The organism is Salinarimonas chemoclinalis (genome assembly GCF_041514305.1).
GTDB classification, from domain to species: domain Bacteria; phylum Pseudomonadota; class Alphaproteobacteria; order Rhizobiales; family Beijerinckiaceae; genus Salinarimonas; species Salinarimonas chemoclinalis.
The window spans coordinates 110,736-221,720 of record NZ_JBGMWH010000003.1 but is presented as its reverse complement, the minus strand read 5'-3'; the positions used below and the strand labels follow the sequence as shown (position 1 = coordinate 221,720).

At 72.5% G+C, this 110,985-nt stretch carries 105 protein-coding genes and 2 tRNA genes (2 of these 107 running past the window's edge); 49 read left to right on the top strand and 58 right to left on the bottom strand.

The window, feature by feature from the left end:
• The 5 genes from glnA to AB9M23_RS08225 all read left to right on the top strand — a co-directional run.
• Nucleotides 1-753 carry the 3' portion of a type I glutamate--ammonia ligase gene (gene glnA, locus AB9M23_RS08245; protein ID WP_372424041.1) on the top strand. 657 nt of this gene lie to the left of the window's left edge, so the window shows 753 of its 1,410 coding nt (coding positions 658-1,410); the start codon falls outside the window, past its left edge; its stop codon occupies nucleotides 751-753.
• Between the two features lie 361 nt (nucleotides 754-1,114).
• Nucleotides 1,115-3,538: an endopeptidase La gene (lon, locus tag AB9M23_RS08240; protein ID WP_372424040.1), complete on the top strand. Its 2,424-nt coding sequence runs from the start codon at nucleotides 1,115-1,117 to the stop codon at nucleotides 3,536-3,538.
• A 214-nt stretch (nucleotides 3,539-3,752) separates the two neighbouring features.
• Nucleotides 3,753-4,028, top strand: a complete 276-nt coding sequence (locus AB9M23_RS08235; RefSeq protein WP_372424039.1) for an HU family DNA-binding protein — start codon at nucleotides 3,753-3,755, stop codon at nucleotides 4,026-4,028.
• Between the two features lie 122 nt (nucleotides 4,029-4,150).
• Nucleotides 4,151-4,226, top strand: a tRNA-Val gene (locus AB9M23_RS08230).
• Nucleotides 4,227-4,354: 128 nt separating this feature from the next.
• Nucleotides 4,355-4,431 (top strand) — tRNA-Asp (locus AB9M23_RS08225).
• Between the two features lie 248 nt (nucleotides 4,432-4,679).
• Here AB9M23_RS08225 and AB9M23_RS08220 read toward each other — a convergent pair.
• From AB9M23_RS08220 to AB9M23_RS08190, 7 genes are all read right to left on the bottom strand, one after another.
• A complete protein-coding gene (locus AB9M23_RS08220; RefSeq protein ID WP_372424038.1) occupies nucleotides 4,680-6,050 on the bottom strand; it encodes an L-serine ammonia-lyase in 1,371 nt (456 codons plus the stop codon).
• 26 nt (nucleotides 6,051-6,076) lie between these two features.
• Nucleotides 6,077-6,640 carry a sarcosine oxidase subunit gamma gene (locus AB9M23_RS08215; RefSeq protein WP_372424037.1) on the bottom strand — a complete coding sequence of 188 codons (564 nt, stop codon included), beginning with the start codon at nucleotides 6,638-6,640 and terminating at the stop codon, nucleotides 6,077-6,079.
• The gene (locus AB9M23_RS08210; protein ID WP_372424036.1) at nucleotides 6,624-9,626 is read right to left on the bottom strand and encodes a sarcosine oxidase subunit alpha family protein; all 3,003 of its coding nucleotides are present in this window, start codon (nucleotides 9,624-9,626) and stop codon (nucleotides 6,624-6,626) included. Before AB9M23_RS08210 ends, AB9M23_RS08215 begins: the two co-directional genes overlap by 17 nt.
• Nucleotides 9,623-9,916 carry a sarcosine oxidase subunit delta gene (locus AB9M23_RS08205; protein WP_372424035.1) on the bottom strand — a complete coding sequence of 98 codons (294 nt, stop codon included), beginning with the start codon at nucleotides 9,914-9,916 and terminating at the stop codon, nucleotides 9,623-9,625. The genes AB9M23_RS08210 and AB9M23_RS08205 overlap by 4 nt, the downstream gene beginning before the upstream one ends.
• Nucleotides 9,917-9,928: 12 nt before the next feature.
• Nucleotides 9,929-11,185 (bottom strand): sarcosine oxidase subunit beta family protein, encoded by a 1,257-nt coding sequence (locus AB9M23_RS08200; RefSeq protein WP_372424034.1) that lies wholly within the window; start codon nucleotides 11,183-11,185, stop codon nucleotides 9,929-9,931.
• A 173-nt stretch (nucleotides 11,186-11,358) separates the two neighbouring features.
• Nucleotides 11,359-12,375: a GlxA family transcriptional regulator gene (locus AB9M23_RS08195; RefSeq protein WP_372424033.1), complete on the bottom strand. Its 1,017-nt coding sequence runs from the start codon at nucleotides 12,373-12,375 to the stop codon at nucleotides 11,359-11,361.
• A gap of 22 nt (nucleotides 12,376-12,397) precedes the next feature.
• Nucleotides 12,398-14,908: a GcvT family protein gene (locus AB9M23_RS08190; protein WP_372424219.1), complete on the bottom strand. Its 2,511-nt coding sequence runs from the start codon at nucleotides 14,906-14,908 to the stop codon at nucleotides 12,398-12,400.
• 240 nt (nucleotides 14,909-15,148) lie between these two features.
• Here AB9M23_RS08190 and AB9M23_RS08185 point away from each other — a divergent pair, with 240 nt between their 5' ends.
• The 11 genes from AB9M23_RS08185 (at nucleotide 15,149) to ertC (ending at nucleotide 27,338) form a co-directional block, all read left to right on the top strand.
• Entirely contained in the window at nucleotides 15,149-16,186 is a 1,038-nt protein-coding gene (locus AB9M23_RS08185) for a GlxA family transcriptional regulator (RefSeq protein WP_372424032.1), read from the top strand.
• 195 nt (nucleotides 16,187-16,381) lie between these two features.
• Nucleotides 16,382-17,128: a lytic transglycosylase domain-containing protein gene (locus AB9M23_RS08180; RefSeq protein WP_372424031.1), complete on the top strand. Its 747-nt coding sequence runs from the start codon at nucleotides 16,382-16,384 to the stop codon at nucleotides 17,126-17,128.
• Between the two features lie 106 nt (nucleotides 17,129-17,234).
• Nucleotides 17,235-18,776 (top strand): aromatic amino acid lyase, encoded by a 1,542-nt coding sequence (locus AB9M23_RS08175; protein ID WP_372424030.1) that lies wholly within the window; start codon nucleotides 17,235-17,237, stop codon nucleotides 18,774-18,776.
• A gap of 68 nt (nucleotides 18,777-18,844) precedes the next feature.
• Nucleotides 18,845-19,750, top strand: coding sequence for a glycine betaine ABC transporter substrate-binding protein OsmF (osmF, locus tag AB9M23_RS08170; RefSeq protein WP_372424029.1), 906 nt, complete (start codon nucleotides 18,845-18,847; stop codon nucleotides 19,748-19,750).
• A gap of 108 nt (nucleotides 19,751-19,858) precedes the next feature.
• Entirely contained in the window at nucleotides 19,859-20,263 is a 405-nt protein-coding gene (locus AB9M23_RS08165; RefSeq protein WP_372424028.1) for an endonuclease domain-containing protein, read from the top strand.
• Between the two features lie 229 nt (nucleotides 20,264-20,492).
• Nucleotides 20,493-21,692: an ABC transporter permease gene (locus AB9M23_RS08160; RefSeq protein WP_372424027.1), complete on the top strand. Its 1,200-nt coding sequence runs from the start codon at nucleotides 20,493-20,495 to the stop codon at nucleotides 21,690-21,692.
• Nucleotides 21,689-22,624, top strand: coding sequence for an ABC transporter ATP-binding protein (locus AB9M23_RS08155; RefSeq protein ID WP_372424026.1), 936 nt, complete (start codon nucleotides 21,689-21,691; stop codon nucleotides 22,622-22,624). Before AB9M23_RS08160 ends, AB9M23_RS08155 begins: the two co-directional genes overlap by 4 nt.
• Nucleotides 22,621-23,355, top strand: a complete 735-nt coding sequence (locus tag AB9M23_RS08150; RefSeq protein WP_372424025.1) for an ABC transporter permease — start codon at nucleotides 22,621-22,623, stop codon at nucleotides 23,353-23,355. The genes AB9M23_RS08155 and AB9M23_RS08150 overlap by 4 nt, the downstream gene beginning before the upstream one ends.
• A gap of 248 nt (nucleotides 23,356-23,603) precedes the next feature.
• Entirely contained in the window at nucleotides 23,604-24,983 is a 1,380-nt protein-coding gene (gene ertD, locus AB9M23_RS08145; RefSeq protein WP_372424023.1) for a hydantoin-5-propionate amidohydrolase, read from the top strand.
• On the top strand, nucleotides 24,980-26,239 hold the full coding sequence (locus AB9M23_RS08140; protein WP_372424022.1) for a Zn-dependent hydrolase: 1,260 nt from the start codon (nucleotides 24,980-24,982) through the stop codon (nucleotides 26,237-26,239). The genes ertD and AB9M23_RS08140 overlap by 4 nt, the downstream gene beginning before the upstream one ends.
• A 4-nt stretch (nucleotides 26,240-26,243) precedes the next feature.
• The gene (ertC, locus tag AB9M23_RS08135) at nucleotides 26,244-27,338 is read left to right on the top strand and encodes a thiohydantoin desulfurase (RefSeq protein ID WP_372424021.1); all 1,095 of its coding nucleotides are present in this window, start codon (nucleotides 26,244-26,246) and stop codon (nucleotides 27,336-27,338) included.
• Between the two features lie 22 nt (nucleotides 27,339-27,360).
• On the opposite strand, the gene AB9M23_RS08130 is transcribed toward ertC, so the two are convergent.
• On the bottom strand, nucleotides 27,361-28,278 hold the full coding sequence (locus AB9M23_RS08130) for a LysR family transcriptional regulator (protein ID WP_372424020.1): 918 nt from the start codon (nucleotides 28,276-28,278) through the stop codon (nucleotides 27,361-27,363).
• A gap of 91 nt (nucleotides 28,279-28,369) precedes the next feature.
• Between AB9M23_RS08130 and amaB the strand changes: the two genes are divergently transcribed.
• The 8 genes from amaB (at nucleotide 28,370) to AB9M23_RS08090 (ending at nucleotide 36,444) form a co-directional block, all read left to right on the top strand.
• A complete protein-coding gene (amaB, locus tag AB9M23_RS08125) occupies nucleotides 28,370-29,896 on the top strand; it encodes an L-piperidine-6-carboxylate dehydrogenase (RefSeq protein WP_372424019.1) in 1,527 nt (508 codons plus the stop codon).
• Nucleotides 29,897-29,919: 23 nt separating this feature from the next.
• A complete protein-coding gene (locus AB9M23_RS08120) occupies nucleotides 29,920-31,149 on the top strand; it encodes an acyl-CoA dehydrogenase (protein WP_372424018.1) in 1,230 nt (409 codons plus the stop codon).
• A 12-nt stretch (nucleotides 31,150-31,161) separates the two neighbouring features.
• On the top strand, nucleotides 31,162-31,560 hold the full coding sequence (locus AB9M23_RS08115) for a hypothetical protein (protein ID WP_372424017.1): 399 nt from the start codon (nucleotides 31,162-31,164) through the stop codon (nucleotides 31,558-31,560).
• A 99-nt stretch (nucleotides 31,561-31,659) separates the two neighbouring features.
• Nucleotides 31,660-31,866 carry a hypothetical protein gene (locus AB9M23_RS08110; RefSeq protein WP_372424016.1) on the top strand — a complete coding sequence of 69 codons (207 nt, stop codon included), beginning with the start codon at nucleotides 31,660-31,662 and terminating at the stop codon, nucleotides 31,864-31,866.
• Nucleotides 31,863-32,339 (top strand): hypothetical protein, encoded by a 477-nt coding sequence (locus AB9M23_RS08105; RefSeq protein WP_372424015.1) that lies wholly within the window; start codon nucleotides 31,863-31,865, stop codon nucleotides 32,337-32,339. The genes AB9M23_RS08110 and AB9M23_RS08105 overlap by 4 nt, the downstream gene beginning before the upstream one ends.
• Before the next feature lie 34 nt (nucleotides 32,340-32,373).
• The gene (locus AB9M23_RS08100) at nucleotides 32,374-33,552 is read left to right on the top strand and encodes a CaiB/BaiF CoA transferase family protein (RefSeq protein ID WP_372424014.1); all 1,179 of its coding nucleotides are present in this window, start codon (nucleotides 32,374-32,376) and stop codon (nucleotides 33,550-33,552) included.
• Nucleotides 33,553-33,898: 346 nt separating this feature from the next.
• Nucleotides 33,899-35,581 carry a thiamine pyrophosphate-binding protein gene (locus AB9M23_RS08095; RefSeq protein WP_372424013.1) on the top strand — a complete coding sequence of 561 codons (1,683 nt, stop codon included), beginning with the start codon at nucleotides 33,899-33,901 and terminating at the stop codon, nucleotides 35,579-35,581.
• 86 nt (nucleotides 35,582-35,667) lie between these two features.
• Entirely contained in the window at nucleotides 35,668-36,444 is a 777-nt protein-coding gene (locus AB9M23_RS08090) for a (Fe-S)-binding protein (protein ID WP_372424012.1), read from the top strand.
• A gap of 37 nt (nucleotides 36,445-36,481) precedes the next feature.
• Here the strand turns inward: AB9M23_RS08090 and AB9M23_RS08085 are convergent, their stop codons facing one another.
• Nucleotides 36,482-36,967 carry a pilus assembly protein N-terminal domain-containing protein gene (locus AB9M23_RS08085; RefSeq protein ID WP_372424218.1) on the bottom strand — a complete coding sequence of 162 codons (486 nt, stop codon included), beginning with the start codon at nucleotides 36,965-36,967 and terminating at the stop codon, nucleotides 36,482-36,484.
• A 656-nt stretch (nucleotides 36,968-37,623) separates the two neighbouring features.
• Between AB9M23_RS08085 and AB9M23_RS08080 the strand changes: the two genes are divergently transcribed.
• From AB9M23_RS08080 to AB9M23_RS08035, 10 genes are all read left to right on the top strand, one after another.
• A complete protein-coding gene (locus tag AB9M23_RS08080) occupies nucleotides 37,624-37,818 on the top strand; it encodes a Flp family type IVb pilin (protein ID WP_372424011.1) in 195 nt (64 codons plus the stop codon).
• 95 nt (nucleotides 37,819-37,913) lie between these two features.
• A complete protein-coding gene (locus AB9M23_RS08075) occupies nucleotides 37,914-38,123 on the top strand; it encodes a Flp family type IVb pilin (protein ID WP_372424010.1) in 210 nt (69 codons plus the stop codon).
• Nucleotides 38,124-38,139: 16 nt separating this feature from the next.
• Nucleotides 38,140-38,655, top strand: a complete 516-nt coding sequence (locus AB9M23_RS08070; RefSeq protein WP_372424009.1) for an A24 family peptidase — start codon at nucleotides 38,140-38,142, stop codon at nucleotides 38,653-38,655.
• 116 nt (nucleotides 38,656-38,771) lie between these two features.
• Nucleotides 38,772-39,575: a Flp pilus assembly protein CpaB gene (gene cpaB, locus AB9M23_RS08065; protein WP_372424008.1), complete on the top strand. Its 804-nt coding sequence runs from the start codon at nucleotides 38,772-38,774 to the stop codon at nucleotides 39,573-39,575.
• A gap of 11 nt (nucleotides 39,576-39,586) precedes the next feature.
• Nucleotides 39,587-41,095: a type II and III secretion system protein family protein gene (locus AB9M23_RS08060; protein ID WP_372424007.1), complete on the top strand. Its 1,509-nt coding sequence runs from the start codon at nucleotides 39,587-39,589 to the stop codon at nucleotides 41,093-41,095.
• Between the two features lie 60 nt (nucleotides 41,096-41,155).
• Nucleotides 41,156-41,851, top strand: coding sequence for a CpaD family pilus assembly protein (locus AB9M23_RS08055; RefSeq protein WP_372424006.1), 696 nt, complete (start codon nucleotides 41,156-41,158; stop codon nucleotides 41,849-41,851).
• 29 nt (nucleotides 41,852-41,880) lie between these two features.
• Complete coding sequence (locus AB9M23_RS08050; RefSeq protein WP_372424005.1) at nucleotides 41,881-43,131, top strand: CpaE/TadZ family protein; 1,251 nt, start codon at nucleotides 41,881-41,883, stop codon at nucleotides 43,129-43,131.
• 31 nt (nucleotides 43,132-43,162) lie between these two features.
• Nucleotides 43,163-44,656, top strand: coding sequence for a TadA family conjugal transfer-associated ATPase (locus AB9M23_RS08045; protein ID WP_372424004.1), 1,494 nt, complete (start codon nucleotides 43,163-43,165; stop codon nucleotides 44,654-44,656).
• 16 nt (nucleotides 44,657-44,672) lie between these two features.
• Nucleotides 44,673-45,644 carry a type II secretion system F family protein gene (locus AB9M23_RS08040; protein WP_372424003.1) on the top strand — a complete coding sequence of 324 codons (972 nt, stop codon included), beginning with the start codon at nucleotides 44,673-44,675 and terminating at the stop codon, nucleotides 45,642-45,644.
• A gap of 10 nt (nucleotides 45,645-45,654) precedes the next feature.
• Entirely contained in the window at nucleotides 45,655-46,617 is a 963-nt protein-coding gene (locus AB9M23_RS08035) for a type II secretion system F family protein (protein ID WP_372424002.1), read from the top strand.
• Here AB9M23_RS08035 and AB9M23_RS08030 read toward each other — a convergent pair whose 3' ends face one another.
• The 4 genes from AB9M23_RS08030 to mnmG form a co-directional block, all read right to left on the bottom strand.
• Nucleotides 46,618-47,769, bottom strand: a complete 1,152-nt coding sequence (locus AB9M23_RS08030; RefSeq protein WP_372424001.1) for an NAD(P)/FAD-dependent oxidoreductase — start codon at nucleotides 47,767-47,769, stop codon at nucleotides 46,618-46,620.
• Nucleotides 47,766-48,491 (bottom strand): methyltransferase domain-containing protein, encoded by a 726-nt coding sequence (locus AB9M23_RS08025; protein ID WP_372424000.1) that lies wholly within the window; start codon nucleotides 48,489-48,491, stop codon nucleotides 47,766-47,768. Before AB9M23_RS08025 ends, AB9M23_RS08030 begins: the two co-directional genes overlap by 4 nt.
• Nucleotides 48,488-49,588 (bottom strand): type III polyketide synthase, encoded by a 1,101-nt coding sequence (locus AB9M23_RS08020; RefSeq protein WP_372423999.1) that lies wholly within the window; start codon nucleotides 49,586-49,588, stop codon nucleotides 48,488-48,490. The genes AB9M23_RS08025 and AB9M23_RS08020 overlap by 4 nt, the downstream gene beginning before the upstream one ends.
• A gap of 150 nt (nucleotides 49,589-49,738) precedes the next feature.
• Nucleotides 49,739-51,658 (bottom strand): tRNA uridine-5-carboxymethylaminomethyl(34) synthesis enzyme MnmG, encoded by a 1,920-nt coding sequence (gene mnmG / locus AB9M23_RS08015; RefSeq protein ID WP_372423998.1) that lies wholly within the window; start codon nucleotides 51,656-51,658, stop codon nucleotides 49,739-49,741.
• 387 nt (nucleotides 51,659-52,045) lie between these two features.
• Between mnmG and AB9M23_RS08010 the strand changes: the two genes are divergently transcribed.
• Together AB9M23_RS08010 and AB9M23_RS08005 are read left to right on the top strand one after the other, a co-directional pair.
• Nucleotides 52,046-52,597, top strand: coding sequence for a Panacea domain-containing protein (locus AB9M23_RS08010; protein WP_372423997.1), 552 nt, complete (start codon nucleotides 52,046-52,048; stop codon nucleotides 52,595-52,597).
• Nucleotides 52,597-52,977 (top strand): hypothetical protein, encoded by a 381-nt coding sequence (locus tag AB9M23_RS08005; RefSeq protein WP_372423996.1) that lies wholly within the window; start codon nucleotides 52,597-52,599, stop codon nucleotides 52,975-52,977. The genes AB9M23_RS08010 and AB9M23_RS08005 overlap by 1 nt, the downstream gene beginning before the upstream one ends.
• A gap of 31 nt (nucleotides 52,978-53,008) precedes the next feature.
• On the opposite strand, the gene mnmE is transcribed toward AB9M23_RS08005, so the two are convergent.
• From mnmE to AB9M23_RS07925, 16 genes are all read right to left on the bottom strand, one after another.
• Entirely contained in the window at nucleotides 53,009-54,355 is a 1,347-nt protein-coding gene (gene mnmE / locus AB9M23_RS08000) for a tRNA uridine-5-carboxymethylaminomethyl(34) synthesis GTPase MnmE (protein ID WP_372423995.1), read from the bottom strand.
• A complete protein-coding gene (locus AB9M23_RS07995) occupies nucleotides 54,352-54,864 on the bottom strand; it encodes a hypothetical protein (RefSeq protein WP_372423994.1) in 513 nt (170 codons plus the stop codon). Before AB9M23_RS07995 ends, mnmE begins: the two co-directional genes overlap by 4 nt.
• Nucleotides 54,865-54,871: 7 nt before the next feature.
• On the bottom strand, nucleotides 54,872-56,173 hold the full coding sequence (gene rlmN, locus AB9M23_RS07990; protein WP_372423993.1) for a dual-specificity RNA methyltransferase RlmN: 1,302 nt from the start codon (nucleotides 56,171-56,173) through the stop codon (nucleotides 54,872-54,874).
• 337 nt (nucleotides 56,174-56,510) lie between these two features.
• Nucleotides 56,511-56,645, bottom strand: a complete 135-nt coding sequence (locus tag AB9M23_RS07985; RefSeq protein ID WP_372423992.1) for a hypothetical protein — start codon at nucleotides 56,643-56,645, stop codon at nucleotides 56,511-56,513.
• 125 nt (nucleotides 56,646-56,770) lie between these two features.
• Nucleotides 56,771-57,712 carry a DMT family transporter gene (locus AB9M23_RS07980; RefSeq protein WP_372423991.1) on the bottom strand — a complete coding sequence of 314 codons (942 nt, stop codon included), beginning with the start codon at nucleotides 57,710-57,712 and terminating at the stop codon, nucleotides 56,771-56,773.
• Nucleotides 57,713-57,827: 115 nt separating this feature from the next.
• Nucleotides 57,828-58,868, bottom strand: coding sequence for an MvdC/MvdD family ATP grasp protein (locus tag AB9M23_RS07975; RefSeq protein WP_372423990.1), 1,041 nt, complete (start codon nucleotides 58,866-58,868; stop codon nucleotides 57,828-57,830).
• A 1-nt stretch (nucleotide 58,869) separates the two neighbouring features.
• Nucleotides 58,870-59,106: a hypothetical protein gene (locus AB9M23_RS07970; protein WP_372423989.1), complete on the bottom strand. Its 237-nt coding sequence runs from the start codon at nucleotides 59,104-59,106 to the stop codon at nucleotides 58,870-58,872.
• Nucleotides 59,107-59,235: 129 nt separating this feature from the next.
• Nucleotides 59,236-60,183, bottom strand: a complete 948-nt coding sequence (gene mepA, locus AB9M23_RS07965) for a penicillin-insensitive murein endopeptidase (protein ID WP_372423988.1) — start codon at nucleotides 60,181-60,183, stop codon at nucleotides 59,236-59,238.
• A 72-nt stretch (nucleotides 60,184-60,255) separates the two neighbouring features.
• Nucleotides 60,256-62,013: a gamma-glutamyltransferase gene (ggt, locus tag AB9M23_RS07960; RefSeq protein ID WP_372423987.1), complete on the bottom strand. Its 1,758-nt coding sequence runs from the start codon at nucleotides 62,011-62,013 to the stop codon at nucleotides 60,256-60,258.
• A 168-nt stretch (nucleotides 62,014-62,181) separates the two neighbouring features.
• Nucleotides 62,182-62,931, bottom strand: a complete 750-nt coding sequence (locus AB9M23_RS07955) for a DUF1223 domain-containing protein (RefSeq protein ID WP_372423986.1) — start codon at nucleotides 62,929-62,931, stop codon at nucleotides 62,182-62,184.
• 87 nt (nucleotides 62,932-63,018) lie between these two features.
• A complete protein-coding gene (locus tag AB9M23_RS07950; protein WP_372423985.1) occupies nucleotides 63,019-63,954 on the bottom strand; it encodes a lipid A biosynthesis lauroyl acyltransferase in 936 nt (311 codons plus the stop codon).
• A 110-nt stretch (nucleotides 63,955-64,064) separates the two neighbouring features.
• Nucleotides 64,065-65,087 (bottom strand): zinc-binding dehydrogenase, encoded by a 1,023-nt coding sequence (locus AB9M23_RS07945; RefSeq protein ID WP_372423984.1) that lies wholly within the window; start codon nucleotides 65,085-65,087, stop codon nucleotides 64,065-64,067.
• A gap of 92 nt (nucleotides 65,088-65,179) precedes the next feature.
• Nucleotides 65,180-65,764 carry an RES family NAD+ phosphorylase gene (locus AB9M23_RS07940; RefSeq protein ID WP_372423983.1) on the bottom strand — a complete coding sequence of 195 codons (585 nt, stop codon included), beginning with the start codon at nucleotides 65,762-65,764 and terminating at the stop codon, nucleotides 65,180-65,182.
• On the bottom strand, nucleotides 65,761-66,075 hold the full coding sequence (locus AB9M23_RS07935) for a hypothetical protein (protein WP_372423982.1): 315 nt from the start codon (nucleotides 66,073-66,075) through the stop codon (nucleotides 65,761-65,763). Before AB9M23_RS07935 ends, AB9M23_RS07940 begins: the two co-directional genes overlap by 4 nt.
• A 261-nt stretch (nucleotides 66,076-66,336) precedes the next feature.
• On the bottom strand, nucleotides 66,337-66,558 hold the full coding sequence (locus AB9M23_RS07930) for a hypothetical protein (RefSeq protein ID WP_372423981.1): 222 nt from the start codon (nucleotides 66,556-66,558) through the stop codon (nucleotides 66,337-66,339).
• Between the two features lie 60 nt (nucleotides 66,559-66,618).
• The gene (locus AB9M23_RS07925; RefSeq protein ID WP_372423980.1) at nucleotides 66,619-68,115 is read right to left on the bottom strand and encodes a CoA-acylating methylmalonate-semialdehyde dehydrogenase; all 1,497 of its coding nucleotides are present in this window, start codon (nucleotides 68,113-68,115) and stop codon (nucleotides 66,619-66,621) included.
• 171 nt (nucleotides 68,116-68,286) lie between these two features.
• On the opposite strand from AB9M23_RS07925, the gene AB9M23_RS07920 reads away from it, so the two are divergent.
• From AB9M23_RS07920 to AB9M23_RS07905, 4 genes are all read left to right on the top strand, one after another.
• On the top strand, nucleotides 68,287-69,195 hold the full coding sequence (locus tag AB9M23_RS07920; protein ID WP_372423979.1) for a LysR family transcriptional regulator: 909 nt from the start codon (nucleotides 68,287-68,289) through the stop codon (nucleotides 69,193-69,195).
• A 114-nt stretch (nucleotides 69,196-69,309) separates the two neighbouring features.
• Complete coding sequence (locus AB9M23_RS07915; protein WP_372423978.1) at nucleotides 69,310-71,553, top strand: outer membrane protein assembly factor BamB family protein; 2,244 nt, start codon at nucleotides 69,310-69,312, stop codon at nucleotides 71,551-71,553.
• A gap of 129 nt (nucleotides 71,554-71,682) precedes the next feature.
• Complete coding sequence (locus AB9M23_RS07910; protein ID WP_372423977.1) at nucleotides 71,683-72,786, top strand: DNA adenine methylase; 1,104 nt, start codon at nucleotides 71,683-71,685, stop codon at nucleotides 72,784-72,786.
• Nucleotides 72,783-73,298, top strand: a complete 516-nt coding sequence (locus AB9M23_RS07905) for a hypothetical protein (RefSeq protein ID WP_372423976.1) — start codon at nucleotides 72,783-72,785, stop codon at nucleotides 73,296-73,298. The genes AB9M23_RS07910 and AB9M23_RS07905 overlap by 4 nt, the downstream gene beginning before the upstream one ends.
• Nucleotides 73,299-73,480: 182 nt before the next feature.
• Here AB9M23_RS07905 and AB9M23_RS07900 read toward each other — a convergent pair whose 3' ends face one another.
• Nucleotides 73,481-74,962 carry a methyl-accepting chemotaxis protein gene (locus tag AB9M23_RS07900; RefSeq protein ID WP_372423975.1) on the bottom strand — a complete coding sequence of 494 codons (1,482 nt, stop codon included), beginning with the start codon at nucleotides 74,960-74,962 and terminating at the stop codon, nucleotides 73,481-73,483.
• 449 nt (nucleotides 74,963-75,411) lie between these two features.
• Between AB9M23_RS07900 and AB9M23_RS07895 the strand changes: the two genes are divergently transcribed.
• Nucleotides 75,412-75,573, top strand: a complete 162-nt coding sequence (locus AB9M23_RS07895; RefSeq protein ID WP_372423974.1) for a hypothetical protein — start codon at nucleotides 75,412-75,414, stop codon at nucleotides 75,571-75,573.
• A 29-nt stretch (nucleotides 75,574-75,602) separates the two neighbouring features.
• Here the strand turns inward: AB9M23_RS07895 and AB9M23_RS07890 are convergent, their stop codons facing one another.
• From AB9M23_RS07890 to AB9M23_RS07845, 10 genes are all read right to left on the bottom strand, one after another.
• On the bottom strand, nucleotides 75,603-76,391 hold the full coding sequence (locus AB9M23_RS07890; protein ID WP_372423973.1) for a TrmH family RNA methyltransferase: 789 nt from the start codon (nucleotides 76,389-76,391) through the stop codon (nucleotides 75,603-75,605).
• Nucleotides 76,392-76,399: 8 nt separating this feature from the next.
• On the bottom strand, nucleotides 76,400-78,010 hold the full coding sequence (locus tag AB9M23_RS07885; RefSeq protein ID WP_372423972.1) for an amidohydrolase: 1,611 nt from the start codon (nucleotides 78,008-78,010) through the stop codon (nucleotides 76,400-76,402).
• Nucleotides 78,011-78,244: 234 nt separating this feature from the next.
• Nucleotides 78,245-78,817, bottom strand: a complete 573-nt coding sequence (locus tag AB9M23_RS07880; protein WP_372423971.1) for an SRPBCC family protein — start codon at nucleotides 78,815-78,817, stop codon at nucleotides 78,245-78,247.
• A 41-nt stretch (nucleotides 78,818-78,858) separates the two neighbouring features.
• Nucleotides 78,859-79,677 carry an XdhC family protein gene (locus AB9M23_RS07875; RefSeq protein WP_372423970.1) on the bottom strand — a complete coding sequence of 273 codons (819 nt, stop codon included), beginning with the start codon at nucleotides 79,675-79,677 and terminating at the stop codon, nucleotides 78,859-78,861.
• 20 nt (nucleotides 79,678-79,697) lie between these two features.
• Nucleotides 79,698-80,900, bottom strand: coding sequence for a vWA domain-containing protein (locus AB9M23_RS07870; protein WP_372423969.1), 1,203 nt, complete (start codon nucleotides 80,898-80,900; stop codon nucleotides 79,698-79,700).
• Entirely contained in the window at nucleotides 80,897-81,772 is an 876-nt protein-coding gene (locus tag AB9M23_RS07865) for an AAA family ATPase (RefSeq protein WP_372423968.1), read from the bottom strand. Before AB9M23_RS07865 ends, AB9M23_RS07870 begins: the two co-directional genes overlap by 4 nt.
• Nucleotides 81,773-82,027: 255 nt before the next feature.
• Nucleotides 82,028-84,445 carry an aerobic carbon-monoxide dehydrogenase large subunit gene (locus AB9M23_RS07860; RefSeq protein ID WP_372423967.1) on the bottom strand — a complete coding sequence of 806 codons (2,418 nt, stop codon included), beginning with the start codon at nucleotides 84,443-84,445 and terminating at the stop codon, nucleotides 82,028-82,030.
• The gene (locus AB9M23_RS07855) at nucleotides 84,442-84,942 is read right to left on the bottom strand and encodes a (2Fe-2S)-binding protein (protein ID WP_372423966.1); all 501 of its coding nucleotides are present in this window, start codon (nucleotides 84,940-84,942) and stop codon (nucleotides 84,442-84,444) included. The genes AB9M23_RS07860 and AB9M23_RS07855 overlap by 4 nt, the downstream gene beginning before the upstream one ends.
• A gap of 11 nt (nucleotides 84,943-84,953) precedes the next feature.
• Nucleotides 84,954-85,820 carry an FAD binding domain-containing protein gene (locus tag AB9M23_RS07850; protein WP_372423965.1) on the bottom strand — a complete coding sequence of 289 codons (867 nt, stop codon included), beginning with the start codon at nucleotides 85,818-85,820 and terminating at the stop codon, nucleotides 84,954-84,956.
• Between the two features lie 167 nt (nucleotides 85,821-85,987).
• Nucleotides 85,988-87,298: an MHYT domain-containing protein gene (locus tag AB9M23_RS07845; protein ID WP_372423964.1), complete on the bottom strand. Its 1,311-nt coding sequence runs from the start codon at nucleotides 87,296-87,298 to the stop codon at nucleotides 85,988-85,990.
• A gap of 555 nt (nucleotides 87,299-87,853) precedes the next feature.
• Between AB9M23_RS07845 and AB9M23_RS07840 the strand changes: the two genes are divergently transcribed.
• The 3 genes from AB9M23_RS07840 to AB9M23_RS07830 all read left to right on the top strand — a co-directional run bounded on the left by AB9M23_RS07840 (nucleotide 87,854) and on the right by AB9M23_RS07830 (nucleotide 90,099).
• Nucleotides 87,854-88,978, top strand: a complete 1,125-nt coding sequence (locus AB9M23_RS07840; protein WP_372423963.1) for a helix-turn-helix transcriptional regulator — start codon at nucleotides 87,854-87,856, stop codon at nucleotides 88,976-88,978.
• A 14-nt stretch (nucleotides 88,979-88,992) separates the two neighbouring features.
• Nucleotides 88,993-89,445, top strand: a complete 453-nt coding sequence (locus AB9M23_RS07835) for a hypothetical protein (RefSeq protein ID WP_372423962.1) — start codon at nucleotides 88,993-88,995, stop codon at nucleotides 89,443-89,445.
• A gap of 114 nt (nucleotides 89,446-89,559) precedes the next feature.
• Nucleotides 89,560-90,099 carry a hypothetical protein gene (locus AB9M23_RS07830; protein WP_372423961.1) on the top strand — a complete coding sequence of 180 codons (540 nt, stop codon included), beginning with the start codon at nucleotides 89,560-89,562 and terminating at the stop codon, nucleotides 90,097-90,099.
• Nucleotides 90,100-90,122: 23 nt separating this feature from the next.
• Here the strand turns inward: AB9M23_RS07830 and AB9M23_RS07825 are convergent, their stop codons facing one another.
• Nucleotides 90,123-91,214 (bottom strand): DUF2125 domain-containing protein, encoded by a 1,092-nt coding sequence (locus tag AB9M23_RS07825; protein WP_372423960.1) that lies wholly within the window; start codon nucleotides 91,212-91,214, stop codon nucleotides 90,123-90,125.
• Nucleotides 91,215-91,390: 176 nt separating this feature from the next.
• Here AB9M23_RS07825 and AB9M23_RS07820 point away from each other — a divergent pair, with 176 nt between their 5' ends.
• On the top strand, nucleotides 91,391-91,993 hold the full coding sequence (locus AB9M23_RS07820; protein WP_372423959.1) for a gamma-glutamylcyclotransferase: 603 nt from the start codon (nucleotides 91,391-91,393) through the stop codon (nucleotides 91,991-91,993).
• A 38-nt stretch (nucleotides 91,994-92,031) separates the two neighbouring features.
• Here the strand turns inward: AB9M23_RS07820 and AB9M23_RS07815 are convergent, their stop codons facing one another.
• Together AB9M23_RS07815 and AB9M23_RS07810 are read right to left on the bottom strand one after the other, a co-directional pair.
• Nucleotides 92,032-92,649, bottom strand: coding sequence for a hypothetical protein (locus tag AB9M23_RS07815; RefSeq protein WP_372423958.1), 618 nt, complete (start codon nucleotides 92,647-92,649; stop codon nucleotides 92,032-92,034).
• 90 nt (nucleotides 92,650-92,739) lie between these two features.
• Nucleotides 92,740-93,636, bottom strand: coding sequence for a hypothetical protein (locus tag AB9M23_RS07810; protein ID WP_372423957.1), 897 nt, complete (start codon nucleotides 93,634-93,636; stop codon nucleotides 92,740-92,742).
• A 418-nt stretch (nucleotides 93,637-94,054) separates the two neighbouring features.
• On the opposite strand from AB9M23_RS07810, the gene AB9M23_RS07805 reads away from it, so the two are divergent.
• The 3 genes from AB9M23_RS07805 (at nucleotide 94,055) to AB9M23_RS07795 (ending at nucleotide 96,031) form a co-directional block, all read left to right on the top strand.
• Complete coding sequence (locus AB9M23_RS07805) at nucleotides 94,055-95,083, top strand: aspartate-semialdehyde dehydrogenase (RefSeq protein WP_372423956.1); 1,029 nt, start codon at nucleotides 94,055-94,057, stop codon at nucleotides 95,081-95,083.
• 94 nt (nucleotides 95,084-95,177) lie between these two features.
• On the top strand, nucleotides 95,178-95,528 hold the full coding sequence (locus tag AB9M23_RS07800; RefSeq protein ID WP_372423955.1) for an antitoxin Xre/MbcA/ParS toxin-binding domain-containing protein: 351 nt from the start codon (nucleotides 95,178-95,180) through the stop codon (nucleotides 95,526-95,528).
• A gap of 8 nt (nucleotides 95,529-95,536) precedes the next feature.
• A complete protein-coding gene (locus AB9M23_RS07795; RefSeq protein ID WP_372423954.1) occupies nucleotides 95,537-96,031 on the top strand; it encodes an RES family NAD+ phosphorylase in 495 nt (164 codons plus the stop codon).
• A 108-nt stretch (nucleotides 96,032-96,139) separates the two neighbouring features.
• Here AB9M23_RS07795 and metK read toward each other — a convergent pair whose 3' ends face one another.
• The 11 genes from metK to AB9M23_RS07740 all read right to left on the bottom strand — a co-directional run bounded on the left by metK (nucleotide 96,140) and on the right by AB9M23_RS07740 (nucleotide 106,930).
• Nucleotides 96,140-97,294, bottom strand: coding sequence for a methionine adenosyltransferase (metK, locus tag AB9M23_RS07790; RefSeq protein ID WP_372423953.1), 1,155 nt, complete (start codon nucleotides 97,292-97,294; stop codon nucleotides 96,140-96,142).
• 125 nt (nucleotides 97,295-97,419) lie between these two features.
• A complete protein-coding gene (locus AB9M23_RS07785) occupies nucleotides 97,420-97,863 on the bottom strand; it encodes a helix-turn-helix domain-containing protein (RefSeq protein ID WP_372423952.1) in 444 nt (147 codons plus the stop codon).
• Between the two features lie 67 nt (nucleotides 97,864-97,930).
• Nucleotides 97,931-99,544: an apolipoprotein N-acyltransferase gene (gene lnt, locus AB9M23_RS07780; RefSeq protein ID WP_372423951.1), complete on the bottom strand. Its 1,614-nt coding sequence runs from the start codon at nucleotides 99,542-99,544 to the stop codon at nucleotides 97,931-97,933.
• Nucleotides 99,541-101,097, bottom strand: a complete 1,557-nt coding sequence (locus tag AB9M23_RS07775; protein WP_372423950.1) for a hemolysin family protein — start codon at nucleotides 101,095-101,097, stop codon at nucleotides 99,541-99,543. The genes lnt and AB9M23_RS07775 overlap by 4 nt, the downstream gene beginning before the upstream one ends.
• 30 nt (nucleotides 101,098-101,127) lie before the next feature.
• Nucleotides 101,128-101,640, bottom strand: coding sequence for an rRNA maturation RNase YbeY (gene ybeY, locus AB9M23_RS07770; RefSeq protein WP_372423949.1), 513 nt, complete (start codon nucleotides 101,638-101,640; stop codon nucleotides 101,128-101,130).
• Nucleotides 101,637-102,692, bottom strand: a complete 1,056-nt coding sequence (locus AB9M23_RS07765) for a PhoH family protein (RefSeq protein ID WP_372423948.1) — start codon at nucleotides 102,690-102,692, stop codon at nucleotides 101,637-101,639. The genes ybeY and AB9M23_RS07765 overlap by 4 nt, the downstream gene beginning before the upstream one ends.
• Before the next feature lie 58 nt (nucleotides 102,693-102,750).
• Nucleotides 102,751-104,175, bottom strand: coding sequence for a tRNA (N6-isopentenyl adenosine(37)-C2)-methylthiotransferase MiaB (gene miaB, locus AB9M23_RS07760; protein WP_372423947.1), 1,425 nt, complete (start codon nucleotides 104,173-104,175; stop codon nucleotides 102,751-102,753).
• A gap of 100 nt (nucleotides 104,176-104,275) precedes the next feature.
• Nucleotides 104,276-105,157, bottom strand: coding sequence for an HpcH/HpaI aldolase/citrate lyase family protein (locus AB9M23_RS07755; RefSeq protein WP_372423946.1), 882 nt, complete (start codon nucleotides 105,155-105,157; stop codon nucleotides 104,276-104,278).
• A 207-nt stretch (nucleotides 105,158-105,364) separates the two neighbouring features.
• On the bottom strand, nucleotides 105,365-105,898 hold the full coding sequence (locus tag AB9M23_RS07750) for a hypothetical protein (protein ID WP_372423945.1): 534 nt from the start codon (nucleotides 105,896-105,898) through the stop codon (nucleotides 105,365-105,367).
• Between the two features lie 45 nt (nucleotides 105,899-105,943).
• Nucleotides 105,944-106,324 (bottom strand): hypothetical protein, encoded by a 381-nt coding sequence (locus AB9M23_RS07745; protein WP_372423944.1) that lies wholly within the window; start codon nucleotides 106,322-106,324, stop codon nucleotides 105,944-105,946.
• A gap of 204 nt (nucleotides 106,325-106,528) precedes the next feature.
• Entirely contained in the window at nucleotides 106,529-106,930 is a 402-nt protein-coding gene (locus AB9M23_RS07740; RefSeq protein ID WP_372423943.1) for a (deoxy)nucleoside triphosphate pyrophosphohydrolase, read from the bottom strand.
• 128 nt (nucleotides 106,931-107,058) lie between these two features.
• On the opposite strand from AB9M23_RS07740, the gene AB9M23_RS07735 reads away from it, so the two are divergent.
• On the top strand, nucleotides 107,059-107,832 hold the full coding sequence (locus AB9M23_RS07735; RefSeq protein ID WP_372423942.1) for a ComF family protein: 774 nt from the start codon (nucleotides 107,059-107,061) through the stop codon (nucleotides 107,830-107,832).
• A 54-nt stretch (nucleotides 107,833-107,886) separates the two neighbouring features.
• On the opposite strand, the gene AB9M23_RS07730 is transcribed toward AB9M23_RS07735, so the two are convergent.
• The 4 genes from AB9M23_RS07730 to tsaB form a co-directional block, all read right to left on the bottom strand.
• Nucleotides 107,887-109,008, bottom strand: coding sequence for a DUF2336 domain-containing protein (locus tag AB9M23_RS07730; protein ID WP_372423941.1), 1,122 nt, complete (start codon nucleotides 109,006-109,008; stop codon nucleotides 107,887-107,889).
• A 120-nt stretch (nucleotides 109,009-109,128) separates the two neighbouring features.
• Nucleotides 109,129-109,944, bottom strand: a complete 816-nt coding sequence (olsA, locus tag AB9M23_RS07725) for a lyso-ornithine lipid O-acyltransferase (RefSeq protein WP_372423940.1) — start codon at nucleotides 109,942-109,944, stop codon at nucleotides 109,129-109,131.
• Between the two features lie 9 nt (nucleotides 109,945-109,953).
• Nucleotides 109,954-110,436 (bottom strand): GNAT family N-acetyltransferase, encoded by a 483-nt coding sequence (locus AB9M23_RS07720; protein WP_372423939.1) that lies wholly within the window; start codon nucleotides 110,434-110,436, stop codon nucleotides 109,954-109,956.
• On the bottom strand, nucleotides 110,436-110,985 hold the 3' portion of the coding sequence (gene tsaB / locus AB9M23_RS07715) for a tRNA (adenosine(37)-N6)-threonylcarbamoyltransferase complex dimerization subunit type 1 TsaB (RefSeq protein WP_372423938.1). 131 nt of this gene lie beyond the right edge of the window; 550 of the gene's 681 nt are visible here — the last part of the coding sequence; the start codon falls outside the window, past its right edge; it ends in the stop codon at nucleotides 110,436-110,438. The genes AB9M23_RS07720 and tsaB overlap by 1 nt, the downstream gene beginning before the upstream one ends.

Genomic DNA, 110,985 nt, shown 5'->3' with positions numbered 1-110,985 from the left:
CACGAGCTCGGCATGAAGTTCGACACGCTGGTGCACATGGCCGACCAGATGCAGGTGTACAAGTACTGCATCCACAACGTCGCGGCCTCGTTCGGCAAGTCGGCGACCTTCATGCCCAAGCCCGTCTACGGCGACAACGGCTCGGGCATGCACGTCCACCAGTCGATCTGGAAGGACGGCAAGCCGCTCTTCGCCGGGGACAAGTACGCCGACCTCAGCCAGGAGTGCCTCTGGTACATCGGCGGCATCATCAAGCACGCCAAGGCGATCAACGCCTTCACCAACCCGTCGACGAACTCCTACAAGCGTCTCGTGCCGGGCTTCGAGGCACCGGTGCTGCTCGCCTATTCCTCGCGCAACCGCTCGGCGTCCTGCCGCATTCCGTGGACGACCTCGCCGAAGGCCAAGCGCGTCGAGGTGCGCTTCCCCGACCCGACGGCGAACCCCTACCTCGCCTTCGCGGCGCTGCTGATGGCCGGCCTCGACGGCATCCTCAACAAGATCGACCCCGGCGCGGCGATGGACAAGGACCTCTACGACCTGCCGCCGCGCGAGCTCAAGAAGATCCCGACCGTGTGCGGGTCGCTGCGCGAGGCGCTCGCCGCCCTCGACAAGGACCGCGCCTTCCTCAAGGCCGGCGGCGTGTTCGACGACGACCAGATCGATTCCTACATCGAGCTGAAGATGCAGGACGTCATCAAGTTCGAGCACACCCCGCACCCGGTCGAGTACGTGATGTACTACTCGGTCTGATCCGAGCGCCGGGCACGCCGCGCGCGCGGCGTCGTCTCGACGGGACATCCGGAGCCGGGGCGCGACGCGTCCCGGCTCCGCGCGTTTCGGGGCGGCGGGCCGCTCGCGAGCCCCTCGCACGGACGCGATCGGATCTCCCGTGCAGGCTGTGGGGGATCGGCGGGTCGCGCTTGAAACGAACCGCGCGACGCGCCACCTTACCCGGGCGCGACGCGCTTTCGCTCCCGGCCACGAGGGGAGCGCGCCGCACGCCCCGCGCGTCGATTCGCATTCGGCGCGAGCGCGGGGACGTCACCCGCCCGCCGGCGGCCTGCTTCCGCGAGAGGCGCGCCCGGGCGCAAAGGGAAGAGGATCAGCCTCCATGACACAGTCCAAGACGCGGCAGCCCGTCGTTCCGGGGTCGGAAGGCACCTATCCGGTGCTCCCGCTCCGCGACATCGTCGTCTTCCCGCACATGATCGTGCCGCTCTTCGTCGGCCGCGAGAAGTCGATCCGGGCGCTCGAGGAGGTGGTCAAGACCGACCGCCACATCCTGCTCGCGACCCAGAAGAACGCCGCCGACGACGATCCCGCCGCCGACGCGATCTACGACGTCGGCACGCTCGCCAACGTCCTCCAGCTGCTCAAGCTGCCCGACGGCACGGTCAAGGTGCTCGTCGAGGGCGCGGGCCGCGCGCGCGTGGGCGAGTTCCTGCGCGTGGAGGACTACTACGAGGCCCGCGCGACGGTGCTCGAGGACGACCTCGGCGACAAGATCGAGGCGCAGGCGCTCGCCCGCTCGGTGGTCGGGGAGTTCGAGAACTACGTCAAGCTCAACAAGAAGGTCTCGCCCGAGATCGTCGCCGCCGTGACGCAGATCGAGGATCCGGCGAAGCTCGCCGACACGGTCGCCTCGCACCTCGCCGTGAAGATCTCCGACAAGCAGGAGCTGCTCGAGACGAAGACCGTCGCCGAGCGCCTCGAGCGCGTGCTCGGGCTGATGGAGAGCGAGATCTCCGTGCTGCAGGTGGAGAAGCGCATCCGCACCCGCGTCAAGCGGCAGATGGAGAAGACGCAGCGCGAGTACTACCTCAACGAGCAGATGAAGGCGATCCAGAAGGAGCTCGGCGACGAGGACGGCCGCGACGAGATCGCCGAGATCGAGCAGAAGATCAAGGACGTCAAGCTCTCCAAGGAGGCCCGCGACAAGGCGACCGCCGAGGTGAAGAAGCTGCGCCAGATGTCGCCGATGTCCGCCGAGGCGACGGTGGTGCGCAACTACCTCGACTGGATGCTGTCGATCCCGTGGAACAAGCGCTCCAAGGTCAAGAAGGACCTCGCCGGGGCGCAGGTCACCCTCGACAACGATCACTTCGGTCTCGAGAAGGTCAAGGAGCGCATCGTCGAGTACCTCGCCGTGCAGCAGCGGGCGAACAAGCTCACCGGCCCGATCCTGTGCCTCGTCGGCCCGCCCGGCGTCGGCAAGACCTCGCTCGGCAAGTCGATCGCCCGCGCCACGGGCCGCGAATTCGTGCGCATGTCGCTCGGCGGCGTGCGGGACGAGGCGGAGATCCGCGGCCATCGGCGCACCTACATCGGTTCGATGCCCGGCAAGATCATCCAGTCGATGCGCAAGGCCAAGACCTCGAACCCGCTCATCCTGCTCGACGAGATCGACAAGATGGGCCAGGACTTCCGCGGCGATCCGTCGGCGGCGCTCCTGGAGGTGCTGGATCCGGAGCAGAACTCGACCTTCAACGACCACTACCTCGAGGTGGACTACGACCTGTCGAGCGTGATGTTCGTCACCACGGCGAACACGCTCAACATCCCGGCGCCGCTGCTCGATCGCATGGAGACGATCCGGATCGCGGGCTACACCGAGGACGAGAAGGCCGAGATCGCGCGCCGGCACCTGATCCCCAACGCGATCAAGAAGCACGGCCTGAAGTCCGAGGAATGGGCCATCGACGACGCGGGGCTCCTGCTCCTCATCCGCCGCTACACGCGGGAGGCGGGCGTGCGCAACCTCGAGCGCGAGATCTCCAATCTCGTGCGCAAGGCGGTCAAGAAGATCCTGATGACGGAGGAGACGTCGGTCGTCGTGACCGAGACGAGCCTCGAGGACTTCCTCGGCGCGCCGCGCTACCGCTACGGCGAGGTCGAGGCGGAGGACATGGTGGGCGTCGTCACCGGCCTCGCCTGGACCGAGGTCGGGGGCGAGCTGCTCACGATCGAGGGCGTCATGATGCCCGGCAAGGGCAAGATGACGGTCACGGGCAACCTGCGCGACGTGATGAAGGAATCGATCTCGGCGGCGGCGTCCTACGTCCGCTCGCGGGCGGTCGATTTCGGCCTCGAGCCGCCGCTCTTCGACCGCAAGGACATCCACGTCCACGTGCCGGAGGGCGCCACCCCGAAGGACGGCCCGTCCGCCGGCATCGCCATGGCGACCGCGATCGTCTCGATCATGACGGGCATCCCCGTGCGCCGGGACATCGCCATGACCGGCGAGGTCACCCTGCGCGGGCGGGTGCTGCCCATCGGCGGCCTCAAGGAGAAGCTGCTGGCGGCGCTGCGCGGCGGTCTCAAGACGGTCCTCATCCCCGAGGAGAACGTCAAGGACCTCGCCGACGTGCCCAAGAACCTGAAGTCCGGCCTCGAGATCGTCCCGGTCTCGCGGATGGAGCAGGTGCTCGAGCACGCCCTCGTGCGCAAGCCCGAGCCGATCGAGTGGGACGAATCGGCGATGCCGGCCCCCGCGCGCGGCGCGGAGGAGGGCGAGCCGGGCTTCGTCGCCCATTGATCGTCCGCCCGGCGGCGCCTGCGGGCGCGTCGAACCGGTCCAACGCGGCCTCCGGACCCGGTCCGGAGGCCGTTTTTCGTGCCGGGGCGCCGATTTCCACAGCGAAATCGCGTCGCTGCCGCTTGCGGGGCCGGAGCATTCCGCTATGCAGGAAAGAACCGAACGACGGCGCAGCAAGGGTTTGCGCGCCGCGCACGCACTGGAGGAGGTAGCGATGAACAAAGGCGAGCTCGTCAGCGCCGTGGCCGAGAAGACCGGCCTCAGCAAGGCCCAGGCCGGCGAGGCGCTCGACGCCGCGCTGGAGTCGATCCAGGAGACCCTGAAGAAGGGCGAGGAAGTGAAGATCGTCGGCTTCGGCACCTTCACCGTCGCCGACCGTCCCGCCGGCGAGGCGCGCAACCCGCGCACCGGCGAGAAGGTCCAGGTCCCGGCCTCGAAGGCCCCGAAGTTCAAGGCCGGCGCCGGCCTCAAGGACGCCGTCAACGGCTGAGGCCGTTCGCGGCCGTCCGTCGACGTCCCACGCCTCGCGGAGCCGTCGGCGCGCTTGCGCCGGCGGCTTCGTGTTTCTATGTACGAGCCGGGCGGGACGCGCGCGCCGCACGCGCCCGCCGGGGGCGGTTAGCTCAGCTGGTAGAGCATCTCGTTTACACCGAGAGGGTCGGCGGTTCGAGCCCGTCACCGCCCACCATCGCGCCTCGATCGTCTGCCCCGCAAAAAGCGCGAAGGCGGCTCGAGGATCGCTTGACACCGGTCGCGGGGGGCCGTAAACCCCCGCCACTGCCGCCGCCGCCGACCGCGCGCGGCGGAATGGGAAATGCGGGCGTAGCTCAGTCGGTTAGAGTGCCGGCCTGTCACGCCGGAGGTCGCGGGTTCGAGCCCCGTCGCCCGCGCCACCCCGATGCATCGGCATCCTCCGTCACGACTCTCCGATCCACACATCGCCTGTCGCGGCTGCGGACGACCAGCGTCGTCGCCTTGATCGACGGCCGGCGGTCTTCGTCCTTCCCTGTAGGGGAAGGTGGCGCGCAGCCGAAGGTTGGGTGACGGATGGGGCGCGGCGCGCGAGCGTCGCGTTCCGCGAAGCGGAAGCCGACGTGTCCGGCCCCACCGTCGCATTTCGCCGTCGGCCGCCGTCGGCGGTTCAGCACTCCGCGACGTTCACCGCGAGCCCGCCCTGCGAGGTCTCCTTGTACTTCGACTGCATGTCGAGCCCGGTCTGCCGCATGGTCTCGATGACGCAGTCCAGCGAGACGTGGTGGACGCCGTCGCCGTGGAGCGCCAGGGAGGCGGCCGCGATGGCCTTGATGGCGCCGAAGGCGTTGCGCTCGATGCAGGGGATCTGCACGAGCCCGCCGACGGGGTCGCAGGTCATGCCGAGGTGGTGCTCCATGGCGATCTCGGCGGCGTTCTCCACCTGCTCGGGCGTCGCGCCGAGCGCGGCCGCGAGCCCGGCGGCGGCCATCGAGGCGGCGGAGCCGACCTCGCCCTGGCAGCCGACCTCGGCGCCCGAGATCGAGGCCCTGCGCTTGATCAGCCCGCCGACGGCGGCGGCGGTGAGCAGGAAGGTGCGCGTCGTCTCCGGCGCGGTCTCGCCACAGATCTCGCGTAGATAGCGCAGCACTGCCGGGACGATGCCGGCTGCGCCGTTGGTCGGCGCGGTGACGACCCGCCCGCCCGCGGCGTTCTCCTCGTTCACGGCGATGGCGAAGGTCGAGACCCGGTCCATCGTCTCGCTGGGCGAGCGGGCGTTCGCGCGCGCGCCGGCCTGGAGGCGGGCGTGGAGGTCCCTCGCCCGGCGCCGCACCTTCAGCCGACCCGGCAAGGTGCCGCCCGTCGACAGCCCCCGCTCGATGCAGGCGAGCATCGCCTCGGCGATCCGGTCGAGCCCGGCCTCGACCTCGGGGAGGGGCCGCAGCGCGATCTCGTTCCGGCGCTGGACCGCCGCGATGTCGAGGCCGCGGGCGGCGCACAACGCGAGGAGTTCGGCGGCGCTGTCGAAGGGCAGCGGCGCTACGACGTCGATGGGCGCCTGCGTGGCCGCATCCGCCGCCGTCTCCTCGCCGACGACGAAGCCGCCGCCGATCGAGTAGTACACCCGCTCCAGCACCCTCATCCCGGTTCCGTCGAAGGCGCGAAAGCGCATGCCGTTGGTGTGGCCGGGCAGCATCTCGGCCGTGTCGAGGACGAGGTCCGCGTCGGGGTCGAAGCCGACCTCGCGATGGCCCACCCGGATCGCGCGATCGCGGCCGAGGCCGGCGACGAGCTCCGGCACCGCGTCCGGATCGACGGCGTCCGGCCGCTCGCCGAGGAGGCCGAGGCAGATCGCGGTGTCGCTCGCGTGCCCGCGCCCGGTGAAGGCGAGGGAGCCGTGCAGGCTCACCGCGATGCGCGCGGGCGGGGCGGGGAGCGCGCGCAGGTCCGCGAGGAAGCGCGCCGCCGCCACCATCGGCCCGACCGTGTGCGAGCTCGAGGGGCCGATGCCGATCTTGAAGAGCTCGAAGACGCTGATCATCGCCAGCTACGCTCCGCCGCGACGGCTCAGAGGCCGCGCGCGGCCTCGAGGAGAAAGCCGCGGAGATAGTCCGCCCAGGAGCGCCAGCATTCCACCTCGAAGGCGTCCGCGTCGAGGCGCGCGAGCAGGATCTCCGTCTTGGCGAGAACCGTGCGCGTCGCCGTGCCGATCGGGAACGCTTTCGGCGAAAGGTCGAGCGGGCAGCCGGCATTGAGCGCCGCCCCGGCGCCCGCGCCGGTCACCGCGAGGCCGCAGGAGCGGTGGCTCACGTCGACGAGCGCGTGGAAGGTGCCGGCGAGCCCGGCGGTGACCAGCGCCGTCAGCTCCTCGGCCTCGTCGGCATCCGCGAGGAGCAGCCATTCGTCCGGCCCGAGCCGCAGGGCGCGCCGTCCGTCCGCCGCGCGCGTCGCGGTGATCGGCATGTCGAGCGAAAGGCCCGCGACCGCGCCGACGTCCGCGGCCGCCGCCGGGCGCAGGCGCAGCGACAGCCGCGTGCGCGGGGGGAGCGGCGCGATCGCGACGCGCCCGATCGTCTCCGTGGCGAGCGGGAACGGCGCCACCCGGGTCGCCCGGTTACGACTCTCGAGCATGGACGCGCACTCCTTCCGCATCGACGAAGACGGTGTCGCGGATCGTGGCCCGGGCGAAGCCGGCCATCGTCGTGACGTGGACGGTCTCGCCCATCCGCGCGCGGCCGTCCGCGACGAGGGCGAGCGCGATCGTGCGCCCGCAGGCGGGGCTGAAGTAGCTCGACGTGACGTGGCCGAGCATCGGCACGGGCAGCGGCGCCGACGGGTCGCGCACCACCTGCGCCCCCTCGTCGAGCCGCTCGTGCGGGTCCTCGGTCTCCAGCCCGACGAGCTGCTTGCGGCCCGGGGCCACGAGGTCGGGGCGCGCCAGCGAGCGCTTGCCGACGAAGTCGGGCTTCACCTTCGAGACCATGCCGCCGAGCCCGACGTCGTCGGGCGTCACCGTGCCGTCGGTCTCCTGGCCGACGATGATGAAGCCCTTCTCGGCGCGCAGCACGTGCATGGTCTCGGTGCCGTAGGGCGTGACGCCGTGCGCCTGCCCCGCCGCCCACAGCGCCTCCCACACAGCGAGCCCGTAGTCGGCGGGGACGTTGACCTCGTAGCCGAGCTCGCCGGTGAAGGACACGCGCATCAGCCGCGCCGGCACCCCGCAGACGAAGCCCTCGCGCACCGACATGTGCGGCAGCGCCTCGTTGGAGAGGTCGATGTCGGCGACGAGGGGCGCGAGCACGGCGCGCGCCCGTGGGCCCTGCAGCGCGATCACCGCCCATTGCTCGGTGACGCTCGTGAGGAAGACGTCGAGGTCCGGCCATTCGGTCTGGAGGTAGTCCTCCATCAGCGTGAGCACACGCGGCGCGCCGCCGGTGGTGGTCGTCACGTGGAACCGATCGTCGGCCATGCGCGCCACGACGCCGTCGTCGAGGATGTAGCCGTCCTCCTTCAGCATCAGGCCGTAGCGGCACTTGCCCGGCGCCAGCTTCGACCAGCCGTTGACGTACATTCGGTTCAGGAACTCGGCGGCGTCCGGCCCGACGACCTCGATCTTGCCGAGCGTCGAGGCGTCGAAGATGCCGACGCCCTCGCGCACGGCCCGGCATTCACGCGCGACCGCGGCGTGCATATCCTCGCCGGCCTTCGGGAAATACCAGGCGCGGCGCCAGAGCGAGACCGGCTCGAACACGGCACCCCGGGCCTCGGCCCAGCCGTCGATCGGCGTCTTGCGGACGGGCTCGAACAGCGCGCCCTTGCCGGGGCCTACCAGCGCACCGAAGGTGACCGGCGTGTAGGGCGGGCGGAAGGTCGTCGTGCCCACCCGAGGCAGCTCCGTGTCGAGGAGCCCGGCGACGAGGCCCAGCGCGTTCATGTTCGACGTCTTGCCCTGGTCGGTGGCCATGCCCGTCGTGGTGTAGCGCTTGACGTGCTCGATCGAATGGAAGCCCTCGCGCACGGCGAGCTTCAGGTCCTTGGCGGTGACGTCGTTCTGGAAGTCGATGAAGGCGCGCACGCGGCCGGGATCGGCATCGGTGGGCAGCACCCGCATCGGCTGGAAGCCGGTGCGCGTCGGGCTCGCCGCGAAGGTCCGCGTCTCCTCGAGACCCGCCGCGGCGGCGCCCGCGGCGAAGCCGGCCGCGAGGCAGGCGGCGAGAGCCATGTCGCCGGCGCAGGCGCCGGCCGAGCGCTCGGCCTGGGCGTGCGTCGCCGGCAGGAAGGCGTCGCGCGCGGCATCGTAGGCGAGCTTGCCGCGCGACTGCGAGAAGAGGTGCACCGCCGGCGTCCAGCCGCCGGACATGCCGACGCAGTCGCAGGGCAGCGTCCGTCGGGGGCCGACGGAGCCGTCCGCCCGCAGCGGCGCGACGATCAGGCCCGACACCCGCCGCCGGCCCTTCGAGCCGACGATCGTGTGCCCCGGCAGCACCGTGATCCCGCGATCCGCCGCGAAGGCCGTGTCCGCGACGCAGTCGGCGGCGAGGCGTGCGTCGACGACCGTCACGGTCAGCCCCGCCGCCTTCAGGTCGGCGGCGGCGGTGTAGGCGGAGGAGCCCGTCGTCGCGATCACGATCTCGCGGCCCGGCGCCACCGCGTAGCGATTGACGAGCACGCGCAGGCTCTCGGCCAGCATGATGCCGGGTCGGTCGTTGTCGGCGAAGACCAGCGGGCGCTCGTGGGCGCCGGTGGCCAGCACGACCTCGGCCGCGCGGACCTGCCAGAGCCGCTCGCGCGGCGCCTCGCGGGTCTCGCTCGCGGGCAGGTGGTCGGTGATCCGCTCCACCAGGGCGACGTGGTTGTGGTTGTAGTAGCCGAAGGCCGTGGTGCGCGGCAGGACAACCACGCTCTCGTGCGCGTCCAGCGCGGCGATCGTCCGTGCGACCCACTCCTGCGCCGGCACGCCGTCTATCGTCGAGGTCACGTCGTGGAGCAGCGCACCGCCGGGCTCCGCCTGCTCGTCGACGAGCATCACCCGCTTGCCCGAGCGCGCGGCGGCCAAAGCCGCGGCGAGGCCGGCGGGACCGGCGCCGACGATCAGCACGTCGCAATGGGCGTGGCGATGCGCGTAGCGGTCCGGGTCCGGGTCCGCGGGGGCGACGCCGAGCCCCGCCGCGGCGCGGATCACCGGCTCGTAGACCCTGTCCCAGAAGGCGCGCGGCCACATGAAGGTCTTGTAGTAGAAGCCCGCGACGAAGACCGGCGAGAGCACGTCGTTGACCGCGCCGACGTCGAAGGCGAGCGAGGGCCAGCGGTTCTGCGAGCCGGTGACGAGCCCGTCCACCGCCTCGACCGCGCCGGCGCGGTTGTTCGGGTCGACGCGGCCCGGCCCGCGATCGACGCGGAGCAGCGCGTTCGGCTCGTCGGTGCCCACCGACAGAAGGCCGCGCGGTCGGTGGTACTTGAACGAGCGGCCCATCAGGTGGACGCCGTTGGCCAGCAGCGCCGACGCCACGGTGTCGCCGGCGAAGCCCCCATAGGTCTCGCCGTCGAAGCGGATGGCGAGCGTGCGGGAGCGGTCGATGCGGCCGCCCTGCGCGAGGCGGAAAGGTTGCCGGCTCATCGAACGTCCTCCGCCGTGCTCTCCGGACGCGGGGCTCCCGCCGGGTAGGTGGTCACGAACGCATCCGAGTGCGTGTCGCGCAGCGCGTTGAACCAGCGCTGGCAGCCGTGGGCGTGGTTCCAGCGCTCGGCGAACACGCCCTTGGGGTTGTTGCGCACGAACAGGAATTCCGACCAGTCCCGGTCGTCGAGCGCCGACGGGTCGGCCGGGCGCGCGACGTGCGCCTCGCCGCCGTAGGTGAACTCCAGTTCCGGGCGCGGTCCGCAATGGGGGCAGGTGATCAGCAGCATGGCTCTCGCCCCTCAGTGCGCGACGGCGGCGGCAGCCGCCTCGTCGATCAGCCGCCCGGTGCGGAAGCGATCGAGCGAGAACGGCGAGTTGATCGGGTGCGGCTCGCCGGTGGCGAGCGTGTGGGCGAAGACGTGGGCCGAGCCCGGCGTCGCCTTGAAGCCGCCGGTCCCCCAGCCGCAATTGACGAACAGGCCGGGCACCGGCGTCTTGCCGATGATCGGCGAGCGGTCCGGCGTCACGTCGACGATGCCGCCCCAGTTGCGGAGCATCCGCATGCGCGAGAAGCGCGGGAATATCTCGCAGATGGCGTCGAGCGTATGCGTCGTGATCTGCAGGCCGCCCTGCTGGGAATAGGACACGTACTGGTCCGTGCCGGCGCCGATGACGAGCTCGCCCTTGTCCGACTGCGAGATGTAGGCGTGGACCGCGTTCGACATCACCACGCAGGGGAAGACCGGCTTCACCGGCTCCGACACCAACGCCTGGAGCGGGAAGCTCTGCAGCGGCATGCGCACGCCGGCGCGCTCCATGATCACGGACGTGTGCCCCGCCGCCACGACGCCGACCCGGCCGGCTCCGATGAAGCCCTTCGTCGTCTCGACGCCGGTGACGGCGCCGGTGGCGGGGTCTCGCGCGAAGCCCGTCACCTCGCAATTCTGGATGATGTCGACGCCGCGGGAATCCGCCGCGCGGGCGTAGCCCCAGGCGACCGCGTCGTGCCGCGCCGTCCCGCCGCGGCGCTGGAGGGCGGCGCCCATCACGGGATAGCGCGCCCGGGGATCGATCGAGAGCGGCGGGCAATAGGCCTGCGCCTCCTCCGGCGTCAGCCACTCGTTGTCGACGCCGTTGAGGCGGTTGGCGTAGACGTGGCGCTTGAAGATCTGGACGTCGTGGACGTTGTGCGCCAGCATCATCACGCCGCGCTGCGAGTACATGACGTTGTAGTTCAGGTCCTGCGACAGGCCCTCCCAGAGCTTCACCGCATGCTCGTAGAGATGCGCACTCTCGTCGTAGAGGTAGTTCGAGCGGATGATCGTCGTGTTGCGGCCCGTGTTGCCGCCGCCGATCCAGCCCTTCTCGAGCACCGCCACGTTGGTGATGCCGTGCTCCTTGGCGAGGTAGTGCGCCGTGCCGAGCCCGTGCCCGCCGCCGCCGACGACGATCACGTCGTAGCGCGGCTTCGGCTCCGGGGAGCGCCACTGGCGGCCCCAGCCTTCGTGCCCGCGCAGGGCCTCCGAGAGGAGATTGCCGAGGTTGAAACGGCGCATGGCGGTCGCTCGCTCGTCGCCCGCCGGGCAGGGGGCGGGATGGCGGATGGGGACGATGCGCGCATCCTGCGCCCGAACGCCCCCGGCCGCTTGAGTGCCCGCGACGTTCTCTTGCGTGAATACGACGCAAGGCGTCGCCTGCGCTCAAGCGCGGCGGAGCCGGAACCGACCCGTCACGGCGCCGCCGCCGGCGCGCTCTCCTGCGGCCGCGCCGCGCGCACCAGGCTCGGCGAGAGGTTGAAGTAGCCCTTGAACTGCCGCGAGAAATGCGCCGCGTCGCAGAAGCCCGTCTCCACCGCCACAATGGTGACGGGCTTGGCGGTGTTCTCGATCAGCCAGCGCGCGTGGCGCAGGCGCAGTTGGCGGTAGACGACCGCGGGCCGCAGCCGCAGCCGCGCCTGGAACAGGCGCTCGAGCTGGCGGGTGGAGAGCGCGAGCGCGTCCGCGATCGCGGCGATCGTCAGAGGCTCGGCGATGTTCTGCTCCATCAGCCGCAGCGCCCGCTTCACCCGCTCGTCGCCGATGCGGTCCGGCGCGAAGGCGTGGGGCTGCGCGTCGCTCGCCGCGCGGGCGTGCTGGAGCAGGAGCACGTGCAGCGCCTTCTGCGCCACCGCGCGGCCGAGGTGCTTCTCGATCAGCCAGGCGGCGAGATCGGCGACGCCCGCGCCGCCCGAGCAGGTGATGCGGTCGCGGTCGACGAGGAAGAGCTGGTCCGAGATCGGCGTCGTGTCCGCGAACGCGGCCTCGTAGTCGGCGTGGTGGTACCAGGACACGCACGCCCGCCGGTTCCGCATCAGCCCCGCGCGGGCGAGCACGAAGGAGCCGGTGCACACGCCGATCAACGGCACGCCGGCGGCCGCGGCGGATCTCAGCCAGCGTTCCGTCGTCGCGTCGACCTGCTCGCCGCCGTGGAGCAGCCCGCCCACGACGACCACGTAGTCGAAGCCGCGCGGATCGCCGAGCGGCGCCGTGCGCCCCACCGAGAGCCCGCAGCTCGCCCGCACCGGCTCGGCGCTCGACGCCATGATCGCCCACGAGCAGCGGATCGGCCGCGACCGGTCCCCCTCGTCGGCGGCGAGCCGCAGCGGATCGACGAAGAGCGAGAGCGCGGACAGCGTGAAGTTCTGGGCGAGCACGAAGCCGACGCGCAGCGCGAGCGGGGGGCGGGCGGCGGGGGATGAGGCCTGCATGATGTCGTCCTGCGCCCCTCTCCTACCCCCGCAGCCGCGCGTTCTCCGGATCATGGGGCGATTCGCCGATCACCATGCACCGGTGCGGCTTGCCCAGGATGACGATGTCGAGCTCGGTGCCGATCTCGCCGAGGTCCGGGCGGACCATGCCCAGCGCCAGCGACTTGCCCGTGCGCCAGCCGAAGCCGCCGGAGGTGGCGCGCCCGACGAGCGCGCCGTTCCTCGTCAGCGCCTCGTTGCCGCGCGCGTCGGCGTCGGTCACGTCGTGGACCTCCAGCGTCACGAACCGGTTCGCGAAGCCCCGCGCCCGCCGGGCGAGCAGCGCCTCGCGGCCGATGAAGTCGCCCTTGTCGGGCTTGACGAAGCGATCGAGGCCGCTCTCGAGCGCCGCGTACTCGATCGAGAGCTCGCGCGGCAGCACGCGGTAGGACTTCTCGAGGCGCATCGAGTCCATGGCGCGCACGCCGTAGGGCGCGATGCCGAAGGGGCGGCCCGCCTCCATCAGGAGGTCGAAGACGTAGGCCGTCGTCTCGACGGGGATGTGCAGTTCGAAGCCGAGTTCGCCCACGAAGTTGACCCGCAGCGCCTCGGCGCTCGCGAAGCCGACGTCGATCGTCCGGCCGGTGAGCCAGGGGAAGGCGGCGTTCGAGAGGTCCGTGTCGGTGACGCTCTGGAGCACGTCGCGGGCATGCGGCCCGGCGAGGCCGAGCACGCCGATCTGCGTCGTCACGCGGGCGAGGTCGACGGAGCCGTCGCGGGGGCGCAGCTTCGTCAGGTAGTCGAAGTCGTGCCGCTCGGCCGAGCCCATCCCGACGAGGTAGAAGCGCTCCGGCCCCTCGCGATACACGGTGAACTCGGCCCGCACGCCGCCGTTCTGCGCGAGCATGTGCGCGAGGCCGATGCGCCCGGTCTTCTGCGGCAGGCGGTTCGCCAGGATGCCGTCGAGCCAGGCTTCGGCGCCGGGGCCGGAGACCGCGTACTTGGCGAAGGCCGTCAGGTCCTGGATGCCGACCGCCTCGTGCACCCGCCGCACCTCGCGCCCGACGTGCGCGAAATAGTTCGAGCGGCGGAAGCTCCACCTCTCGCGTGGCCTCTCGCCCGCCTTCACCGGCGGGTGGTTCTCGGCGAGCAGCACGTCGTCGCGGTCGAGATCCGCCTCGTCGAGGCCGTAGCCCTGCGGCGCGAACCAGTTCGGCCGCTCCCAGCCGTAGACCGAGCCGAACACCGCGCCGAGCGCCGCCATGCGGTCGTGCACCGGCGAGCGGCGCAGGGGGCGCGCGGCGGCGCGCTCCTCGTCGGGGTAGTGCACCGTGAAGACGTTGGCGTAGGCCTCCTCGTTCTTCGCCTTCAGGTACCCGCGCGTGGCGTGCGGGCCGAAGCGGCGGGGGTCGACGCCGCCCATGTCGATCGTGGGCTCGCCTTCGACGATCCATTCGGCCAGCTGCCAGCCGGCGCCGCCGGCGGCGGTGACGCCGAAGGAATGCCCTTCGTTGAGCCAGAAGTTCGGCAGGTCCCAGGCAGGGCCGATGATCGGCGAGCCGTCGGGCGTGTAGGCGATGGCGCCGTTGTAGACCTTCTTCACGCCGACCTCGCCGAAGGCCGGCACCCGGGCGATCGCCGCCTCGATGTGCGGCCCGAGCCGGTCGAGCTCCTCCTGGAACAGCTCGTACTCGCTCTGCGCGTCGGGCCCGTCCACGTAGCAGACCGGTGCGCCCTTCTCGTAGGGGCCGAGGATGAGCCCGCCCGCCTCCTCGCGCATGTACCAGCCGGAATCCGACTCGCGCAGCACGCCCATCTCCGGCAGCCCCTTCCGGTGGCGGGCGACGATGTCGGGGTGCGGCTCGGTGACGATGTACTGGTGCTCGACCGGGATCACCGGGATGTCGAGGCCGACCATCGCCCCGGTCCTGCGGGCGAAGTTGCCGGTGGCGCAGACCACGTGCTCGCAGGAGATCGCGCCCTTGTCCGTCTCGACCCGCCAGCGCCCGTCGCCGGTGCGCGCGATGCCGGTGACCGTGGTGAAGCGGTGGATCTCCGCGCCGCGCGCCCGGGCGCCGATGGCGAAGGCCTGGGTCAGGTCGGCGGGCTGGATGTAGCCGTCGTCGGGATGGCGGATGGCGCCCACGAGCCCGTCGGTCTCGCACAGCGGCCAGAGCGCCTTCACCTCCTCGGGTGTCAGCACCTCGACACGCACGCCCAGCGTGTCGGCGATGTTCTTGTAGTACATGTATTCGTCCCAGCGGTCCCGGGTCCGCGCCAGGCGGATGTTCGAGACGCGCCGGAAGCCGACGTCCTGGCCGGTCTCCGCCTGCAGCCCGGCGTAGAGCTCGACCGAGTACTCGTGGATGCGCCCGACCGAGTAGCTCATGTTGAACAGCGGCAGCAGCCCCGCCGCGTGCCAGGTCGAGCCGGAGGTCAGCTCCCGGCGCTCGATCAGGACGACGTCGGACCAGCCCTTCCTGGCCAGGTGGTAGAGCGTCCCCGCCCCGACCACGCCGCCGCCGATCACGACGACCCGCGCCTCGCTCCGCATCCCGCCCGTGCCCATGGCTCGCCTCCGCCCGCGCGGCCCGCTCCGGGACCCGCACGCCATGCTCGCCATGCCCCCGTTCCGCCGCTTGCGCGAAGGCGACGCCGGATGTCGCGCGCGCGTCATGGGGTGGGGCGTGACGATCATCCGAGATCTGAATGGGCATTCTCGCACCGATGCCGTTTTTGCGCCACGGATGGCGGAAAGACTACACTTCGTCGGCTTTCTGCCGCGGAGGCGTGCATGGCGGGACGGTTCGATCTGGAGAGGCCGATCGCGCTCGGCTTCCTGCTCACGCCGAACTTCTCGATGATCGCCTTCACCTCGGCGATCGAGCCGTTCCGGCTGGCGAACTACGCCACCGGGCGCGACCTCTATTCCTGGCGGCTCTACTCGCCGGACGGGGAGCCGGTGCGCGGCTCGAACGCGGTCGCGGTGGCCGCCGACGCGCGGATGTCCGCCGCGCAGGGCCTCGACCGGGTGTTCGTGTGCGGCGGCAACGGCGTGCAGGGCTTCGACCACCACGAGACCATCGCCGCCGTGCGACGTCTCGCCGCGCACGGGGCGGAGGTCGGTGCCGTGTGCACCGGCGCCTGGGTGCTCGCCAAGGCCGGCCTGCTCGACGGCTACCGCGCCACGATTCACTGGGTCTACCGCTCGGGCCTCGTCGCCGACTTCCCCGATCTCGAGGTCAGCGAGGAGCTGTTCGAGATCGACCGCAACCGCTTCACCTGCGCGGGCGGCATGGCCGCCGCCGACATGGCGCTCTCGCTCGTGGCGCAGGACCGGGGTGCGGACGTCGCGGCGCAGGTCACCGATCTTCTGATCCACAATCGCATCCGCGAGGCCCGCGAGCGTCAGCGCATGGACCTGCGCGCCCGCGTCGGCGTCGCCCATCCCAAGCTCCTCGCCGTCGTCGAGACCATGGAGGCGACGGTGGAGGAGCCGCTCGCCTGCGCCGTCCTCGCCCGCACGGCGGGCGTGTCGCAGCGCCAGCTGGAGCGGCTCTTCGTCAAGTATCTCGGCGAACCGCCGACGCGCTACTACATGAAGGTGCGCCTCCAGCGCGCCCGTCAGCTGCTGCGCCAGACGAGCCTGCCGGTGCTCGAGGTCGCGCTCTCCTGCGGCTTCGTCTCGGCGTCGTACTTCTCGAAGACGTACCTCGAGCATTTCGGCCGCTCGCCCTCGGCCGAGCGCAAGCCCGACGCGCGCGAGAGCCTGGCGGTGACCGCCGCCGGTGCCCGAGGGCGCCGGCGCGGCGCCCTCGCCGACGCGGGCTGACGCGCCGCCTTATTCTCGTCCCTGTTGGCCGCGAGAAGCCGACCCGCCGGCGCGCGAGGCGTGCCGGCACCCACCGCGCCGTCCCGGCGCATCGACGGCACCCGGAGAACCGGGGCCGATCCCAGCGGCGAGCCCCCGGAACACGGCGGCGCTCGATCCCGCGCGACACGACCAACACCTCAGGAGAACGAGACGATGCGAATCGCTCTCGCGACCGCGCTCGCCTTGATCCTGGCGACACCCGCGCTCGCCAACGACAACGCCGCGCTCTTCCTCGCCGATCACGCCGCCGCCCGGGCCGAGGCGGCCGTGGCCGATACCCCCGTGGCCGATACCCCCGTGGCCGAGACCGCCACGGCCGATACCGCCGCGACCGAGACCGCCGTGGCCGGCACCGACGAAGCGGCCGAGACGGCGCCCGTTCCCGCCCCCGTCACCGCGAGCCACCCGGCCAACGCCTTCTTCCTGGCCGACGCCGCGGCGCGCGCGGACGCGGCGCCGGCCGCGACGGCCGCCATCCCCGAGACCGCGCAGGTGGCCACCGCCGCCGCGACCCCCGCCGCCGCCGCCGGATCGGTCCAGGCCATGGTGACCGCCGCGGCGCTGCGCCACGGCATCGACCCGACGCTGGCCCACGCCATGGCGATGGTGGAGAGCGGCTACCGCTGCTCGGCGGTGGGCCGCGCCGGCGAACTCGGCGTCATGCAGGTGAAGCCCGCCACCGCCCGCTCGGTCGGCGTCACCGGGAACCTGCGCGACTGCGCCACCGGCATCGAGGCCGGCATGCGCTACCTGCGCGCGTCGATCGACCGGCACGGCGCCGGCTGCGGCGGCATCTCGGCCTACAACATGGGCATCCACCGCAAGGCGAGCTTCTGCAACGGCTACGGCCGCAAGGTCATGGCGCGGATGAGCCGCGTCGAGCTCGCCTCGCTCGACTGAGCGCGCGGGGGCCGGCGCCCCGCGCCCTTGCGGCGCGGCATCGCCCGTGGTCAGCATCGGGACGCGGCGCATCCCCCGCGCCGCGTCCCGATCGCACGAGACCCCGATGCCCGCCCCGCCCGCCATCACCCTCACCGGAGGCCCGCTCTCCTTCGAGACGCTGGTGCGCATCGGCTCGGGCGCGGCGGTGCCGCGGGCGGACGAGGACGCGCTGGCCCGCGTGCGCCGGGCGCGCGCCGTGATCGACCGCGCCATCGAGGCCGGCGAGCCGGTCTACGGCGCGACGACCGGCGTGGGCGCGATGAAGGACGTGACCTGGTCGCAGGACGCGCTCGACACGTTCAGCGCGGGCCTGGTGCGCGCCCACCATTTCGGCACCGGCGCGCCGTTCCCGCTGTCGACCGTGCGCAACGCGATCACGATCCGCATCAACACGGCGCTGACCGGGCGCGTGGGCTGCTCGACGGAGCTGGTCGCGGCCTACGTCGCGCTGCTCGAGCACGACGTCGTCCCCGTCGTGCGCCGCACGGGCTCGATCGGCTGCGCCGACATCGGGCTGATGGGCCAGATCGGCGCCATGCTCACCGGCGTCGGCGAGGCGATCTGGCGGGAGAAGCGCCTGCCGGCGGCGGTGGCGCTCGAGCAGGCGGGGCTCTCGCCGATCCGGCTGATGCCGCGCGATTCGCTCGCCGCGATCTCGGTGAACGCCATCGGCCACGCCGCGGCGGCGGAGGCGACCCGCGCCGCCGCGCACACGATGCGCATCATGCTCGCCACGGGCCTCGCCACGGCCGGTGCGCTGGGCGCCTCGCGCGCACCGTGGAAGGCGGTGGCGCACGTCGGCACCGAGCGCGAGGCCACCGTCGGCGCCTGGCTCTACGAGAACGCGCGGGGCTGGGACTGGCCGCACGCCACCCACGTCCAGGATCCGCTCAGCTTGCGCATGATGGCGCAGGTCTTCGGCACGCTGTTCCAGAGCCTCCTCGTCTGCGCGGAGAAGGTGCTCGCCGCCACCGGCCGTACCGACGACAACCCGGTCGTCATCGACGGCGAGGTGCTCACCTCCGGCGGCTCGCTGCCGCTCGACGTGACGCTGTTCATGGAGACGCTGCAGGTCGCGCTCTGCCACGCGGCGCGCAATTCCTTCAACCGGTGCGTGCTCCTGGGCAACGGCGTGCGGCGCGACCTGCCGGTGAACCTCGTCGTGCCCGGCACGATCGCCACGGGCTTCGGCCCGGTGATCAAGCTCGCGGGCGAGCTGTTCACGCGGATCCTGTCCATGTCGAACCCGGTCTCCGCCCAGCCGCTCGTCGTCGCCGGCGGGCTCGAGGACGAGGCGGCGTTCCTGCCGCTCGTCAACGAGCGCGTCGATCGCCAGGTCCGGGCCCTGCGCCGCATGGCCGCGCTCGAGGGGCTGCTCGCCGCGCAGGCGATGGACATCCTCGGCGACGGACCCCGCGGCGTCGCCGGCTTCGTCTACGATCTCGTGCGCCGCCACGCCGCCTTCTACGACGTCGACCGCCCGCTCTCGGCGGAGGTGGAGGCGATCGAGGGCGATCTCGCCTCCGAAAACGTGCTGGGGGAGTTGATATCCCTGGCACCCCTGCCAGAATTGGACGACCTCTTCGCTCTGCGCCCGATCCGATAGCCGCGCTCGAGCGTTCCCCGACAGCGCCGGCACGACGTCGGCCCCCCGAGACTCGAAGGGAGAAGCGCATGCGTCCCGTCCTCACCACCCTCGTCGCCGCCGGCATCCTGGCGGGCGGCGCGGCCCACGCCCAGGTCGTCGTGTCCTCCAAGATCGACACCGAAGGCGGGGTGCTCGGCAACATCGTCCTCCAGGCCCTCGACGCGGCCGGGGTCGCGACCACCGACCGCATCCAGCTCGGCGGCACGCCGATCGTGCGCGAGGCGATCACGGCGGGCGAGATCGACATCTATCCCGAGTATACGGGCAACGCCGCGTTCTTCTTCAACGAGGCGGATTCCGACGTCTGGAAGGATTTCGACGCCGGCTGGGCGCGCGCCGCCGAACTCGACCGAGAGGCCAACGACATCGTCTGGCTCCAGCCGGCGCCGGCGAACAACACCTGGGCCATCGCGGTGCGATCCGACCTCGCCGAGGCGAACGGCCTCGCCACGATGAGCGATTTCGCGCAATACGTCTCCGGCGGCGGCGAGGTGATCCTCGCGGCCTCCGCCGAGTTCGTGAACTCGCCCGCGGCGCTGCCGGCCTTCCAGGAGACCTACGGCTTCACCCTCTCCCCCGACCAGCTGATCACGCTCTCGGGCGGCGACACCGCGGCGACGATCGCGGCGGCCGCCCGCCGGACCTCGGGCGCCAACGCGGCCATGGTCTACGGCACCGACGGCGGCATCGAGCCCTCCGGCCTCGTGGTGATGGAGGACGACATGGGCGTGCAGCCGGTCTACGCGCCGGCCCCGCTGGTGCGGGCCTCCGTGCTGGAGGACTACCCGCAGATTCCCGAGATCCTGAACCCGATCTTCGAGTCGCTCACCCTGGAGACGCTCCAGGCGCTCAACGCCCGCGTCCAGGTCGGCGGCGAGGCCGCGAGCGGCGTGGCGCGGGATTATCTCACGCGCGAGGGGTTCGTGCAGTGAGGTGAAGGGCGCGCGCGCCAGGTTCCCTTCTCCACGAGGGAGAGGGGAGAGCGTCGCGCACTTCATCGATGGCTGCGTGAGCCTTCGGTCCGATGGGAGAACCCCTGCATGCCGACACGCTACCGTGACGACCCCGAGGCGGCGCCGAGCCTGCGCGCCCGGGATCGCGCCCGGGCGATGCGCAAGCAAGCGACGGAGGCCGAGAAGCGGCTCTGGTGGCATCTGCGCCACCGCATCCCCTTAAAGGGCTCATCTTTCCGGCGGCAGGTGCCGCTCGGGCGCTCCTTCGTCGACTTCTGCTGCCTGAAGGCGCGGCTCGTCGTCGAGGTCGACGGCGCCACGCACGGGACCGACGAAGAGATCGCCTACGACGCGGCTCGCACGCGCTTCCTCGAGGGGCAGGACTTCCAGGTCGTCAGGTTCACGAATACCGACGTGATGACCGCCATCGACGACGTGCTGGCGGCCATCCACGCCAGGCTCACCGAGCGCTGCCCGGAGCTGCTGCCATGAGGGGCACCCGGTATATGGAATGCTCGACGGGTTCCCCTCTCCCTCGTGGAGAGGGGCTAGGGGTGTGGGGCGTGCAGGATTGTCGCCGACGCCGATGGAGGCGTCCTGCATCACCGAAGCGCGTAATCGCCGGGCCCCGCACCCCCGACCCCTCTCCACGAGGGAGAGGGGAGACCGTCGCGGCCTTCATCTGGCGTCATCGATCGCCGATGACGGGGGACTGATCGGCATGGCCCAGGGCATCTCCACCGCCGCGGCGCCGGCGCGCCTCGCCCTCGACAAGCTCGGCGTCCTCCTCGCCGCGATCGTCGCCACGGGCGCGCTGGCGCTGCCCTTCGCGACCTTCCGCGCGAACCGGATCGTGCTGGGCGAGCCGCGGGGCATCCTCGATTCGCTCGAGCCGGCGCTCGCCTGGACTCTCCTCGGCCTCCTCGCCGCGGCGGGGCTCGTGGCGCTCGTGCGCACGCCGGTGCGGCTGCGGCTCGCGGCCGGGCTCCTCGCGCTCGTCGCGCTCCTCCTCGCCATCGGCCGGGCGGGGACGTTCCTCACGCCGGAGGGGAACGGGTTCGCGCGGGTCTCGCCGGGCTCGGGCTTCTGGCTCCTGCTCTTCGCCTTCGCGCTGATGGTGACCGACGCGCTCTCCCGGCTCGCGCTCTCGCCGGCCAGGCGTCTCGCCGGCCTCGCCGCCACCGCGGCGGTGCTGGCGGCGATCCTCGTCTGCGGCCTGTGGGACGACCTCTCGATGCTGCGCGAGTACGCCACCCGCGCGGACGCCTTCTGGCGGGAGGCGCGCACGCACGTCGTCCTCGCCTTCGGCTCGCTCGCGCTGGCGACGCTGACGGGCGTGCCGATCGGCATCGCCTGCACCCGCTCGGCGCGCCTGCGCGGGCCGGTGCTCAACGTCCTCAACATCGTCCAGACCATCCCCTCGATCGCCCTCTTCGGCCTGCTCATCGCGCCGATGGCCTGGATCGCGGCGACCATCCCCGGTGCCTCGGCGATCGGCATCGCCGGCATCGGCGCGGCGCCGGCGCTGGTGGCGCTGTACGCCTACTCGCTGCTGCCGGTCGTCTCGAACACGGTGGTGGGCCTCGACGGCGTGCCGCGTCAGACGGTCGACGCGGCGCGGGGCATGGGCATGACCGGCCGCCAGCGCCTCCTGCGCGTCGAGCTGCCCCTCGCCTTCCCGGTGATCCTGACGGGCATCCGCATCGTGCTCGTCCAGAACATCGGGCTCGCCACAATCGCGGCGCTGATCGGCGGGGGCGGCTTCGGCGTCTTCGTCTTCCAGGGCATCGGGCAGACGGCGATGGACCTCGTCCTGCTCGGCGCCGTCCCCACCGTCGTGCTCGCGGTCGCCGCCGCGATCGTGCTCGACGCCCTCGTCGAGATGAGCGAGCGCCCGGGCGTCCGGGAGGCGCGCGGATGATCGAGATCGACGCCGTCACCAAGGTCTACGGCGAAGCCACCGTGGTCGACGCCGTCTCCATGACGGTGCCGTCCGGCACGATCGCGGTGATCGTCGGCACCTCGGGGTCCGGCAAGACGACCCTGATGCGCACCATCAACCGCCTGGTCGAGCCGACCTCCGGCGCCGTGCGCATCGACGGGGAGGACAACCGCGCGCTCCCCGCCTACGAGCTTCGCCGGCGCATCGGCTACGCCATCCAGGGCCACGGGCTGTTCCCGCACCGCACGGTGGCGCAGAACATCGGCACGGTCCCGAGCCTGCTCGGCTGGGACGAGAAGCGCATCGCGCGCCGGGTCGACGATCTGCTGGAGCTGTTCCAGCTCGACCCGGCCGCCTTCCGCGAGCGCATGCCGCACGAGCTCTCGGGCGGGCAGCAGCAGCGCATCGGCGTCGCCCGCGCGCTCGCGGCGGAGCCGAACATCCTCCTGATGGACGAACCCTTCGGCGCCCTCGACCCGATCATCCGCGCAAAGGCGCAGGACGACCTCCTCGCCATCCAGGCGCGGTTCGGCACCACGATCGTCCTCGTCACCCACGACATGGAGGAGGCGATCCGGCTCGGGCACCGCATCGCGGTGATGGACGCGGGGGCGCTCCTGCAATACGCCGAGCCGGCCGACATCATCGCGCGGCCGGCGACGGCCTTCGTGAAGGAGCTGATCGGCGCGCCCGAGCGGCCGTTCCGGCTGCTCTCGCTCGTGCGGGTGGGCGATCTCGCCGAGCCCGGGGACGCGCCGGGCGCGCCGCTCGACGCGGGCCTGTCGGCGCGCGACGCGCTGGCGGAGCTGCTCTGGTCCGGCCGCGTGGCGGCGCCCGTCGCGCGCGACGGGACGATCGTGGGACGGGTGCGCCGCGACGCGCTGGAGCAGCGCGCCGCGAGGCCGTCATGAGGGCGGGCCTCCTCCTGCGGGGCGCGACCTTCGTCGTGCTCCTCGCCTTCCTGGTGGCGCCCGAAGCCTTCGCGCCGCTCTTCGCGCCGCTGACGGAGCGCGGCGCGCCGCCGATCTACCTGCAAGCGGACATGCTGACGCTCGCCGGCAACCACCTCGCCCTCGTCTTCGCCGCGGTCCTCGCCGCGACGATCGTGGCGGTGGGCCTCGCCATCGTGGTGACGCGGCCGTTCGGCACGGAATTCCTGCCCCTCTCGCGCTCGATCGCCAATATCGGCCAGACCTTCCCGCCGATCGCCGTGCTCGCGCTCGCGGTCCCCGCGCTCGGCTTCGGCGCGGCGCCGACCTTCGTCGCGCTGTTCCTCTACGGCCTCCTGCCGATCTTCGAGAACGCGCTCACCGGGCTCGGCGGCATCCAGCCCACGGTGCGCGAGGCCGCCGACGGCATGGGCATGACGGAGCGCCAGCGCCTCCTGCGGGTGGAGCTGCCGCTCGCGTTCCCCGTCATCCTCGCCGGCATCCGCCTCTCCACCGTCATCGCGCTGGCCACCGCCACGATCGGCTCGACGGTCGCGGCCTCGACGCTGGGCGAGGTGATCATCGCCGGCTTGCTGACGAACAACGTCGCCTTCATCCTCCAGGGCGGGCTGGTCGTGGGGGCGCTGGCGGTGCTGATCTACGACGCGTTCGTGTGGACGGAGCGCCGGCTGGCGCGCAGGATGGGGCGGTAGTGGTGAGGGCGATGTGGCCGATCAAGGACCGCGCCGCGCTCCCCTCTCCCTCGTGGAGAGGGGCTGGGGGTGTGGGGCGTTCAGGATTTTCGCCGACGCGGATGGAGGCGCCCGGCATCAGCGTCTCGCTCAACATCGACGCCCCCCACCCCCGGCCCCTCTCCGAAAGCAGTGACCCTTGGGAGAGGGGACACCCGCCCGCCCTGCACAGTCCGTCGCGCATCGTCTCGAACCGGAGCTGACACGTCATGTCCGACTTCGACCTCGTCCTCTCCGGCATCGTGGTCCTGCCCGATCGCATCCTCTCGCCGGGCTGGGTGGCCGTGCAGGGCGAGACGATCGCCGCCGTGGGGGAGGGCGTCGCGCCGGCGGCGCGGGAGAGGCACGATCTCGGGCGGGCGCTGATCCTGCCCGGCGCCATCGACGCGCAGACGCATTCGCTCTCGCAGAAGGGCCAGGAGGGCTTCGCCTGGTCGACGCGCTCGGCGGCCGCGGGGGGCGTCACCACGCTCGTCGACATGCCCTACGACGAGGGCGCGGTGGTCGACAACGCCGCGCAGGTGGCGGCGAAGGCGCGGGACGCGGAGCGCGAGGCGCGGGTCGATTTCGCGCTCTACGGCACGATCGACCCCGCCGAAGGCGTCGCCCGCATCCCCGAGCAGGTCGAGGCGGGCGTGTGCGCCTTCAAGTTCTCGACCTTCGGCACGCACCCCACGCGCTTCCCGCGCATCCCGCCGCCGCTGCTGGCGGAGTGCTTCGCCGCCGTGGCGAAGACCGGTCTCACGGCGGGCGTGCACAACGAGGACGACGAGTCGGTGCGCGCCGGCATCGCCCGCACCAAGGCGGCCGGCATCACGGACTGGCGCGCCCACGGGCTCTCGCGCCCGCCGCTGACCGAGCTCCTCGCCATGGCGCAGATCTACGAGACCGGTGCGGCCACCGGGTGCCCGGCGCACGTGGTGCACTGCTCGCTCGCCCGCGGCTACGATCTCGCGGCGAGCTACCGCGCGCAAGGCTTCGCGGCCACCGCCGAGTGCCTGATCCACTATCTCGTCCTGGCCGAGGAGGAGGACATGCCCCGCCTCGGCGGGCGCGGCAAGGCGAACCCGCCGATCCGCTCCGCCGCCGAGCGCGAGGGGCTCTGGCGGCAGGTGGCGGCGGGGAACGTCTGGCTCGTCTCCACCGACCACGTCTCCTGGTCGCTCGATCGCAAGACGCACGAGAACATGTTCGACAACGCGTCCGGCGTGCCCGGGCTCGAGGCGCTGGTGCCGGCCTTCGTCGCCGGCGCGCTGGCGCGCGGCGTGCCGCTCGGCTGGGCGGCGCGGCTGATGGCGCAGAACCCGGCGCGGCACTTCCGCATCGACCGGGTCAAGGGCGCGTTGACGCCGGGGCGCGACGCCGACATCTGCGTGCTCACCCCCGAGCCGATCGTCTTCGACGCATCGAAGAGCGGCCACAACGTGATCGGCTGGTCGCCCTACGACGGGCTGACCTTCCCCTGGCGCGTGGCGGCGACGTGGTCGCGCGGCACGCGGGTCTTCGACGGCACGCACGTCGCCGAGCCCGGCCGCGGGCGCTTCGTGCGCCCGCCCCTCACCCACATCCTCGCAGACCAGAGCGCATGAAGCCGAACCTCCCCGTCGATCCCGCCCGCATCGCCGCCGACATCGACGGCCTCGCCGCCCTCACCGAGCCGGACCGCCCCTGGACGCGCCGTGCCTTCGGGCCGATGTTCCTCGAAGGGCGCGCCTTCCTGGAGGCGCGCATGCGCGAGGCCGGGCTCGAGACCCGCATCGACGCCGCCGGCAACCTCCTCGGCCGCCGCGCCGGCGCGAAGCCCGGCCTCGGCGTCATCATGGTCGGCTCGCATTCGGACACGGTCCCCTCCGGCGGGCGCTTCGACGGGATCGCCGGCGTCGCCGCCGGGCTCGAGGTGGCCCGCGCGCTCGCGGCGGCGGGGGTGACGCTCGACCACGATCTCGAGGTCGTCGACTTCCTCGGCGAGGAGGTCACCGTCTTCGGCGTCTCCTGCGTCGGCTCGCGCGGCATGGCGGGGCTCGTGCCCGAGGCGTGGCTCGCGCGCCGCGACGCCGACGGGCGCGCCTTGCCCGAGGGCCTCGCCATGGTCGGCGGCGATGCCGCCCGGCTCGGCGAGGCGGTGCGGGCGGACGTGAAGGCCTTCCTGGAGCTGCACATCGAGCAGGGTCCGGTGCTCGAGGCGGAGCGCGTCGACATCGGCGTCGTCTCGGCCATCGCCGGCATCACGCGGCTCGAGATCGTGGTCGAGGGCCGCGCCGACCACGCCGGCACGACGCCGATGGGGTCGCGCGCCGACGCCCTCGTCGCCGCCGCGCGGATCGTCGAGGACGTGCGCGCGCTCGCCCGCGGCCTCGCCGCGGGGCCGGAGCACTTCGCGGCCACCGTGGGCGAGTTCGCGATCGAGCCCGGGGCGGCCAACATCGTGCCCTCGCGGGCGCGCATGCTGATCGACGCGCGCGCCGAGAACCGGGCGACGATGGAGATGTTCTGCACCCGCGTCGCCGGCATCGCCGCGGAGGCGGCGGCGGCGGAGGGCGTCGCCATCGCGGCGCCGACGCGGGTCTCGGACGCGATGCCGACGCGCCTCGACCCGCTCGTGACCGAGACGCTCGGCGCCGCCTGCGACGCGGTCGGCGCCTCGCGCCGCCCGATGGCATCCGGCGCCGGGCACGACACCGGCTGGATGGCACGCATAGCGAAGGCGGGAATGATCTTCGTCCCCTGCGCCGGCGGGCGCTCGCACGCGCCGGAGGAATCGGCCGAGATCGCCGACATCGCGCTCGGCGCCGCCGTTCTCACCGAGGCGGTGATCCGCCTCGATAGAAGCCTCCAGGAGGGCTGACGCCATGGGACGCATTCTCGGCGAGAAGGACGTCGAGGCCGCCGTGAAGGGCGGCTCGGTCTACGCCGCCGGCGGCGGCGGATGGGCCGATCACGGCCGGATGCTGGGCCATGCCGCGGTCTCGATCGGCAAGCCCGAGCTCGTCTCCATCGACGAGCTCGACGCCGACGCCTGGGTGGCCACCGCCGCCGCCATCGGCGCACCGGCCTCGACCACGCCCTGGGAGATGCGCGGCGTCGACTACGTCAAGGCGGTCCAGCTCCTGCAGGAGGCGCTCGGCGCGCCGATCGCGGGGCTGATCGTCGGCCAGAACGGCCGCTCCTCGACCCTCAACGCCTGGCTCCCCTCCGCCATCCTCGGCACCAAGGTGGTGGACGCCGTGGGCGACGTGCGCGCGCACCCGACCGGAGACATGGGCTCGATCGGGCTCGCAGGGAGCCCCGAGCCGATGATCCAGACGGCGGTGGGCGGCAACCGCACCGAGAACCGCTACATCGAGCTCGTCGTGCGCGGGGCCACCGCCAAGGTCTCGCCGATCCTGCGCACGGCCGCCGATCAGTCGGGCGGCTTCATCGCGTCCGCCCGCAACCCCGTGCGGGCGTCCTACGTACGCGCCAAGGCGGCGCTCGGCGGGATCTCGCTCGCGCTGAGGCTGGGGGAGGCGATCATCGCCGCCGAGCGCAAGGGCGGCACGGCCGTGATCGACGCCATCGTCGAGACGACCAAGGGCGCGCTCATCGCGCGCGGCGCGATCACGCGAAAGGCGGTGACCTACACGAGCGAGGCCTTCGACATCGGCACCGTCACCGTCGGCGCCGGGGACGACGCGCGCGTGCTCCACGTGATGAACGAGTACATGGCGGTCGAGGACATGGGCGGCACGCGCCTCGCGACGTTCCCCGACGTGATCACCACCCTCGACCCTACGGGCGAGCCGCTCTCGGTGGGGCAGCTCCGGGAGGGCATGGAGGTCGTCGTGCTGCGGGTGCCCAAGAGCGTCATCCCGCTGGCGTCGAGCGTGCTCGACCCGTCGGTCTACCCCGCCGTGGAGAAGGCGATGGGGATCGCCGTCGCGTCCTATGCGCTCGACGGGCGGTGAGGCGGCGGGAGGCGGGGCGCCGTCACGCCGTCTCCGCCAGCAGCCACTCCCGGAAGGCGGCGACCGCCGGCAGCGCCGCCTTCTCCTCCGGATAGACCAGCCAATAGGCCTCCCGCGAGCGGGACGGCCGGTCGAAGGGGATCACCAGCACGCCGGCGCGCAGCTCGTCCTCGACGAGGAAGCGCGGCACGATGGCGAGGCCGAGCCCGGCGACCGCCGCCTGCGCCACCATGGCGAATTGCTCGAAGCGCGGGCCCGGTGTCGCCCGCGCCGGGTCGAGCCCCGCTTCGCCGAGCCATTGCTCCCAGGCGCGCGGGCGCGTCGCCTGCTGGAGGAGCGGCACGCGCAGCACGTCGGCGGGCTCGACGAGGCGGTGGCGCGAGACGAGCGCCGGGCTCGCCACCGGCACGATCTCCTCCCCCATCAGCCGGTGCAGCTTCGCGCCGGGCCAGATCGGCTCGCCGAAATGGATCGCGGCGTCGTGGCCCTCGCGGGCGAAGTCGAAGGGGCGCACGCGGGTGGCGAAGTTGATGGTGACGCCGGGATGCGCCTCGGTGAAGCGCGGCAGGCGCGGGATCAGCCAGCGCGTGCCGAAGGTCGGCAGGATGGCGAGGTCGAGCACGCCGCCGGCGCCGCGGAAGGCCATCACGTTGAGCGTCGCCGCCGAGAGCCCGCGCAGCGCCCCACGCACCTCCGCGGCGTAGGCCGCGCCGGCGGCGGTGAGCGTCACGCGCTGGCGCACGCGCTCGAACAGCTTGACCCCGATCTGCGCCTCCAGCCCCGCCACCTGCCGGCTCACCGCGCCCTGCGTCAGCGCCAGCTCCTCCGCCGCGCGGGTGAAGCTGAGATGGCGCGCCGCCGCCTCGAAGGCCGCGAGCGCCCCGAGCGAGGGCAGGTGCGAGGCGAGATGCGGGCGGGTGGCGGTGACGGTCTCGGTCATGCGTGTTCCTCATGAAGTCGTGAGAACATATCGGTTGCGCGCGCGACCGAAAAGGCCGATCCTTCCGCCCGTTTTCGATGATGAGGTCATGATGACGGAACTCGCCCCCGCGCGCCCCCGGGCGCTCGCGATCCTGGAGCGGCTCGGCGTCTCGCCGGACGCCTTCGCCGACGGCGGCCTCGTCGCGCGCTCGCCGATCACCGGGGAGACGCTCGCCTCCGTGCGCGAGACGACGCCGGCGCAAGCGGGCGAGATCATCGGCCGGGCGCATGAGGCCTTCCTCGCCTGGCGCGAGGTCCCGGCCCCGCGCCGCGGCGAGCTGGTGCGGCTTCTCGGCGAGGAGCTGCGCGCCGCCAAGGACGACCTCGGCATGCTGGTGACGCTCGAGGCCGGCAAGATCGTCTCGGAGGGCCTCGGCGAGGTCCAGGAGATGATCGACATCTGCGACTTCGCGGTGGGCCTCTCGCGCCAGCTCTACGGCCTGTCGGTCGCCACCGAGCGCCGGCACCACCGCATGGCCGAGACCTGGCATCCGCTGGGCGTGTGCGGCGTGATCTCCGCCTTCAACTTCCCCGTCGCCGTGTGGTCCTGGAACGCGGCGCTCGCCTTCGTCTGCGGCGATCCCGTGGTGTGGAAGCCCTCCGAGAAGACGCCGCTCACCGCGCTCGCGGTCGACGCGATCCTGAAGCGCGCCGTCGCCCGCTTCGGGGAGGACGCGCCCGACGGCCTGCACGCCGTGCTGATCGGCGCCCGCGAGGTCGGCGAGGTCCTCGTCGACGATCATCGCGTGCCGGTGGTCTCGGCGACCGGCTCGACCCGCATGGGGCGCGAGGTCGGCCCGCGGCTCGCCGGGCGCTTCGCCCGCGCCATCCTCGAGCTCGGCGGCAACAACGCGGCCATCGTCGCCCCCTCCGCCGATCTCGACCTGACGCTGCGCGCCGTCGCCTTCTCGGCGATGGGCACGGCCGGCCAGCGCTGCACGACGCTGCGCCGGCTCATCGTCCACGAGAGCGTCTACGACGCGCTGGTGCCCAAGCTCGCCCAGGTCTACGGCTCGGTCGCCATCGGCGATCCGCGGGCGGACGGCACGCTCGTCGGGCCGCTCGTCGACGCCGACGCGCTCGCGGCCATGGACCGCGCGCTCGAGGAGGCCCGCGGGCTCGGCGCCACGGTCCACGGCGGCGGGCGCGCCTCCGTTCCCGGCGAGGGCGTCTACGCCCGCCCGGCGCTCGTCGAGATGCCGCGCCAGGAGGGGCCGATGCTGCGCGAGACCTTCGCGCCGATCCTCTACGTGACGAAGTACGCCGGCTTCGAGGAGGCGATCGCGCTCCACAACGGGGTGGGCGCGGGCCTGTCCTCGTCGATCTTCACGCTCGACATGCGCGAGGCCGAGCGCTTCCTCTCGGACGCGGGCTCGGATTGCGGCATCGCCAACGTCAACATCGGCCCTTCGGGCGCCGAGATCGGCGGCGCCTTCGGCGGCGAGAAGGAGACCGGCGGCGGCCGCGAGGCGGGCTCCGACGCCTGGAAGGCCTACATGCGCCGCGCCACCAACACCGTGAACTTCGGCACCACGCTGCCCCTGGCGCAGGGCGTGAAGTTCGACATCGACGCCTGATCTCCGACGAGGACCGACCCGGCATGACCGCTCTCGCCAATCCCCCCTCGACCCCCGCCAAGGACGCCCCGAACCCCGGTGCCTTCGCCTGGGAGGATCCCTTCCTCCTCGAGGACCAGCTCTCCGACGAGGAGCGCATGATCCGCGACGCGGCGCGGGCGTTCGCGCAGGCGGAACTCGCGCCGCGGGTGATCGAGGCCTATCGCGAGGAGAAGACGGACCGCGCGATCTTCTCGAAGATGGGCGAGACGGGGCTGCTCGGCGTCACGCTGCCGGAGGAGTACGGCTGCGCCGGTGCGAGCTACGTCGCCTACGGCCTCGTGGCGCGGGAGATCGAGCGGGTGGATTCCGGCTACCGCTCGATGATGAGCGTGCAATCCTCCCTCGTCATGTACCCGATCTACGCCTACGGCGACGAGAGCCAGCGCCGAAAGTACCTGCCCAAGCTCGCCTCCGGCGAGTGGGTCGGCTGCTTCGGCCTGACCGAGCCCGACGCCGGCTCGGACCCCGCTGGCATGAAGACCGTCGCGAAGAAGACCGCCGGCGGCTACGTGCTGAACGGCGCCAAGATGTGGATCTCGAACTCGCCCATCGCCGACGTCTTCGTCGTCTGGGCGAAGTCCGAGGCGCACGGGGGCGCGATTCGCGGCTTCGTGCTCGAGAAGGGCATGAAGGGCCTCTCCGCCCCCAAGATCGGCGGCAAGCTCAGCTTGCGCGCCTCGATCACCGGCGAGATCGTGATGGACGGCGTCGAGGTGGGCGAGGACGCGCTGCTGCCCAACGTGTCCGGCCTGAAGGGTCCCTTCGGCTGCCTCAACCGCGCCCGCTACGGCATTTCCTGGGGCGTGATGGGCGCCGCCGAGGATTGCTGGCACCGCGCACGCGGCTACACGCTCGAGCGCGTCCAGTTCGGCCGCCCGCTGGCGCAGACGCAGCTCGTCCAGAAGAAGCTCGCCGACATGCAGACCGAGATCGCGCTCGGCCTCCAGGGCTCCCTGCGCGTCGGGCGCCTGTTCGACGAGGGCCGCGCCGCGCCGGAGATGATCTCGCTCGTCAAGCGCAACAATTGCGGCAAGGCGCTCGACATCGCCCGGGTCGCCCGAGACATGCACGGCGGCAACGGCATCATGGAGGAGTACCACGTGATGCGCCACGCCGCGAACCTCGAGACGGTGAACACCTACGAGGGCACCCACGACGTGCACGCGCTGATCCTCGGCCGAGCGCAGACGGGGCTGCAGGCGTTCTTCTGAGGGGCGGCGCGGATGGGGCGCGCGCTCCGCGCGGGATGCGTGTACTTCGGCCTCGTCTTCGTGGCCGGCTTCGCGCTGGGCACGGTTCGCGCGTTCTGGCTGACGCCTGCGCTCGGCCACGTGGGCGCGGTGGTCGTCGAGCTGCCGGTGATCATCGCGATCTCGGCGATCGCGGCGCGCTGGAGCGTGCGCCGCCTCGCCGTCCCCGGCGGGGTCGCGCCGCGCGCGGCGATGGGCACGCTCGCCTTCGCGCTGCTGATGGCGGCCGAGCTCGCGCTCTCGGTCTTCCTGTTCGACCGCACGCCGGCGGAGCATTGGGACACGTACGGGCGGCTCGCGGCGCAGCTGGGGCTGGTGGGGCAGGTGGTGTACGGGCTGCTGCCGCTGTTCGTGGCGCGGGGGAGAGGCTGACGTGAGCGCGCGCGGGTTGTCGAACAGAACAGGAAAATACACCTTGCGTCGAAATCCGACCGATACTAACCTCTGCTTCGTACATGGGGGGGAGCGGCAATGGTCGAGAGCGTACGGATCGAAACGCCACTCATCGAACTCGAGCGGCGAGACGAGCCGTTCCGCCGCGAGCACCGGCGCGACACGTTGCGCGCCCGGGGCGGCCGCCCGCTGCTGCGTCGAATCCTCGGCCCCGACGGCGTCGTCCGCACCCGCCTCGCGCGGTCGGTGGTCCTCGACGCGATCCGGATGTCGGGCGCGCGATGAAGCCCGCCGCCGCTCACACGCTGGAGCCGACCTATTCCACGGCGTTCGAGCGTCTCGTGGAGGGCGACGGCATTCCGCCGAACGAGGATCTGGTGGAGCTTCTGGCCTACGCTTTCTACAAGCGGGACAAGCGCGAGCTCATCATCTCGGAGCGGGCCACTCCGGATCAGCTTCGGGGGTATCACGCCATCCTGACGCCGAGCGTCCGGGCGCGGTACCGCGAGCACGCGCTCATGCGCCTCGAGGACTATGGCGAGCGGGCGATCGAGCATGCGCGCCCCGAGATCGAGGAATGGACGCGCAAGGCGGAGATCCTCGCGGCGCGGGACCGAATCATCGAGGCCGTGCATGCCAGCACGTCGTGGCGCACCATCGTTCTGTGGAACGTCGTCGCCTGGCTGCTCACGCTGACCATCACCTTTCTCGTGGCGCTCGGGTTCGGTGCGGTCACCATCACGATCGACCCCGGCTGAGCCGGTTGCTCCTCGCCGCGCGAGGAGCACTGCGATGAAACCCCTCTCCGGCATCAAGGTCCTCGAGCTCGCGCGCATCCTCGCGGGGCCGTGGACGGGGCAGCTCCTCGCCGATCTCGGCGCGGACGTGGTCAAGGTCGAGCGGCCCGGGGAGGGCGACGACACCCGCGGCTGGGGGCCGCCCTTCGTGGAGGGGGCCGACGGCACGCCGCACGCGGCGGCCTATTTCCACGCGGCGAACCGCGGCAAGCGCTCTTTGGCGGTGGACTTCACCACGCCGCAGGGGCAGGAGACCGTGCGCCGGCTCGCGGCGCACGCCGACGTCGTGATCGAGAACTTCAAGGTCGGCGGGCTCGTGAAGTACGGGCTCGACGCGGCGAGCCTGCGGGCGCGGAACCCGCGCCTCGTCGTGTGCTCGATCACCGGTTTCGGCCAGGACGGGCCCTACGCGCACCGCGCCGGATACGACTTCATGATCCAGGGCATGGGCGGGATCATGGACCTCACCGGCGCGCCCGACGGCGAGCCGCAGAAGATCGGCGTCGCCTTCGCGGACGTCTTCACCGGTGTCTACGCCACGGTGGGCATCCTCGCGGCGCTGCGCCGGCGGGAGCTGACCGGGGAGGGCGGACACGTCGACATGGCGCTCCTCGACACCCAGGTGAGCGTGCTGGCCAACCAGGCGATGAACCACCTGGTCTCCGGCGGGGTGCCCACGCGCATGGGCAACGCGCATCCCAACATCGTGCCCTACCAGGTCTTCCCGGTCGCGGACGGCCACGCGATCATCGCGGTCGGGAACGACGGGCAGTATCGCCGCCTGTGTGCGCTCCTCGCCGACCCGGCGCTCGGCGAGGACCCGCGCTTCCTGACGAACCGCGACCGGGTGGCGAACCGCACCGTGCTGATCGCGCTCCTGTCGGGCCTCACCGCACGCACGACCCGCGCCGACCTGCTCGCCGCCTGCGAGGCCGCGGGCGTCCCCGCCGGGCCCATCAACACCGTCGCCGACGTCTTCGTCGACCCTCAGGTGATCGCCCGCGCCATGCGCCTCGACCTCGAGGCGCCCGACGTCGCCGGCGGCAGCGTCCCCTCCGTGCGCTCCCCGATCGTGCTCGACGGCGAGCCCCAGGCGGCCGAGCGTGCCTCTCCGGGGCTCGGCGCGCACACGCGCGAGGTGCTGTCCGATCCGGCGTGGGGAGGCGGGGGATGAGAGCCGCCGGTCACGCCGTTCCTCGCCGGCTTCATGTGCGCCGAAGCCGGAGACGGATGGGGCGCGGCGCGAAGCGACGCGTTCCGCGAAGCGGAAGCCTCGGTGTCCGCCATCCGCCGTCGCGGTTCGGCTTCGCCGAACGCGCGTGCCGCGCGCCCCATCCGTCGCGGCGCTGCGCGCCGAGCCACCTTCCCCTACAGGGAAGGGGAAGGGCGGCCGGCCTGTCGTGCACCGCCGCGGAGCGAGGCACGCGCAACACCGCCCCCGGCTCGCTCCGCTCGCCGTTCCCGCCCCGATGGGGCGGGAGCGCGCCGGCACCGTTCGAACCCCGCTTCGGAGTGACCCCATGACCATTCATCCCCTCCGCACCGGCGGGCGGATCCTCGTCGATCAGCTGCGGGTCCACGGCGCCTCCCACGCCTTCTGCGTGCCCGGCGAGAGCTACCTCGCGGTGCTCGATGCGCTCCACGACGCGGACGTCGCGCTCACCGTCTGCCGGCAGGAGGGCGGCGCCGCGATGATGGCCGAGGCGCACGGCAAGCTCACCGGCAGGCCGGGGATCTGCCTCGTCACCCGCGGGCCGGGCGCCACCAACGCCGCGCCGGGGCTGCACATCGCCCGCCAGGATTCGACGCCGATGATCCTCTTCGTCGGACAGGTCGCGCGGGAGACGAGGGAGCGCGAGGCCTTCCAGGAGCTCGACTACCGCGCCGTGTTCGGCACGATCGCCAAGTGGGCGACCGAGATCGACGATCCCGTCCGCATCCCGGAGATCGTCTCGCGCGCCTTCCACGTCGCCACGTCCGGCCGACCCGGCCCCGTGGTGATCGCGCTGCCGGAGGACGTGCTGACCGAGGAGGCCGCCGTCGCCGACGCGCCGCCCTTCGCACCCGTCGAGACGCATCCCGGCCTCGCGCAGATGGCCGAGCTGCAGAAGCTGCTCTGGGCGGCGAAGCGGCCGGTCGCGCTCGTCGGTGGCTCGCGCTGGAGCGAGGCGGCGGTGGCGCGGTTCACCCGGTTCGCCGAGCGTTTCGCGCTCCCCGTCGCCTGCACCTTCCGCCGGCAGATGCTGTTTGCGCACGATCACCCCTGCTACGCCGGAGATCTCGGGCTCGGCGTCAACCCGAAGCTGCTCGCGCGCATCCGCGAGGCGGACCTCGTGCTGGCGGTCGGCGGGCGGCTGTCGGAGATCCCGAGCCAGTCCTACGCGCTCTTCGGCATCCCCGATCCCGGCGTCGATCTCGTCCACGTCCATCCGGATCCGGAGGAGCTCGGGCGTGTCTACCGCCCGCGTCTGGCGATCAACGCCGCGCCGACCGCCTTCACCGCGGCGCTCGAGGGCGTCCAGCCGCCCGGCACGATCCCCTGGGCCGGCGCGGCGGAGGAGGCGCACGCCGCCTACCGCGCATGGTCGGACCCGCGCGCCATCACGCATCCCGGCGACCTGCAGATGGGCGCCGTGATGGCGCATTTCGCCGAGGAGCTGCCGGCGGACGCGATCCTGTGCAACGGCGCGGGCAACTACGCCACCTGGGTCCACCGCTTCCACCGGTTCCGGCGCTGGGGCACGCAGCTCGCGCCGACCTCGGGCTCGATGGGCTACGGCGTGCCCGCCGCGGTCGCGGCCAAGCGTCTCCATCCCGGTCGCACGGTCGTCGCCTTCGCCGGCGACGGCTGCTTCCTGATGAACGGCCAGGAATTCGCCACCGCCGTGCAATACGACCTGCCGATCGTCGTCGTCGTCGTCGACAACGGCATGTACGGCACGATCCGCATGCACCAGGAACGGGAATACCCCGGCCGGGTGACCGCGACGGCCCTGAGGAACCCCGACTTCGCCGCCTACGCCCGCGCCTTCGGCGGCCACGGCGAGACGGTGACGCGTACCGCGGACTTCGCCCCCGCCCTCGCGCGGGCGATGGCGTCGGGCCTGCCCGCGATCCTGCATCTCCTCATCGATCCGGAGACGATCACCCCGACCGCGACGCTCGCGGGGCTGCGCGCGGCGGCGCTGGCGAAGCGAGGGTGAGGGGTGCCGCGTCGTCGCGGCGCCATCCTGCCGCTTGACGCGGGGGCCGCGGGCGGGACAATGCCCGCCCGCGAAGAGGAGTCCCGATGCCGAACGCCCCGCCCCGCCCCCAGCGCGCGCCCCGCGTGGGCCTGTTCGTCACCTGCCTCGTCGACCTGATGCGCCCCTCCGTCGGCTTCGCCGCGGTGAAGCTGCTCGAGGACGCGGGCTGCATCGTCGAGGTGCCCGCGCAGACCTGCTGCGGCCAGCCCGCCTTCAACTCGGGGGACCGCGCCACCGCACGCGCGCTCGCCGAGCGGACGATCCGCGAGTTCTCCCGCTTCGACTTCGTGGTCGCGCCCTCCGGCTCGTGCGCCGGGCAGATCAGGGCGCATTATCCCGAGCTGTTCTCCGACGACCCGAACTGGGCGCCCAAGGCGCACGCGCTCGCGGCGAAGACGCACGAACTCGTCTCCTTCCTCACCGACGTGCTCGGCGTCACCCGGGTCGACGCCACCTTCGACGGGGCGGTGACCTATCACGACAGCTGCGCGGGCCTGCGCGAGCTCGGGGTCCAGGCGCAGCCGCGCCGGCTGCTGGCGAGCGTCGACGGGCTCGAGCTCGTGGAGATGGCCGACACCGACGTCTGCTGCGGCTTCGGCGGCACCTTCGCCGTGAAGTACGGCGAGATCTCCTCGGCCATCGTCGAGCAGAAGACGAAGAACATCGTCGCGTCCGGCGCGCCGACGCTTCTCGCGGGCGACCTCGGATGCCTGATGAACATGGCCGGCAAGCTGCAGCGCGAAGGGCGTGACGTGAAGGTGCGCCACGTCGCCGAGGTGCTCGCCGGCATGACCGACGAGCCGGCGATCGGAGAGGCGTGAGCGGGCGGGCCGGTCCCGCGCCAGCGCGCGTCCCCCGTCAGCGCGCCTGCGTGGCGAAGCCCGCGCGCTGCGTGGCCTGGCCGCCGACCGCGCCGAAATGGCCCTCCGAATCGCCGAGCCTGAGCGAGGGCTGGCAGTCCGGCGTGCAGGAATAGCTCTCGCGGTCGAGGCCGCGCTGGACGACGACGACCGAATCCTCGAGCGGCGCCTGGACGCTGACCATGCTCTCGGCGAGCAGCAGGCCCTGCGCGTCGAGCGCGATCAGGTTCGTCGCGCCGTAGGCCTTGCCGGTGACGACGAGGATACCGTTGCGCTGCACCGTCACGTCTGCGATGAACGGATTGCCGACGATCACCGTCTGCGTCCGCTCGGGGAGGCGGATCACCTTGGCGTGGTCGAGGAAGACGGTGAGCACGTCGCGCGGGCCCGAGGCGGGCGGCGCATCGGGCTGCCGGGCGTCGACGGCGGGCGTCGCCGCGGCGGGCGCGCGGCGTTCCTCGCCGGGACGCGTGACGGCGACGATGCGCGGCGCGGCGATGCCCGGCGCGATGCCCGGCGCGTCCGGGCGTTCCACCCGCGGGCGGTCGATCTCGTCGGCGACGATCTCCTCCTCCTCCTGCGCGCCGGCGTCGGGCACGAGGAGCGCGCCCAGGCCGATGCCGAGGGCGATCACGGCCGCGAGTGCCGGGGCGATGGCGCGGACGGGGCGGATGCGCATGGTCCAGGTCTCTTCCTGCGACGCCGGTCGGCTACCGGCGGATGAAAGGCTAGCACGCCCGCAAGGACAGCCGAAAATGGTGAACAATCGCCTAATCCGGCCGGAACGACTTGTCGCGAAGCCGCGATGTTCCTCGCCGGACGCGTCCCGCTACCCCGCCGCGCCTGGACGCGCCCCGCTTCGTGACAGAATAGGTGGAATGAATACACGCGTGTGAACGCGCTTTCACCACTTTCTACTATCTCGGTCTCATCACGGCACATCTTTTTCGGCCATTGACGCAAAACATGGCGGCTCAGAAAAGATTAACCATCGGAAACACACTGGCGGGATCTTTGGGAATGCTTGATCGGCTTAACCCGCTGGCAAGAGGTGCCGCGTAGGGTGCCCTCATCGCCGCTCGGCACCAGAAGCGAGACAGCCGGGGCGGGCGTCGAAGCACAGTCGTACAGGAGCACACCATGACCAATCTTCTCGAGCGCTTCGTCAAGGACGAGTCCGGCGCCACCGCCATCGAGTACGCCCTCATCGCCGCCGTGATGGCGGTCCTGCTGCTCGCCGTGTTCAACCTCATCGAGACCCCGATGAACGACGCGTTCCAGACGATCGCGGATCAGCTCGACAACGCCGGCGGCGCCGCGACGATCGGCGACTGATCGCCGACCAGCCTCGGCGCCGCGCCCTGCGCGCGGAGCCGGATGTCTTCCGCGGCCGAGCCCGTTCTCGGCCAGCCGACCAGGGAGCCCGCGCCATGCCGTCATCGTCGAAGATCGGCGCGCGCGCGGGCTTCCTCGCCGACGAGCGCGGCGCCACCGCGATCGAGTACGCGCTGATCGCCGCGGTCATGGCCATGATCATGCTCGCGACGCTGTCGCTGCTCGATGACCCGCTGAACGTCGCCTTCCAGACGATCGCCGACACCCTCGAGGATTCGGCGCAGAACATGACTCTCATCGAGTAGCGCGAGGCCACCTCCCGTGTCGCAGCAGATCGCCCTCGCCCTCCTCGCCGGATTCGTAGGCCTCCTGTGCGCCGCCGCGCTGAGCGACGCGCGCACGATGCGCATCCCCAATTCCATCAGCGTCCTCCTCGTCGCGGCGTTCGTGCCCTTCGCACCGCTCGCGGGGATGGAGCTCGCGCAGATCGGGCTGCACCTCGGCGTCGGGCTCGCTGTCCTCGCCGGTACCTTCGCGCTGTTCGCGCTGCGCCTCGTCGGCGGGGGCGACGCGAAGCTGATCGCCGCGGCCGCCGTGTGGTTCGGCGCATCCGACGTGGGCGGTTTCCTCTTCGCGACCGCGATGGCCGGCGGCGTCCTCACCCTCGCCATCGTCGCCCTGCGGGCCGCCCCGATCCCGGCGGCGGCGGGCGGCTGGCCGTGGCTCGCACGCCTGCGCAGCAAGGAGGTCGGCGTTCCCTACGGCATCGCCATCGCCGCCGGCGCCTTCGTGGCGCTGCCGCAGAGCGCCGCCTGGCGCCTCGCCCTGGGCGCCTGATCGGGAGCCGCCCGCCCGGAACGCGCAGCCCTCGAAAAGTTCCCTTAACCATAATTTGACGATTCGCTGGTGACATCCGACGCACGAGACCCTCCGTAGCGTCGGGACGTCGAACCATGAAGCGAGCACAACTGGCAGTCTTAGGACTCGCATTGGCGGCCGGCGCGGGCGCGATGCTGCTGATGCGTGGCGACCCACCGCCTCCGCCGCAGGTGCAGGTCGTCGAGGCGCCGCGCGTCGCGACCACGGCGATCCTCGTCGCCGCCGCCCCGATCCCGATGGGCCAGACCCTCTCGGAGCGGGACCTGCGCTGGCAGGACTGGCCGGCCAACGCCGTTCCCGAAGGCCTGATCACGCGCGACGACGGCATGGACCTCGCCGCCGGGGCGATGGCGCGCCAGGGCATCCTCGCCGGAGAGCCGATCCGGCCGGAGCGGCTCATCCGCGCCGACGCCGGCGGCTTCATGTCGGCGATCCTCCCCGCGGGCATGCGCGCCGTCTCGATCTCGATCGATTCGCGCGGGTCGAGTTCGGCGGGCGGGTTCGTCCTGCCCAACGACCGGGTCGACATCATCCGCACCTTCCGAAACGAGAGCGCCTCCCAGCAGGGCGGCGGCGACGTGCTGGTGTCGGAGACGATCCTGCGCAACGTGCGCATCCTCGCCATCGGCAAGAACGTGCAGGTCGACGAGCAGGGCAACTCCTTCGTCGACGGCGAGCACGCGACCCTCGAGCTGACGCCGAGCCAGGCGGAGGCGATCACGCTGGCGCAGCGCACGGGCCAGCTCTCGCTCGCCCTGCGCAGCCTCGCCGACGCCGCGCCGACCGCGGTGGCGCAGGAGGAGGAGATCGTCGAGGAGCAGCTCGGCAGCCTCGACATCGTGCGCTTCGGCGTCTCCATGCCGACCCCGATCCGGTGAGGAGAGGCAGGATGACCCGCGCCCCGGCCGACAACGTGCCCGCCCAGACCATCTCGATCCGCCCGTGTGCGGCCCGCCGGGCCGGCCTCCTCGGCGTCGCCTCGGCGCTCGCGCTCGCGGCGACGCTCCTCGCCGGCGCGCCCCCCGCGGCCGCCGTCGACTGGAACCCCGACGCCCCGGGCGCGCGCGTGGCGCACGCGCCCTCGGCGCCGATCGTCCGCATCGCCCCGGGCGAGGGCGCGATCTCCCGGCGCGTCGACGTCGCGGTCGGCAAGTCGGTGATCGTCGAGCTGCCGGCGGACGCCCGCGAGGTCTTCGTCGCCAACCCGGCGGTGGCGAACGCCGTCGTGCGCTCGGCCCGCAAGATCTTCCTCATCGGCCAGGCGCCGGGCGCGACGTCGGTCTTCGCGTTCGACGCCGAGGGCCGGCAGATCGCCTCGCTCGACGTCGACGTGGGTCGCGACCTCCAGGCTCTGCGCCAGACCCTGCGCGGCTCGATCCCCTCCGGGCGGATCGACGTGCAGGCGGCGGGCGATTCGATCCTGCTCACGGGCCAGGTCGATTCGAACCTCGACGCCCAGCGCGCCGTCGACATCGCCAACGCCTTCGTGGGCGCGAGCGCGGGCACGGCCGGCGCCGTCGTCAACTCGCTCACGGTGGGCGGCGAGGACCAGGTGATGCTGCGCGTCACCGTCGTCGAGGTCGAGCGCTCGGTGCTCAAGCGCTTCGGCATCGACACGACGGCGGGATGGGCCCCCACCCCGATCCCCGTCGACCAGGGCATCAACCTCGCGACGACCGGCGCGAGCGGCACCGTGAGGGCCGGGCTCCAGGCCGGCGGCTTCAGCCTGCAGGCGACGCTCAACGCCTTCGAGAGCGCGGGCCTGCTGCGCGTGCTCGCCGAGCCGACGCTCGTCGCGATCTCCGGCGAGACGGCGGACTTCCAGGCCGGCGGCGAGATCCCCATCCGCACCTGCTCGGGCACCGGCGCGGACCGGACCTGCGCCATCGAGCTGCTCGACTTCGGCGTGAACCTCTCCTTCACGCCGGTCGTGCTGTCGAGCGGGCGCATCTCGCTGCAGGTCGCGACGCGGGTGCGCGAGCTGGACGGTGGCAACTCGATCCAGATCGACGGCGCCACCTATCCCGGCTTCAAGACCCGCGAATCGGCGACGAGCCTCGAGCTCGCCTCCGGCTCGACCATCATGACCGCGGGCCTCATCTCCTCGCGCGTCGACCGGCGGGTGTCGGGCATGCCGGGGCTGCTCAACCTGCCGATCATCGGCACGCTGTTCCGCTCCCAGGCCTACGACCGCCGCGAGACCGAGCTGATGATCCTGGTCACGCCGCTCATCGCCCAGGCGATGGAGCCCTCCGAGGTGGCGCGCCCGGACGACGGCTTCGTCGACGCCTACGACCCGCAGGCCATCCTGCTCGGGCGGCTCAACCGGCTCTACGGCACCGTCGAGGCGGCCGACCCGATCGGCCTGCGCGGCACCTTCGGATTCATCGCGGACTGACCGGGTCCTCGCCCCGCGAGAGGACGCCCCACCACAGGACGACGACGAGAGATGGCCCGCATGACTTCCGCCACCCCCCGGCCCCGCACCGGCAGGATCGCCCGCCTCGCGCTCGCGGCGGGGCTCGCCGCGATGCTCGGCGCCTGCGCCGATCGCGTGATCCAGACCGGCTCGACGGCCTATCCGCACGACTACCGCGAGCGCCACCCGATCGCGCTCCAGCAGGCGCCGGAGGTGCTCGACGTGATCGTGCGCGGGGTGGGGCTCGATCCGCGCCAGCGCACGGACGTCGCCGCCTTCGCGGAGGGCTATCGCCAGGGCGGCAGCGGGGCGCTGCACGTCCAGGTGCCGCAGGGCGGGGACGAGGTCGGCACCCGCCGCACCCTCGACGCCGTGCGCGCGACGCTGAACGCATCGGGCGTGCCCGCGACCTACCTCTCGGTGACGACCTATCGCCCGGGCGACCCGAGCGTCGCGGCGGCGATCCGGCTGTCCTATCGCGCGCTGCAGGCGCGGGTGCAGAGCCGCTGCGGGCTCTGGCCGCAGGATCTCGGCGTCTCGGACGCCGCCTTCAACCTGCGCAACGAGCCCTACTGGAACCTCGGCTGCGCCATGCAGACGAACGTCGCCGCCCAGACGGCGGACCCGGTCGACCTGATCCGCGGGCGCACGCGCACCCCCGCCGACGTTCAGGCCCGCCTGCCCGACATCCAGGCGGTGCGCCAGGCGACGTCGCCTGCGACGGGCAACGAGTGAGCGTGGACCGCCAGGGAGGAGCCCAGACGATGACCGAGAGCCCGACGCGCGACGACCTGATCCCGCCGGTGCCGCGCATCACGCTGCAGGCCTTCTGCGAGACCGCGGAGGTCGCCGCGGTGCTGGAGGCGGCCGCCGCCGACCGGCGGATGGTGAAGGCGCACGTACGCGTGCAGACCGGCGGCGTCCCGGCCGCCGTCGCCGCGTACTCCCAGGCGCCGACGCCCAACGTCGTGCTGCTCGAGACGCGCATGACCTCGCCGCCGGACTTCCTGGCCCAGCTCGACCAGCTGTCGGAGGTCTGCGACGCGGGCTCCAAGGTGATGGTGCTCGGCCACGTCAACGACGTCGGCTTCTACCGCGAGCTGATCCGGCGCGGGGTGAGCGAGTACCTGATCGCGCCCATCGAGCCGATCGACCTCGTGCGGGCGATCTCGGGCCTCTACGCCACACCCGGCGCGCCGCCGGTCGGGCGCACGGTCGCCGTCATCGGCGCCAAGGGCGGCGTCGGCGCCTCCACGGTGGCGCACAATCTCGGCTGGTCGTTCTCGCGCAAGCTCGCCATGGCGACCGTGATCGTCGACCTCGACATCGCCTTCGGCACCGCCGGCCTCGACTTCAACCAGGACCCGCCGCAGGGCATCGCCGAGGCGATCTTCGCCCCCGACCGGCTCGACGCCAACATGATCGACCGGCTGCTCTCGAAGTGCTCGGACCGGCTGAGCCTCCTCACGGCCCCCGCCGTGCTCGACCGCACCTGCGACCTCACCGAGACCGCCTTCGACCAGATCATCGACATCCTGCGCACCTCGACGCCGGCGATCGTGCTCGACGTGCCCCACGTCTGGACCGCCTGGGCGCGCCGGGTGCTGATCGGCGCCGACGAGGTCGTCGTCGTGGCGGCCCCCGAGCTCGCCTCGCTGCGCAACGCCAAGAACCTCGTGGACCTGCTGCGCCAGGCGCGGCCCAACGACCGCCCGCCGCGGGTCGTGCTCAACCAGGCGAGCCTCGCCAAGCGCCCGGAGATCGCCGCGGCCGATTTCGCCAAGGCGCTCGACGTGACGCTCGCGGCCGCGATCCCCTTCGACGCGCAGCTCTTCGGCACGGCGGCGAACAACGGGCAGATGGTGGCGGAGATCCAGCCCGGATCGAAGCCGGCGGAGGCCTTCGACGAGCTGGCGCAGGCGATCGCCGGGCGCCCCGCCGAGCGTCGGGGCCCGCGCGCGGCGAGCCTGCTCGACCCGCTGCTGTCGAAGATCGTGCGCCGCAAGGTCTCCTGAGGCGTCGCGGCGAACCGGAGAACGAATGAGCATGTTCGGCAAACGATCGACGTCCGGGACCGCGAGCGAGGCCGCCCCCCGCCCGATCCACGCCGCCCCCGCCCCGGCGCCCGCACCCGCGGCGGAGCCCCATCCGAGCCCGGTCCCGGTCCTCTCCGAGACCGGCTACGTCCCCGCGTCCTCGCTCGAGCCGCGCACGATGCACGAGAAGCCGCTCGTGGTGGAGGAGCGGCAGAAGTCGGACAAGTACTACCAGACGAAGAGCATGGTGTTCGGGGCCCTGATCGAGGCCATCGACCTCTCCCAGCTCTCGCGCCTCGACGCCGATTCGGCGCGCGAGGAGATCCGCGACATCGTCAACGAGATCATCGCGCTCAAGAACGTCGTGCTCTCCATCGCCGAGCAGGAGGAGCTGCTCGAGGACATCTGCAACGACGTCCTCGGCTACGGCCCGCTCGAGCCGCTGCTCGCCCGCGACGACATCGCCGACATCATGGTGAACGGCGCCAACAAGGCCTACATCGAGGTCTCCGGCAAGATCCAGCTCACCAACGTGCGCTTCCGCGACAACCAGCAGCTGATGAACATCTGCCAGCGGATCGTCAGCCAGGTGGGCCGGCGCGTCGACGAATCGAGCCCGATCTGCGACGCGCGCCTGCCCGACGGCTCGCGCGTCAACGTCATCGCCCCGCCGTTGGCGCTCGACGGCCCGGCGCTCACCATCCGCAAGTTCAAGAAGGACAAGCTCACCCTCGACCAGATCACGCGCTTCGGCGCGATTTCCCAGCCGGGGGCGGACATCCTCAAGATCATCGGCCGGGTGCGCGCCAACACCGTGATCTCCGGCGGCACGGGCTCGGGCAAGACGACGCTGCTCAACTGCCTGACGAACTACATCGAGCACGACGAGCGCATCATCACCTGCGAGGACGCCGCCGAGCTCCAGCTCCAGCAGCCTCACGTGGTGCGCCTGGAGACGCGCCCGCCCAACCTCGAGGGTCAGGGCCAGATTACCATGCGCGACCTCGTGCGCAACTGCCTGCGCATGCGCCCCGAGCGGATCATCGTCGGCGAGGTGCGCGGGCCGGAGGCGTTCGACCTGCTCCAGGCGATGAACACCGGCCACGACGGCTCGATGGGCACGCTGCACGCCAACTCCCCGCGCGAGTGCCTGTCGCGTATCGAATCGATGATCACGATGGGCGGCTTCGCCCTGCCCTCGCGCACGATCCGCGAGATGATCGTCTCCTCGATCGACGTCATCGTCCAGGCCGCGCGCTTGCGCGACGGCTCGCGCCGGATCACGCACATCACCGAGGTGCTGGGCATGGAGGGCGACGTGATCATCACGCAGGACATCGTCGTCTACGACATCATCGGCGAGGACGCGAACGGGCGCCTGATCGGCCGCCATCGCTCCACCGGGGTCGGGCGGCCGCGCTTCTGGGAGCGCGCGCGCTACTACGGGTGCGAGGCGGCGCTCGCCGCCGCCCTCGACAAGCTCGAGCCGAGCGAAGCCGAATGAGCCGGGGGAACGCGCCATGGACCTGAACGCGATCGCGGTCGCCGTCTTCGCCACCGTCTCGGTGGGCGGCCTCGCCTGGGTCTTCCTCTACCCGCTGCTCTCGGGCGAACGCCGCGCCGAGAAGCGCCAGCAGACGCTCGTCATGCGCACGCCCGAGGCGCGGCTGGAGCGCGTCAACGCCGCCGCACGCCGCGAGCAGATCGCCCAGAGCCTGAAGGATCTCGAGGCGAAGAGCGGCAAGCGCAAGCTCACCCTGGAGCAGCGCCTCACCCAGGCGGGCCTCGACTGGGCCCCGAGGAAGTTCTGGATCGCGAGCGCCGGCTGCGGCCTCGTCCTGGCGCTCCTGACCTTCGTGGGCACGGCCTCGCCCGCGATCGCGCTGCTCGCGGGCTTCGCCGGCGCGCTCGGCGTGCCCCGCTGGACGCTCGGCTACCTGACGCGCAAGCGGATCGCCGGCTTCATCTCCGAGCTGCCCAACGCCATCGACATCATCGTGCGCGGCATCCGCTCGGGCCTGCCGCTCGGCGACTGCATGCGCGAGATCGCCTACAATGCCCAGGAGCCGCTGCGCTCCGAGTTCCGGCTCGTGATGGAATCGCAGTCCGTCGGCGTGCCGCTCTCGGAGTCGATCACCAAGCTCGCCCAGCGCATCCCCGTTCCCGAGGCGAACTTCTTCGCGATCGTGATCACCATCCAGTCCAAGGCCGGCGGCAACCTGTCCGAGGCCCTCGGCAACCTCTCGCGCGTCCTGCGCGACCGCAAGAGGATGCAGGACAAGGTCAAGGCGATGAGCACGGAGGCGAAGACCTCCGCCGCCATCATCGGCGCGCTGCCCTTCGGCGTCGCGCTGATCACCTTCTTCACCAGCCCGGACTACATCTCCCTGCTCTGGACGACCCTGCTCGGCAAGATCGTGCTCGGCGTGTGCGCGGTGTGGATGACGATCGGCGTGCTCGTGATGCGCAAGATGATCAACTTCGAGGTCTGAGGGACGCGCCATGGACCTCCTCTCCGATCCCAACATCGTGCCGATGCTGCTCGCGGGCGTCGCCGCGGCGGCGACAGTGTGGTCGCTCGCGATGTCGCTCGTGCCGGCGGACACGCTCGACAAGCGCCTGAAGGCGGTGGCGGTGGAGCGCGAGAAGATCCGCGCGCGCGAGCGCGAGCGCATGAACGCCGATCGCCAGCGCGCCACCCTGCGCCAGCGCCCGACGACGCGGCTCAAGGAGATCGTCGACCGCTTCAAGCTCTCCGACTGGCTCGGCACCGAGACCGCGAAGGCGCAGTTGACCCAGGCGGGCTACCGCGGCCAGAAGGCCGAATACACCTTCCTGTTCTTCCGGCTGGTGACGCCGATCGCCTTCCTGCTGTTCGGCTTCCTGTACCTGTTCTTCGTCAACGACCACGATCTCGCGCCGCTGCTGCGGGTCGCCGGCGTGATGACCGCCGCCTACGTGGGCATCAAGGCGCCGGAGCTCTACCTCTCCAACCAGCGCACGAAGCGCCAGCTCTCGATCCGGCGCGCCTGGCCGGACGCCCTCGACCTGCTGCTGATCTGCGTCGAATCGGGCATGTCGATCGAGCAGGCCTTCAAGCGCGTGGGCGCCGAGGTCGGCGCGAACTCGATCCCGCTCGCGGAGGAATTCGCCCTCACCAGCGCCGAGATGGCCTATCTCAGCGACCGGCGGCTGGCCTACGAGAACCTCGCCCTGCGCACCGGGCTCGATACGGTCAAGAGCGTCGTCACCGCGCTCGTCCAGGCGGAGCGCTACGGCACGCCGCTCGGCCAGGCGTTGCGCGTGCTCGCGCAGGAGAGCCGCGACCAGCGGCTCAACGAGGCGGAGAAGAAGGCCGCCTCGCTGCCGCCCAAGCTCACCGTCCCGATGATCATCTTCTTCCTGCCGATCCTGTTCGCGGTGCTGCTGACGCCCGCGGCGGTGCAGGTGATGGAGGCGTTCTGATCAACCGCCCGGCGCGAGCGCCTCGCGCCAGGCGGCCTCCGGCACCCGCGTCGCCGCCGCGACGCCCGCGGCCGCCGCCGGCAAGAGCCGCGCGCCCGCGACGAGCGCGGCGCGGCCGAGCCCGCCGGCGGCGAGGCGCTCGAGCCCCCGCGCGCGACGGATGGCCGGGCCGATCGCCGCCGCGAGCCGTGCGTGGTGGCTCCCCGCCTCCTCCCCGGCGACGAGCGCGTTCGCGGCCGCGAGGCCTCCGTAGAGCGCCATGGCCATGCCGTCCCCGCAGAACGAGGGCACCACGCCGGCTTGGTCGCCGACGCGCAGCAACCCCGCGGGGTCCGCCGCGGACGGGCGGTGGACGAAGCCGTAGGGGATGCGCGCCACGGCGCGGGGCCGCTCGCCGAGGAGGCGCGCGTCGGCGACGATGGCGGCGAGGGTCGGGGTCCCGCCGGCGAGGCCGGCGATCAGCCCCGGCAGCCCGCCGGCCGCGCGCAGCCGGCCCGCGGGCGCGACGAGGCACAGGTTCGCCCGTCCGCCCTCGACCCGCTGCAGCCCGGCATAGCCGCCCGCGAAGAGCACGAGCACGATGCGCCCGTCGAGCCGCGCCATCGCGTCGGGCGCCAGCGCGAGATGGACCTTCAGCCCCACGAGGCCGGGATCGGCGGGATCGGGGCGGGCGTGGCCGCGCAGGTCGTGCTTGCCGGTGGCGAGGACGACGCGCGCCGCCGTGACGAGGTCGCCGCCGTCGAGCCGGGCCGTCCAGCCCCCGCCCTCCCGCGCGAGCGCGCGCACCGCGCGGCCGCGGCGTACGTCGACGCCGGCCCTGGCGGCGCGCGCGAGGAGCGCCTCGTCGAGCCGCGCGCGGGTGAGGCCGCGGGCGACGAAGGGCAGGTCCGCCTCGGCGCTGCGCGTCCCGTTCACGAGGGCGAGCCGGGAGATCGCGGGGCTGCCGGCGAGGGCGTCCGCGAGGCCCAGCCCCCCGAGCATGGACGCGGCTTCCGCCGACAGGAACTCGCCGCACACCTTGTCGTGCGCCCCCGCCACGCGCTCGACGAGGACGACGGACGCACCCGCCTCCGCGAGCCGGATCGCGCAGGCGGCTCCCGCGAGGCCGCCGCCGACGACGAGGACGTCGCCCCCCCTCGCGCCTCCGGTCATGGCGACGGCTCCGCGCGCAGCCGCGCGACCACGAGGCGGAAGGGGAAGCGCCGGCGGATTTCGACCATGTCCGCCAGCCCGGCGTCGGCGGCGTAGCGTCGCCAGTCCGCCTCGACGAAGCCGCGCGCGATCGACAGCGGTCCGTCGTGGCGCACGAAGGGGTGGCGGCCGAGCAGGGTCGCGAGCGCCCGGAAGCCGTGGAAGGCGAGGCGGCTGCGGCGCAGGTCGTTGACGAGGAAGCCGAGCCGCGCGCGGCGCTCCATGCCGGCCAGCAGCGCGGGGATCTCCTCGTCGTCGAGGTGGTGCGCCACGAGCGAGCAGACGATCAGGTCCGGCCGGGCGCCGCCCTCGGCGAGGGCGTCCCCCACCCGCCAGGCGATGGCGTCGGCGGGGTCGCTCGCGGCGCGGGCGGCGGCGATCGCCGCGGGCGAGCGGTCGACGCCCTCGAGCGCGAGGGCGATACCGCGGCGGCGGCCGAAGGCGGCGAGGGCGCGCAGGCCGTCTCCGTCGCCGCAGCCGAGATCGCGCACGACGAGCCGCCGCCCCGGCGCGAGGCGCGCGGCCCGCGCGACGAAGTCGAGCACCGGGCGGCGTCCGAGCGTCAACGTGGTGACGCCGGCGAGGTCGGCGTAGCAGGCGGCGAGCACCTCGGGCGCGACGTCCGGATCGTCCATCAGCTCTGGGCCCGGCGCGCGCCGGGCGGCGTCGAAGCGCGGGCTCACGCCGCCCTCGCGAACCGGAAGGTCTCCGCCACCATGCCCGGCCCGAAGGCCATGCCGATGCCAGGCTCGCCGGGCGGGCCGGGACGCGCCAGCAGGTCGGCGAGCACGAACAGCACGGTGGGGGAGGACATGTTGCCGTTCTCGCGCAGCACCGCCCGAGCCGGCGCGAGCGCCGCCTCGGGCAGGTCGAGCCCGGCGGCGACCGCGTCGAGCACCGTGCGCCCGCCGGGGTGGACCGCCCACAGCGCGATGGCGTCGGCCGGCGTGCCTGCGAGAACCCCGCCGGCGTCGTTGCGCATCCGCTCGCGGGCGAGCGCGCCCTCGATCGCCGCCGGGACCGCGCCGGAGAGATGCATCAGGAAGCCCGTGTCGGCGACGTCCCAGGTGATCCGGTCCGCCGTCGCGGGGATCGTCACGGCCCGGAAACCCCCGAGCGCGAAGCCCCGCGGCTCGGCGCTGACGAGGGCCGCCGCCGCGCCGTCGGCGAACAGCATCGCCGAGAGCATGGTCTCGAGGTCGTCGACGTCCTGGAGGTGGAGCGTGCACAATTCGACGCACACGACGAGCACCCGCGCGTCCGGCTCCGAGCGCACGATGTGGCGGGCGGTCTTGAGCGCGTTGACCGCGGCGGCGCAGCCCATGAAGCCCAGCACGACGCGCTCGACGTCCGGATCGAGCCCGAGCCGATCGACGAGGCGCTGGTCGACGCCCGGTGCGCAGAAGCCGGTGCAGGAGGCGAGGACGAGATGCGTGACCGCGCCGAGCGGCATGCGCTCGGCGAGGTCACGCACGGCGGCCTCGGCCAGCGCCGGCGCGGTCTCCGCGTAGCGCCGCATGCGCGCGCCGGTGCCCGGGAAGCGGCCGCGGACGTAGAAGCCCTCGGTATCGATCGCCGGCCCACCGACCGTCGCCGGCGCGAGGCTGGAGCGCCGCCGCGCGATGCCCGACCGCGCGGCCATGCGCCGGAACAGCGCGCGCTCGCGGGGGGCGGACAGACTCGCCTCGGCGAAGGCGCAGAAGGCGCCGTGGACCTCGTGCGCGGGGGACGCGCGACCGACGGCGTTGACGTGAGCGACGACGGGGGTGATTCGCGGCAAGCGGGCTGCTCCTCGGTCCGGACCGGGCGGCGGGCCCGGCGGCGCCGGCGCTGGTCCACCCGAGGATACGAGAACGCGGGCGCGCCGGTTTCGGCCTCCCCACGCGCCCGCGTGCCGCACCCCTGGCGCGGCGCGAGCGGCGCGCGTCGCCTACGGCGCTTCTCCGGGACCGCGTGCGCGGTCCGCCGGTCGCCGCCTGCGCGCGTGCGCGGCCAGCAGCGTGATCGCGGCGGGCGTCATGCCCTCGATCCGGGCCGCCTGGCCGAGCGTGCGCGGACGCACGCGGTCGAGCTTGCCGCGGATCTCGTTGGAGAGCCCCGGCAGGGCGGCGAAGTCCATGCCCTCGGCGAGCACCACGCTCTCGTCGCGGCGGTGCGCTGCGATGTCCGCCGCCTGCCTGTCGAGGTAGACGGCGTAGGTCGCGTCGGTCTCCAGCCGCTCGCGCAGCGTCGGTGCGATCGCGCCGAGGTCCGGCCAGGCGCGCACGAGGTCGTCGAAGGAGACGTGCGGGTACGACAGCAGCTGGAAGGCCGAGCGGCGGATGCCGTCCTGGTTGACGGCCAGCCCGACGCCGGCCGCGTCCGTGGGCGTGAGGGTGCGCGCCTCGAGCAGCGCGCGAGCGGCCGCGAGCCGGTCGCGGTTCTCGCCGAACACCCGCGCGCGCTCGTCGCCGACGCAGCCGACCGCGAGCCCGAGCGGGGTGAGACGCTCGTCGGCGTTGTCGACGCGCAGGCTCAGCCGGTACTCCGAGCGCGAGGTGAACATGCGGTAGGGCTCGCTCACCCCGCGGGTGACGAGGTCGTCGATCAGCACGCCGAGATAGGATTGCGCCCGGTCGAAGACGACGCCCTCGCCGCCGCCGGCCCGCAGCGCCGCGTTGATGCCGGCCGCGATCCCCTGCGCGCCCGCCTCCTCGTAGCCGGTCGTGCCGTTGATCTGGCCGGCGAGGAAGAGGCCGGCGACGCGCTTCGTCTCCAGCGTCGGCGCGAGGCTGCGCGGATCGACGTAGTCGTACTCGATGGCGTAGCCCGGCCGCAGGATCCTCGCCCGCTCGCAGCCGGGGATCGCCGCGACGACACCGGCCTGGACGTCCTCCGGCAGCGAGGTCGATATGCCGTTGGGGTAGACCGTCGGGTCGTCGAGCCCCTCCGGCTCCAGGAACACCTGGTGCCCCTCGCGGTCGCCGAAGCGCACGACCTTGTCCTCGATCGAGGGGCAGTAGCGCGGGCCGGTGGAGGCGATGTCGCCGGAATACATAGGGGCGCGGTGCAGGTTCGCGCGGATGAGGTCGTGCGCCGCCGGCGTCGTGCGGGTGATGCCGCAGGCGACCTGCGGCGTCGTGATCCGCGTCGTCAGGGCGGAGAAGGGAACCGGGTCGTCGTCGGCCTCCTGCACGGCGACGCCCGCCCAGTCGATGGTGCGGCCGTCGAGCCGCGGCGGCGTGCCGGTCTTCAGCCGCCCGAGCGGAAAGCCGTGCCGCTCCAGTGTCGCCGAGAGGCCGAGCGAGGGCGCCTCGCCGGCGCGGCCGGCGGGGATCTTGCGCTCGCCGATGTGGATGAGCCCGCGCAGGAAGGTGCCGGTGGTGATCACCACCGCGCCCGCCGCGAAGCGCCGGCCGTCGGCGAGCAGCAGCGCGGCCACGCGGCCATCCAGGACCTCGATGTCGCGCGCCTCGCCTTCTAAGATTGCGAGGTTCGGCTGCGCGGCGAGCGCGGACTGCATGTTCCGCGCGTAGAGCCTGCGGTCCGCCTGCGTGCGCGGCCCGCGCACGGCGGGGCCCTTGCGGCGGTTGAGCAGGCGGAACTGGATGCCGGCCGCGTCCGCGACGCGGCCCATCAGCCCGTCGAGCGCATCGATCTCGCGCACGAGATGGCCCTTGCCGAGCCCGCCGATGGCCGGATTGCAGGACATCGCGCCGATCGTCGCGGCCTTGCGCGTCACGAGCGCCGTCTTCGCGCCCATCCGCGCCGCCGCCGCCGCCGCCTCCGCGCCGGCGTGCCCGCCGCCGACCACGACGACGTCGAAGGAGTGGGTCTCGGCGTGCGGCGGGGGGCCGTCCGGCGGGGTCATGGGCTCGTCTCGGCTTGCGGTCTCCGAGCCGGGCACCGCGGCGGGCTCTCGATCGCCCCACCGCTGCGGCCAGCCGAAGCTGGGCGGAAACGCCGGCGATCCGGCGACGGGCGGACTATCGTCGGGGGCCGCGCTCCAGTCAACTTCTGCGTCCGGTACCATGGACGATCACGCCACGCCCGGTCATGGGTCGCCGGCGGATCGGCGGTCCCACCGGCGGCGTCGAGATCCGGGCCGCCCGCGTCCTCGCCTTGCTCAGCCCTGCTGAGCGGAGCCGACGACGTGATTCGGGTTGAAAGAGTCAAGCCTCCCCACTATGTTTCTCACGAATATCCCCGTCTGAAACCTCGCCGAACACCGGTGTCTTCGGCGGGAGGCGAGAGGTCGATGATGAGCGCCGCGCGATTCAGGATGGACTGGGGTAAAGCGGTCGAATCGATCCACTACCTGGCTACGATTCATCCTGGCATCACACCCTTCTTCATCTCGAAGGTGCTGTACTATGCCGATAAGGAGCATCTGATGGACTGGGGCCGGCCGGTAACCGGTGATTTCTACGTTGCCATGGAGAACGGTCCCGTCCCATCCAACACGTACCGGCTCGTCAACAGAGAGGCGTCTCTCGACGACGACATCATTGCCGACTTCGATGCGCGCGTCGAAAGGAAGGATCGCAACCTCTTCGCAAAGGTACCGTTCAACGCGGTGCGGCTGTCCGGCTCCGACATGGAGTGCCTTTCGCAGGCGGACGAGCTCTACGGCCACATGTCGTTCGGAGCGTTGCGCGACTTGGTCCATAAGGAGCGATCATGGCGTGAAGCGTGGGAGGCCAGGTACGGCATGGCTCACCCGATGCAGATGGAGGCCATGGTGGACGACGAACTTCCCGAGCGCGAGGAGCTGGTCAAGGAGATATATGAGAAGGCGGCCTACATCTGATGGCCACGCCTGCAAAGTGGAAGATCGTGATGGTTTGGTGCTCGGAACTCCCGAGACCGCACGATAAGTTCTGCATTTGCATCTGCCCTGCGCGAAACTGGTATCTGTTCATCAACTCGGACCCGCCGTTTTCCAGAAAGGCAAAGCAGGTCGTTTTGGGGGTCGCCAGCTTCCAGCTGCCCTTCCTGGTTCGCGACTCCTATATCGACACGACCATCTTGCAGAAGACGCTCGTACCCGCGGACCTGGAACAGGCCTGGAACGATCCCGCGAGAGACAAAGGCTTCGTTCCGCCGTCTTTGAGGCTTCAGATCAAGGCTGCGGCGCAATCTCACAACGTGCTGACGGCCGACGAGCTTTCGGCGATCCTCAACGACTGACGCGATCTCCAGCTGCTGTCGCCGCTCCCCTTCACTTCCCGATGCAGAACGCCCCGAACAGCGCGTCGAGCACGTCCTCGACGTCGACCCGCCCGGCGATCGTTCCCACCGAACGCGCGGCGAGGCGGACGTCTTCGGCTGCGAGCTCGGTGTCCCCGGCGGCGAGCGCCCCGGCCGCGCGGAGAAGCGCCTCGCGCGCGGTCTCGAGCGCGATCCGATGGCGGGCGCGGGTGACGACGGCGTCGCCGCCGTCGCCTACGCCCGCGCGGGCGCGGTCCTCGATGGCGGCGAGCAGGTCGGCGATGCCGCGTCCCGTCGCCGCCGACAGGGCGAGCGCGCCGGAGGCTGTCGCGGCGGCGAGATCGACCTTGGCCGCGACGTGCAGGACCGGCACCGTGCCGCCCGCGTCCGGCGGGGCCGGCGCGTCGACCGGGTCGAGCCAGACGACGAGGTCCGCGCCCGCGATCCGCGCGCGGGTGCGCGCCACGCCCGCGGCCTCGATGGCGTCCTCGGCTTCGCGCAGCCCGGCGGTGTCGATCAGCGTCACCGGCAGCCCGCCGAGGTCGAGGGCGACCTCGATCGCGTCGCGGGTCGTGCCCGGCACCGCCGAGACGATGGCGACGTCGCGCCGCGCGAGCGCGTTCATGAGGGTGGACTTGCCGGCGTTGGGCGGGCCTGCGAGGACGACGACGAAGCCCTCCCGCAGCCGCTCGCCGCGCCCGGCATCGGCGAGCGCCGCGCCAATCTCCGCGGCGAGCGCGGCGATGCGCTCCGCCGCCTGCGCCTCCACCGAGGTGGCGACGTCGCCCTCGTCGGAGAAGTCGAGGGCGGCCTCGATCAGCGCCTGCGTCTCGACGAGCCGCCCGCGCCAGGCCTCCGCCAGCGCGCCGAGCCCGCCTTCGAGCTGCCGGAGCGCCTGGCGGCGCTGCGCCTGCGTCTGCGCCTCGATCAGGTCGGCGAGGCCCTCGACCGCGGTCAGGTCCATGCGTCCCGCGAGGAAGGCGCGGCGGGTGAACTCCCCGGGCTCCGCCGGACGGCACCCGGGCAGGCGCGAGAGCGCCTCGAGCACGCCCGCGCGCGTCGCGAGCCCGCCGTGAATGTGCAGCTCCGCCTGGTCCTCGCCGGTGTAGGAGTGCGGCGCGGGGAACCAGGCGACGAGCGCCCGGTCGAGCGCCTCCCCGCTCCGCGGATCGCGCAGGGTGCGCAGGGCGAGGCGCCGCGGCGGAGGCGGACCGCCCGCCATCGCCTCGAGCAGGGGACGGCTGGCGGGGCCGCTCACCCGGACGACGCAGACGCCCGCGCGGCCGAAGCCGGAGGCGGAGGCGAAGATCGTGTCCGTCCCGGGCGGATCGGGCTCGGGCGACGCCTGCGCCGTCATGGCCGCGGCCCGGGACCGGTCTGCGCGGGGGTTCGCGCGCCTCCGGCGGAGCGGCCGGACACCGCCCAGTAGACGATCCCCGCGACGGCGCCGGTAACGAACAGGATCGCGGTCAGCCGCCCTTCCGCCGGCAGCGCCGCCGCGTCGCCGCCGCCCCCGCGGGCGATCCAGGGCACCGCCGCGGTCAGCGCAGCGGTGAGCCCGCCGTAGAGGACGAGGGAGCGGGCGCCGGCGATCTCGCCCACGGCCGACACCAGCGTCACCGGGGCGACGACGAGGACGGTCGCGAGCATCCAGAAGCCGAGGAACAGCGTCTCCACCACCGGCGCGGGATCGCCGCCGGCGGCGGCGATGCGGAAGACGGCGTCGAAGGCGGAAAGCCCGATGCGCGCGATGGTCTCGCGCGCGACGGGATCGTTCAGGACGCCGATCGCGAGCGCCACCGCACCCGCGGGGATGGCGAGCACGAGCCCGACGAGCCAGAGGACGAGACGCGAGAGCGCGTGCACGGAGACCTCAATCCCCGGCCTCGGCGGCCGCTGCGGCGTAGACGCCCTCGGCGCCGATGCCGCTCTCCAGCATCATGCGGGCGCGGGCCCGCAGCTTCTCGGTCTCGCTCTTGAGCTGGCCGCAGGCGGCGAGGATGTCGCGCCCGCGCGGCGTGCGCACCGGTGAGGCGTAGCCCGCGCGGTAGACGATCTCCGAGAAGCGCTCGATCCGCTCCCAGGAGGAGCACTCGTACTTGGAGCCGGGCCAGGGGTTGAACGGGATCAGGTTGATCTTTGCCGGGATGCCCTGGAGCAGCTTCACCAGCGCCCGGGCGTCGGCATCCGTATCGTTCACGCCGTCGAGCATGACGTACTCGAAGGTGATGCGCCGCGCGTTGGTGAGGCCCGGGTAGTCCCGGCAGGCCTGCATCAGCGCGGCGATCGGGTACTTCTTGTTGATCGGCACCAAGGTGTTGCGCAGGTCGTCGCGCACGGCGTGGAGCGAGATCGCGAGCGCGCTGTGCGCCTCCTCGCCGAGCCGGCCGATCTGCGGCACCACGCCCGAGGTCGAGACCGTGATGCGCCGGCGCGAGAGGCCCAGGCCCTCGTTGTCCGCCAGCACGCCGATCGCCGCCACCACGTTGTCCGTGTTGTAGAGCGGCTCGCCCATGCCCATGAAGACGATGTTGGTGACGAACCGCCCGCCGTCGGACGGCACGAAGGCGCCCTCCGGGGGGCTCGCGTCGGGCCAGTCGCCCAGGCGGTCGCGCGCGACCACGAGCTGGGCGACGATCTCGGCGGAGGTGAGGTTGCGCACCAGCTTCTGCGTGCCGGTGTGGCAGAAGGAGCAGGTGAGCGTGCAGCCGACCTGGCTCGACACGCACAGGGTCCCGCGGTCGCTCTCGGGAATGTAGACGCACTCGATCTCGGCGCCCTTGTCGAAGGGGCCTGTCGAGGGCATGCGCACCAGCCACTTGCGCGTCCCGTCCTTGGAGACCTGCTCGGAGACGACCTCCGGGCGCGCCAGCGTGTAGTGCTCGGCGAGCAGCGCGCGCAGGTGCTTGGAGACGTTCGTCATCGCGCCGAAGTCGCGCGCGCCGCGCAAGTAGATCCAGTGCCAGATCTGCGCCACGCGCATCTTCGCCTCGCGCTCGGGCACGCCGGCCTCGAGCAGGCGCGCCTTGAGCTCCTCGCGGGTGAGCCCGACGAGGGAGGGCTGGCCGGCCTGGGCGCCCGGCGCGAGCTCGAGCTCGGCCGCCTTCTCGATGGCGACCTCGTCGAGGGCGGGCGCGTTCGCGTTCCGGCGCGCGATGTCGAGCGCGTGGGGCATGGATCGTTCCGACCTTCGTGTCTCGTGATCCGGCCCATATAGGGGAAAAACGCGGCGAGCGTGAGTCCTTCGCTGGATGGGCGGTCGAGAGCGTGGCCCAGGCGCGGCAGCAGACGCGGGCGCGCGAAGCTCGGTCGGGTGTTGACCTCGCGCTGGTGCGCGCGCATATTGCGGGTGCTCGGAGCGGTCCATCCGCCTCCTTCCACATCGCGGGACACGCGGCGTCACACGCGCCTCCCGCCAACGCGAGACGCGGAGGTCCGGGCGTTGCGACGTCCGCCTTCGCCGAAGAAGAGACGCCGAGCCCTCCCGGGGCTCGGCGTCTCCGTTCACGGCCTCAGCGCACAGTCGCGACGAGGAGCGTGGCCATGATCTGCGCGATCATGAGCACGACGACCGCAAGCTCGAAGCTGGTCATGAGTGCCTCCTTTCCGCCCGCCGGCTCGGATTGGCCCTGCGCCGTCACGCGCACGGCCGCCGCCTCGCCGGGCGTAGCCGCGGAAACTCCGGGGCGTGCCGCAGCCCGCGCAGCCCGGAAAGGCTGCGGGCACCTCGTTATCGAGCCACACACGCAAAAGGGCAAGATCCGTCTACAATCTACCTGAAATGCATCCATGATCTCGTCATGGCGCGCGGCAGGCGTCCGTCGATCGCGGCGAGCCCGAGGCCGATCAGGGCCATGCCGACGAGGTGCTTGGGCGCCAGGCTCTCGCCGAGCACGAGGACGCCCAGCAGGATCGCGCTCACCGGCACGAGGAAGGTGACGAGGAGCAGGTTCGTCGCGCCGGCGGTGGCGAGGAGCCGGAAGTACAGGATGTAGGCGAAGGCGGTCGAGACGAGCGCCACGCCCGCCAGCGACGCGACCGTCGCGAGGCTCGGGGGCGGCAGGGCGAAGGGCCGGTCCACGAGAAGCGCGAGCGGCACCAGCAGGGTGGCGGAGGCCGCGAGCATGCCCGCCGCCGTCGCCATCGGTGCCACGCCCAGCCGCGCGAAGCGCCGGCCGTAGACGCCCGCCACGGCGTAGGAGACCGCCGCCGCGAGGCAGGCGAGCTGCGCCGCGACGCTCTCGCCGAGCCCGGAGAGCGCGGCGGGGCCGATCATCGCGACGACGCCGACGAAGCCGACCACGACGCCGACGAGCCGCAGCGGTGTCATCCGCTCGTCGCGGGTGAAGAGGTGGGCGACGAGCACCGCGAACAGTGGCGTCGTCGCGTTGAGGATCGCCGCGAGCCCCGAGGCGATGTGGGTCTGCCCCCAGACGATGAGGGTGAACGGTATCGCATTGTTCAGGACCCCCATCACCAGGAACGCCGCGAGCACCGAGCTGCCGACGGGCGAGCGTTGCCCGCGCGCGACGAGCACGATCTGCAGCGCGAGCGCCGCGACCGCGACCCGTACCGCGACGACGGTGAGCGGCGGCAGCTCCGTCACGGCGACCGCATTGAAGAAGAACGATCCTCCCCAGACGAGCGCGAGCAGCACGAGCATCGCCCATTGGCGGGCGGACATGACGCGGGAGGGCGGGGACTCGGCGGGCATGAGCGGCCTCTGGTTCAGAATGCGGAGGCTGCGGGTGTAGGCGGCCGCGCCGGGGGCGGCGACCCGTTTTCGCGGCGATGCCGCGGGCATCGCGATCCCAAGTGCCGCCGGCCGGTCACGAGCACAGGGCGTCCGCGACGGCCTCCGAGATCGGCGCGCCCGTCAGCTGCTCGACCCACAGCCATTGCCCGCTCGGGTTCACCTCGAGGAAGACGAACGCACCGTCCGGCGTCTCGACGAAGTCGAGGCAGCCGAAGACGAGGCCCGCGGCCTGCATGAAGCGCTCGATCCCCTCCCGGAGAGGGACGGGCGGCTCGAACAGCGCGTGCCCGACATCCTCGATTCGCTCGCGCAGGGCCATGCGGCGGAAGTCGACCGCGGTGTCGTCCGCCTCCTGCGAGTGGATCCGGCAGGCGAAGACGCGACCGGCCACGTAGGTGACCCGCACGTCGAACGCCTTCTCCACGTAGTCCTGGAAGATCGCGGGCGCGTACCGGAGCGCGTCGAGATGCGCGGCCCTCTCGGGCGTGAGGATCTGGCTGAAGACGAGCTCCGCGGGAGCGTCCGGGTCGGCGCTCGGGCTCTGCGGCTCCACCTCCACCGCCTCGCCGAAACGATCGCCGAGGTCGCGCGCGAAATCGTGCCCGTTCGAGCCGACGCCGGCGAGCGGCTTGAAGACGACGGGGCCGCACGCGGCGGCGGCGAACGCGCGCACCGCGTCGGCATCGTTGGTGACGAGGGTGCGCGGGACGCTCAGGCCGCAGCGGCGCGCGAGCTCGAGCTGCGGGATCTTGCGGGCGCGCCGCTCCGCCTCGCGGGGGTTGACGAAGCGGCCGGACACGAGATCGAGGAAGCCGTTCAGGAACGCATTCGCCTCGTCCGCCACGAACGCCTTGTCCTTGGCGCTGAAGCGGCGCGGGACGGCGGGACGCGACGCCCGGCGCATCCACACCGCCGTGACGGCGCGCGTGTCGACCGCCCCCCGCGGCGTGTCGAGCACGCCGTGGGGCTCGGCTCCGCCCAGAGCGATGCGGCCGGCGCGCAGGAGGGGGAACTCTTCCGTGTTGATCCGCGCCCAGGGCGCACCTCGATCCTCGAGATGCCGGACGACCCGGTTCACCGAGGGCTCGTGCAGGGTCGAGACGACGAGGATCACGTCAGAAGCTGAACGTCGTGTCGATCCCCGCGCTGCCGCTGCCCCCGGACGCCTCCACCTTCTCGCGCACGGCATGCGCCTCGAGGCCGCCGGCCGCCTCCGAAAAGACGAGATCGGGGTCCTGCAGCCGGTCCCACGCCGCCTGCTCGACGAAAGCGAGAACGAACGGTCTCGCTTCGGCACCCTCCGGCATGGGCAGCAGGAATTCCTTGCTCGCCTCGTCGCCGCTCGCGCTCATGGCACATCCCTCCGTGCGCAGTCTTCGCCTCGCACTCCGACATCGTATCGCCAGCGCGGCGAGCGGCAATCGGGATCAATGCGGAGTCGTGCCCGCATAGGACGTACCCCGGAGAGACGCTCCGCGCCCTCAGTCCGCCACCAGCACCCGCCGGCACGCGTCGGGGAGGTCCGCCAGCGTCTTCTCCCGCCGCGCCCCGCCCCCGCCCGGACGCGGGTTCAGCACCTCGTCGGTGAACCACCAGTCGAGGGAGGCGTCGCAGCCGTCGCCGGGCGGTACGGGGGCCTGGAGCGCGCAGCCGGTCTCGCCGGCGGGGCAGGTCATGCGGATGTGCATGTGGTAGTCGTGCCCCCACATGGGGCGGACCTTGCCGAGCCAGGAGCGGTCGCCGGTCGTCTCGCGGCACAGGGCCTTCTTGATGGCGGCGTTCACGAACAGCCGCTCGACCCGCCTCTCGCGGGCGGCGAGCGCGATCAGGCGGGCGTGGGCCGGCGTCCAGACGGCCGGATCGACGTCGCGGCGGTCGGCGCGAACCACCGAGGTCGCCATCATCGTCTCGCGCGCGGGGCGGTCGACCCCGGTCTCCGGCATCGGCGTCAGCCAGACGTCGGCGTCGAGCCCGTTCTGATGCGAGGCGTGGCCCCAGATCATCGGCCCGCCGCGGGGCTGGGCGAGGTCTCCGACGAGGAGCCCCGGCCAGCCAACCGCCTCGGGCGTCGCCGCCGCGAGGCGCTCGAGCAGCGCGACGAGATCGGGATGGCCCCAGTTTCGGTTGCGCGAGACCCGCATCACCCGCCAGCCCGGCCCGTCGACGGGCAGCGCGACGGCCCCGGCGAGGCAGCCGGCGGCATAGGAGCCGAGTGCCCGCGCCGCGAGCGGGGCGGGCTCGGCGGCGCGGCCGAACAGCTCCTTGGCGGGGAGCGACGGATCGCCCGGGTTCGCCAAAGCGGGCAGCGGCCGCGGGTCGAGCGTGCCGGGCGTCTGGGCGGAGGCGGGGAGGGGAGCGGCGGCGGGCGCCAGCGCCAGCCCGGCGGCGAGGAGGACGGTGCGGACGTATCTGGTGCGAGCGTGTCTCATCCCGCGAGGATCGGGCCGCATGGTTGACGAACCGTTGCGGCCCGGCCCCGCGGCCCGGCCGTTCCCCAGGGCTCAATCGCCGACCGCGAGTCCCTCGCGGCGCGGATCGGCGCCGCCGACGAGCCCTCCCGGCGTGACGACGATGGCGTGGATGCCCGAGGTCGTCTCCACGAGTCGGACCTCGTGGCCGCGCGCCTCGAGCGCCTCGGCCCAGTCCGCGGCCGCGGTGCCCTCCTCCAGCTCGGTCGGGCCGTTGCGCGAAAGGAACGCCGGCAGGGCCGCGGCGGCCTGCGGGTCGAGGCCCCAGTCGAGGATGCCGATCAGCGTCTTCGCCACGTAGCCGATGATGCGGCTGCCGCCGGGCGAGCCGGCGACGACGTAGAGGCGCCCGAAGGCGTCGAGCACGATCGTCGGCGCCATCGACGAGCGCGGACGCTTGCCCGCCTCGACCCCGTTCGCCACCGGCCGCCCGTCCGCCTCCGGGCGGAAGGAGAAGTCGGTGAGCTCGTTGTTGAGGAGGAAGCCGCCCGCCGTCATCAGCCGCGCGCCGAAGGCGCTCTCGATCGTCGTCGTGAGCGACACGGCGTTGCCGTCGCCATCCACGATGGAGACGTGGCTCGTGCCGGTGGAGCGGTCGCTCGACGGCGCGAGCCGGCCCTCGCGCCGGAACGGCGGCTCGCCGGGCTGCGCCTGGCCCAGCGAGGCGTCGTCCGCGATGAGCCCCGCGCGCTCGGCGAGGTAGCCCGCGTCGAGGAGGCCGCGGACCGGTACCGAGACGAAGTCGGAATCGGCGACGTAGTGGTTGCGGTCGGCGAAGGCGAGGCGGCTCGCCTCTGAGACGACGTGCGCCGCGTCGGGCCCCGGGCCCATGGCGGCGAGGTCGAAGCCCTCGACGAGCCCCAGGATCTGCCCGACCGCGATGGCGCCGGAGGAGGGCGGGCCCATGCCGCAGACCTCGTAGACCCGGTAGGGGACGCAGACCGGCTCGCGTGCGACGACGCGATAGGCGGCGAGATCCTCGAGCGTGATGTCGCCGGGGTTGGTCGGATGGCCCGTCACCGTGTCGACGATGTCCTGCGCCACCGCGCCGGAATAGAACGCGGAGACGCCCTCTCGCGCCATGGCCCGCAGCGTCTCGGCCAGCGCCGGGTTCCTCAGCATCGTGCCGACGGGGAGCGGGCTGCCGTCCTCTCCGTAGTAGAGGGCGCGGGCGCGCGGATCGTCGCGCAGCGCCGGGTCGCCGTCGAGCAGGGCCCGGAGCCGCTCGGAGACGGGGAAGCCGTCCTCCGCCAGCCGGATCGGGATCGTGAACAGGCTCTCCCAGGGCAGCCGGCCGTGGCGCGCGTGCGCCTCGGCGAGGAGCGCCGGCGTGCCGGGCACGCCCACCGAGAGCCCGCCGACGACGGCCTCCATGAACGGGCGCGGCGCGCCGTCCGGGCCGAGGAAGCGCTCGGGCGTCGCCGCCGCGGGCGCGGTCTCGCGGCCGTCGAGCGTCGTCAGGTCGGAGCGGGCGGCGTCCCAGTGCAGGAGGAAGGCGCCGCCGCCGATGCCGGAGCTCTGCGGCTCGACGATGTTGAGGACGAGCTGCGTCGTCACCATGGCGTCGACGGCGCTGCCGCCGGCGCGCAGGATGGCGAGCCCCGACTCCGCGGCGATCGGGTTCGCGGCGACGACCATCCGCCGCTCGGCCCGCACGGCCTCGCGGGCATCGGCGACGCCGGTCGCGGCCTCGGGTGCGGGGGCGAGATCGGCGGTCTGGGCCCGCGCCGGCGGCGCGGCCGCGAGCAGCGTGAGGCCGATTGTCGAGGCGACGAGCGTCGCGATGCGCATGAGACGTCCTCCCTTGCCGATCTTCCCGGGTCCCCGCGGACCCTGGTCGATCCCGGCCGAACCCGCGCGTCGCGCAGGGTCGGGTTGCCGCGTGCAGGCTAGCATCTCGGAGCGGTTTCGGAAGGGGGCTCGCCGCGGATCGTGCGTGCGCGCGTGCGATCGCGCCGCTCAGCGCGCGTCGCTGCGGCCGGCGCCGACGATCGGGCCGGGATGGTCGCCCCGGCGCGACTGGACCAGGACGACGTGGAAATCGCCCGGCCCGGCGAGCGCGTGGCGCAGGCTCGACGGCGCGCCGGTCCATTCGCCGACCTTGGTCATGCCGCGCACGACGTTGGCGTAGGTCGCGTGGCGCCCGGAATTCTCGCCGCGGCCGATGGCGACCTCCTCCTCGCGATCCACCGCCAGCAGCCAGACGTCCGCCGGGGCGCCGGCCGTGCCGGCGCCGACCTCGATCCGCGCCTCGCCGGCGGCGACCTCGACGGCGACCGCGACGGGCAGCCGCTCGCCGGAGGCGGCGACCTCCGCGCGGGCGCGGGCGAGGGCGTCGGCGACGTCGGCGGGCTTCGAGCCGATGCAGGCGAAGCTGCCGTTGACCACCATCTGCGGCGTGAAGACCATGCGGTCTCCCCGCGCCTCGGCATAGCCGCGCTGGCGGGCGGTGTGGGCCGGATCCGCGAGCGTGTCGGCCCAGCCGAGATAGTCCCAGTAGTCCACCGGCAGCGTCAGCGCCAGGAGATCGGGATCGCGCGCCATCTCGACGAGCGCCGCGTCAGCCGGCGGGCAGGAGGCGTAGCCCTGGCTCGTGAACAGCTCGACGACGGCGCGAGGCGCCGTCTGCGCCTGCGCGCCGCCGCCCGCCGGCGCGAGGCCGGCGGCGAGCGTCGCGCCGAGCGCGAGGAGGGCGGAGGTGAGCTTCATGAACGCATCTAAAGCACGGACGCGGTAAACGGCGAATTCACGTTGCCTCGAGCCCGCGCGTGATCGGCCGCGCCGTGCCGGGGCGGGTCAGCGCGCGCGCCCCGGCACCGGCCGCCAGCGGCGGTGCTGCCAGAGCCATTGCTCGGGATGCTCGCGCACCCAGCCTTCGACGACGTCCGTCATCGCCTGCATGGCGCCGCCGACGTCGATCTCACCGTTTCCGTCCCGCGGCAGGTCGAGCGGCGGCGTCAGCTCGAGGCGGAAGCGGCCCTTGGGCAGGCGCACGACGCGCACGCCGTGGACGGGGCACTCGAAACGCCGCGCGAACTTGCCGAGGACGGGGTTCGCCTTGGCCGGCATGCCGAAGAACGTCACGTCGACGCCCCGCGTGAAGTGCTGGTCGACGAGCATGCCGAGATGGCCGCCGCGATCGAGCACCCCCGCCATGGCGAAGGCCGCGCCCTGGCGCGCCGCCTCGAGTCCGCCCATCGTCTGCGAGCGCACCTCCATCACCGCCCGGGCGACGGCGGCCGTGTTGGGCGCGCGGAAGACGGCGGTGGCCGAGAGGCCGTAGCGATGCGCGCAGATCGCCGGCAGCTCCCAATTGGCCAGATGCGCGGAGAAGATGATGCCCGGGCGCCCGTCGTCGCGCAGCGCCTCGAAATGGGCGATGCCCTCCACCTCGACGCGTCCGGCGCCGGGGTTCTCGGGGTCGAAGTCGAAGAGCGTGTCGAGATGGGCGTATTCCGCCGCCGTGCGCCCGAGGTTGTCCCAGGCGCCGCGGACGATGGCGCGATGCTCGGCGGCGGACTTTTCCGGGAAGGCGGCGGCGACGTTGGCGAGCGCCGTGCGGTGCGCGGGAACGAGCGGCCCGAGCGTGCGCGTGAGCGCGGCGCCGACGCGCGCCGCGCGGTCGGGCCCCAGCCGCCGGGCGAGCCCGAACACCGCCCGCACCGCGGCGACGCTCAGGCCCTCGAGGACGCGCCCGGAGAGCCGAGCCAGACGGAGACGGAAACCGGTCACTGGGGAGACGCCTGAGACCTCGGACGGGAACGGGCAGCGCGAGCTGGGGACGGCGCGCGTGTGTGGCCGATCGTGGACCCGGGGTCAAGCGAAGCCGGCGTGCGCCGGCCTCACAACGTCACCACCACCTTGCCGAACACCTTCCTCCCCTCGAGCCGCTCCAGCCCCTGCTGGAACTCGGCGAGCGGGAAGGTCGAATCGATCACCGGCGTCATGCCGCCGGCCATCTTCTCGAGCGATTGCGCGATGTTCGCCATCGAGCAGCCGAAGGAGCCGAAGATGCGGTATTGCTGCTGGAACAGCTGCATGAGGTTCATCTGCGTGGAGACGCCCGAGGTCGAGCCGCAGGTGACGAGGCGCCCGCCACGCTTGAGGCAGAGCAGCGAGCCGTTCCAGGTGTCGGCGCCGACGTGCTCGAAGACGACGTCGACACCCTTCCGCTTGGTGAGGCGGCGGACCTCGCCCTCGAAGCGCTCGGTCTTGTAGTTCACCACGTGGTCGGCGCCGAGCGCGCGCGCCTTCTCGCCCTTCTCGTCGTCTCCCACGGTGGTGTAGACCGTGCAGCCGATGGCCTTGGCCATCTTGATCGCGGCGGTGCCGATGCCAGAGCCGCCGGCGTGGACGAGGATCGATTCCCCCGGCTCGAGCTTCGCGTTGTCGAAGAGCATGTGCTGGACGGTGCCGAAGCCGATCGCCGCGCAGGCGGCGTCGGTGGCGGCGACGCCCGCGGGCACCTTCACGAGGAGCCGCTCCGGGCGGTTCATCAGCTCGCGGGCCATGCCGTCGACGTGGAAGCCCATGATGCCCTTGACGTTCTCGCACAGGTTGTCGCGCCCCTCGCGGCAGGCGCGGCATTCCCCGCAGGTCTCGGCGCCGTAGGGCACGACGCCGTCGCCGACGGAGAAGCGCGTCACGCCCTCCCCCACCGCGACGACCTCCCCCGCCGCCTCCACGCCCGCCACCTGCGGCAGCTTGCGCTTGGCGAAGGCCATGCCGCGAAAGCCCCAGACGTCGAGGAAGTTGAGCGCCACCGCCCGCACCCGCACCCGCACCTCGCCCGGGCCGGGCGGGGGCGGATCGTCGAGCGTCTCGAGCCTGAGGTCGCGGTCGCCGTGGAGACGCAGGGCGCGCATGGGATCTCCGTTGCCGTCTCGTGTTCCGGGCTGGGGCAGGTGGGCGGCTTAGCGGGTGGCGGGGGGGATGACAAGCGTGGGAACGCTGCGGGTCAGAACGGGGACAGGCCGACGCCGTAGCGATCGGCGAGCCTCCAGAACCAGTCGGCATCGAGCGCTGTGCGCCGCTCCGTCTCGGAGAGCGCGACGCCGTCGTAGAGGGCGTAGCAGATCTCGTCGTCGTCGTGCCGCGCCCGGTAGGCGATGCCTTCCGGTCGGGCCGGATGATCCCGCAAGGCGCGCGACCATGCTTGCGGGACGGCATACGGACGTCCGCCGTGCGTCACCTCGGCCGTGGCACCGGCTCGCGCGAGGCCCTGCCCGTGCAGGACGGCGATTCGCACCGGCCGTTCGGCGCGAAGCCGGACGTAGGCCTTGGTCGCGAGGAGATCACGAGGGAGCAGCCGACGCCCGGGAACCCGGAGAAAGGTCTCCGCGAAGGCACCACGGATGCTCTGGGCAGCATAGAGCACGCCATACGAGCCGTCGGGTGCGTTGAGCCGACCGCCGTCGCTCCTGTCGAAATGGATCGGATCGTAGGCCGCGGTGAAGAAGCGATGCAGCTCGGCTCCCGCCGGAAGATCGGTCGTCTCCAGAACGCGAGCCGCGAGGTCCCGCGGCGGCCGGGGTCCGCTCAAGCGCCCTGGTCGTCCAGGTGACGCGCCGCGCGGACCACCTCGTCCACGCGTCCGTCCCGCAGCAGGTCGACGGCCGTGCGCCCGCCGAGCCGCGCATCCGGGTTGACGAGAAAGTTGAGCACGGCCCACGGATCGCGCGTCGGCAAGGCCGCGAGGACGGCGGGCAGGCCCGGCAGAAGCGATCCGTCGGCCGCGAACTGGAACGTCGGATAGATCCGTCGCCCGCTCGGACCCGGCACGGCGAGGACCTGCCCCGCCTTGACCTTTCGATCGACCATCTGCCGCGAGATGCCGTCGAGGACGATCCGCACCTGCTCGAGACCGTAGCCTCCGCCCGCGTCGCGAAGGTCCCGCGCTGCGATCTCCCGCCCGCGCAGGATCGCGCGCGCTCGCGCGTCCGGCACCGCCGCTCGCCGAAGCTCGGCCTTCAACCTGTCCCAGCGACGACGGGCGCCGGGGCCGTCGTCGACGTCCGAGGGTTTGCGTTCGACGGTCTGCACCGAGCGGAACTCCCTTGAGAGGGTCACGCGTTCAAGATGGTCAACTCGGTCAACTGCGTCAACCATCGTCGCTCACATCAATCCCTCACGGATGTCGTCGAGCGACTGCGTTGGAACGGTCTTGGTCTGCATAGCTCGATCGGCTCGGCTCATCGCCAGGCGATCCGCCGGCGCGAGCGGGCGGCGAATTCCGGTGGATTCCGGTGACGTCTGCTCGGGCGTGCGCGCAGGCGCGTCCGTCCTCGCTTCGTCTTGCGAAGCGGCGAGATCGTCGTCCATGTCGCCTGCTGCCATCTGCGTCGCTCCTCGGCAAGATGCGCAATCATAGCGCATCCTGCCGGGGGCATCACGATCTCACTGCATCGTCGGGATCGAGAACTCCGCGCCCTCCTTCACCCCCGACGGCCAGCGGGCGGTGACGGTCTTGGTCTTGGTGTAGAACAGGATCGCGTGCGGGCCGTGCTGGTTGAGATCGCCGAAGCCCGAGCGCTTCCAGCCGCCGAACGTGTGGTAGGCGAGCGGCACGGGGATCGGCACGTTGATGCCGACCATGCCCACCTGCACCTTGGCGGCGAAGTCGCGCGCCGCGTCGCCGTCGCGGGTGAAGATCGCCACGCCGTTGCCGTACTGGTGGTCGTTGGCCAGGCGAAGGCCCTCGTCGTAGTCCTTGGCGCGCACCACGGAGAGGACCGGGCCGAAGATCTCCTCCTTGTAGATGCGCATGTCCGGCGTCACCTCGTCGAAGAGGCAGCCGCCCATGTAGAAGCCCTTCTCGTAGCCCTGCAGCGAGAAGTTCCGGCCGTCGACGACGAGCTTCGCGCCCTCCTCGACGCCGAGGTCGACGTAGCGGCGCACCTTCTCGAGGTGGGCCTTCGTCACCATCGGGCCGAAGTCGGCCGAGGGGTCGGTGGAGGGGCCGACCTTCAGGCTCTCCACCCGCGGGATCAGCTTCTCCATCAGCCGGTCGGCGGTGGCCTTGCCGACGGGGACCGCCACCGAGATCGCCATGCAGCGCTCGCCCGCCGAGCCGTAGCCGGCGCCGACCAGCGCGTCGACCGTCTGGTCCATGTCCGCGTCGGGCATGATGATCATGTGGTTCTTGGCGCCGCCGAAGCACTGCGCGCGCTTGCCGGTCGCGGCCGCGCGCGAGTAGACGTAGTGCGCGATGTCGGAGGAGCCGACGAAGCCCACGGCCTTGATGTCCGGATCGTCGAGGACGGCGTCCACCGCCTCCTTGTCGCCGTTGACCACGTTGAGGATGCCCGCCGGCAGCCCGGCCTCGATCATCAGCTCGGCGAGGCGCATGGGCACGCCCGGATCGCGCTCGGACGGCTTGAGGATGAAGGCGTTGCCGCAGGCGATCGCGGGGGCGAACTTCCACATCGGGATCATGGCGGGGAAGTTGAACGGCGTGATGCCGGCGACCACGCCCAGAGGCTGGCGCATCGAGTACATGTCGATGCCCGGCCCGGCGCCCTCGGTGTACTCGCCCTTCTGCAGGTGGGCGATGCCGGTGACGAACTCGCAGACCTCGAGCCCGCGCTGGATGTCGCCCTTGGCGTCGGGGATGGTCTTGCCGTGCTCGCGGGCGAGCAGCTCGGCGAGCGCGTCGTAGTCGCGATGCAGGAGCTCGATGAACCGCATGAACACGCGCGCGCGGCGCTGCGGGTTCGTGGCGCCCCAGGCCGGCTGCGCCTCGAGCGCGTTCTCGACGGCGGCGCGGACCTCGTCACGGGTGGCGAGCGCGACCTTGGCCCGCACCTCGCCCGTCATGGGCTCGAAGACGTCGCCGTAGCGCCCGGAGGAACCCTCGACCTCGCGACCACCGATGAAATGTCCGACCGTGCGCATGTTGCACGCCTCCCTTGCTCTCGCGGCATACGGTTAGCATTTGCGATATTTGCACAGCTATAGGAGAAATCGAAGCGGTCACGTGCGAAACTGCACGCGCGCCACCCCTTGGAAACGCCCGCGGACGGGGCCGTGCGTCCCGCCGGAGACCGGTGCTCGGTGGAGTCTAACATGAGTCGCTTCGATTGGGACGACCTGCGCTTCTTCCTCGCCGTGGCGCGGGTCGGCCGCCTCACCGTCGCCGCGCGACGGCTGGGCGCCGACCACGCCACGGTCTCGCGCCGGATCACCGCGCTCGAGGACGCGCTGAAGGCGAAGCTCTTCGAGCGCCGCCCGCAGGGCTACGCGCTGACCGAGCACGGAGAGCGGCTGCTCGCCAAGGCCGAGGCGATCGAGACCCAGGCGCTCGCGGTCTCCTCCGAGATCGGCGGTGCGGACCTCGCGCTCTCGGGCACGGTGCGCATCGGCGCGCCCGACGGCTTCGGCACGATGTTCCTGGCCCCGCGCACGGCGGACATCGCCAAGCAGTTCCCGGACCTCGAGCTCCAGATCGTGGCCATGCCGCGGCTGCTCTCCCTGTCGAAGCGCGAGGCCGACATCGCGATCTCCCTCGCCCCGCCGAAGGAGGGCAAGATCGTCGCGCGGCGCCTCACCGACTACAAGCTCGGCGTCTTCGCCACCCAGGCCTATCTCGACCGGGCCAAGCCCATCGAGACGCCCGAGGATCTGCAGGACCACCCGGTCATCGGCTACATCGACGACCTGATCTTCACCCCCGAGCTCGACTATCTCGACGAGGTCAACAAGGGCCTGCGCGCCAAGATCGCCTCCTCCTCCCTCGTCACCCAGATGCAGGCGACGCTGGCGGGGGCGGGCGTGTGCGTGCTGCCCTACTACGTCGCCGCCCAGGACCCGCGCCTCGTGCAGATCCTGCCGGAGAAGACGAGCTTCTCGCGCTCCTACTGGCTCATCGTCCACGCCGACCTCAAGGACATCGCCCGCATCCGCGCGACGATGGACTTCCTCGTGCGCGAGGTGAAGGCGGCCCGCGCCGACTTCATGCCGGAGGATCGGCCGTGACGGGCCGGGAGGAGGGCTCGGGCGCGGCGACCGCGCGAGGCTGATCGCGGGCCGGAGAGAAACTCTTCCTGTGCTGGCGCGTTTCCCGGCTTCCTCCATCAGGAAGGGGACCGGATGCGCACCCGCTACGCCCTCGTACTCGTTCCCGCCCTGTGCGGCGCCGCGCTCGCGGGCGTCGCGTACTTCGGCAGCCATACCGGCGTCGACGGGACGCTCGGGGCGCTGCTCGCCCTCGTCGGTGCCGGCGCCGTCGCGGCCGGCGCCCTCGTCGCCCTCCTCGTCCCGATGCGCCCGGGCCTGCTCGCGGCGCTCGACGGGCTCCTGGTCGTCGGCGCGCTGCTCACGGCGCTCGCCGCCTGGTTCCTCATGCAGGACCTCTTCGTCGCGGCCATGCTCCTGGCGCTCGGCATGGTCCTCGTGGTGCGCGCCGTGCCCGCCTCCCCCAAGGCGCGCCTGACGCGCCTGGGCCTCGTCGCCTCCCTCGGCGCAGGATCGCTCCTCGCGCTCCCGGCTCCCGACCACGCGGCCCGCGCCGAGCAGCCCGCCTGGCGCTCCTTCCACGGGGACCTCGCCTCGCGCAAGTTCGCCCACGTCGAGAGCTTCACCCCCGACACCATCGGGCGGCTGGAGCGGGCGTGGGAATACCGCACCGGCGACGTCTCCGACGGCTCGGGGGAGCTGCCGGCCACCGTGTGGTCGGCGACGCCGGTCTACGCCAACGAGACGCTCTATCTCGGCACGCCCTTCTACCGGATCATCGCGCTCGACCCGGCGACCGGGTCGGAAATCTGGAGCTACGACACGCGCTCCACCCTGGAGGCGCTGACGCAGCCCTCCCTGAAGAACCGCGGCGTCGGCTATTGGGAGAGCGGCGCGCAGGGGCCGTGCGAGAAGCGCGTCTACATCGGCACGATGGACGCGACCCTGCACGCGGTCGACGCCGATACGGGCACCCCCTGCGCCGACTTCGCCGAAGGCGGCGTGCTGAACGTCAACCAATGGAACGTGGTCAACGACGAGTTCCCGTTCTCGCTGCTCCAGCCCCCCACCGTCGCCGGCGACATCCTGCTGCTGGGCTGGGCGGGCAAGGATTGGGAATACAGCGTCGCGCCCCCCGGAAACCTGCTCGCGGTGGACGCGCGCACCGGTGAGCTGCTCTGGGAGGCCGCCTTCATTCCCGAGGAGATGATCCCCCGCACGGGAACGGCCAACATCTGGACGGCGATGTCGGTGGATACCGAACTCGGCCTCGTCTACGCGCCGGTCTCCTCGCCGAGCCCGAACTACTGGGGCGGCGATCGCACCGACCCGATCCCGCTCGCCACCTCGGTGACCGCCATCGACCTCGAGACCGGCGAGGTGGCCTGGAGCTTCCAGCACGTGCGCCACGACATCTGGGACTACGACACGCCGTCTGCGCCCACCCTCGTCGACATCGAGCGCGACGGCGCGACGATCCCCGCGCTCGTCCAGGCGACGAAGCAGGGCTTCCTGTTCGTCCTCGACCGGCGCACCGGCGAGCCGCTCTTCCCCGTCGACGAACGTGCGGTGCCCGCGAGCGACGCCCAGGGCGAGGTCGCCGTCGAGACCCAGCCCTTCGTGACGGTTCCCGCGCCGCTCGGCGACGCGCTCGACCTGCCGGACGTCTGGTGGCTCGCCGACGCGATGAGCCTCGGGCAATGCTCGCGCGAGCGCGAGCGGTACCGCTACGAGGGCATCTTCACGCCCCCCTCCGAGCAGGGAACGCTGATGTACCCGGGCACGGCCGGGGCGACGAACTGGGGCGGCGTCGCCGTCGATCCGCGCACGAACATCCTCTACGTCAATTCCATGCGCGTCGTGCAGCTGATCAAGCTGATCCCGCGGGAGGAGTACGAGCGCATCGCCGGCGAGTCCGGCGCGGAGGAGGGCTACTACCCGCAGGAAGGCTCGCCCTACGGCTTCCTGCTGACCGACTGGAGCAACTGGGCGCGCATCCCCTGCTGGGAGCCGCCCTTCGGCACCTTCACGGCGGTCGACCTGCGCACGGGCGAGCGCCTCTGGGAGGTACCCTTCGGCATGGGCCAGTACTGGGGCTTCTACGGCCTGCGCGACTGGGGCACCCCGACGCTCGGCGGCCCCGTCGTCACCGCCGGCGGCGTCGTCTTCATCGGCGCCTCCATGGACGCCCGCGTCCGCGCGCTCGACGCCGCCACCGGCGAGGAGATCTGGTCGGACCGCGTGCACGCGCCGGCCGTCTCGATTCCGGCGGTGTTCACCCACGAGGGCGTCGACTACGTGGTCTTCGCGGTCGGCGGCAACCCGATCCTCAAGGACCAGGTGGCGGATCAGCTGGTGGCGTATCGGCTGGGGGAGTGACGACGGGCGGCGCGGGGAAGGCGGCGCAGACGGGGCGAAAAAAGCCGGGGACGGCTATTCCTGCTTTGTTCACGAGTGCGCCGCCCGCTGCTAGGGTCTTCGCCGAACCCCACTGTACCGGTGCCGTCGATGCTGCTGCGCGACTCCCACGACCTCGCCGTTCCGCCCAGCACCCCGGTCGAGGACGTCGTGCCGGCGGGCGGCGTGCCCTTACGCGCGCTGGCTTATCCCGAGCTCCGCTACATGGGCTCGAAGCACCGCCTGATCCCTTGGATTCACGACGTGCTGAGCACGCTCGACTTCGAGACGGCGCTCGATCCGTTCTGCGGGACCGGGTGCGTCGCCTATCTCATGAAGGCGATGGGCAGGCAGGTGACCGCCTGCGATTTCCTCGGCTTCACGACCCTCGTGGCGCAGGCGACGGTCGCGAACGCCACCCGGACGCTGGACGGCGCGGACGTCGACGCGATCCTGTCGCCGCGCGCGGACGCGGACGACTTCATCGCGCGCACTTTCGACGGCGTCTTCTTCACGGCGGACGACCGCGTCTTCCTCGATCGCGCCTCGGCCGGCCTGCGGCGTCTCGACGACCCGGACGCGCGCGCGGTCGCCTATGCGGCCCTGTTCCGCTCCTGCCTGAAGAAGCAGCCGCGCGGCGTCTTCACAGTCTCGGGCGATCTCGCCCGCTACGACGACGGCCGCCGGGACCTGCGCCTGTCGCTGGAGGAGCATTTTCGCGAGCAGGTCGCGGTCTTCAATGCGGCGGTGTTCGACAACGGCCGGGCGAACCGTGCCTTCCAGGCAGACGTCTTCGAGACGGATGCGCCAGGCGTCGACCTCGTCTATCTGGACCCACCATACGTTCCGCGATCGGACGACAATTGCTACGTGAAGCGCTACCACTTCCTGGAGGGGCTCTCCTGCTACTGGGAGGACCTCGAGATCATGCAGGACACCAAGGTCAAGAAGATCGAAAAGCGCTTCACGCCGTTCAGCTATCGCCGCACAGCGGTGGATGCGTTCGAGCGCCTGTTCGCCCGCTTCGCGAAGAGCACGATCGTCCTGTCCTACTCGTCGAACGGATATCCCGACCTCGCCATCCTCGAAGGGCTCCTGCGGCGACGCAAGCGTAGGATCGATTTGTTCGAACGCCAACATCGATATAATTTCGGCACGCACGCTTCCGTCGAGCGCGCGCGTGTGACGGAGTATATCCTGGTGGGGCGTGGATGAAGCCGGTCGACCAGCACATCGACGTCGTCGTCGCCGAGCTGAGTCCTCTCGACGTCGCGTGGATGGACGACGTCGCTGCGCGCGTCATCACGAAGCTCTCGGCACTTCCGCGGAAGGAGACCTATGGCAGAGACGATATCGCCGCTCTGCTCGACGCGGGCTTCGAGGACGGGATCCTGGTGCTTCGGCTCTTCCTCGCGCTCTCGAAGGACCAGATGGAGGTCTTCCTGCGACGGGAGCTCGGGCCGGGTGGGATCGGCACGAAACGCTACGCCGCCGATCGCGCCCCCTATCTCGACGCCCTGGAGCGGCTCGGCCTCGCGGACGCCATGGCGCAGACCGTGAACTACCGCCCGATCTGGAGCGACATCCTCGTCGAGCGCCTCCGCTCCGGCCGGGGCTCCGCGATCCAGGGCCAGCGGCGCGGACGCGGGCTCGAGGACTTCGTCGAGGCGGCCCTCGTCGAGATCAAGCGCCACGACCAGATCCTGCTCTTCATCACCGACGGCTGACCTGGAAGGCGCGCCTGTCGGATCTGCGCAAGATCGTCGACCGGCAGAACGACGGGAAGATCGCGCGGATCTACACGATGAAGATGCGCGAGCAGCTCGTCGAGGACCTCGCGACCTGGAAGGCTCGGCCCGCGCTGTGACGAGCCGGGAGCATCCCGGCGCGGACGTCGAGAACACCCCCCTCACCGCGTGCGCTCGATGTAGGTCTGCACCTCCGAGGTGAGCTGCGCCGTCTGGCCGTCGAGATCGGTGGAGACGCGGCTCACCGTGCCCGCCGCGCGGCCGGTCTCGGCGGCGGCGTCGGAGACGCCGGTCATGTTGGCGGTGATCTCGCGCACGGCCACCGACTGCTCCTCCACCGCGGCCGCGATCTGGTCGGACGTCTCGCTCAGCGTCGCGATCTGCGTGCGCACGCCGGAGATCACCTGGACGGTCTCGCCCGTCATCGACTGGATGCCGGCGATGCGCTCCTTGATCTCGTCGGTGGCCTTGGCGGTCTGGGTCGCGAGCGCCTTCACCTCGGCGGCGACGACGGCGAAGCCGCGTCCGGCTTCCCCGGCGCGGGCGGCCTCGATCGTGGCGTTGAGGGCGAGCAGGTTGGTCTGGGCGGCGATCGACTGGATCACCTCGGTGATGCCGCCGATCGAGGCGGCGGCCTCGGCGAGGCGCTTGATCATCGTGTCCGCGCCCGTCGCCTTCGAGGTCGCGTCCCGGGCGAGCCCGGAGGCCGTCGAGACCTGCTCGGCGATCTCGCCGATCGACGCGGCGAGCTCCTCCGTCGCGGCGGACACGGAGGCCGCCATCGCCTGCGCGCGGTCGGCGATGTCCGACATGGTCGTCGCCGACTGCGCCATGGCGTTCGACGACCCCGACATCTGCTCGACCGCCTCCGTCACGCTCTTCGCGAGACGCACGCTGTCGGAGATGATCGACCAGGAGACCATCGGGCCGAGATAGGAGCCGTTCGCGTCGCGGATCGCAGTCACCTTCAGGTTGAGCGTCTCCGGCCCGACCCGAATGTTGGAATTCATCGGCAGGCGCGAGGGGTCGCGCAGGATGCCGTGCTGGTGGCTGGGGTTCTTGTGGAACACGTCGACGGTCGAGCCGAGCATCGTATCCACCTTGATCGGCAGGTGCTGCTCGATGCGCTTCAAGGTCTCGCGGCTGGTCTTGTTGAGGTAGTTGATCTTGAAGTCGACGGGATCGCAGGTCATCACCGCGATCGGCATCTCGTCGATCATCTGGAGGAGGCGCTGCGTCTCGGCCTCCTTCTCGAGCACCTTCGTGACGACGTTCCAGGTGAGCGACGCGTGCGTGTAGCGCCCGCGCGCGTCGAGCACCGGCGCGATGTGCAGCGACAGGCGCTCGCTGCCGAGGCGGATGTGGGCCGTGTGGGGCAGCCGCTTCGGGTCGGAGAGCATCGCGCGCTGATGCTCCGGGCGCTTGTGGAACACGTCGATCGACGTACCGACGATCCGCTCGACGTCGATGTCGAGCTCGTGCGCGATGTCGCGCAGGAGCTTTCGCGATGCGGCGTTGGCGTAGACGATCTCGAAGCTCGGGACCTCGCAGATCATCACGGCGTCGGGCAGGCCGTCGAGGACGAAGCGGGCGTCGACGCCGAGCGACGACGACTGGGCGGGCCTGGTCTTGAGGGCGAGCATCGGGTTGGTCTCCGGGAACGTCACTGGCGCGCCGCAACGGCGCCTCGCACGAGGGAAAGGCGGAAGAAGGTCTCGCCGGCGAACCGGGCGTTCGCGGCCGCGCGGCGCCGGCTCCACGGGGGCGCGGCGCACGGGCGATCGCGGCGACGCTCCGCCACCCACTCGCGCATCCGGTCGACGACGGTGGCGAGTGCATGGTCGAGCATTCACATGACATAGCGCGTGAGTTGTTAAACGGCGCTTAATCGGATCGCCACCGGCTCGGTATTCGCCGAGAAGTAGAGCCAAATCGGTGCCGAAGGAGGGGCGACTGCTTCGTTCTGGAAGCATCTCGGCTGGCGATTGCTGGAGAGTTCGCTGATCAAGGGCTGGTGCGGCGAAGCCGAAACAGGCAAGAAACGCGAGCAAGGAATCTCCCTATGATTGCATATCAGTCCCGTGAGGCGCAGATGCGTGCGCGCTCCACCGCCATCGCCGCGTCGTTGACGCAGCTCAAGGGCCTGTCCACCGAGATCGAGGCCAATGCGCACGCCTTCCGCGCGAACCTCGAGCGCGTGACCCGCTCCGAGGCGCTCGCGAGCATGCGCACGCTGCTCTCCTCGATCCGGTGACCGCGCGGTCGGCATCCCTGCCGCCGCGCTCACGCCTCCGCCAGCGCCGCGAGCGCGATGCCGCTCGTCACCGCCACGTTGAGGCTGTCGAAGCCGCCGCGCATGGGGATGCGCAGGGTGCGCGCGCGGGCGAGGACGGCGTCGGGGAGACCCGGGCCTTCGGTACCGAGCACGAGCGCCGTGCGCTCCGGGCGGGCGAGGCCGGCGAGCGTCTCCTTCCCGCCCGGCGAGAGCGCGAGGGGCGTGAAGCGCGCCGCGTCCAGCGTGGCGAGCGTCTCCAGCGGCCCGCCGGCGCGGGCGAAGGGCACGAGCAGCGCGCCGCCCGCCGAGACGCGGATCGCCTTGCGATAGAGCGGATCGCAGGTCTCGCCGTCGAGGATCACCGCGTCGGCGCCGAAGGCGGCGGCGTTGCGGAAGATCCCGCCGACGTTGTCGTGGTTGGTGAGCCCGATCAGCACCACGACGAGGGCGCGCCGCGGCAGGCCGGCGAGCAGGGCCTCCGCGTCGGTCTGCTCCCCGCGCAGCCCGACCGCCAGCACGCCGCGGTGGATCGGGAAGCCGGCGATCGCCTCCAGCACCGGCTGGGGCGCGACGTGGACCGGCACATCCGCCGGGATCGCGGCGGCGAGCGCCGCGCGCTTCTGCGACAGGAGAACCGAGGCGAGGGCGAAGCGCCGGCGCCCCGTCGCGATGCGCAGCGCCACCTCCCCTTCGACCACGAACTTGCCGGCGCGCCCGGCGAGATCCTTCTCGCGGATCGCGCGGTAGTCGGCGATACGCGGGTCGTCGGGATCGTCGATCGGGATGGTCTCGCGCACGGCCTCCCTCATCGCCCGTCGTGGACGATCGCGCCGTCGAGGATCGTCAGGACGCAGCGCGTCTCGCGCACGGCGTCGGGCTCGGCGAGGAAATCGTGCCCGAACACCGCGACGTCGGCGAGCATGCCCGGCGCGAGCCGCCCGCGCGTCGTCTCCGCCTTCTCGACCCAGGCGCCGAACTCGGTGAAGGCGGCGAGCGCCGTCTCGGGCGAGACCCGCTCGCGCGCGTCCATCACCCCTCCCGTGCGGGTGCGCCGTGTCATCATGGCCGCGAGCGACAGAAGCGGGTCGAGCGCGCAGACCGGCGCGTCCGAGGAGGCGGCGGGGTGGAGCCCCGCCTCGATCCAGCCGCGGGTCGGGTAGGAGGAGAGCGCGCGATCCTCGCCGAGCACGTCGACGTAGAGGTCCCCGAAATCGTGCAGGAAGACCGGCTGCGGCACGGGCTCGATCCCGAGCCGCGCCATCCGCGCCGTCTGGTCGGGGCGGGCGAAGCCGCAATGCTCGATGCGGTGGCGCCGGTCCGGATCGGGCGCGTGCGCGAGGGCGGCCTCCATGGCGTCGAGCGTCTGCTCGATCGCGGCGTCGCCGATGGCGTGGACGGCGAGCTGCCAGCCCTGATCGTGGTAACGGCGCGTGTAGGCGCGCATCTCGTCGTCGGTCAGCGACAGGAGCCCGCGGGTCTCGGGGACGCCGCGATAGGGTGCGCTCATCGCGGCGGTGCGCCCGCCGGCGCTGCCGTCGGTGAAGATCTTGACCTGCTTCGCCATCAGGCGCGCATCGCCGCGGCCGGGCCGGAACCCGGCCTCCCACGCCGCCTCGGCGATGCCGCCGGGGCCCCCCAGAAGGCATTGCGAGACGCGCACCGGCAGCCGGCCGGCGTCGTGCGCCGCGTCGTAGGCGGAAAGCTCCGCCAGCCCCGCGCGCATGCCCACCGCCGCATCCATCACCCCGACGATGCCGTGCGCCAGGCAGGCGCGCCCGGCGCGCTCGATGGCGTCGACCAGCTCGGCCCGCGACGGCTCGGGCATCGCCGCGCGCACGGGGTCTCGCGCGGTCTCGGCGAGGAGGCCGGTGAGGCGGCCGGCGGCGTCCCGCTCGATGAACCCGCCCTGCGGCGCGACGCTCGCCTCGTCGAGGCCGGCGAGCCGCAGGGCCGCCGAGTTGCAGATCGCGACGTGGCCGCAGGCGCGCACGACGTAGGCCGGATTGTCCGGCGCGGCCCGGTCGAGCTCGTCGCGGGTCGGAGGGCGGCCGACGTCGAGGCGGCCCTGGTCCCAGCCCCGCGCCAGCAGCCACGCCCCCGTCGGCAGCGCCGCCGCGCGCTCCGCCACCCGGGCGAGGAGCGCGTCGAGGCTGGTTGCCGCCTGCGGCGTGAGGTCGAGCTCGACCATGGTCAGGCCGAGCGGCAGCAGGTGCATGTGCGCGTCGATCAGACCCGGCGTCGCGAGCCGCCCGCCGAGATCGATCGTGCGGGTGCCGGCGCCCGCGAGCGCGGCGATCTCGCGGGTCGTGCCCAGGGCCGCGACGCGGTCGCCCGCGATCGCCACCGCCTCGTGCACGCCCTCCGCACGCCCGGCGAAGACGCGGCCGTTCAGGAGGAGGAGTGTAGGGGCGTTCATGGGCGAGGCTCCGGTCGTCGCGCCCGACAGGTAGCCGGTCCGTCGGCCCCGGGGAACCCGAAACCGCTCCTCCCCCGTCGGGGGAGGTGGATCGGCGCCGCAGGCGACGAGACGGAGGGGGTGCGCCGAAGGCGCGCTTCGGCGACAGCCGAAATCACGCACGTGCCACCTGGGGACCCCGCCCCTGATCCGCTGACGCGGATCGTCCCCGCCCCGATGGGGCGGGAGCGGCACTCACTCCGCGGCGGGCGCCTCCTTGCCCTTCTTGCCGAACACGCCGGAGAACCAGCCCTTCTTGGGCGCGTCCTCGCCGCTCGTGCCGGAGATCGCCTCGCCCGCCTCGTCCGGCGGGGGCGGGGCGACGACTTCGCCGAACTTGGTGAAGAACTCGCCGGCGAGCTTCTTCGCAGTCGCGTCGATCAGGCGCCCGCCGAGCTGGGCGATCTTGCCGCCGACCTGGGCCTTGACGTCGTAGTGCAGGATGGTCTCCTCCGCGCCGTCCTCGCCCTGCGCGGCTTCGAGGTCGACCTTGGCCGAGCCCTTGGCGTGGCCGGCGGCGCCGCCGGCGCCCTCGCCGGAGATCACGTAGCCGTTGGGCGGATCGAGGTCGGAGAGCGTGACCTTGCCGTTGAAGGTCGCCTTCACCGGGCCGATCTTGAGCGTCACCTTCGCCGTCATCTCGGTGTCGGAGGTCTTCTCGATCGTCTCGCACCCCGGGATGCACTGCTGGAGCACCTCGGGATCGTTCAGCGCGGCCCAGACCGTCTCCCGGGGGGCGGCGATCCGCTGGCTGTCGGTCATGTCCATGGCGTCTTCCTTCCTCGTGTCCGTCTTCTCGGGATTCGTCCTCACGCCCCGCGCTGTCCGCGCCGGCGCAGGACGGTGATCTCGGCGAGGATCGACAGCGCTATTTCTTCGGGCGTAATCGCGCCGATGTCGAGCCCCGCCGGGGCGTGCAGCCGCTCGAAGGAGGCCTCCGGAAGCCCCGCGCCGATCAGCTCCGCGCGCAGCGCCGCCGCCTTGAGCCGCGAGCCGACGAAGGCGACGTAGCCCGCGTCGCTGGCGAGCGCCGCGCCGAGCGCCGCCGCATCGCCAGCGCCCTGCGTCGCCACCACGACGAAGCGCGTCTGCGCCGCCTCGGTGGCGATGCCCCAGCCGGGGACGGCGCGGTCGGCCGCGCCGAAGGCCTCGAGATCGCCCTGCGGCGCGTGGACGACGGTCTCGTACCCCATCCGCCGGCCGAGGTCGCACAGAGCCTCGGCCACCGGCGTCGACCCGCAGATCACGAGCTGGGCGCGCGGCAGCACCGCCTCGACGAAGACGTCCATCGTGCCCTTGGAGGGGCAGCGGTTGGCGGCGAAGCGCACGCCGTCGCGCTCGTCGCCGGGGGCGACCCCGAGGTCGGCGAGGAGCTCCTCCGGCTGGACGGAGACGAGCCGCGCCTCGCCGTCGGCGATCACCTGGCGCGCCGTGCGCAGCACCGCGCCGCGGGCGCAGCCGCCGCCGATCCAGCCGCCGGTGATGGTGCCGTCGGCGCGGATGATCGCCTTGGCGCCCGCCTTGGCCGCGGTGAGCGCGACGGTCCGCACCACGGTCGCGACCGCGAAGGGCTCCGCCTTCGCCCGCATGGCGGCGACGAGGGCGTGGACGTCGTGGGGATCGGTCATGGTGTCCTTCACAGGCGCGTTCACAGCCGGGCGAGCTCCGGCTCGAGTGCCGCGAGGCTCGCGAGGTCGTGGGCGGGGGCGAAGAGGTCGACGTGCGGCAGCGCCGCGCGCATGCCGCGGGCGGCCGGCGCGTAGTCGCGCCAGCCGAGCATCGGGTTGAGCCAGATCACGCGGCGCGCCCGCCGACGCAGCCGCGCCATCTCGCGGGAGAGCACCTCCGGCTCGCCGGTGTCGTAGCCGTCCGACACGATCATCACCGCCGTCCGGGAGGTCAGCGTGCGGCGCGCATGGGCCCGGTTGAAGGTCTCGAGCGCGGCCCCGATCTTCGTGCCGCCGCCGAAGCCCTGCGCGAGCAGCGCGAAGCGCTCGGCGGCGCGGACCGGGTCGCGCTCGCTCAGGGCCTGCGAGACCTGGATCAGGCGCGTATGGAAGACGAAGGCGTCGGCCCGCGCGAAGCCGGCGAGCACGCCGTGCATGAAGCGCACGAAGGTGGCGGAATAGACGCTCATCGAGCCAGACGCGTCGAGCAGGATCACGAGCTTCAGCGGCTTCCTGCGCGGGCGCCGGCGCACGAGGTCGAGCGGCTCGCCGCCGCGCTCGACGGCGCGCGCCAGCGTGCGGCGCAGGTCGAGCCGCGGGCCCTTCCGCGCGACGCGTTCGCGGCGCACGAGCCGCGCACGCATGCGCCGGGCGAGGCGCTCGGCGAGCGCGTGCGCCGCCTCGATCTCGGCGGGGTCGGTCAGGTGACGGAAGTCGGTCTGCGCGAGGCTCTCGATGCGCGAGCCGCCGGCGCGCCGGCTGCCCGCCTCGTCCTCGGTTTCGGGCGCATGGTCGTCCGCCTCCGACCGGGTGACGCGATCAGGCGCACCCTCCTCGCCGCGCGTCGCGTCGGGGCCGGGCCAGGAGCGGATGTCGAGGCCGCCCTTGCGGGAGGCGCCCGACGTGGTCATCCGAACGCCCGCGCGCCGGGCGCTCCAATAGGCGCGAAAGATCTCGGGGAAGCGCTCCCAGTCCGAGGGCCGCGAGGCGAAGAGCGTCCGCAATGCCGGCATCAGGGCGGACGGGCGGGACAGGTCGGCGGCGGCGAGGATGGCGAGTGCGTCGCGGCTCTCCGCGAGGCCGACGGGGAAGCCGTTCATCCGCAGGCTGCGCACGAAGCCGGCGAGCCGCGCGCGCACGGCGGCGGCGACGTCGGTCCCGGGGCTCGCCGCGGCGGGATTCACGCGCTCGCCTCCACCAGCCGCGCGACGACGGCCGGCGCGAGCCGCACGCGGTCCTCGCGGGTCTTGAGGAGCGCGACCAGCGCGTCGTGGACGGCCTCCGGGTCGTCGCGCAGGTCGCCGAGGCCGACGAGACTCGCGGCGAAGTCGAGCGATTCGGCGACGCCGGGAACCTTGACGAGGTCCTCCTTGCGCAGCTTCGCCACGAAGCGCGCGACCTGCGTGGCGAGCGCCGCGTCGATGCCGGGCAGGCGGGCGAGCAGGATGCGCGCCTCCCGGTCGGGCTCGGGATAGTCGACATAGTGGTAGAGGCAGCGCCGCCTGAGCGCGTCGGAGAGTTCGCGCGTGGCGTTCGAGGTGAGGATCACGTGCGGGACGCTGGTCGCCCGGATGGTGCCGAGCTCGGGGATCGAGACCTGGAAGTCGGACAGGAGCTCGAGCAGGAAGGCCTCGAACTCCTCGTCCGCCCGGTCGATCTCGTCGATGAGCAGGACCGGCGCCGTCTCCTGGCGGATGGCGGCGAGCAGCGGGCGCTCGAGCAGGTAGGCCTCCGAGAAGATCTCGGCCTCGACGGCCTTCGCGTCGTGTCCCTCCCGCGCCTTGATGGCGAGGAGCTGTCGCTGGTAGTTCCATTCGTAGAGCGCCGCCGCCCGGTCGAGCCCCTCCCAGCATTGCAGCCGGATCAGCCGGGTACGGTGGATCTCGGCCAGCGCCTTGGCGATCTCGGTCTTGCCGACGCCCGCCTCGCCCTCGAGCAGCAGCGGGCGCGAGAGCCGCTGCATCAGCGCGAGCGCCACCGCGAGATCGCGATCGGGCACGTAGCCGGTGGCTACGAGGCGCTGGGCGATGGCGTCGCGGTCGAGGGGGGCGGTCAAGGGCACTGTCCTCGAAAACGGTCACGGGGCTCGCGCGCCCGTTCGTGACGGCCGCGCCGGTATTCCCCTCTCCCTCGTGGAGAGGGGCTAGGGGTGTGGGGCGTCGGGCGAGGCTCACCCGCGCGAGGGTCGGCGGACGGGTCGTGCAGGCCTGCATCCAGGGCGGTGACAGTCCTGCACGCCCCACACCCCCGGCCCCTCTCCACGAGGGAGAGGGGAGAGCCTCCATCCGCGCCTCGCTCCTTCAGCCTCCGATCACGCCCCCAGCGCGCGCGCCGCCTTCCAGATGCGCCAATGGTCGTGCGGCATCTGGATGTGGGTCGAGCCCAGGAACGCGAACGCGTCGTTCACCGCGTTCGAGAAGCACGGCACGCCGCCGACGTGCGGGCTCTCGCCCACGCCCTTGGCGCCGATCGGATGGTGCGGCGAGGGGGTGACGGTGTGGTCCGTCTCCCAGACCGGGGTCTCCACCGCGGTGGGCAGGAAGAAGTCCATGAAGGACGCGCCCATCACGTTGCCCTGCTCGTCGTAGCGGATCTCCTGGCCCATCGCGACCGCGAAGGCCTCGGTGAGGCCGCCGTGCACCTGGCCCTCGATGATCATCGGGTTGATCCGGGTGCCGCAATCGTCGAGCGCGTAGAAACGCCGGACCTTGTACACGCCGGTATCGACGTCGATGTCCATCACGCAGACATAGGCCCCGAAGGGGTAGGTCATGTTCGGCGGGTCGTAGTAGGACACCGCCTCGAGGCCGGGCTCCATGTTCGGCGGGGGCTGGTTGTAGGCCGCCCAGACGATCTCCTTCATCGACTTGCGGCTCTCGGGCGATCCCTTCAGGCGGAAGCCGTCGATGTCGAACTCGACGTCGTCGTGGTGCACTTCCAGCATGTGCGCCGCGATCATCTGCGCCTTCGCCTTGATCTTGCGCGCGGCGACCGCGGTGGCGGCGCCGGCGACCGGCGTCGAGCGCGAGCCGTAGGTGCCGAGCCCGTAGGGCGCCGTGTCGGTGTTGCCCTCCTCGATCATGATGTCGTCGGCGGGGATTCCGAGCTCGGTCGCGATGATCTGCGCGTAGGTGGTCTCGTGGCCCTGGCCCTGGCTCTTCGTGCCCATCCGCGCGATCACGCCGCCGGTCGGATGGATGCGGATCTCGGCGGAATCGAACATGCCGATGCCGAGGATGTCGCAGTTGCGGGTCGGGCCGGCGCCGACGATCTCGGTGAAGAAGGACAGGCCGACGCCCATGATCTCGCGGGTCTCGCCGCGCGCGAACGCCGCGCGCTTCTCGCGCTGCTCGGCGCGAAGCGAATCGTAGCCCACCGCATCGAGCGCCTTCCTCATGGCGGTGTGGTAGTCGCCCGAATCGTATTCCCAGCCGAGCGCCGAGTTGTAGGGGAATTGCTCCGCCTTGATGAAGTTCTTCATCCTGAGCTCGGCCGAATCCATGCCGAGCTTCTGGGCGAGGATCTCGATCGCGCGCTCGATGGCGTAGACCGCCTCGGTGACGCGGAACGAGCAGCGATAGGCGACGCCCCCGGGCGCCTTGTTGGTGTAGACGCCGTCGACCGCGAGATGCGCCACCGGGATGTCGTAGGAGCCCGTGCAGATGTTCATGAACCCGGCCGGCCACTTCGACGGGTCGGCGCAGGCGTCGAAGGCGCCGTGGTCGGCGAGCACGTGGACGCGCATGGCGGTGATGGTGCCGTCCTTCGTCGCCGCGAGCTCGGTCGTCATGTGGTAGTCGCGGGCGAAGGAGGTGGCGGAGAGGTTCTCCATCCGATCCTCGACCCACTTCACCGGGACGCCGAGCACGATCGAAGCCACGACCGCGCAGATGTAGCCCGGATAGGCGCCGACCTTGTTGCCGAAGCCGCCGCCGATGTCGGGGGCGATGACGTGCACCTTGTGCTCGGGAATGCCCGCGAGCATGGAGGCCACCGTGCGGATGACGTGCGGGGCCTGGAACGTGCCCCAGAGCGTCAGCTCGCCGCGGATCTTGTCCATCGAGGCCACGCACTGGCAGGTCTCGAGCGGCGAGGGATGGGTGCGGTGGTAGGACAGCATCTCCTTGATGGTGACGTCGGCCGTCTCGAAGGCGGCGTTCGTGCCGGCCTCGTCGCCGATCTTCCACTCGAAGATGTGGTTGTGGTGCTTGCGGGGGCCGTGGGCGCCGACCAGCTTGTCCTTGATGTCCTCGCGTAGCAGCGGCGCGTCGTCCGCCATCGCCTGGAACGGGTCGACCAGCGGGGCGAGCTCCTCGTACTCCACCTCGACGAGCTCGATGGCGTCGGCGGCGACGTAGCGGTCCTCGGCGATCACGAAGGCGATCTCCTGGCCCTGGAACAGCACCTTCTCGTCGGCGAGCACCGCCTGCACGTCGCCGGCCAGCGTCGGCATGTAGTGCAGGTTGAGCGGCTTGAGGTCGGCCGCCGTGAGCACCGCCTTGACGCCCGGCATCGCCAGCGCCTTCGATGCGTCGATCTTCCTGATGCGCGCATGCGCGTAGGTCGAGCGCACGAAGTCGCCGAACAGCATGCCGGGCAGCTTCAGGTCGTCGACGTACTGGCCGCGCCCTTGCGTGAAGCGCACGTCCTCGACGCGCTTCCTCTTGCAGCCCATGCCCTGCAGCCTGGCCTCGCGCTCCTCGGGGGTGGGAGGGGTCATGTCGTTCATTCGGCGGCCTCCTTGAAGGGCTCGCCCGCGAGCTTCGCGGCGGCGTACTGAATGGACTTGACGATGTTCTGGTAGCCGGTGCAGCGGCACAGGTTGCCGGAGATGCCGGCGCGGATCTCCGCTTCCGTCGGGCGCGGGTTCTCCTGCAGCAGGCGATGCGCGCGCACGATCATGCCGGGCGTGCAGTAGCCGCACTGGAGGCCGTGCATCTCGCGAAAGCCCTCCTGGAGGGCGTGGAGCGTGCCGTCGGGGGCGGCGACGCCCTCGATCGTCAGGATGTCGGCACCGTTCGCCTGGGCGGCGAACATGGTGCAGGACTTCACCGACATCCCGTCGATGTCGACCGTGCAGGCGCCGCAATGGCCGGTCTCGCAGCCGATATGCGCGCCGGTGAGGCCGAGATCCTCGCGCAGGTAGTGGATGAGCAGCGTGCGCGGCTCGACCAGCGCCTCGTGCGTCTTCCCGTTCACGGTCAGCTCGATGTGGACCTTGGACATGGTCTCCCCCCTCAACCTTGCGCGCGCGCGGCGGCGCGGGCGAGCGCCCGGCGCAGCATCACGCCGGCCATGGCGGTGCGGTACTCCGCGGGACCGCGCCCGTCGGAGGCGGGGTTGGTGATGGCCTCGGCCGCCTTCACCGCCCGGTCGACGATCTCCGGCTCGAGGCGCGATCCGGCGAGGATCGCCATCGCGTCTTCGGCCAAGAGCGGCGTCTCGGAGACGTTGGTGAGGCCGATCGTGATCGTCGCCACGGTGCCGGCCGACATCGTCAGCTGCACGGCGGCGGCGGCCGTGGCGTAGTCGCCGACCTTGCGCTTGAGCTTCTCGTAGGCGAAGCCGGCGCCGGCCGGCGGGGTGGGGACCCGCACGGTCGTGAGAATCTCGCCGTCCTCGGCGGCGGTGAAGTAGGCGCCCTGGTAGAACTCCCGCGCCTGCACCGACCGCTCGCCGTTCGGGCCGGCGAGCACGTAGGTGGCGTCGAGCGTCATCATCACGGCGGGCATGTCGTTACCGGGATCGCCGTTGGCCACGTTGCCGCCGAGCGTGCCGCGATAGCGGATCTGCGGGTCCGCGATGACCGCGGAGGTCTCCGGAATCAGCGGCAGCTTCGCCGCCAGGATCGGATCCTGGAGGAGCTGGTGCTGGGTCGTCATCGCGCCGATGACGATCTCCGCGCCCTCCTCGCGCACGCCCTTGAGCGCGGCGATGCGGGAGAGGTCGACGAGCGCCTCGGGGGCGGAGAGCCGCAGCTTCATCATCGGGATGAGGCTGTGGCCGCCGGCCAGCGCCCGGGCCTCGTCGCCGAGCTCGGCCAGGAGTGCGACGGCCTCCTGCACGGTGCTCGGGCTGTGATAGGCGAAATTGGCGGGTATCACGCCGGATCCTCCTCCTCGAGTGCTCCAACCCTAAATTGCGAGCTTGGGCTCGTCTTTCTCGAAAGGGTCCAGAGAGGAGGGGGGTGCGGCAATCGCTGCTGCACGAGAACCGCGGCTCCTGCACGAAACGCGGCGCGGCATGCACGAACTGCGTCAGGCCGGCTGACCTATTCCGCCGCATCCAACGGTCGCGTCCGCGCCTGCTGCTCGGCTTCGAAGCGCCGCCTCAGGGCGGCGAGGCGGCCGCGGGCGACGGGCAGGCCGCGGCCGTCGTCGAGCAACGCCACGCCGTTGTCGCCCGCCCGGCGCACGGCGACGACGTGATCGAGGTTGACCACGTGGCTGCGGTGGATGCGCAGGAAGCGCGCGGCGTCGAGCGCCGCCTCCGCCTCGCCGATGGACAGCCCGCAGAAGTACTCGTGCTCGCCGTCGCGGACGTAGGTGTAGTGCGCGTTGGCGCGCACGCACCGAATCGCGCCGACGGGGAGCGCGAGCGGCGTGCCGTTGCGCTCGACCGTGAGGGTCCGCGCCGGCCGGCGCGGTGGACCGCCGACGCCGCCGTGGGGGACGGCGCGGCCGGCGCTCTCGCGTGCCGTGGCGGGCTCCGTCGTGCCCGCGACGGAGGCTTGCGCGGCGGCCGCGTCCACGACCGGCGGCTCGCGCGCTGCGGCGGGGGCCGGCGCGTCGGCCGCGGCGTCTGCGACCGGTGCGGCGGGCACCGCGCGCCCGGAGCGCTCGGGGGTCAGCGTCGCGAGGAACGCGCCGGAGACGGCGAAGGCGACGAGCGCCACCGTGAGCGCGAGCCCGTCCGGCGAGAGGCTCGAGGCGAATTGCGAGGGCGCCGCCGCGGGCGCGGCGTGGAGCGTCATGCCGGCCATGGCGGTGTAGTGCATCCCGGAGACGGCGAGGCCCATGGCGATCGCGGACGCCCACAGCGTCTGGCGCGGTGCCTCGAAGCACAGCCACAGCGCCGCCGTCGAGGCGGCGACGGCGAGCGCGAGCGAGAGGACGACGTGGCCCGTCGCGTGGCTCATCGTCATCGCCCCGGCGAGCGCGCCCATGCCGATGTAGTGCATCGAGGCGATGCCCGCCCCCATGCCGAGCCCGCCCGCGCCGACCCGCACGGCGAGCGGCAGCTCCGTCGCCGCGAGCAGCATGCCCGCGCCCACCACCATCACGCAGACGAGGAGCGAGAACACGGTGGGCGCGACGAGGTAGTCCACCCCCACCGGCAGCCGCGCGGCGAGGAGCCCGATGAAGTGCATCGACCAGATGCCCACCGCCAGCGTCGCCGACGCGCCGACGAGGAGAACCCGCCGCCGCACCCCCTCCGCCGCCGCCACCCGCCCCGCCAGCGCGAGCCCGACATAGGCCCCCTGCATCGCGACGAGGATGGAGAGCGCCACGAGCCAGGGGTCGTGGGAGAGGGTGTGCGAGAGGGTCTGGGTGAGGGCGAACGAGGTCGCTCCGGCATTCATCCGTCCCTCCTCGTGTGCGTGCCGACGTCCGATTACCGGATTTCGGCACGATGCCGCGAAACGGCTCCCCGGGCAATGCGGCGGCTTGCGCTGCTCAAATTGCGATGGCAGTGATCCCGAAGCTCAGGGGGGCAGGGATGTCGTTCGAGGAACTCGATGCTGGAGACTGGATGCGGCGCGTGGAGGCTCTCGCGAAGGTGCACGCCGCGGTCGTCGGCGAGCCCGAGCCGCCGCGCCTCGTTCTGATGCGCATCCTGGTGGATCGATCTCGTCCTGGTTCCCTCCCTCGGCGACGATGCCGCTCTCGATGGCCACCGAGCGACGGCCGAGGAGATGAGCCGGCGGCACGGCACCCGCAGCTTCGTCGTGCAGCAGTGCTTGCCGCCGCAGGTCGGCCGCCTCGGTTGGGTCGTCGACACGCGCCGGCCCAGGGATCGCGGCGTTGCGCAGGTGTCGACGATCGCCGTCTATCCGGGGTAACGGAGCGCTGGACTGAACCGAAATGAAGTGCAATACGTTGGTCGATTAGCAACGAACGCATGACAAGGGTGGGGCATGAGCGCGAGCGCGACCATCGATCGAATACGTGAAGGCGCCGTACCGCCGGACGCGGCCTTCGATACTCTTTGCGCGCTCGCCACCGATCCGGACCTCGACGCCCGGGAGGACGCCTACGAAGCGCTGATGGAGTGCGGCTGGCGTGCGGCGCGCGCCGGCAGGAGCGAGGACGAGCTGATCCGCTGGCACGGCGTGTGCCAGGCCCTCGCCGCGCAGATGGAGGCGTCGTCGCCGCGGGAGGCGGGGCCTTCGGAGCCCGCTCGCGTCGCCGGCGAGAGCGAGCTGGATCCTTACGAGGCACTGGCGGAGCGCGTCCGTGCGGTCGCCGACCTGTTCTCCGTTTCACTCCATTTCGCCGAGGCGCGCTCGGCGGAGGCGGTGATCCGCCGCAAGCACGTCCCGGAGGTGCTCGCCATGCTGCGCGAGCGCCCCGGCCGTCCCGTCGACAGAGAGGACATTCGCGCACGCCTCGGCACCGGCCAATCGAACACGACGCGCATCCTGGAGATGATGGAAGCGGCCGGGCTGCTTCGCCGCGAGATGCACGGCAGCCGCTGCCTCGTGACGCTGCCGGATGCGGAGCGAGTGCTGCATGCGAGCCGAGGCGAAGCCGTGGCGGAGGACCATCCGTCGTCGCCGTCCGGTGTCGTCGCCGTGCGGGACGCGGTGGAGATGTACGTCGGGGAGGAAGCGCGCATCTCGGGGGCCGCGGCACCTTCGGTCGCCGGCTCTGCCCAGAGCGGTGGGCGCGGGTCGATCGTCGGTGTCGAGATGCGCGAGCGCGTGAGAGAACCGCGGACGGACATGGGCCCGGGCTCGGGCGACGAACTCGCGGCCATGCTGAAGCGCATTCGGGCAGCCCAGGCTTCTCTGACGTCCGGCCCCAACGCCGGCTCCCGTACGGTGTTGATTTCCTCCGGCGGCCGTGTCGGCACACGGACCTCGAGTCCGGAGCCGGGTGTGTTCGCAGTCGTGCATTCCTCCGAATTGTTCGATCACGCGCTGGCCGTGCTGCCCGGCATAGCCGACGCCGCACGACCGAGCCGGGCCGCGCGGTTCAAGACGAACCTCTCACGGGCGCCGCGACAAAGGGGCAGCGCCGTGGGCGAGCCGTCGCGCTGAAGGAGGAGACGGATGTGCCCGACGACGATGCGACACGGCAGTACGACGAACCAGTGGAGCTCCCGGGCCACGTCGAGGTGTTCAGCGACGTGATCCTGGGTGCGGACGTCGTCAGCCGCTCGGGCTTCGCGCTGCTGGCCGGCATCGGCATGACCGAAACGGCCGATCCCGTCCTCGTGCCCATGCTGGAATGGTCGCTGCAGGTCGATGCGGGCGGCACCGGGGCCGAAAGTCCGCCGGTGGTCCGCGTCATCCCCTTCGAGAACGCGGCGTACCTGCTCAAGGACATGGCCTCCGACCTCGCGATCGTCACGGCGCAGCTCCATGCGCTGTCCGCCGGCGGCATTCGGCCGGTCGCCCAGCGGATCGACGCCACCGACAGGTTCCTCGCCGACGTCGAGCAGGACATCAAGGCGAGCCGGGCCGCCCTGGCACGGCTGCTCGAGAGCGACTCGTCGGAGACCTAGACTGGGACATGTCCGCGGCACCTCCGTGGAAGCGCGACGTGTGCTTCCGACGTGTGAAGCGCGGCCGCGGCGGCTATGCTGGCGCGAATGACCAGAGGACCCCGGGGCTCCACCATGCCGACATCGATCTCGCTTCGCCGCGCCGCCGCCGCAGCGCTCCTCCTCCTCGCCTCCCTCCCCTGGGCGAAGGCCGCGACCCTCGACGACCTGGCGAAGGCCGAGGCCGCGCTCGTGGCCGTGTGGCAGGACGTCCCGCTCGGGTTCCGCACCACCACCTTCGTCGCGGACGCACCCCAGGGCTACGGCGTCTACACGGCACGGGAGACGAACGTCTTCGCCCCGGGCGAGCCGCTCGTGGTCTACGCCGAGCCGGTGGGCTACGCGTGGGAGGAGATCGGGGACGGGCGCTTCCGCTTCGGGTTCGACGTCGACCTCCTGATCAAGACGCCGGACGGCACGATCGTGGGCGGGCGCGAGAACTTCCAGAGGCTCGCTCTGGAGAGCCGCGCGCGCAATCGCGAGTTCATGCTCACGCTGACCCTCACGCTGGACGGGATCCGCCCCGGCGATTACGTGCTCGAGTACCGCACGCGCGACATCGCCTCGGACGAGGCGGGGACGATCAGCCTGCCCTTCACCATCGCCGAGCCCTGAGCGCGCGCGTCCGCCGGGAGTGCTCAGAACAGCGGCGGCACGGCCATCCGCGGCACCGGGATCGGGCCCACGAAGACGCGGCCCTCCGTGATGCGCAAGGGCGGGAGCGGGACGAGCGGCGGGGCTTCCTCGCCGGGCGCGACGGGGGCTGGCGATCCGCCGCCGAGCGCCGCGACGATCGCGTCCGTCATGAAGTCGCCGCGCCCGCCGAGCGCCGCCTGGGCGATCGGCCCGAGGCCGCGGCCGGAGGCCTCGATGCGCCCTTCCGGTCGGTCCAGCGCGTCGAGCGCGAACTCGCCGGTGATCCGCAGCGCCGCCGCGGCGGTCTCGAGCGACACGACGCCGATCTCGACCCGCCCGCCGGCCTCGCGCCAGGCCCGGCCGGCGGCGCGCGGATCTCCCCCGGCCCGGGCGAGCGCCGCCGGCGCGTGGAGGCGCATCTGCGCCTCGATGTCGGTCGGTCCCGCCGCTACCGCGGGCAGGACGTCCGCGAGGCCGGGCGCCTCGAGCGCGGTCGCGCGCAGGACGGCGTCGATCGGCCCCTCGCGGCGGGTCGCGCCGGGGCTCGGGCGGAGATAGAGCTCGGCCCGCTCGGCCCGCGCGGCGACGGGCGCCGGCAGCGCCGCCGCCGCGACCCGGGCGCGCGGACCGTCGACGACGAAGGCGAGCTGCTCGGTACCCCGGCCGAGATTGCGCACGGAGGCCTCGAGCAGCGTCCATTCGGCCTCGATCGCACCCTGCGGCGAGCGTGCCGAGAGCGGCCCCGCCAGGTTCACGATCACGTGACGCGGCTGGTAGACCTGCGCCAGCGCGCGGGCCGGGCCGAGCTCGAGGGCGAGGCCGACGTCGGTGTCGAGGGCGAGCCGGGAGCAGGAGATCTCGATACGGAACGGGAAGCCGCCGATGCCGCGGTCCGCGCAGGTCCAGGCGCGGCCCAGCGCCGCCTGCTCGGCGAGTCGCGCATCGAGCTCGTCGGCGACCCGGTCGCGGATGACGAACCAGGCGGCGCTCCAGGCGACGACGACGAGGGCGAGCAGGACGAAGGGCGTGAACAGCCACACGCGCGAGCCCCTGCGGGGCAGCCGCGTCCGCTCGGGCCGATCCGGTGTCGTCATCGTGGAACGCTCCTCGAGGCTCGCCCGTCGTGCCGGCCTGCGGCGGATCGGGCGCGGCGGGTGGTAGCGGAAATACGGGAAGGCGGCAAATGCCGCGTCGCCGCGGCGCGGCGCTCACGGTTGCGTCGCGGCCCGCCCGCGCGTAGGCCTCGGGCGGCGCGGGCGAGATGGCGACGATGGGCGAGACGCGGATGGAGCCGAGCGAGGACGTCGACCTCTGGGTATTCGGCTACGGCTCGCTGATGTGGCGGCCGGGCTTCCCGTTCGTGGAGCGCCACGCGGCCCGGGTCCGCGGCTTCCACCGCTCGCTGTGCGTCTATTCTCACGTGCATCGCGGCACGCCGGAGCGGCCCGGCCTCGTGCTCGGCCTCGACCGCGGCGGCTCGTGCCGCGGTGTCGCCTTCCGGGTCGAGGCGGGGCGGGCGCCGGAGACCATCGCCTACCTGCGAGCCCGCGAGCAGGCGACGGCGGTCTACCTCGAGCGTCGGCTCGCGGCGCGATTGGCGGACGGGCGGCTCGTGACGGCGCTCACCTACGTGGTCGACCGCGCGCACCTGCAATATGCCGGGCGGCTCGACCACGAGGAGACCCTCCACATCGTGCGCGGCGGCGTCGGGCAGTCGGGCGCGAACCCGGACTACGTGATCTCGACCGCGGTGCACCTCGTCGAGCTCGGCGTGCACGACCCGCACCTCGCGCGGCTCGCCGCGGCGCTCGCCGAGGAGGCCTCGCGCACGCCGCATCCGGTGTCTCCCGCGGCGGCATCGCGCACGGGCTGAGCGGCCTGCGCCCCGAGCCACCTCCACCCCGCGCCGGCTCAGCGCCGCGTGCCGCGCCGGCTCGGCCCCGTCTGGTCCCGCTTCGCCTCGCGCTGCGCGCGCACGCGCGCAGGTCCCTGCATCCCGCACGACCTCGACCCGCCGCGGCGACCGCCCGCGGGCCCGCCCCCGCCCGTGCTCGCAGCCGTGCCCGCAGGCGAGCGCCGCAGGCCGAGATCCGCGGCCACGGCGCGGCGTGCCTCGGCGGTCTCCGCCAGGCGGTGGAGATGGACCTCGGTCGCGCCGCGGGCGGCCGCCCGCTCCAGCCAGGCGCGCCGCCGGCCTTCGCCGGCGAGCGCGTCCGCGGTCGTCGTCGCCCGCACGTCGGCCCGCCCGCCCTCGGGCCGGGCGACCGCGAGGGCGACGGCGCCGTCGAGGTCGGCGGGATCGACGGTGCCGATCGCATGGACCGCCACCACGACGCGACGCCCCGAGCGCCCCCGCCAGGCGGAGAGCCCCGCACCGCCCGCGAGGCCGGCGACGGCCCGGAGTGGTTCCTCGCGCACGCCCGCGTCCGCCACCGCCGCGACCGCGGCACCGCCGCCGGAGCCGACGGCACCGACGCCTCTCAGGCCCCGCAGGGCGTCTCTCCAGAACAGGCCGTGAATGTTCCTCATGCGTTCTAGATAGGCCCGTCTGCGGTCCGCGTCAACCGCGATTGCGCGACGCATGGCGGACGGGACGGCGCGTTGCGGCCGAACCGGGCTTCAGGACGATGCGCCGAGCCGCGTCGGGCGCGGGGGCGGCGCGGGGACCGTGACCGGCGCGGGGGCGCCCGCCGGCGGGCCGGCGGCGATCGCCGCCACCGTGCCGGGATCGACGGGCTCCGCGCAGCCGCTCGGCGCACGCGCAGCCGCGGTCCGCGCGAACGCCTCCGCGAGGGCCGCGTCGCCGCCGGGATCGAGCAGCACCAGGCCCTCGACGAGGCAGGCGAGCCGTGCCGGCGTCGCCTCCTCGGCACACAGCCAGCCGGAGAGCCGCGGGCCGTCGCCGCCGCGGAAGGCGAGGCAGGCGCGCACCGGGCCGTTCTCCAGGACGAGCGGCGCCGCCTCCAGCACGCCGAATCCGGTCGCCACCGCGACGGGCTGGCCGCTGGTCGCGATGGCGAGGCCCGCCTCGGCCGCCGCGAGGGCCGCCTCGACGAAGAAGGCGCGCGGCGGCTCGAGGGCGGCGCCGGGGGCGGCCCGATGCAGGGTGAGGCGCAGATGCGTGCCGCCTTCGGCGAAGCCGCCGAAGACGAGGGCGTCCTCCCGCGCGCCGCCGTCGTGGACGCGCGCCGCGTGGCGCGAGGCGAGGCCGCCGATGCCCGGCGCGTCGAGGCCGAGCACGATCTGCGGCGTCTCGAGCTCCCGCCAGGCCGGGGGCGGCGCGGTGAGGACCGGGTCGGGGCGGGCGAGGAGATCGCCGATGTCGCGGGGTCCGTCCTCGATCGCCGGAGGCGGGGGCGCCACCGCGAGCGCCAGCAGCCCGACGCCGGCGAGCGCCGTCAGCAGGCCGGAGAGCCCGCGCGCGAGCCCGCGATCGGCCGCGGCGGGGGCGTCCTCGTCCCACTCCGCCCCGAGCTCGATGAACTCCGCCTCGCGATATCGCCGCGCCGCGCGCATGATCCCGCCGTCCTCCCGTTCGTCCGGCGCGAGCCTCGGCCCGCGGCCGCGAACGGGCGGTTACCAGCGCCCGGCTTTCGCGCGGGAGCGTGAATCCATCGTTGCAGCGCCCTCGTCGCGCCGCGGGCGGCGCGCAGGCGTGCGTCTTGACACGCGCCGCGTTCGGCGTCAGGAGATCGTGGACGACCCGGCCCCTTCCGCCGGGCGGCGAACGAGAGCGAGACGATGCGTCCGGCCGTGATCACCACGCGCAAAACGACGACGACGTCCACGACGGCGGGCACCACGCGCCGCTGAACGCCCTCTCGTTCCCGGACCCCTCCCCGCCGGGCGGGAGGTCCGAGCCCGCAGGCGCCGCGCGCCGCGCGGGCGTCGCGAAACCCGGGGAGCCCGGTTCCATCGCGAGGAGAATGATCCCATGGGTTACAAGGTCGCCGTCGTCGGAGCGACGGGCAACGTCGGGCGCGTGATGCTCGACATCCTCTCCGAGCGCGCCTTCCCCGCCGACGAGGTCGTCGCGGTCGCGTCGCGCCGTAGCCAGGGCGTCGAGGTGTCCTTCGGCGACAGGACGCTGAAGACGCGGGCGCTCGACACTTTCGACTTCTCCGATGTCGACATCTGCCTGATGTCGGCGGGCGGCGAGGTCTCGAAGGAATGGTCGCCGAAGATCGCCGCGCAGAACTGCGTCGTGATCGACAATTCCAGCGCTTGGCGCATGGACCAGGACGTGCCGCTCGTCGTGCCGGAGGTGAACGCCGCCGCCGTCGAGGGCTACAAGAAGAAGGGTATCATCGCCAACCCGAACTGCTCGACCGCCCAGCTGGTCGTGGCGCTCAAGCCGCTCCACGACGCGGCGACGATCAAGCGCGTGGTGGTGGCGACCTACCAGTCCGTCTCCGGTGCCGGCAAGGAAGGCGAGGAGGAGCTCGACCGCCAGACCCGCGCGGTCTACTCGCTGCAGGAATTCGCCCCGAAGAAGTTCCCCAAGCGCATCGCCTTCAACCTCATCCCCCAGATCGACGTCTTCATGGAGGACGGCTCGACCAAGGAGGAGTGGAAGATGGTGGCCGAGACGAAGAAGATCCTCGACCCGAAGATCAAGCTCACCGCCACCTGCGTGCGCGTGCCGGTGTTCGTCTCGCATTCGGAGGCGGTGAACGTCGAACTCGAGCGGCCGCTCTCGGCCGACGAGGCGCGCGCGCTGCTGCGCTCCGCGCCGGGCGTCATGGTGATCGACAAGCGCGAGCCCGGCGGCTACGTCACGCCCCACGAGGCCACCGGCGAGGACGCCACCTACGTCTCGCGCATCCGCGAGGACATCACGGTGGAGAACGGCCTCTCCTTCTGGTGCGTCTCCGACAACCTGCGCAAGGGCGCGGCGCTCAACGCCGTGCAGATCGCCGAGGCGCTGATCAACAGGAAGCTGATCACGCCGAAGGCGGGGTGAGGGAGGGGCGCTGCGAAGACGGTCAAGCCCTCGCAGCGCCCTTGTAAGCCACTCGTTCCGACGATATATTGCGTCAGTTCGAGTGGAGGACGACATGCGTCTCGATGCTTTCGCCGAGCACGGTGAGTTCGCGCCGGGTCGGATCGCGGAGCAGCTGCGTACGACGCGCGACGAGATCGCCCAGACCGTCGGCCTGGGCCGCGACGCCGTGCTGCGTCCGGAGCGGATCGCGAGCCAGAAGACCCAGAAGCGCCTGCGCGAGATGGTGGAGATTCTCAACCGCGTCGAGCCCCGCTTCGGGTCGGCGCTCATCGCCTACGCCTGGTACCGCTCGGAGCCGCTGGCCGGCTTCGGCGGGCAGACGGCGATGCAGCTCGTGCGGGAAGGCCGCGCGAGCGAGGTGATGGACTACATCGACGCAGTCGACGCCGGCGTCTTCGCCTGATCGCGCGCATGCGCTACGCCGGACTCCTGTACCGGGCCTCGAACCCGCGTTGGCATCGCGAGCCGCTCTCTGGTGAGGGCGCCCGGCTCCATGGCGGTCGCTTCAATGCCCGGGGCCGGCCGGCACTCTACACGGCGCTCTCCGTTGCGACGGCGATCCGCGAGGCCAACCAGGTCGGCACGCTCCAGCCGACGACGGTCGTCGCCTACCAGGCCGACATCACGCCGATCTTCGACGCCGGGGACGAGGCTGCTCTCGCCCGCTACGGCATCACGTCCGAGGCGATCGCCGCGGACGATTGGCGGGTTCGGATGCGCCAGGAGGGGAAATCGCCGTCCCAGAAGCTCGCCGAACGCCTGATCTCGGATGGCTTCGCGGGCATGAAGGTCCGCAGCTTCGCCCGGGGCGCGGGCGCAGCCGATACGGCCATGGTCCTCTGGTCTTGGGGGGCGGACCTCCCGCGGCGCCTCACGCTCGTCGACGACGAGGGTCGTCTCGCCTGAGCCGGGCGTGCGCCCGCGGCCGTCGTGCGCTCGACGCGAGCGACGACGGGCGGCGATCCCCCGCGGATCGCCGCCCGTCTCATGTCGATTTGGAAAAGCCGCGCCCTCTCAGAACGCGCGCTTCAGGCTGTCGGCGAGGTCCGTCGCCTCCCAGGAGAAGCCGCCGTCGGCCTCGGCCGGGCGGCCGAAATGGCCGTAGGCGGCGGTGCGGGCGTAGATCGGGCGATCGAGGCCGAGCTTGGTGCGGATGCCGCGGGGAGAGAGGTCCATCGCGTCCATCAGCACGGCCTCGAGCCTGGCCTCCTCGACTCGGCCGGTGCCGTGCGTGTCGACGTAGATCGACAGCGGCTTGGCGACGCCGATGGCGTAGGAGAGCTGGATCGTGCAGCGCGCGGCGAGGCCCGCCGCCACCACGTTCTTGGCGAGGTAGCGCGCCGCGTAGGCGGCCGAGCGGTCGACCTTCGTCGGGTCCTTGCCCGAGAAGGCGCCGCCGCCGTGGGGCGCCGCGCCGCCGTAGGTATCGACGATGATCTTGCGACCGGTGAGCCCGGCGTCGCCGTCCGGGCCGCCGATGAGGAACTTGCCGGTGGGGTTGACGTGCCACACGCAGCTCGGCTCGATCCAGTTCTCCGGCAGCGACTGGCGGATGTAGGGCTCCACGATTGCCCGCACGTCGTGGGAGGTCAGGTGCTCGTCGAGGTGCTGGGTCGAGAGCACGATCTGCGTGACGCCCATCGGCTTGCCGTTCTCGTAGCGCACCGTCACCTGGCTCTTGGCGTCGGGGCCGAGCACCTTCGACTCGCCGGACTTGCGGGCCTGGGCGAGGGTCCGGAGGATCTTGTGCGCGAAGAAGATCGGCGCCGGCATCAGCTCGGGCGTCTCGTCGCAGGCGTAGCCGAACATGATCCCCTGGTCGCCCGCGCCCTCCGCGTCGACGCCCTGGGCGATGTCGGCGGACTGCGCGTGCAGGTGCACGTCGATCGCGCACGTGTCCCAGTGGAAGCCGTCCTGCTCGTAGCCGATGTCCTTGATCGCCAGCCGCGCCAGGTGGGCGATGTAGTCGTGGGTGATGGTCGCGGGCCCGCGCGTCTCGCCGGCGATCACGACCTTGTTGGTGGTCGCGAGCGTCTCGCACGCCACGCGGGCCTCGGGCATGGCGCCCAGGAAGGCGTCGACCACCTCGTCGGAGATCCGGTCGCAGACCTTGTCGGGATGGCCTTCGGACACCGACTCGCTGGTGAAGAGATAGCTGGAGCGCGCCACGGCGAGAGATCCTTTCGTTCCTGTCCGGACGGCACGCGCCGCGCCGTCCGATAAAACGGATGAACTGATCTCTAGATGCCACCAACCGGCGGTGGGGTCAACCCGTCAGAGCGAACGCGTCCGGTCTACCGAACGGCGCCGCTCGCCTCCGTCGGCGTCTCGTCGTCGCCGGCCACCGCCTCGACGAGCTCGACGATGCGCTTGCGCACCTTCGGGTCCCGCACCCTGACGAAGGCGCGCATGAGATGCAGCCCGTCGGAGGTCGAGAGGAAGTCCGAGACGTAGGCCGGCGTCGGCGGCTCGGAGAGCCCGTCGCCGACGGCCGGAGGCGATCCTTCGAGCTGCGGCGCGCCCTCGTAGAAGAACTCGACCTGGACGCCGAGGATCGAGGCGATCTGGTGCAGGCGGCTCGCACCGATCCGGTTCGTGCCCTTCTCGTACTTCTGCACCTGCTGGAACGTGAGCCCGAGGGCCTCGCCCAGCTTCTCCTGGCTCATGCCGACCATCATCCGGCGCATGCGCACGCGGCTTCCGACGTGCTTGTCGATCGGGTTGGGAGACTTCTTCAACGCATCGCTCCTGGCGGGACCGTCACCCTTCGAGAGGGCCACCCCCGTCTCGGGGGCCTCGGCGAACCTAACGGGCGGCGCCGACCCGCGGGTCGCGTGCGCGCCGGAACAGCGCCGCCGCCGCGCAGGTTAGAAGCAAGATTGCAAAAACGCCATCTCCGAAACGCGCGTACAGGGTGGGCTCGAGCGCGCGCGGCAGCCCCGCGTCGATAGTGCCCGCCACCCCGAGCGGCAGCCGCCCCACCACGCGTCCGTAGGGATCGACCACCGCCGAGATGCCGGTGTTGGCGGAGCGCACGAGCGGAAGCCCCTCCTCGACGGCCCGTAGGCGGGCCTGCGCGAAGTGCTGGCGCGGACCGGGCGTGTCGCCGAACCAGGCGTCGTTGGTCACATTGAGGAGCATACCGGGACGCGTACCGGCAGCTGTGACGGCGCCGGGAAACACGGCTTCGTAGCAGATCAGGGGCGCAATTTCGGGTAGACCCGGCACGACGAGGGAACGCCGCTCCGCGCCGGCGGCGAAGCCTCCGGGAACGTCGACGAAGGTGCGCAATCCGACAGCTTCCAGCGCCCACGCGAACGCATCCGGCAGATACTCACCAAAGGGAACGAGGTGGACCTTGTCGTAGGTGTCGAGGATCGTGCCGTCGTCGCCGAGCACCTGTATCGAGTTGTAGAACACCCCCTCCTCGCCGGGGAGCCAGCCCTCGTCGAGCCGCGCGGCGCCGGTGATCAGCACGGTGCCCGGCGGCAGCAGGGCGGCGATCTGCGCCAGCGCGCGGGGCTCGCGGTGGAGCAGGAAGGGGAACGCGGATTCGGGCCACACCACGTGCGTGACGTCGCGGATGCCGGCGCGCTCCGGGGAGGCGGCGCGGTCGGACAGTCCGATGTGGGCGCGCATCACCGCCTCGCGCTGCGCCGGATCGACCTTGGCCGTCTGCGGCAGGTTGGGCTGCACCACGCGCAGGGCGACGCCGGGGATCTCCGGGGTCGGCGCGGCGGGCACCCGCCACAGGCCGGCGGCGAAGAGCGCCGCGAAGGCGCCGGCGGCGAGCGCGCTCGGGAGGATGCGCGCGGTGGGCGTGCGCCCGGTCGCGATCGTCGCCGGCGCCGCGGCGATCGCCACGGCGAGGAGGCCGAGCCCCCACAGCCCCAGAGCCGCCGCCGCCTGCATGGTGCGGACGTCCTGGCCGAGCGCCATGCCGAGCGGGTTCCAGGGAAAGCCGGTGAACAGGTGCCCGCGCAGCCATTCCGCCGCCGCGAGCCCGGCGGCGAGCGCCAGGATGCGCCCCGCGCCCCGCGACCAGAGCAGCCGCGCCAGGGCGAAGCCGAGCGCGGAGAAGAGCGCCAGTACCGCCGGGAGCGCGACGACGCCGAGCGGCATCGCCCAGGCGAAACGCTCGGCCTCGATCAGGAAGGCGGCCCCGAGCCACCAGAGCCCGGCGAGATGGTAGCCGAAGCCGAACAGCCAGCCGATCCAGGCCGCGCTCGCGAGCGTGCGCGCGTCCGAACGGGTGCCGAGCCCGTCGAGCAGCCACATGGCCGGGACCAGCGCCACGACGAGGGCCGCGAAGACGCCGAAGGGCGGCATCGCCAGCGCGCCCGTCGCGCCCGCGAGGAGCGCGATCAGCGCGCGCCGCCAGCCCCAGGCGAGGACGACGCGGTGGGCGAGCGCGGTCATGCGGGCGGCTGCCGCCGCTCGGTCTCGGCGGGCGCATCCGCGCCGGACGGGCGCTCCGCTCCGGCCTCGGGTCCGGCGACGGGTCCGGCCTCGGGTCCGCCCTCCTGCCCGGCCCGGGCCTCGTGAGCGGCCCCGGCCGCCGGCCGGGACGCGGGCTCCGCGACGGGCGCGGGTTCGGGCGGGGCCTCCGCGCGGGCGCCCTCCCCCTCCCCCTCGTCCCCGGCGCGTCCCCCGCGCCGGCCGGCGATCCCGGTGGCGACCCCCGCGGGCACGAGCCTGAGGCTCGGGTCACGGCGGTGGACGCGCACGCGCTTGAGGCGGCGCGGATCGGCGTCGAGCACCTCGAACTCGAAGCTCTCCGGCCCCGCGATGAGCTCCGCACGCGCCGGGACACGGCCCGCGAGCGCCACGATGAGGCCGCCCAGCGTATCGACGTCCTCGGCCACCTCCGCCTCGGTGAAGTCGTAGCCGATGACCCGCGAGGCCTCCTCCAGGTCGGCGCGGGCGTCGGCCACCCAGGTGTCCGCCCCGCTCGCGCGGATCATCGCCTCGCTCGCGAGGTCGTGCTCGTCCTCGATGTCGCCCACCACCATCTCGACGAGGTCCTCGATCGAGACGAGCCCGTCGGTGCCGCCGTACTCGTCGATCACGAGCGCCATGTGGGTGCGGGTCGTCTGCATGCGCACGAGCAGCTCCACCGCCGGCATCGAGGGCGGCACGAACAGGACCGGGCGCAGGATGCGCGCCGAGGCGAGGGTCGCCGAGAGGTCGATGTTCGAGAGGCTCACCGCGTCGAGCGCCTTCGCCGGCCCGGCGCCGTTGCGGCCCTCGCCGGAGCGGCCGTTGCCGGCCTTGTCCGCGCCGGACCGGTCCGCACCGGCCCTGGGCTCCGTGCGGCTCTTCACCTTCGCGTCGGGCGCGCTCGACGCCGCCTTGGCGGCTGGCGCACGCCCGCCGGGCGCCTTTCCGCCTCCCGCCTCGCCCTCGCCGGGCTTCGCCGCCGTCCTTCCGGGCTCCTTCGCCTTGCGCCGCCGCGGGCCGCCGTTCTCGGCCCGGGCGACGAGGTAGTCGAGGAAGTCGCGGATGTGGACCATGCCCTTGGGGTCGTCGAGCGTCTCCCCGTAGACCGGCAGGCGCGAATGGCCCGCCGTGCGGAACACCCGCAGCATCTCGCCGAGCGAGGTCTCGTGGGCGACGGCGACGATGTCGGCGCGCGGCACCATCACGTCGTAGACGCGCATGCGGTGGAAGCGCAGCACGTTGCGCAGCATCGCGCGCTCGTGCGGCGAGATGCCCGGGTTCTCGGCGGTGAGCGCGAGCAGGTCCTCGAGATCGGCCCGCGTCGTCTCGCGGGCGCGCAGGCCGACGCGGGCGAGCAGCCGGTCCATCCAGCCTTCGCGGGAGCCCTCGCGGCCGGGGCGCTCGGCGACCTCGCCGGTGCCGCCGTCCGCGGGGGCGGGACTTCGGTCGCCCTCCCGGGGGTCGCGGGCCGTCTCGGCGGCGGCCGTCGCGGGAGGGGCGGGGCGGGGGGGTGTGGGAGTGCCGTCGGTCATCGTCCGTTCGTCGCGCTTGCAGGGGTGGCGTCAGGGTGTCCCGGAGGGGGGCGTGCCGGGATGGGCCGATCCGGCATAGGGATCGGGAACCCCGATGAGCGCCATGGCCCGCGTCTCCAGCGCCTCCATCTCCTCGGCGGCTTCGTCGGTGTCGTGATCATACCCGAGACAATGCAGAACGCCATGCGCCAGGAGGTGGGCCGCGTGGTCGGCGAGGGGCTTGCCCTCTTCCCGCGCGTCGCGCGCGAGCGTCTCGAAGGCGAGCACGACGTCGCCGAGGGGGCGCGGACCGGGATGGCCCGGCGCGGGGGCGGCGGGAAAGGACAGGACGTCGGTCGGCTTGTCCAGATTGCGCCACTCTCGGTTGATCTCCCGAATGGCGGCATCATCGGTCAGGAGGAGCTGGAGCGACACCAGGCCCTCCACGCCGGCGACGACGAGTGCGGCCTCCGCGGCGCGCGCGCACAGCCCCTCGAGGTCGCCGAGCTGCTCCCAGGTACCCGCCTCCAGGGTGAGCTCGAGCGTGAGGTCGACGGCGCTCACGGGCGCGGCTCCGGACGTGGGCGTCCGCGCCCGCGGTCGCCTGCGGGACCTCCGTCGGGACCCTGGGCGGCCGACCGGGCGCGGAAATCGGCGTCGTAGGCCGCGACGATCCGCCGCACCATGTCGTGGCGCACGACGTCCGCCTCGCCGAATCGGATCCGCCCCACGCCCTCCACGCCCTGGAGGATGCGCGAGGCCTCGACGAGGCCGGACGCCTGGCCCTGCGGCAGGTCGATCTGGGTCGGGTCGCCGTTGACGATCATGCGCGAGCCCTCGCCGAGGCGGGTGAGGAACATCTTCATCTGCATGGTGGTGGTGTTCTGCGCCTCGTCGAGCAGCACCACGGCGGAGGTCAGGGTGCGCCCGCGCATGAAGGCGAGGGGCGCGATCTCGATCATGCCGGTGGTCAGCCCGCGCTCGACGTGGCGGGCCTCCATGAAGTCGTAGAGCGCGTCGTAGATCGGCCGCAGGTACGGGTCGACCTTCTCGCGCATGTCGCCGGGCAGGAAGCCCAGCCGCTCGCCGGCCTCGACGGCGGGGCGGGTGATGATGATCTTGTCGACGTCGCCGCGCTCGAGCAGCGACACGGCGAAGCCGACGGCGAGCCAGGTCTTGCCCGTGCCGGCCGGCCCCTCGGCGAAGACGAGCTCGTGGGCCTTGAGGGCGCGCAGGTAGGCGTCCTGCGCGCGGTTGCGGGCCTTGACGAAGCCGCGCCGGCGCGTGGCGACGCCCTCGAAGCCCGCGGTCGCGGGCTCGCCCGCGCCGGTCTCTCCGGCGGGGAAGAGGACGCCCTGCATCGCGCTCTCCTGGATGGCGCCGTCGACGTCGCCGGGCGTGAGCGGCGCGCCGTCCCGGACCTGCTCGTAGAGGCTCTCCAGCACGCGCCGCGCCTGCTCCGTCGCCTCCGGCGTGCCGCGCAGGACGACGCAATTGCCGTTGGCGTTGGCGAGTACGCCGAGCCGGCGCTCGAGATGCGCGAGGTTCTGGTCGTAGTGGCCGATGACGAGGCTCGCGAGCCTGTTGTCGTCGAAGGTGAGGCTGATCTGCGCCATCTCCTCCACGCCCGGATGGCCCGCGGCCCTCCGGGTCGTCGCGTCGCCGCGCGGGCGGTCAGTCGACGGCAAAGGCGGCTTCTCCTGCGAAAACGTTCGTCGAAACGGATGACGGTGCGGCGGAGGTGTTCGTCGCGTCGAACGGGACACCCGGCGCCTCCGCGAACAGGCTGTTGGAGCCCGCACGGTCGATGCGCACCGTGGCGATGTCGCCGGGCGCGAGGCGCGCGCCCTCGATCACCACCGCCTGGAGCCAGGGCGACTTCCCGGCGAGCTGGCCGGGATGCCGGCCGGGCTTCTCGACGAGCACCTCCGCGACGCGGCCGACGGTGGCGCGGTTGAAGGCCCGGCGCTGCTCCTCGAGCGCGGCCTGGAGCCGGGCGAGCCGCTCGACCTTCACGGCCTCGGGGACCTGCTCCGCCTCGTCCGCCGCCGGCGTGCCGGGGCGCGGGGAGTATTTGAAGGAGAAGGCGGAGGCGAAACCCACGTCCGCCACGAGGCGCATCGTCTCCCCGAACTCACCGTCCGTCTCGCCGGGGAAGCCGACGATGAAGTCGGACGAGAGTGCGATGTCGGGGCGTGCGTCGCGCACGCGATCGACGATGCGGCGATACTCGTCGGCCGTATGCTTGCGGTTCATCGCCGCGAGCACGCGGTCGGAGCCCGCCTGCACCGGCAGGTGCAGGTAGGGCATCAGCTGCGGCAGGTCGCGATGGGCGGCGATGAGATCGTCGCCCATGTCGCGCGGGTGACTCGTCGTGTAGCGCAGGCGCGCGAGGCCCTCGATCTCGGCCAGCGCATGGAGCAGCCGCGCGAGACCCCAGGTCCGCCCGTCCGGCCCCTCGCCGTGATAGGCGTTGACGTTCTGGCCGATGACGGTGATCTCCCGCACCCCGGCCTCGGCCAGCGCGCGGGCCTCGCCGAGCACCTTCGCCACCGGGCGCGAGACCTCCGCGCCGCGGGTGTAGGGCACGACGCAGAACGAGCAGAACTTGTCGCAGCCCTCCTGCACGGTGAGGAAGGCGGTGACGCCGCGCGCGCGCACGCGCCTCGCGTCGAGCGCGGGCAGCGCGTCGAACTTGTCCTCGATCGGGAACTCGGTGTCGACGACGCGCCCGCGCTCGGCCGCGCGCAGGATCTCCGGCAGGCGCTGGTAGCTCTGCGGGCCGACGACGGCGTCGACGACCTGCGCGCGCTTGAGGATCTCCGCCCCCTCGGCCTGGGCGACGCATCCGGCGACGACGACCGTCGTCTCGCGCCCGGCGGCCGCGCGCTCCTGCTTCATCACGCGCACGCGGCCGAGCTCGGAATAGACCTTCTCGGCCGCCTTCTCGCGGATGTGGCAGGTGTTGAGGACGACGAGATCGGCCTCCTCCGGCACGTCCGTCTGGGCATAGCCCTCCGGCGCGAGCACGTCGGTCATGCGCTCGGCGTCGTAGACGTTCATCTGGCAGCCGTAGGACTTGACGTAGACCTTCTTCACGCGGCGCTGATCTCCCGGCTCTCGCCCCTCCTATCTATGCGACCGCGCGGCGCGATGGAAGGGCGTGGACCCGATTCCGCGGGCGCGTGCCGAGGCCGTTTCAGCCCCGTGCGGCGATCGCGTCGGCGAGCGCCACGGTGCGCCGCGCCATCTCGGCGTGGAGGCGCTCGACCATGCGCCCGTCGAGGGCGATGGCGCCGCGCCCGGCGTTCTCCGGCGCCTCGAAGGCGGCGATGATCGCGCGGGCGCGGGCGACCTCGTCGGCGTCCGGCGCGAACAGGCGGTTGGCCGGCTCGAGCTGCCTCGGGTGGATCAGCGTCTTGCCGTCGAAGCCCATGTCGCGGCCCTGCGCGCACTCGGCCTCGAAGCCGTCCGCGTCGTCGAGGCCGTTGAAGACGCCGTCGAGGATGTCGAGCCCCTCGGCCCGGGCGGCGGCCAGCGCCTGCATCAGCCACGGCAGCATCGCGGCGCGACCCGGCAGGAGCCGCGCCCGCGTGTCCTTGGCGAGGTCGTTCGTGCCCATCACGAAGCAGGCGAGACGGTTGAGCGGATCGCGCGCCGCGGCGGCGATCTGCGCGACGTGGAGGATCGCGGCCGGCGTCTCGATCATCGCCCATATGCGCGTTCCATGCGGCGCCCCCAGCGCGTCGAGCCGGGCGCCGACGCGGCCGAGATCCTCGGGCGCGGAGACCTTGGGCACGAGCACGGCGGCGGGCCGGCAGGCGGCGGCGGCCTTCAGGTCCTCCTCGGCCCAGGGCGTGTCGAGCCCGTTGATGCGCACGACGACCTCGCGATGGCCGAAGCCGCCGGCATGGACCGCCTCCCAGACCCGCCCGCGGGCGGCCTCCTTCGCATCGGGCGCGACCGAATCCTCGAGGTCGAGGAGCAGCACGTCGGTGTCGAGGCTCTTCGCCTTCTCCAGCGCGCGGGCATTCGAACCCGGCATGTAGAGGGCGCTGCGGCGGGGACGGATCGGGGTCATGCGGCTCTCTCGGCGAAGTCGTCGACGGATCGCCGCGATCCTGGCCCGGGCGCCGTGCGTGCGCCACCCCACGAAAAGGATGAGGCGCCGAGCGCACGCGGGCCGCCGACGCTCTCCACGAGGGAGAGGGGAGCTCCCGACCGCCCGTCGGCAGCGGCGCGTCCGGCTCGGGTGGAACGAGAGACCCGATCCGCGTGGTCGCGCCGATCAGGCGTCTTCTTCCTCCGGCTCGTCGTCGGTGTCGACCGGGCGCAGCGGACCCATGCGCGGCACGGAGAGCGTCTCGGGCTCGGGCCGGCCGGTCGCCGGGCGGCCGATCATGTCGATCATGCCGGCGATCGGGTCGGGAAAGGCGCGATCCGTCCTCACGATCTCGTAGCCCTCCTCGGCGGCCGCCTCCGCGGTCCAGGCGTCGAGGCACATGCGGCACAGCTCCATGAGCCGCATCATCTCGTCGTTGGTCAGGTCCGAGGCGCCGAACCGTCCGACGACGTAGTCCATCATGGTGGCGAGCTTCTGCTCCTCGGTCAGGTCGTCGCGTCCCGCGACGAGCGCCTCGGCCGCATGCATGGCCTGCATGAGCTCGCCCTCGGTCGCGTCGAGCGCCTCTGCGCTCTCCGAGAGCAGCATGTGGAAGGTCGGGTCGCCCTGGAGCGCCTCCATCCCGCCCGTGGCGCCCCCCGGCGCCCCCGCCGGTCCCGTGGCGCCCGTCCCGTGTCCCGCGTGCACACCGTTGGCCATCACGTCGTCTCCCGTATCGTCGTGCCGGTGGATCGTCTGGAAAGGTCAGTCGCGCACCGCCGCGCGCCGGCCGCAGCAGCCGGAGGTCGCGGGGGCGGATTCGTTCGCGGGCCGTCCGAGCGAGGCGGCCATCGGCGCCTGCGCCGCCGCGACGCCGGCCACGAGCGGACGTGCGGTCCGCTCCAGCGGCGGGCCGCCGGAGCCGGCGGTCGTGCGCGCCCCCGCCGCGCGCTCCGCATCGCGCTCGGAGAGGCCGGCATACATCTCCTCGAGGGTCGTGCGGTCGAAGCCGAGGGCCGCGCGCAGCGTCGCGTCGGAAATCTCCGGGCGGTCCCTCAGGTGCTCGACGAAGCGCCGCATCACCTTCGCCTTGATGCGGTCGCGGGCGGGCTGAGGAATCTCCTCGATCGAGCCGACGCGGATCATGCCATGGGACTCCGATGGGACTCCAACCGGCACGCAGGCCGTAGAGAGAACTCGCGGTTGAATCGAGTGAACGATAAGCCGTGCGCAGAGTCAACAGATCCGCGAGGCGCTCGGCGCATGAGGTGAACGCGGACGCATCAATCCTGCGCCTGAGCCTGCATAGGGCGCTGTGGGAGCATGATCCACAGTAATGTCCGACGCGCTTCAGCCGATCGTATCGATGAGGGTCGCGATCAGGGGCTCATCGGCGGGCGGCATCGGATAATCCCGCAGGCGGCGCGGCGCGACCCATCTCAGGGCGGCGTGCTCCCGCGCCTGGGCGAAGCCCTGCCAGCGCCGGCAGACGTAGAGCGGCATCAGCAGGTGGAAGTCCTCGTAGCCGTGGCTCGCGAAGGTGAGCGGCGCGAGGCAGGCCTCCTGCGTGACGATGCCGAGCTCCTCCTCGAGCTCGCGGATCAGCGCCGCCTCGGGCCGCTCGCCGGGCTCGAGCTTGCCGCCGGGAAACTCCCACAGCCCCGCCAGCGCCTTGCCCTCCGGCCGCTGGGCGATCAGCACGCGCCCGTCCGGATCGACGAGGGCGACGGCGACGACGAGGAGGATCTTCACGGGCGCGGGCTCCGGTTCCGGGGATGCCCGCTCATAGCCGAGCGGCGCCGCCCTGTCAGCGGCGGTGGCGGCGCCGGCGCGGGTTCGGCGCGCTTCCCCGAGGGTCGCGGTCGATCTATCCTGGGCGGATGGACGCCCCCTCGCACCCGCCCCGGTCGCGCTTCGTCCCGCCGGCGCGGCGGGGTCCGCTCGCGCGGCTCGTGGACGTGATCTACCCGCCGGCGTGCCCGTCCTGCGGCGAGGCGCTGGCGGAGGCGCCGGGCCTGTGCGCCGCCTGCTGGCGCGCGCTGACCTTCCTCGAGCGGCCCTGGTGCGCGCGGCTCGGCACGCCGTTTCCCGTGGAGATCGGGGAGGGCGCGCTGTCGCCCGCGGCCATCGCCGCCCCGCCGCCCTTCGATCGCGCCCGCGCGGCCGTCGCCTACGAGGGCGGCGCGCGGGTCCTCGTGCACAAGCTCAAGTACGGCGACCGGCTCGACCTCGCCCAGACGCTGGCGCGGATGATGCTGCGGGCGGGGCGCGAGCTGCTCGCCGACGCCGATCTCCTCGTGCCGGTGCCGCTGCATCCCGGCCGGCTGTGGCGACGGCGCTTCAACCAGGCCGCCGTGCTCGCCCGGGCGCTCTCGCGCGCGAGCGGCGTGCCGACCGACCCGCTCGTCCTGCGCCGGGTGAAGGCGACGCGCACACAGGTCGGCCTCACCCGTCCCCAGCGCACGCGGAACCTCGCCGGCGCGCTCGTCGTGCCCGAGGCGCTGCGGCCGCGCGTCGCCGGGCGGCGGGTGGTGCTCGTCGACGACGTGCTGACGACGGGCGCCACCGCCGAGGCGGCCGCCCGCGCGCTGCGTCGCGCCCGCGCCGCGCGCGTCGACGTGCTCGCCTTCGCCCGGGTCGTCGCTGAGGCGTGAGGCGGGGCGGGGCGGGCAGTCCGAGACGACGTCCCGCGTGAACACGTGCCGGACTCAGCGCCTGCGCGCCTCCATCCGGCGCTGCGCCGCCGCCTCCGCGGAGCGCTTCTGGGAGGCCTCGCGCGCCTTGAGGAACTGGACGACCCGCTGGGCGGTCTGGGGGCGCAACTGCTCGAAGGCGTCGCGGGCGCGCTTGCGCAGGTGCGGGGCGAGCCCGCCCGACGGATCGCGCAGCACGAGGAGCGGCTCCAGCGTCGCGAAGGCCCAGCCCTGGGCGCGGGCGACGACGACGAGCAGCTCGGAGTCGCCCGCCTTGAACAGCCGCTCTGCGGTGGCGAGCGAGAGGTCGGCGGCGAATGCGATGGCGCAGATCGCCTCGTCGCCCCTGCCGTCGCGGGCGTAGGAGGCGACGTCGCCCTCGGTGATCGGGCGCGTCGCTGCGATGCGCGAGACGATGGCGTAGGCCGCGCCGAGGTCGCGCCCGCCGGGCACGACCGCCGCGCGCACGGCGCTCGCGCCGATCTCGACCGCCTCGACGATGGCCGTGCCGCCCGGGGCGTCCTCCGCGAGGCGCCGGCGCGCGGTCTCCTGGGCGATGGCGACGAGCTGGCGGACGTGCTCCTCGGGCAGGTCGATGCGCTCGCCGAGCAGCTCCTGGAGCGGCGTGTCGATGCGCGCGCGGTCGACGAGGCTCGACAGCGACCCTTCCGAGAAGCGCGCGCCGGGATTGGCGGCGACCGCGTGCACGACCCGCCGGTCGCCGCGCTTGACGAGGACGTCGGTGACGGGCTCCGACAGGTTCTGGCGCGCGGTGATGGCGAGCATGTGCTCGCGCCCCTTGGCGATCGCCACGGCGACGAGGTCCTCGTCGGACAGCCGCTCGGAGCGCGCCAGCACGGGGCGGGCGATCTCGATGTCGTCGTGGGCGAGCGAGCGGATCACGCCGCGCGGGGCGTTGGGCGCGTCCGCCAGCCGCTCGGCGAGCTCGAGGCGCGCGCGCGCCTCGATCACCGCCGCGAGCCGGGCGATGACGACGTCGAACAGGTCGACCTGCTCGTCGGACAGGGCGGGCGCGTCGCGCAGGAACAGGTCGGTGACCTGGCGCAGGTGGTCGGCGCGCCGCTCGCGCGACCCGCGTGCGATCGCGTCGTCGACCTCCCGAATCAGTGCGGGCATCGCGTTCATGGCTCCTCGTGCCTCCCGAGGGGAAACACTAGGGCCGGCGGCTTCTCGGGAGCGTTGAATCGAATGCTCGAATTGTCCGGTTCGGCCGAAGAGCGCGCCGTCGGCGGGCATTCAGCGCGTGGGATGCGGCGCCGGCGGCTCGCCGTGCCGGCCGAGCCCGGCGTTGAGCCCGCGCCGGACCTCGTCCTCCGCGCGGGCGGCGGCGCGCTTGCGGTCGGTGTGCGCGTCGAAGGGAATCGGCGCGCCCCAGCGGATCTCGACGTCGATCGGCCCGCCGGCGACGACGCCCTTCAGGTGCGGCAGGAGGTCCATGTCGCCGTACCAGGCGATTTCCGGCCGCTCGCGACGATCGAGCGGCAGGCCGTCGCGGCGCGCGTAGACGAGGGAGAGCGGCTGGAGCGCGATCGCGTCGAGCCGGTGGTCCGCCAGCGCGAGCCGGGCGGCGCCGACGAGCGAGGTGCGGAAGGGGAGGATGCGCCCACCGTCCCCGGTCGTGCCTTCGGCGAAGAGCACGATCAGCTCGCCGCGGGCGAGCCGGCGGGCGATGGTGGCGTTGACCTCCGCGGTCGCCGCCTTGCGCTCGCGCTCGATGAAGATCGAGCGCTGCAGCCGCGCGAGCGTGCCGAAGAGCGGCCATGAGGCGATCTCGGCCTTCGCCACGAAGGAGAGCGGCCGCAGGCTGCCCAGCACCAGGATGTCGAGCCAGGAGACGTGGTTGGCCAGCACGAGGGTGGGCGTCTCCTTCGGCGGATGGCCGATCTCGCTCACGCGCACGCCGAGCGCCCAGAGCGCGATGCGATGGAACAGGACGGGGATGCGCCGCGCGATCGCCCAATGCGCGCGCACGCCGACGGCCTGCGGGCCGATCAGCACGACGAGCGCGAGCACGAGCACGAGGAGGCGCAGCGCCTTCGAGAGACCCGCCATCGCCGCTCCTCAGAGATCGAGCGCCAGCGTCAGCGCCGCGGCGCTGGTGCCGTCGGGGCGCCGATAGTAGCCCTCGCGGCGCCCCACGCGCGCGAAGCCCAGGCGGGCGTAGAGCGCGCGCGCGGGGGCGTTGGCCTCGTCGACCTCGAGGTGGAGCCGTGTCACGCCCGCGCGCCGCAGCGCCTCGAGATGGCGCTCCAGCAGGGCGCGCGAGAGGCCGCGGCCGCGCACGGCGGCGTCCAGCGCGATGGTGAGGATCTCCGCCTCGTCGATCACCGCGCGCGAGAGGACGAACCCCTTCGGCCGCCGGGGATCGCCGAGGAAGAGGCCGTCGGCGACGACTCCGCGGTCGCTGATCAGGCCCTCGACGTCTGTCGGGCTCCAGCCGTGCGCGAAGCTCGCGGCGTGGATGGCCGCGCAGGCGGGGGCGTGCGCCGGCAGCAGCGGCGTGACGACGGGCAGCGGCTTCGATGCGGTACGCCAGGGCGGCATCAGCGCCTCGCGATGCGCGCGCCGTCCTGCGGCCGGGCGTCGGGCGCGCGCAGGTAGAGGGGCTTGGGGAGCGCGCCGCCGGGATCGGCGGCGAGCCCGAGCCGTGCGACCCAGGCGATCTCGGGGGCGGGCTCGGCGTCCGCGAGGGTGACGTCGATGCCGCTCTGCATCGCTTCCGCAGCGACGATCGGGCCGCCCGAGCCGCTGATCACGGCCCCCGAGCCGAGGTAGCGCACGGCGTCGCGCACCGGCATGTGCGCCGGCGCCACGACGGTTCGCCCGCCGGGCGCCACGGCCTGGAAGTAGACGGCGCCGTGGCGGGCGTCGATCGCCGCCGCGAGCAGCCGGCGGTCGGCGGAGGCGACGAGGGGCGCGAGCAGCGCCGACAGCGTCGAGACGCCCACGACCGGCGCCTTCGCGGCGAGCCCGATGGCGCGGGCCGCCGCGATGCCGACCCGCAGGCCGGTGAAGCTGCCCGGCCCGATGGTCACGGCGATCCGGTCGAGGCTCCCGAACCCGCCGGGCACGCCCGCCATCACCCGCGCCACG

What these genes read in the sequence shown, in the direction of transcription:
- lon (WP_372424040.1), top strand. Translation starts at nt 1,115, where the DNA reads ATGACACAGTCCAAGACGCGGCAGCCCGTCGTTCCGGGGTCGGAAGGC.
- AB9M23_RS08235 (WP_372424039.1), top strand. Translation starts at nt 3,753, where the DNA reads ATGAACAAAGGCGAGCTCGTCAGCGCCGTGGCCGAGAAGACCGGCCTC.
- AB9M23_RS08220 (WP_372424038.1), bottom strand. Translation starts at nt 6,050, where the DNA reads ATGATCAGCGTCTTCGAGCTCTTCAAGATCGGCATCGGCCCCTCGAGC.
- AB9M23_RS08215 (WP_372424037.1), bottom strand. Translation starts at nt 6,640, where the DNA reads ATGCTCGAGAGTCGTAACCGGGCGACCCGGGTGGCGCCGTTCCCGCTC.
- AB9M23_RS08210 (WP_372424036.1), bottom strand. Translation starts at nt 9,626, where the DNA reads ATGAGCCGGCAACCTTTCCGCCTCGCGCAGGGCGGCCGCATCGACCGC.
- AB9M23_RS08205 (WP_372424035.1), bottom strand. Translation starts at nt 9,916, where the DNA reads ATGCTGCTGATCACCTGCCCCCATTGCGGACCGCGCCCGGAACTGGAG.
- AB9M23_RS08200 (WP_372424034.1), bottom strand. Translation starts at nt 11,185, where the DNA reads ATGCGCCGTTTCAACCTCGGCAATCTCCTCTCGGAGGCCCTGCGCGGG.
- AB9M23_RS08195 (WP_372424033.1), bottom strand. Translation starts at nt 12,375, where the DNA reads ATGCAGGCCTCATCCCCCGCCGCCCGCCCCCCGCTCGCGCTGCGCGTC.
- AB9M23_RS08190 (WP_372424219.1), bottom strand. Translation starts at nt 14,908, where the DNA reads ATGCGGAGCGAGGCGCGGGTCGTCGTGATCGGCGGCGGCGTGGTCGGG.
- AB9M23_RS08185 (WP_372424032.1), top strand. Translation starts at nt 15,149, where the DNA reads ATGGCGGGACGGTTCGATCTGGAGAGGCCGATCGCGCTCGGCTTCCTG.
- AB9M23_RS08180 (WP_372424031.1), top strand. Translation starts at nt 16,382, where the DNA reads ATGCGAATCGCTCTCGCGACCGCGCTCGCCTTGATCCTGGCGACACCC.
- AB9M23_RS08175 (WP_372424030.1), top strand. Translation starts at nt 17,235, where the DNA reads ATGCCCGCCCCGCCCGCCATCACCCTCACCGGAGGCCCGCTCTCCTTC.
- osmF (WP_372424029.1), top strand. Translation starts at nt 18,845, where the DNA reads ATGCGTCCCGTCCTCACCACCCTCGTCGCCGCCGGCATCCTGGCGGGC.
- AB9M23_RS08165 (WP_372424028.1), top strand. Translation starts at nt 19,859, where the DNA reads ATGCCGACACGCTACCGTGACGACCCCGAGGCGGCGCCGAGCCTGCGC.
- AB9M23_RS08160 (WP_372424027.1), top strand. Translation starts at nt 20,493, where the DNA reads ATGGCCCAGGGCATCTCCACCGCCGCGGCGCCGGCGCGCCTCGCCCTC.
- AB9M23_RS08155 (WP_372424026.1), top strand. Translation starts at nt 21,689, where the DNA reads ATGATCGAGATCGACGCCGTCACCAAGGTCTACGGCGAAGCCACCGTG.
- AB9M23_RS08150 (WP_372424025.1), top strand. Translation starts at nt 22,621, where the DNA reads ATGAGGGCGGGCCTCCTCCTGCGGGGCGCGACCTTCGTCGTGCTCCTC.
- ertD (WP_372424023.1), top strand. Translation starts at nt 23,604, where the DNA reads ATGTCCGACTTCGACCTCGTCCTCTCCGGCATCGTGGTCCTGCCCGAT.
- AB9M23_RS08140 (WP_372424022.1), top strand. Translation starts at nt 24,980, where the DNA reads ATGAAGCCGAACCTCCCCGTCGATCCCGCCCGCATCGCCGCCGACATC.
- ertC (WP_372424021.1), top strand. Translation starts at nt 26,244, where the DNA reads ATGGGACGCATTCTCGGCGAGAAGGACGTCGAGGCCGCCGTGAAGGGC.
- AB9M23_RS08130 (WP_372424020.1), bottom strand. Translation starts at nt 28,278, where the DNA reads ATGACCGAGACCGTCACCGCCACCCGCCCGCATCTCGCCTCGCACCTG.
- amaB (WP_372424019.1), top strand. Translation starts at nt 28,370, where the DNA reads ATGACGGAACTCGCCCCCGCGCGCCCCCGGGCGCTCGCGATCCTGGAG.
- AB9M23_RS08120 (WP_372424018.1), top strand. Translation starts at nt 29,920, where the DNA reads ATGACCGCTCTCGCCAATCCCCCCTCGACCCCCGCCAAGGACGCCCCG.
- AB9M23_RS08115 (WP_372424017.1), top strand. Translation starts at nt 31,162, where the DNA reads ATGGGGCGCGCGCTCCGCGCGGGATGCGTGTACTTCGGCCTCGTCTTC.
- AB9M23_RS08110 (WP_372424016.1), top strand. Translation starts at nt 31,660, where the DNA reads ATGGTCGAGAGCGTACGGATCGAAACGCCACTCATCGAACTCGAGCGG.
- AB9M23_RS08105 (WP_372424015.1), top strand. Translation starts at nt 31,863, where the DNA reads ATGAAGCCCGCCGCCGCTCACACGCTGGAGCCGACCTATTCCACGGCG.
- AB9M23_RS08100 (WP_372424014.1), top strand. Translation starts at nt 32,374, where the DNA reads ATGAAACCCCTCTCCGGCATCAAGGTCCTCGAGCTCGCGCGCATCCTC.
- AB9M23_RS08095 (WP_372424013.1), top strand. Translation starts at nt 33,899, where the DNA reads ATGACCATTCATCCCCTCCGCACCGGCGGGCGGATCCTCGTCGATCAG.
- AB9M23_RS08090 (WP_372424012.1), top strand. Translation starts at nt 35,668, where the DNA reads ATGCCGAACGCCCCGCCCCGCCCCCAGCGCGCGCCCCGCGTGGGCCTG.
- AB9M23_RS08080 (WP_372424011.1), top strand. Translation starts at nt 37,624, where the DNA reads ATGACCAATCTTCTCGAGCGCTTCGTCAAGGACGAGTCCGGCGCCACC.
- AB9M23_RS08075 (WP_372424010.1), top strand. Translation starts at nt 37,914, where the DNA reads ATGCCGTCATCGTCGAAGATCGGCGCGCGCGCGGGCTTCCTCGCCGAC.
- cpaB (WP_372424008.1), top strand. Translation starts at nt 38,772, where the DNA reads ATGAAGCGAGCACAACTGGCAGTCTTAGGACTCGCATTGGCGGCCGGC.
- AB9M23_RS08060 (WP_372424007.1), top strand. Translation starts at nt 39,587, where the DNA reads ATGACCCGCGCCCCGGCCGACAACGTGCCCGCCCAGACCATCTCGATC.
- AB9M23_RS08055 (WP_372424006.1), top strand. Translation starts at nt 41,156, where the DNA reads ATGACTTCCGCCACCCCCCGGCCCCGCACCGGCAGGATCGCCCGCCTC.
- AB9M23_RS08050 (WP_372424005.1), top strand. Translation starts at nt 41,881, where the DNA reads ATGACCGAGAGCCCGACGCGCGACGACCTGATCCCGCCGGTGCCGCGC.
- AB9M23_RS08045 (WP_372424004.1), top strand. Translation starts at nt 43,163, where the DNA reads ATGTTCGGCAAACGATCGACGTCCGGGACCGCGAGCGAGGCCGCCCCC.
- AB9M23_RS08040 (WP_372424003.1), top strand. Translation starts at nt 44,673, where the DNA reads ATGGACCTGAACGCGATCGCGGTCGCCGTCTTCGCCACCGTCTCGGTG.
- AB9M23_RS08035 (WP_372424002.1), top strand. Translation starts at nt 45,655, where the DNA reads ATGGACCTCCTCTCCGATCCCAACATCGTGCCGATGCTGCTCGCGGGC.
- AB9M23_RS08030 (WP_372424001.1), bottom strand. Translation starts at nt 47,769, where the DNA reads ATGACCGGAGGCGCGAGGGGGGGCGACGTCCTCGTCGTCGGCGGCGGC.
- mnmG (WP_372423998.1), bottom strand. Translation starts at nt 51,658, where the DNA reads ATGACCCCGCCGGACGGCCCCCCGCCGCACGCCGAGACCCACTCCTTC.
- AB9M23_RS08010 (WP_372423997.1), top strand. Translation starts at nt 52,046, where the DNA reads ATGATGAGCGCCGCGCGATTCAGGATGGACTGGGGTAAAGCGGTCGAA.
- AB9M23_RS08005 (WP_372423996.1), top strand. Translation starts at nt 52,597, where the DNA reads ATGGCCACGCCTGCAAAGTGGAAGATCGTGATGGTTTGGTGCTCGGAA.
- mnmE (WP_372423995.1), bottom strand. Translation starts at nt 54,355, where the DNA reads ATGACGGCGCAGGCGTCGCCCGAGCCCGATCCGCCCGGGACGGACACG.
- rlmN (WP_372423993.1), bottom strand. Translation starts at nt 56,173, where the DNA reads ATGCCCCACGCGCTCGACATCGCGCGCCGGAACGCGAACGCGCCCGCC.
- AB9M23_RS07980 (WP_372423991.1), bottom strand. Translation starts at nt 57,712, where the DNA reads ATGCCCGCCGAGTCCCCGCCCTCCCGCGTCATGTCCGCCCGCCAATGG.
- AB9M23_RS07970 (WP_372423989.1), bottom strand. Translation starts at nt 59,106, where the DNA reads ATGAGCGCGAGCGGCGACGAGGCGAGCAAGGAATTCCTGCTGCCCATG.
- mepA (WP_372423988.1), bottom strand. Translation starts at nt 60,183, where the DNA reads ATGAGACACGCTCGCACCAGATACGTCCGCACCGTCCTCCTCGCCGCC.
- ggt (WP_372423987.1), bottom strand. Translation starts at nt 62,013, where the DNA reads ATGCGCATCGCGACGCTCGTCGCCTCGACAATCGGCCTCACGCTGCTC.
- AB9M23_RS07955 (WP_372423986.1), bottom strand. Translation starts at nt 62,931, where the DNA reads ATGAAGCTCACCTCCGCCCTCCTCGCGCTCGGCGCGACGCTCGCCGCC.
- AB9M23_RS07945 (WP_372423984.1), bottom strand. Translation starts at nt 65,087, where the DNA reads ATGCGCGCCCTGCGTCTCCACGGCGACCGCGACCTCAGGCTCGAGACG.
- AB9M23_RS07930 (WP_372423981.1), bottom strand. Translation starts at nt 66,558, where the DNA reads ATGGCAGCAGGCGACATGGACGACGATCTCGCCGCTTCGCAAGACGAA.
- AB9M23_RS07925 (WP_372423980.1), bottom strand. Translation starts at nt 68,115, where the DNA reads ATGCGCACGGTCGGACATTTCATCGGTGGTCGCGAGGTCGAGGGTTCC.
- AB9M23_RS07920 (WP_372423979.1), top strand. Translation starts at nt 68,287, where the DNA reads ATGAGTCGCTTCGATTGGGACGACCTGCGCTTCTTCCTCGCCGTGGCG.
- AB9M23_RS07915 (WP_372423978.1), top strand. Translation starts at nt 69,310, where the DNA reads ATGCGCACCCGCTACGCCCTCGTACTCGTTCCCGCCCTGTGCGGCGCC.
- AB9M23_RS07910 (WP_372423977.1), top strand. Translation starts at nt 71,683, where the DNA reads ATGCTGCTGCGCGACTCCCACGACCTCGCCGTTCCGCCCAGCACCCCG.
- AB9M23_RS07905 (WP_372423976.1), top strand. Translation starts at nt 72,783, where the DNA reads ATGAAGCCGGTCGACCAGCACATCGACGTCGTCGTCGCCGAGCTGAGT.
- AB9M23_RS07900 (WP_372423975.1), bottom strand. Translation starts at nt 74,962, where the DNA reads ATGCTCGCCCTCAAGACCAGGCCCGCCCAGTCGTCGTCGCTCGGCGTC.
- AB9M23_RS07895 (WP_372423974.1), top strand. Translation starts at nt 75,412, where the DNA reads ATGCGTGCGCGCTCCACCGCCATCGCCGCGTCGTTGACGCAGCTCAAG.
- AB9M23_RS07885 (WP_372423972.1), bottom strand. Translation starts at nt 78,010, where the DNA reads ATGAACGCCCCTACACTCCTCCTCCTGAACGGCCGCGTCTTCGCCGGG.
- AB9M23_RS07880 (WP_372423971.1), bottom strand. Translation starts at nt 78,817, where the DNA reads ATGGACATGACCGACAGCCAGCGGATCGCCGCCCCCCGGGAGACGGTC.
- AB9M23_RS07875 (WP_372423970.1), bottom strand. Translation starts at nt 79,677, where the DNA reads ATGACCGATCCCCACGACGTCCACGCCCTCGTCGCCGCCATGCGGGCG.
- AB9M23_RS07860 (WP_372423967.1), bottom strand. Translation starts at nt 84,445, where the DNA reads ATGAACGACATGACCCCTCCCACCCCCGAGGAGCGCGAGGCCAGGCTG.
- AB9M23_RS07855 (WP_372423966.1), bottom strand. Translation starts at nt 84,942, where the DNA reads ATGTCCAAGGTCCACATCGAGCTGACCGTGAACGGGAAGACGCACGAG.
- AB9M23_RS07845 (WP_372423964.1), bottom strand. Translation starts at nt 87,298, where the DNA reads ATGAATGCCGGAGCGACCTCGTTCGCCCTCACCCAGACCCTCTCGCAC.
- AB9M23_RS07840 (WP_372423963.1), top strand. Translation starts at nt 87,854, where the DNA reads ATGAGCGCGAGCGCGACCATCGATCGAATACGTGAAGGCGCCGTACCG.
- AB9M23_RS07830 (WP_372423961.1), top strand. Translation starts at nt 89,560, where the DNA reads ATGCCGACATCGATCTCGCTTCGCCGCGCCGCCGCCGCAGCGCTCCTC.
- AB9M23_RS07825 (WP_372423960.1), bottom strand. Translation starts at nt 91,214, where the DNA reads ATGACGACACCGGATCGGCCCGAGCGGACGCGGCTGCCCCGCAGGGGC.
- AB9M23_RS07820 (WP_372423959.1), top strand. Translation starts at nt 91,391, where the DNA reads ATGGGCGAGACGCGGATGGAGCCGAGCGAGGACGTCGACCTCTGGGTA.
- AB9M23_RS07815 (WP_372423958.1), bottom strand. Translation starts at nt 92,649, where the DNA reads ATGAGGAACATTCACGGCCTGTTCTGGAGAGACGCCCTGCGGGGCCTG.
- AB9M23_RS07810 (WP_372423957.1), bottom strand. Translation starts at nt 93,636, where the DNA reads ATGCGCGCGGCGCGGCGATATCGCGAGGCGGAGTTCATCGAGCTCGGG.
- AB9M23_RS07805 (WP_372423956.1), top strand. Translation starts at nt 94,055, where the DNA reads ATGGGTTACAAGGTCGCCGTCGTCGGAGCGACGGGCAACGTCGGGCGC.
- AB9M23_RS07800 (WP_372423955.1), top strand. Translation starts at nt 95,178, where the DNA reads ATGCGTCTCGATGCTTTCGCCGAGCACGGTGAGTTCGCGCCGGGTCGG.
- AB9M23_RS07795 (WP_372423954.1), top strand. Translation starts at nt 95,537, where the DNA reads ATGCGCTACGCCGGACTCCTGTACCGGGCCTCGAACCCGCGTTGGCAT.
- lnt (WP_372423951.1), bottom strand. Translation starts at nt 99,544, where the DNA reads ATGACCGCGCTCGCCCACCGCGTCGTCCTCGCCTGGGGCTGGCGGCGC.
- AB9M23_RS07775 (WP_372423950.1), bottom strand. Translation starts at nt 101,097, where the DNA reads ATGACCGACGGCACTCCCACACCCCCCCGCCCCGCCCCTCCCGCGACG.
- AB9M23_RS07765 (WP_372423948.1), bottom strand. Translation starts at nt 102,692, where the DNA reads ATGGCGCAGATCAGCCTCACCTTCGACGACAACAGGCTCGCGAGCCTC.
- AB9M23_RS07755 (WP_372423946.1), bottom strand. Translation starts at nt 105,157, where the DNA reads ATGACCCCGATCCGTCCCCGCCGCAGCGCCCTCTACATGCCGGGTTCG.
- AB9M23_RS07750 (WP_372423945.1), bottom strand. Translation starts at nt 105,898, where the DNA reads ATGGCCAACGGTGTGCACGCGGGACACGGGACGGGCGCCACGGGACCG.
- AB9M23_RS07745 (WP_372423944.1), bottom strand. Translation starts at nt 106,324, where the DNA reads ATGATCCGCGTCGGCTCGATCGAGGAGATTCCTCAGCCCGCCCGCGAC.
- AB9M23_RS07735 (WP_372423942.1), top strand. Translation starts at nt 107,059, where the DNA reads ATGGACGCCCCCTCGCACCCGCCCCGGTCGCGCTTCGTCCCGCCGGCG.
- AB9M23_RS07730 (WP_372423941.1), bottom strand. Translation starts at nt 109,008, where the DNA reads ATGCCCGCACTGATTCGGGAGGTCGACGACGCGATCGCACGCGGGTCG.
- olsA (WP_372423940.1), bottom strand. Translation starts at nt 109,944, where the DNA reads ATGGCGGGTCTCTCGAAGGCGCTGCGCCTCCTCGTGCTCGTGCTCGCG.
- AB9M23_RS07720 (WP_372423939.1), bottom strand. Translation starts at nt 110,436, where the DNA reads ATGCCGCCCTGGCGTACCGCATCGAAGCCGCTGCCCGTCGTCACGCCG.